The sequence below is a fragment of the Oceanicaulis sp. genome, assembly GCA_040112665.1.
Taxonomy (GTDB): Bacteria; Pseudomonadota; Alphaproteobacteria; order Caulobacterales; family Maricaulaceae; genus Oceanicaulis.
Map to the genome: position 1 here is coordinate 2,831,517 of CP157796.1, position 112,271 is coordinate 2,943,787.

General features: G+C 68.2%; 102 protein-coding genes and 3 tRNA genes (2 of these 105 cut by a window edge). 50 read left to right on the plus strand and 55 right to left on the minus strand.

The window, feature by feature from the left end:
- Positions 1-1,235, minus strand: partial view of a methionine--tRNA ligase gene (metG, locus tag ABL308_13980; GenBank protein XBQ16051.1) — the 5' portion only. It extends 484 nt beyond the left edge of the window; 1,235 of the gene's 1,719 nt are visible here — the first part of the coding sequence; it begins with the start codon at positions 1,233-1,235; its stop codon lies beyond the left edge, outside the window.
- Positions 1,236-1,307: 72 nt separating this feature from the next.
- Positions 1,308-2,159: a PfkB family carbohydrate kinase gene (locus tag ABL308_13985; GenBank protein XBQ16052.1), complete on the minus strand. Its 852-nt coding sequence runs from the start codon at positions 2,157-2,159 to the stop codon at positions 1,308-1,310.
- 104 nt (positions 2,160-2,263) lie between these two features.
- Here ABL308_13985 and ABL308_13990 point away from each other — a divergent pair.
- Positions 2,264-2,339, plus strand: a tRNA-Thr gene (locus tag ABL308_13990).
- Positions 2,340-2,445: 106 nt separating this feature from the next.
- On the opposite strand, the gene ABL308_13995 is transcribed toward ABL308_13990, so the two are convergent.
- Positions 2,446-3,084, minus strand: coding sequence for a cysteine peptidase family C39 domain-containing protein (locus ABL308_13995; GenBank protein ID XBQ16053.1), 639 nt, complete (start codon positions 3,082-3,084; stop codon positions 2,446-2,448).
- Positions 3,085-3,156: 72 nt separating this feature from the next.
- Positions 3,157-3,420 (minus strand): hypothetical protein, encoded by a 264-nt coding sequence (locus tag ABL308_14000; GenBank protein ID XBQ16054.1) that lies wholly within the window; start codon positions 3,418-3,420, stop codon positions 3,157-3,159.
- 242 nt (positions 3,421-3,662) lie between these two features.
- On the opposite strand from ABL308_14000, the gene ABL308_14005 reads away from it, so the two are divergent.
- Both ABL308_14005 and ABL308_14010 read left to right on the plus strand, forming a co-directional pair.
- On the plus strand, positions 3,663-4,451 hold the full coding sequence (locus tag ABL308_14005; protein ID XBQ16055.1) for a methyltransferase domain-containing protein: 789 nt from the start codon (positions 3,663-3,665) through the stop codon (positions 4,449-4,451).
- Positions 4,452-4,566: 115 nt separating this feature from the next.
- On the plus strand, positions 4,567-5,568 hold the full coding sequence (locus ABL308_14010) for an SDR family oxidoreductase (GenBank protein XBQ16056.1): 1,002 nt from the start codon (positions 4,567-4,569) through the stop codon (positions 5,566-5,568).
- Between the two features lie 5 nt (positions 5,569-5,573).
- Here the strand turns inward: ABL308_14010 and ABL308_14015 are convergent, their stop codons facing one another.
- From ABL308_14015 to egtB, 5 genes are all read right to left on the minus strand, one after another.
- On the minus strand, positions 5,574-8,723 hold the full coding sequence (locus ABL308_14015) for an efflux RND transporter permease subunit (GenBank protein ID XBQ16057.1): 3,150 nt from the start codon (positions 8,721-8,723) through the stop codon (positions 5,574-5,576).
- Between the two features lie 12 nt (positions 8,724-8,735).
- On the minus strand, positions 8,736-9,860 hold the full coding sequence (locus tag ABL308_14020) for an efflux RND transporter periplasmic adaptor subunit (GenBank protein XBQ16058.1): 1,125 nt from the start codon (positions 9,858-9,860) through the stop codon (positions 8,736-8,738).
- Between the two features lie 77 nt (positions 9,861-9,937).
- Entirely contained in the window at positions 9,938-10,729 is a 792-nt protein-coding gene (locus tag ABL308_14025) for a hypothetical protein (GenBank protein XBQ16059.1), read from the minus strand.
- A 78-nt stretch (positions 10,730-10,807) separates the two neighbouring features.
- Positions 10,808-11,578, minus strand: a complete 771-nt coding sequence (locus ABL308_14030) for a class II aldolase/adducin family protein (GenBank protein ID XBQ16060.1) — start codon at positions 11,576-11,578, stop codon at positions 10,808-10,810.
- Between the two features lie 63 nt (positions 11,579-11,641).
- Positions 11,642-12,931, minus strand: a complete 1,290-nt coding sequence (gene egtB, locus ABL308_14035) for an ergothioneine biosynthesis protein EgtB (protein XBQ16061.1) — start codon at positions 12,929-12,931, stop codon at positions 11,642-11,644.
- A 105-nt stretch (positions 12,932-13,036) separates the two neighbouring features.
- Here egtB and ABL308_14040 point away from each other — a divergent pair, with 105 nt between their 5' ends.
- From ABL308_14040 to ABL308_14055, 4 genes are all read left to right on the plus strand, one after another.
- On the plus strand, positions 13,037-14,086 hold the full coding sequence (locus ABL308_14040; GenBank protein ID XBQ16062.1) for a DUF2336 domain-containing protein: 1,050 nt from the start codon (positions 13,037-13,039) through the stop codon (positions 14,084-14,086).
- Between the two features lie 36 nt (positions 14,087-14,122).
- Positions 14,123-14,884: an NAD kinase gene (locus ABL308_14045; GenBank protein XBQ16063.1), complete on the plus strand. Its 762-nt coding sequence runs from the start codon at positions 14,123-14,125 to the stop codon at positions 14,882-14,884.
- Between the two features lie 74 nt (positions 14,885-14,958).
- Positions 14,959-15,471 carry a response regulator gene (locus ABL308_14050; GenBank protein XBQ16064.1) on the plus strand — a complete coding sequence of 171 codons (513 nt, stop codon included), beginning with the start codon at positions 14,959-14,961 and terminating at the stop codon, positions 15,469-15,471.
- A gap of 21 nt (positions 15,472-15,492) precedes the next feature.
- The gene (locus tag ABL308_14055; GenBank protein XBQ16065.1) at positions 15,493-15,987 is read left to right on the plus strand and encodes an Hpt domain-containing protein; all 495 of its coding nucleotides are present in this window, start codon (positions 15,493-15,495) and stop codon (positions 15,985-15,987) included.
- A 13-nt stretch (positions 15,988-16,000) separates the two neighbouring features.
- Here the strand turns inward: ABL308_14055 and ABL308_14060 are convergent, their stop codons facing one another.
- The 3 genes from ABL308_14060 to ABL308_14070 all read right to left on the minus strand — a co-directional run bounded on the left by ABL308_14060 (position 16,001) and on the right by ABL308_14070 (position 19,249).
- Positions 16,001-17,152: a DUF2336 domain-containing protein gene (locus ABL308_14060; GenBank protein XBQ16066.1), complete on the minus strand. Its 1,152-nt coding sequence runs from the start codon at positions 17,150-17,152 to the stop codon at positions 16,001-16,003.
- Positions 17,153-17,237: 85 nt separating this feature from the next.
- Complete coding sequence (locus ABL308_14065) at positions 17,238-18,029, minus strand: transglycosylase SLT domain-containing protein (protein ID XBQ16067.1); 792 nt, start codon at positions 18,027-18,029, stop codon at positions 17,238-17,240.
- 56 nt (positions 18,030-18,085) lie between these two features.
- On the minus strand, positions 18,086-19,249 hold the full coding sequence (locus ABL308_14070) for an FAD-dependent oxidoreductase (GenBank protein ID XBQ16068.1): 1,164 nt from the start codon (positions 19,247-19,249) through the stop codon (positions 18,086-18,088).
- A 68-nt stretch (positions 19,250-19,317) separates the two neighbouring features.
- Here ABL308_14070 and ABL308_14075 point away from each other — a divergent pair, with 68 nt between their 5' ends.
- Positions 19,318-19,704: a DUF6491 family protein gene (locus ABL308_14075; GenBank protein ID XBQ16069.1), complete on the plus strand. Its 387-nt coding sequence runs from the start codon at positions 19,318-19,320 to the stop codon at positions 19,702-19,704.
- Here the strand turns inward: ABL308_14075 and ABL308_14080 are convergent.
- The 4 genes from ABL308_14080 to ABL308_14095 form a co-directional block, all read right to left on the minus strand.
- On the minus strand, positions 19,701-20,345 hold the full coding sequence (locus ABL308_14080) for a hypothetical protein (protein XBQ16070.1): 645 nt from the start codon (positions 20,343-20,345) through the stop codon (positions 19,701-19,703). The two genes, ABL308_14075 and ABL308_14080, sit on opposite strands and share 4 nt — an antisense overlap.
- A 146-nt stretch (positions 20,346-20,491) precedes the next feature.
- A complete protein-coding gene (locus tag ABL308_14085) occupies positions 20,492-22,306 on the minus strand; it encodes a c-type cytochrome (protein ID XBQ16071.1) in 1,815 nt (604 codons plus the stop codon).
- Between the two features lie 139 nt (positions 22,307-22,445).
- Positions 22,446-22,522, minus strand: a tRNA-His gene (locus ABL308_14090).
- Between the two features lie 125 nt (positions 22,523-22,647).
- Positions 22,648-23,472 carry a M48 family metallopeptidase gene (locus ABL308_14095; protein XBQ16072.1) on the minus strand — a complete coding sequence of 275 codons (825 nt, stop codon included), beginning with the start codon at positions 23,470-23,472 and terminating at the stop codon, positions 22,648-22,650.
- 198 nt (positions 23,473-23,670) lie between these two features.
- Between ABL308_14095 and ABL308_14100 the strand changes: the two genes are divergently transcribed.
- Together ABL308_14100 and ggt are read left to right on the plus strand one after the other, a co-directional pair.
- Positions 23,671-25,761, plus strand: a complete 2,091-nt coding sequence (locus tag ABL308_14100) for an AsmA family protein (protein XBQ16073.1) — start codon at positions 23,671-23,673, stop codon at positions 25,759-25,761.
- A 124-nt stretch (positions 25,762-25,885) separates the two neighbouring features.
- Complete coding sequence (gene ggt / locus ABL308_14105) at positions 25,886-27,613, plus strand: gamma-glutamyltransferase (protein ID XBQ17745.1); 1,728 nt, start codon at positions 25,886-25,888, stop codon at positions 27,611-27,613.
- Positions 27,614-27,818: 205 nt separating this feature from the next.
- Here ggt and ABL308_14110 read toward each other — a convergent pair whose 3' ends face one another.
- Positions 27,819-28,082, minus strand: a complete 264-nt coding sequence (locus ABL308_14110; protein XBQ16074.1) for a helix-turn-helix transcriptional regulator — start codon at positions 28,080-28,082, stop codon at positions 27,819-27,821.
- The gene (locus tag ABL308_14115; GenBank protein XBQ16075.1) at positions 28,075-28,560 is read right to left on the minus strand and encodes a hypothetical protein; all 486 of its coding nucleotides are present in this window, start codon (positions 28,558-28,560) and stop codon (positions 28,075-28,077) included. Before ABL308_14115 ends, ABL308_14110 begins: the two co-directional genes overlap by 8 nt.
- A 118-nt stretch (positions 28,561-28,678) precedes the next feature.
- On the opposite strand from ABL308_14115, the gene ABL308_14120 reads away from it, so the two are divergent.
- Entirely contained in the window at positions 28,679-28,852 is a 174-nt protein-coding gene (locus ABL308_14120) for a hypothetical protein (protein XBQ16076.1), read from the plus strand.
- A gap of 586 nt (positions 28,853-29,438) precedes the next feature.
- On the opposite strand, the gene astB is transcribed toward ABL308_14120, so the two are convergent.
- The 7 genes from astB to ABL308_14155 all read right to left on the minus strand — a co-directional run bounded on the left by astB (position 29,439) and on the right by ABL308_14155 (position 38,502).
- Positions 29,439-30,785, minus strand: coding sequence for an N-succinylarginine dihydrolase (gene astB / locus ABL308_14125; protein ID XBQ16077.1), 1,347 nt, complete (start codon positions 30,783-30,785; stop codon positions 29,439-29,441).
- The gene (astD, locus tag ABL308_14130) at positions 30,785-32,239 is read right to left on the minus strand and encodes a succinylglutamate-semialdehyde dehydrogenase (protein XBQ16078.1); all 1,455 of its coding nucleotides are present in this window, start codon (positions 32,237-32,239) and stop codon (positions 30,785-30,787) included. The genes astB and astD overlap by 1 nt, the downstream gene beginning before the upstream one ends.
- 5 nt (positions 32,240-32,244) lie before the next feature.
- The gene (locus tag ABL308_14135; protein XBQ16079.1) at positions 32,245-33,261 is read right to left on the minus strand and encodes an arginine N-succinyltransferase; all 1,017 of its coding nucleotides are present in this window, start codon (positions 33,259-33,261) and stop codon (positions 32,245-32,247) included.
- Positions 33,262-33,271: 10 nt separating this feature from the next.
- The gene (locus ABL308_14140) at positions 33,272-34,531 is read right to left on the minus strand and encodes a hydrolase (GenBank protein XBQ16080.1); all 1,260 of its coding nucleotides are present in this window, start codon (positions 34,529-34,531) and stop codon (positions 33,272-33,274) included.
- Between the two features lie 9 nt (positions 34,532-34,540).
- A complete protein-coding gene (locus tag ABL308_14145; protein XBQ16081.1) occupies positions 34,541-35,836 on the minus strand; it encodes a cystathionine gamma-synthase family protein in 1,296 nt (431 codons plus the stop codon).
- A 194-nt stretch (positions 35,837-36,030) separates the two neighbouring features.
- The gene (locus tag ABL308_14150; GenBank protein ID XBQ16082.1) at positions 36,031-37,125 is read right to left on the minus strand and encodes an OmpA family protein; all 1,095 of its coding nucleotides are present in this window, start codon (positions 37,123-37,125) and stop codon (positions 36,031-36,033) included.
- Positions 37,126-37,275: 150 nt separating this feature from the next.
- Positions 37,276-38,502, minus strand: a complete 1,227-nt coding sequence (locus tag ABL308_14155; GenBank protein ID XBQ16083.1) for a CaiB/BaiF CoA-transferase family protein — start codon at positions 38,500-38,502, stop codon at positions 37,276-37,278.
- Between the two features lie 113 nt (positions 38,503-38,615).
- Between ABL308_14155 and recQ the strand changes: the two genes are divergently transcribed.
- Positions 38,616-40,460 carry a DNA helicase RecQ gene (gene recQ, locus ABL308_14160; protein ID XBQ16084.1) on the plus strand — a complete coding sequence of 615 codons (1,845 nt, stop codon included), beginning with the start codon at positions 38,616-38,618 and terminating at the stop codon, positions 40,458-40,460.
- An 85-nt stretch (positions 40,461-40,545) separates the two neighbouring features.
- Here the strand turns inward: recQ and ABL308_14165 are convergent.
- Positions 40,546-40,621 (minus strand) — tRNA-Lys (locus ABL308_14165).
- 154 nt (positions 40,622-40,775) lie between these two features.
- Between ABL308_14165 and ABL308_14170 the strand changes: the two genes are divergently transcribed.
- The 3 genes from ABL308_14170 to ABL308_14180 all read left to right on the plus strand — a co-directional run bounded on the left by ABL308_14170 (position 40,776) and on the right by ABL308_14180 (position 44,072).
- A complete protein-coding gene (locus ABL308_14170; GenBank protein ID XBQ16085.1) occupies positions 40,776-41,363 on the plus strand; it encodes a hypothetical protein in 588 nt (195 codons plus the stop codon).
- 82 nt (positions 41,364-41,445) lie between these two features.
- On the plus strand, positions 41,446-41,796 hold the full coding sequence (locus tag ABL308_14175) for a PRC-barrel domain-containing protein (protein ID XBQ16086.1): 351 nt from the start codon (positions 41,446-41,448) through the stop codon (positions 41,794-41,796).
- Positions 41,797-42,074: 278 nt separating this feature from the next.
- A complete protein-coding gene (locus ABL308_14180; protein ID XBQ16087.1) occupies positions 42,075-44,072 on the plus strand; it encodes a hypothetical protein in 1,998 nt (665 codons plus the stop codon).
- A 422-nt stretch (positions 44,073-44,494) separates the two neighbouring features.
- On the opposite strand, the gene tgt is transcribed toward ABL308_14180, so the two are convergent.
- Positions 44,495-45,616, minus strand: a complete 1,122-nt coding sequence (gene tgt / locus ABL308_14185) for a tRNA guanosine(34) transglycosylase Tgt (GenBank protein XBQ16088.1) — start codon at positions 45,614-45,616, stop codon at positions 44,495-44,497.
- Between the two features lie 34 nt (positions 45,617-45,650).
- On the opposite strand from tgt, the gene ABL308_14190 reads away from it, so the two are divergent.
- A complete protein-coding gene (locus ABL308_14190) occupies positions 45,651-47,198 on the plus strand; it encodes a carboxyl transferase domain-containing protein (protein XBQ16089.1) in 1,548 nt (515 codons plus the stop codon).
- A 1-nt stretch (position 47,199) separates the two neighbouring features.
- Here the strand turns inward: ABL308_14190 and cysE are convergent, their stop codons facing one another.
- From cysE to ABL308_14215, 5 genes are all read right to left on the minus strand, one after another.
- Positions 47,200-48,024, minus strand: a complete 825-nt coding sequence (gene cysE / locus ABL308_14195) for a serine O-acetyltransferase (GenBank protein XBQ16090.1) — start codon at positions 48,022-48,024, stop codon at positions 47,200-47,202.
- The gene (locus ABL308_14200) at positions 48,021-48,632 is read right to left on the minus strand and encodes an NUDIX hydrolase (GenBank protein ID XBQ16091.1); all 612 of its coding nucleotides are present in this window, start codon (positions 48,630-48,632) and stop codon (positions 48,021-48,023) included. The genes cysE and ABL308_14200 overlap by 4 nt, the downstream gene beginning before the upstream one ends.
- A 14-nt stretch (positions 48,633-48,646) precedes the next feature.
- Entirely contained in the window at positions 48,647-51,733 is a 3,087-nt protein-coding gene (locus tag ABL308_14205) for an efflux RND transporter permease subunit (GenBank protein XBQ16092.1), read from the minus strand.
- Positions 51,734-51,736: 3 nt separating this feature from the next.
- Positions 51,737-52,858: an efflux RND transporter periplasmic adaptor subunit gene (locus ABL308_14210; GenBank protein XBQ16093.1), complete on the minus strand. Its 1,122-nt coding sequence runs from the start codon at positions 52,856-52,858 to the stop codon at positions 51,737-51,739.
- A gap of 89 nt (positions 52,859-52,947) precedes the next feature.
- Positions 52,948-53,625: a helix-turn-helix domain-containing protein gene (locus ABL308_14215; GenBank protein ID XBQ16094.1), complete on the minus strand. Its 678-nt coding sequence runs from the start codon at positions 53,623-53,625 to the stop codon at positions 52,948-52,950.
- A 143-nt stretch (positions 53,626-53,768) separates the two neighbouring features.
- Between ABL308_14215 and ABL308_14220 the strand changes: the two genes are divergently transcribed.
- Positions 53,769-54,389, plus strand: coding sequence for a nitroreductase (locus ABL308_14220; GenBank protein ID XBQ16095.1), 621 nt, complete (start codon positions 53,769-53,771; stop codon positions 54,387-54,389).
- Positions 54,390-54,482: 93 nt separating this feature from the next.
- Here ABL308_14220 and aspS read toward each other — a convergent pair whose 3' ends face one another.
- Positions 54,483-56,300, minus strand: coding sequence for an aspartate--tRNA ligase (gene aspS, locus ABL308_14225; protein XBQ16096.1), 1,818 nt, complete (start codon positions 56,298-56,300; stop codon positions 54,483-54,485).
- A gap of 135 nt (positions 56,301-56,435) precedes the next feature.
- Between aspS and ABL308_14230 the strand changes: the two genes are divergently transcribed.
- The 8 genes from ABL308_14230 to ABL308_14265 all read left to right on the plus strand — a co-directional run bounded on the left by ABL308_14230 (position 56,436) and on the right by ABL308_14265 (position 65,321).
- Entirely contained in the window at positions 56,436-57,164 is a 729-nt protein-coding gene (locus ABL308_14230) for a lysophospholipid acyltransferase family protein (GenBank protein XBQ16097.1), read from the plus strand.
- Positions 57,161-57,706 (plus strand): hypothetical protein, encoded by a 546-nt coding sequence (locus tag ABL308_14235; protein ID XBQ16098.1) that lies wholly within the window; start codon positions 57,161-57,163, stop codon positions 57,704-57,706. The genes ABL308_14230 and ABL308_14235 overlap by 4 nt, the downstream gene beginning before the upstream one ends.
- A gap of 1,142 nt (positions 57,707-58,848) precedes the next feature.
- Complete coding sequence (locus tag ABL308_14240) at positions 58,849-59,472, plus strand: TetR/AcrR family transcriptional regulator (protein XBQ16099.1); 624 nt, start codon at positions 58,849-58,851, stop codon at positions 59,470-59,472.
- Between the two features lie 5 nt (positions 59,473-59,477).
- A complete protein-coding gene (locus ABL308_14245) occupies positions 59,478-60,281 on the plus strand; it encodes a lysophospholipid acyltransferase family protein (protein XBQ16100.1) in 804 nt (267 codons plus the stop codon).
- A complete protein-coding gene (locus ABL308_14250; GenBank protein XBQ16101.1) occupies positions 60,282-61,580 on the plus strand; it encodes an MFS transporter in 1,299 nt (432 codons plus the stop codon). It abuts the gene before it with no gap.
- Between the two features lie 46 nt (positions 61,581-61,626).
- Entirely contained in the window at positions 61,627-62,781 is a 1,155-nt protein-coding gene (rnd, locus tag ABL308_14255) for a ribonuclease D (protein XBQ16102.1), read from the plus strand.
- Between the two features lie 61 nt (positions 62,782-62,842).
- Positions 62,843-63,817 carry a methylmalonyl Co-A mutase-associated GTPase MeaB gene (gene meaB, locus ABL308_14260; GenBank protein ID XBQ16103.1) on the plus strand — a complete coding sequence of 325 codons (975 nt, stop codon included), beginning with the start codon at positions 62,843-62,845 and terminating at the stop codon, positions 63,815-63,817.
- A 97-nt stretch (positions 63,818-63,914) separates the two neighbouring features.
- Positions 63,915-65,321, plus strand: a complete 1,407-nt coding sequence (locus ABL308_14265) for a TIGR00366 family protein (GenBank protein ID XBQ16104.1) — start codon at positions 63,915-63,917, stop codon at positions 65,319-65,321.
- 85 nt (positions 65,322-65,406) lie between these two features.
- Here ABL308_14265 and ABL308_14270 read toward each other — a convergent pair whose 3' ends face one another.
- From ABL308_14270 to ABL308_14280, 3 genes are all read right to left on the minus strand, one after another.
- Complete coding sequence (locus ABL308_14270; protein XBQ16105.1) at positions 65,407-66,309, minus strand: hypothetical protein; 903 nt, start codon at positions 66,307-66,309, stop codon at positions 65,407-65,409.
- Between the two features lie 4 nt (positions 66,310-66,313).
- Positions 66,314-67,432, minus strand: a complete 1,119-nt coding sequence (locus ABL308_14275; protein XBQ16106.1) for a hypothetical protein — start codon at positions 67,430-67,432, stop codon at positions 66,314-66,316.
- A gap of 72 nt (positions 67,433-67,504) precedes the next feature.
- The gene (locus ABL308_14280; protein XBQ16107.1) at positions 67,505-68,899 is read right to left on the minus strand and encodes a short-chain fatty acyl-CoA regulator family protein; all 1,395 of its coding nucleotides are present in this window, start codon (positions 68,897-68,899) and stop codon (positions 67,505-67,507) included.
- 149 nt (positions 68,900-69,048) lie between these two features.
- Here ABL308_14280 and aceA point away from each other — a divergent pair, with 149 nt between their 5' ends.
- From aceA to aceB, 3 genes are all read left to right on the plus strand, one after another.
- Positions 69,049-70,344: an isocitrate lyase gene (aceA, locus tag ABL308_14285; protein ID XBQ16108.1), complete on the plus strand. Its 1,296-nt coding sequence runs from the start codon at positions 69,049-69,051 to the stop codon at positions 70,342-70,344.
- A gap of 205 nt (positions 70,345-70,549) precedes the next feature.
- Entirely contained in the window at positions 70,550-71,035 is a 486-nt protein-coding gene (gene rraA, locus ABL308_14290; GenBank protein XBQ16109.1) for a ribonuclease E activity regulator RraA, read from the plus strand.
- An 11-nt stretch (positions 71,036-71,046) separates the two neighbouring features.
- Positions 71,047-72,645, plus strand: a complete 1,599-nt coding sequence (gene aceB / locus ABL308_14295) for a malate synthase A (protein ID XBQ16110.1) — start codon at positions 71,047-71,049, stop codon at positions 72,643-72,645.
- Between the two features lie 172 nt (positions 72,646-72,817).
- Here the strand turns inward: aceB and ABL308_14300 are convergent, their stop codons facing one another.
- From ABL308_14300 to ABL308_14310, 3 genes are all read right to left on the minus strand, one after another.
- A complete protein-coding gene (locus ABL308_14300; GenBank protein XBQ16111.1) occupies positions 72,818-73,438 on the minus strand; it encodes a glutathione S-transferase family protein in 621 nt (206 codons plus the stop codon).
- Positions 73,439-73,515: 77 nt separating this feature from the next.
- Positions 73,516-73,704: a DUF3008 family protein gene (locus tag ABL308_14305; GenBank protein XBQ16112.1), complete on the minus strand. Its 189-nt coding sequence runs from the start codon at positions 73,702-73,704 to the stop codon at positions 73,516-73,518.
- A gap of 76 nt (positions 73,705-73,780) precedes the next feature.
- Positions 73,781-75,445, minus strand: coding sequence for an AbgT family transporter (locus tag ABL308_14310; GenBank protein XBQ16113.1), 1,665 nt, complete (start codon positions 75,443-75,445; stop codon positions 73,781-73,783).
- A gap of 144 nt (positions 75,446-75,589) precedes the next feature.
- On the opposite strand from ABL308_14310, the gene ABL308_14315 reads away from it, so the two are divergent.
- The 8 genes from ABL308_14315 to ABL308_14350 all read left to right on the plus strand — a co-directional run bounded on the left by ABL308_14315 (position 75,590) and on the right by ABL308_14350 (position 83,124).
- Positions 75,590-77,212 carry a cisplatin damage response ATP-dependent DNA ligase gene (locus ABL308_14315; GenBank protein XBQ16114.1) on the plus strand — a complete coding sequence of 541 codons (1,623 nt, stop codon included), beginning with the start codon at positions 75,590-75,592 and terminating at the stop codon, positions 77,210-77,212.
- Between the two features lie 103 nt (positions 77,213-77,315).
- Positions 77,316-78,101, plus strand: coding sequence for a mechanosensitive ion channel domain-containing protein (locus tag ABL308_14320; GenBank protein XBQ17746.1), 786 nt, complete (start codon positions 77,316-77,318; stop codon positions 78,099-78,101).
- A 102-nt stretch (positions 78,102-78,203) separates the two neighbouring features.
- The gene (locus tag ABL308_14325) at positions 78,204-78,512 is read left to right on the plus strand and encodes a hypothetical protein (protein XBQ16115.1); all 309 of its coding nucleotides are present in this window, start codon (positions 78,204-78,206) and stop codon (positions 78,510-78,512) included.
- A 104-nt stretch (positions 78,513-78,616) separates the two neighbouring features.
- Positions 78,617-79,417 carry a hypothetical protein gene (locus ABL308_14330; GenBank protein XBQ16116.1) on the plus strand — a complete coding sequence of 267 codons (801 nt, stop codon included), beginning with the start codon at positions 78,617-78,619 and terminating at the stop codon, positions 79,415-79,417.
- 38 nt (positions 79,418-79,455) lie between these two features.
- Positions 79,456-79,977, plus strand: coding sequence for a PaaI family thioesterase (locus ABL308_14335; protein ID XBQ16117.1), 522 nt, complete (start codon positions 79,456-79,458; stop codon positions 79,975-79,977).
- A complete protein-coding gene (locus tag ABL308_14340) occupies positions 79,974-80,375 on the plus strand; it encodes a PaaI family thioesterase (protein ID XBQ16118.1) in 402 nt (133 codons plus the stop codon). The genes ABL308_14335 and ABL308_14340 overlap by 4 nt, the downstream gene beginning before the upstream one ends.
- A gap of 817 nt (positions 80,376-81,192) precedes the next feature.
- Positions 81,193-82,203, plus strand: coding sequence for an NAD(P)-dependent alcohol dehydrogenase (locus ABL308_14345; GenBank protein ID XBQ16119.1), 1,011 nt, complete (start codon positions 81,193-81,195; stop codon positions 82,201-82,203).
- 3 nt (positions 82,204-82,206) lie between these two features.
- Positions 82,207-83,124 carry a histone deacetylase gene (locus ABL308_14350; protein XBQ16120.1) on the plus strand — a complete coding sequence of 306 codons (918 nt, stop codon included), beginning with the start codon at positions 82,207-82,209 and terminating at the stop codon, positions 83,122-83,124.
- A gap of 181 nt (positions 83,125-83,305) precedes the next feature.
- Here ABL308_14350 and ABL308_14355 read toward each other — a convergent pair whose 3' ends face one another.
- Positions 83,306-83,464: a DUF2256 domain-containing protein gene (locus tag ABL308_14355; protein XBQ16121.1), complete on the minus strand. Its 159-nt coding sequence runs from the start codon at positions 83,462-83,464 to the stop codon at positions 83,306-83,308.
- Positions 83,465-83,482: 18 nt separating this feature from the next.
- A complete protein-coding gene (locus ABL308_14360) occupies positions 83,483-83,911 on the minus strand; it encodes a DUF393 domain-containing protein (GenBank protein XBQ16122.1) in 429 nt (142 codons plus the stop codon).
- Positions 83,912-83,955: 44 nt separating this feature from the next.
- On the opposite strand from ABL308_14360, the gene ABL308_14365 reads away from it, so the two are divergent.
- Together ABL308_14365 and ABL308_14370 are read left to right on the plus strand one after the other, a co-directional pair.
- Positions 83,956-84,942 carry an FAD-dependent oxidoreductase gene (locus ABL308_14365; protein XBQ16123.1) on the plus strand — a complete coding sequence of 329 codons (987 nt, stop codon included), beginning with the start codon at positions 83,956-83,958 and terminating at the stop codon, positions 84,940-84,942.
- A gap of 53 nt (positions 84,943-84,995) precedes the next feature.
- Positions 84,996-86,318 (plus strand): MATE family efflux transporter, encoded by a 1,323-nt coding sequence (locus ABL308_14370; GenBank protein ID XBQ16124.1) that lies wholly within the window; start codon positions 84,996-84,998, stop codon positions 86,316-86,318.
- On the opposite strand, the gene ABL308_14375 is transcribed toward ABL308_14370, so the two are convergent.
- Both ABL308_14375 and ABL308_14380 read right to left on the minus strand, forming a co-directional pair.
- Positions 86,315-87,352 carry a quinone-dependent dihydroorotate dehydrogenase gene (locus ABL308_14375; GenBank protein ID XBQ16125.1) on the minus strand — a complete coding sequence of 346 codons (1,038 nt, stop codon included), beginning with the start codon at positions 87,350-87,352 and terminating at the stop codon, positions 86,315-86,317. The two genes, ABL308_14370 and ABL308_14375, sit on opposite strands and share 4 nt — an antisense overlap.
- Entirely contained in the window at positions 87,349-87,693 is a 345-nt protein-coding gene (locus ABL308_14380) for a DUF952 domain-containing protein (GenBank protein XBQ16126.1), read from the minus strand. Before ABL308_14380 ends, ABL308_14375 begins: the two co-directional genes overlap by 4 nt.
- Positions 87,694-87,808: 115 nt before the next feature.
- Between ABL308_14380 and ABL308_14385 the strand changes: the two genes are divergently transcribed.
- On the plus strand, positions 87,809-88,435 hold the full coding sequence (locus tag ABL308_14385; protein XBQ16127.1) for a helix-turn-helix transcriptional regulator: 627 nt from the start codon (positions 87,809-87,811) through the stop codon (positions 88,433-88,435).
- Between the two features lie 81 nt (positions 88,436-88,516).
- Here the strand turns inward: ABL308_14385 and ABL308_14390 are convergent, their stop codons facing one another.
- Positions 88,517-91,078, minus strand: coding sequence for a TonB-dependent receptor (locus tag ABL308_14390; GenBank protein XBQ16128.1), 2,562 nt, complete (start codon positions 91,076-91,078; stop codon positions 88,517-88,519).
- Positions 91,079-91,389: 311 nt separating this feature from the next.
- On the opposite strand from ABL308_14390, the gene ABL308_14395 reads away from it, so the two are divergent.
- From ABL308_14395 to panD, 3 genes are all read left to right on the plus strand, one after another.
- The gene (locus ABL308_14395; protein ID XBQ16129.1) at positions 91,390-92,568 is read left to right on the plus strand and encodes a hypothetical protein; all 1,179 of its coding nucleotides are present in this window, start codon (positions 91,390-91,392) and stop codon (positions 92,566-92,568) included.
- Between the two features lie 67 nt (positions 92,569-92,635).
- Positions 92,636-94,663, plus strand: a complete 2,028-nt coding sequence (locus ABL308_14400; protein ID XBQ16130.1) for a S9 family peptidase — start codon at positions 92,636-92,638, stop codon at positions 94,661-94,663.
- 196 nt (positions 94,664-94,859) lie between these two features.
- A complete protein-coding gene (gene panD, locus ABL308_14405; protein XBQ16131.1) occupies positions 94,860-95,246 on the plus strand; it encodes an aspartate 1-decarboxylase in 387 nt (128 codons plus the stop codon).
- Positions 95,247-95,320: 74 nt separating this feature from the next.
- On the opposite strand, the gene ABL308_14410 is transcribed toward panD, so the two are convergent.
- Positions 95,321-96,541, minus strand: coding sequence for an acyl-CoA dehydrogenase family protein (locus ABL308_14410; protein XBQ16132.1), 1,221 nt, complete (start codon positions 96,539-96,541; stop codon positions 95,321-95,323).
- 65 nt (positions 96,542-96,606) lie between these two features.
- Between ABL308_14410 and ABL308_14415 the strand changes: the two genes are divergently transcribed.
- Positions 96,607-97,350: a sulfite exporter TauE/SafE family protein gene (locus tag ABL308_14415; GenBank protein XBQ16133.1), complete on the plus strand. Its 744-nt coding sequence runs from the start codon at positions 96,607-96,609 to the stop codon at positions 97,348-97,350.
- Here ABL308_14415 and xth read toward each other — a convergent pair.
- Positions 97,347-98,138 carry an exodeoxyribonuclease III gene (gene xth / locus ABL308_14420; GenBank protein ID XBQ16134.1) on the minus strand — a complete coding sequence of 264 codons (792 nt, stop codon included), beginning with the start codon at positions 98,136-98,138 and terminating at the stop codon, positions 97,347-97,349. The two genes, ABL308_14415 and xth, sit on opposite strands and share 4 nt — an antisense overlap.
- Before the next feature lie 34 nt (positions 98,139-98,172).
- Between xth and ABL308_14425 the strand changes: the two genes are divergently transcribed.
- Positions 98,173-98,577 (plus strand): hypothetical protein, encoded by a 405-nt coding sequence (locus ABL308_14425; GenBank protein XBQ16135.1) that lies wholly within the window; start codon positions 98,173-98,175, stop codon positions 98,575-98,577.
- Between the two features lie 13 nt (positions 98,578-98,590).
- On the opposite strand, the gene ABL308_14430 is transcribed toward ABL308_14425, so the two are convergent.
- The gene (locus ABL308_14430; GenBank protein ID XBQ16136.1) at positions 98,591-99,379 is read right to left on the minus strand and encodes a hypothetical protein; all 789 of its coding nucleotides are present in this window, start codon (positions 99,377-99,379) and stop codon (positions 98,591-98,593) included.
- 65 nt (positions 99,380-99,444) lie between these two features.
- Positions 99,445-100,455: a hypothetical protein gene (locus ABL308_14435; protein ID XBQ16137.1), complete on the minus strand. Its 1,011-nt coding sequence runs from the start codon at positions 100,453-100,455 to the stop codon at positions 99,445-99,447.
- Positions 100,456-100,681: 226 nt separating this feature from the next.
- On the opposite strand from ABL308_14435, the gene ABL308_14440 reads away from it, so the two are divergent.
- The 3 genes from ABL308_14440 (at position 100,682) to ABL308_14450 (ending at position 103,409) form a co-directional block, all read left to right on the plus strand.
- Positions 100,682-102,409 carry an amidase gene (locus tag ABL308_14440; GenBank protein XBQ16138.1) on the plus strand — a complete coding sequence of 576 codons (1,728 nt, stop codon included), beginning with the start codon at positions 100,682-100,684 and terminating at the stop codon, positions 102,407-102,409.
- 9 nt (positions 102,410-102,418) lie between these two features.
- A complete protein-coding gene (locus tag ABL308_14445) occupies positions 102,419-103,054 on the plus strand; it encodes a glutathione S-transferase family protein (protein ID XBQ16139.1) in 636 nt (211 codons plus the stop codon).
- 109 nt (positions 103,055-103,163) lie between these two features.
- Positions 103,164-103,409 (plus strand): hypothetical protein, encoded by a 246-nt coding sequence (locus ABL308_14450; GenBank protein ID XBQ16140.1) that lies wholly within the window; start codon positions 103,164-103,166, stop codon positions 103,407-103,409.
- Between the two features lie 21 nt (positions 103,410-103,430).
- On the opposite strand, the gene ABL308_14455 is transcribed toward ABL308_14450, so the two are convergent.
- Positions 103,431-103,727, minus strand: coding sequence for an aspartate decarboxylase (locus tag ABL308_14455; GenBank protein XBQ16141.1), 297 nt, complete (start codon positions 103,725-103,727; stop codon positions 103,431-103,433).
- Positions 103,728-103,894: 167 nt separating this feature from the next.
- Between ABL308_14455 and ABL308_14460 the strand changes: the two genes are divergently transcribed.
- Positions 103,895-104,323: a CBS domain-containing protein gene (locus tag ABL308_14460; protein XBQ16142.1), complete on the plus strand. Its 429-nt coding sequence runs from the start codon at positions 103,895-103,897 to the stop codon at positions 104,321-104,323.
- Here ABL308_14460 and ABL308_14465 read toward each other — a convergent pair.
- Together ABL308_14465 and ABL308_14470 are read right to left on the minus strand one after the other, a co-directional pair.
- Entirely contained in the window at positions 104,320-104,763 is a 444-nt protein-coding gene (locus ABL308_14465) for a hypothetical protein (GenBank protein XBQ16143.1), read from the minus strand. The two genes, ABL308_14460 and ABL308_14465, sit on opposite strands and share 4 nt — an antisense overlap.
- A 195-nt stretch (positions 104,764-104,958) precedes the next feature.
- Positions 104,959-105,387, minus strand: a complete 429-nt coding sequence (locus tag ABL308_14470; protein ID XBQ16144.1) for a secondary thiamine-phosphate synthase enzyme YjbQ — start codon at positions 105,385-105,387, stop codon at positions 104,959-104,961.
- A gap of 126 nt (positions 105,388-105,513) precedes the next feature.
- On the opposite strand from ABL308_14470, the gene ABL308_14475 reads away from it, so the two are divergent.
- Positions 105,514-105,762: a DUF378 domain-containing protein gene (locus ABL308_14475; GenBank protein XBQ16145.1), complete on the plus strand. Its 249-nt coding sequence runs from the start codon at positions 105,514-105,516 to the stop codon at positions 105,760-105,762.
- Between the two features lie 91 nt (positions 105,763-105,853).
- Here the strand turns inward: ABL308_14475 and ABL308_14480 are convergent, their stop codons facing one another.
- From ABL308_14480 to ABL308_14495, 4 genes are all read right to left on the minus strand, one after another.
- Positions 105,854-106,480, minus strand: a complete 627-nt coding sequence (locus ABL308_14480; protein ID XBQ16146.1) for a DUF533 domain-containing protein — start codon at positions 106,478-106,480, stop codon at positions 105,854-105,856.
- A 171-nt stretch (positions 106,481-106,651) separates the two neighbouring features.
- On the minus strand, positions 106,652-108,676 hold the full coding sequence (gene rpoD, locus ABL308_14485) for an RNA polymerase sigma factor RpoD (GenBank protein ID XBQ16147.1): 2,025 nt from the start codon (positions 108,674-108,676) through the stop codon (positions 106,652-106,654).
- Positions 108,677-108,730: 54 nt separating this feature from the next.
- Positions 108,731-110,581, minus strand: coding sequence for a DNA primase (gene dnaG, locus ABL308_14490; GenBank protein XBQ16148.1), 1,851 nt, complete (start codon positions 110,579-110,581; stop codon positions 108,731-108,733).
- 39 nt (positions 110,582-110,620) lie between these two features.
- Positions 110,621-111,088, minus strand: a complete 468-nt coding sequence (locus ABL308_14495) for a GatB/YqeY domain-containing protein (protein ID XBQ16149.1) — start codon at positions 111,086-111,088, stop codon at positions 110,621-110,623.
- A gap of 180 nt (positions 111,089-111,268) precedes the next feature.
- Here ABL308_14495 and carA point away from each other — a divergent pair, with 180 nt between their 5' ends.
- A protein-coding gene (gene carA / locus ABL308_14500) for a glutamine-hydrolyzing carbamoyl-phosphate synthase small subunit (protein ID XBQ16150.1) crosses the window boundary here: on the plus strand, positions 111,269-112,271 show its 5' portion. It continues 215 nt past the right edge of the window; the window shows 1,003 of its 1,218 coding nt (coding positions 1-1,003); the start codon lies at positions 111,269-111,271; its stop codon lies off the right edge, out of view.

Consider the following 112,271-nt stretch of genomic DNA (forward strand, 5'->3'; position numbering starts at 1 on the left):
AAGCGGGAGCTGGCGAACTTCAGGATCCGGTTGACGAAATTGCCCAGCACGTTGGCCAGATCGGTGTTGATCGAGGACTGGAAGTGCTCCCAGGTGAACTGCGCGTCCGCGCCCTCGGGCGCGTAGGCGGTCAGGTACCAGCGCCAGTAATCGGCCGGCAGAAGCTCCAGCGCCTGGTCCATGAAGACGCCGCGCTTGTTGGAGGTGGAGAACTTGCCGCCATACCAGTTCAGCCAGTTAAAGGCCTTCAGCCGGTCGACCGTCTTCCAGGGCTCTTCAGAGCCCAGGATCGTCGCCGGGAAGCTGACCGTGTGGAAGGCCACATTGTCCTTGCCCATGAACTGCACATAGGAGACGTCGCCTGCGCCCTTGTCGGTGCGCCACCAGCTTTCCCAGTCCCCCCCGGTCTTCTCCGCCCACTCCGCAGTGGCGGAGATGTAGCCGATCGGCGCGTCGAACCAGACATAGAAGACCTTGTCTTCGAAGCCTTCGCGCGGCGCGCCGTCTTTGGTGACCGGCACGCCCCAGCTGAGGTCGCGGGTGATGGTGCGGTCGCGCAAGCCTTCGTCGAGCCATTTATAGGCGATGGATTTCGCCAGCGCCGGCCAGCCTTTCGCGGCGTCCACCCAGGCGCGCAGCCGGTCTTCCATCTCGCTTTGGCGCAGCTGCAGATGGCGCGTGTCGCGCACTTCGAGGTCGCGCGAGCCCGACACCGCCGAATACGGCTCGATCAGATCGACCGGGTCGAGCAGCTTGCCGCAATTGTCGCACTGGTCGCCGCGGGCCTTCTCATAGCCGCAGTTCGGACAGGTCCCCTCGACATAGCGGTCGGGCAGGAAGCGGCCGTCGGCCCTGGAATAGACCTGCTTTTCGACGACCTCGGCGATCAGGCCGTTCGTTTCCAGAACCTCTGCGAAATGCTGGGTCAGGCGCTTGTTGTGATCCGAGCTGGTGCGGCCGAAATGGTCCCAGGCCAGATTGAACTGCTCGCCCAGGCTCTTCTGGATCTCGTGCTGTTCGTCGCAATAGGTTTTCACGTCCTGACCGGCCGCCGCAGCGGCGAGTTCGGCGGGCGTGCCGTGCTCGTCGGTCGCGCAGATCGCCAGCACCTCGTGGCCGCGCAGCCGCTGGAAGCGCGCATAGACGTCGGCGGGCAGCATCGACCCGGCCAGATTGCCCAGATGCTTGACGCCGTTGATGTAGGGAAGCGCGCTGGTGACGAGGATGCGGGCCATTGAAATTACCTTGGTGAGCGTTGCGCGCCGTAGATAGCCGCCTCCGGGCGTGAGGGGAACCGCGCGCCGCGCTCAATCGCGCATGGCGCGCACGCCCGCCCTCGGGCCTTCATACGCCACGCTCGACGCTGCGACGCGGGCGGCGGCTTCGAGCGCCGGCTCGACGTCCCGCCCCGCGGCGAAGCGGAAATACGCATAGGCGCCGTGAAACACGTCCCCTGCGGCGAGCGTGTCGACCGCCTCGACCTGCGGCGGCCTGACCGATCCGGAGCGGCCGTCCGCACCTTTCCAGACGATCGGGCCAGCGTCGGCGGTGACTGCGGCCAGCGATGCGCCGCGCGCGAGCAGCGCAGCGATCACCTCGCTCTCATCGCGGATCGCAAAGGCCGACGACGCGATCGTTTCGGTGGCGAGCCGTGTGAGCGCGTCCATGCCCGGCTTCCAGCTGCCCGCATCGAGCAGCACAGGCTTTCCGGCGTCGCGAAACGCGCGCGCGATCCCGGTCGCCGCCTCGGGCAGCTGACCGTCGATCAAAAGCGCGTCGAAGTCCGCCGGGTCGGGCAGGCTTTCACGCCATCGCTCAGGGCTTTCGGTCTGCGGCGGCGACCAGATGGTCCGCCCGCCACCGGGCGTCAGCGCGACGGAGGCGCAGGGCGCATCGCCCGTCGGCGCGCCGATCGGATGCAGACGCACGCCGTATTGCGCGGCTTCGGCGGTCACCGCGTCTGTCAGAGGCCCCGCGCCCAAGGCGCCGGCGTAGACGGCCTCGCCGCCCAGGATCGCGCAGGTGATCGCCGCGTTGAGCGCCGGTCCTCCGGCGGCGGTGTAGACACGCGCCGCCTTGGCCTTGGCGTTCTCGGCCGGAAGCGCGTTAAGCGCATAGACCATGTCGAAGGTGTGCCCGCCGAAAAACAGGATCGTCATGAGGCCCTCCCCGCCGAAGGCTGAACCGGCGCGGACGAAGCTTCAAGGCCGGTGCATCGGCGCGCTTGGCGCGCTCGCCCGCATCGCGTATCCATCGCCCGTCGGCCGGTTTAGCTCAGCTGGTAGAGCAGCGGTTTTGTAAACCGAAGGTCGGGGGTTCGAGTCCCTCAACCGGCGCCATTTTTTCTGTTTTCCCCGAGCTTTAAGCCGTTGTGCAGACGGGCGGTCGCCCTTGCGAACCCTGCGGGTTCAAGTTTGCCCGCCCGCCTCAAACCGGATCGAACGTTCAGCTCTCTGAAGGCAAAGCGCTCCCCGGAACGGGAAGAGCTGCCACCGGCGACCAGAGCGCGCGCTGGCGCTCGAAGGCTTCGCGCGAGACCGCGAAATCGCCCATGGCGGGGTCGAAGAGATAGACCCGGTCCTCGTCGGCGTGCAGCACGACGAGATAATGGTTGGGCTCTCCGGTGACGTCCTCGCGCCACCAGGCGTGCACCAGCATGTCGCGATGGATGGGAGACAAGAGCGCCGTCATCCCGCGCGGGGTCGGCTTGTAGACGGGCAGGATCATCGGCCGGCGTCGGCCGGTATGCGTGACGAAATCGGCATAGTCCGGCCGGAAGCTGTAAAGCCGCCCGCCGCGCGCCTGCACGATCTCGGTCAGCTCGGCGAGCGTATATCCCGCCTCGCTGCCCGGGCGGGTCTCGGCGTAGACGGCGCGCTCGTCGAACGGCTCGCCCCAGGCGGAGAACGCGGTCGACAGCGCGGCGAGCCCGCAGGAATTCTCGAAATCCTGCCGGTCGAGCACCGTGGTCTCCGACAGCGCGGCGCGCTCCTCGGTGTAGCGCGGGGCGATGTAGGACATCGCGGCGCAGGCCTGCACAACCAGGCCGGCGGCGAGCGCCGCAACGAGCTTCGCAGGTCTCATATCCCCTCCCGGACAGGCGAAAACGCGACGCCGGGCGGCGCCGCGTCTTCAACTGTCACGCAACAGGCCTGATCAGGCCGCCGCCACGATGGCCAGCACGACGAGGCCGCCGATGATGATCCATTCGAGCCGGATGTCTTCCATCTGGCCGCCCTCGATCTCTTCGAGTTCGGCGGTCTCGACCTGTTCGGCCTCGAGCATGGCGAGTTCGCTGGCGCTCAGCTCGACCGCGACGGTTTCGGTGTTCGCCTCGTCTTCGACGGGAGCCGTGGCGGCGAAGGACGGTGCGGCGCACAGGGCGCCCGTGGCGAGCGCGGCGATTACAGTCTTTTTCATGGTCACCTCCAATAAGAGAAGGTTAAAGCCTAGGAAGCCGCCGCGGTTCCCCTCAAGTGAATTCAGGAAATGACTTATTCGGCCAAGCGTTGGAACGAATTCAGCTTTTCTTGAAACCCCTTCTGCTTTGAGACCTTGGTTCAGCGCGCTCGCGGCGCGCGACGGCCGTTCGCTGGCTGCGATTTACACTTTTTGCAGCCGCTTGCCGCCCGGCCTGTCGCTCTGCCATAGTTTGTCCGGACATGAGCGAACTCAGCAGCGCCTATTTCGCGACGGGACGGCCGGCCGATCTGGAAAGCGACCGGCTGCGGCGGCTCGACGCGTTCTACGCCGCGCCGACGCAGGACTGGCTCATGCGCACCGCGGGTCTCGCGCCGGGCATGAAGATCCTTGAAGCCGGCGCGGGCTCGGGCAGGATGCTGTCCTGGTTCGCGGCGCGGACCGGACCGTCCGGCGACGTGCTGGGGCTCGATCTCGACCTCGGCGCCGCCGCGCCGCCCGTCCCGCCTGTCCGGCACCTTCAGGCCGATCTTCACGCGCCCGCCGCCGAGCCGGAACGCTTCGATCTGGTGTATGCGCGCCTGGTGCTGATGCATCTGTCCGATCCGCTCGCCGCGCTGAAAGCGCTGGCCGGCTGGCTGCGGCCGGGCGGCATGATCGCCATCGCCGATCTCGACTGTTCGACCTGCGGACCCGAAGACCCGAACGCGCCGGGCATGAAAGCCTTCGCCGAGGCGCTGGATCGCGTGAGGGACGGCATGGCGCGGACCGGGCTGATGGACCCCGCCTTCGGTGCGCGCCTGCCGGAGCTTCTCGAGGAGGCCGGCTTCACCGACATCGCCGTCGAGCGGCACGAGCGGATCGTGGAAGGGGGCTCCGACTGGTCGATGTTTCAGGCGGAGAACAACCAGATGATCGCCCCGGCCGTGGGCGAAGCCGAAGCCGGGGAGACCGTGGCGCGGTTCATGAGCGCGCCCGGCCTGCGCTACCGCGATCAGACGCTGGTTTGCGTCACCGCCAGAAAATCCTGACAGCGCTGGACGTCTGGCCGCTTCCGCCCCGCCTCGCGAAGTGAACGAACACTGGAACGGGCGGCCTCGGGGCTCGTTGCGCGAGATAAGTCCCGCAAGCCCCAGGAGCTCCCCCATGTCCTCTCTCAAGCCGCTTTCAGAACAGACCGTGGTGATCACCGGCGCCAGCTCCGGCATCGGGCTGACCACCGCGAAAATGGCCGCCGAACGCGGCGCGAACGTGATCCTGGTCTCCCGAAACGGAGAGGCGCTCAAGGAAATCGCCGAGGAGATCACCGCCCAGGGCGGACGCGCGGACTGGGTGGAGGCCGATGTCGGCGTGCGCGACGAGGTCCGAAACGTCGTCTCAACCGTGATCGAACGCCATGGCGGGTTCGACACCTGGATCAACGACGCCGGGGTCGGCATCTACGCCACGCTCGAAGAGACCACCGACGAGGACCACGAGAAGATCTTCCAGACCAATTACTGGGGCGTGGTCTACGGTTCGACCGAAGCGCTGCCGCATCTGAAACAGCACGGCGGCGCGCTGATCACGCTGGGCTCGATCAGCTCGGACATGCCTGCGCCGGTGCTCAGCGCCTACACCGCGTCAAAGCACGCGGTTAAGGGCTTCATCGATTCCCTGCGCATGGAGCTGATCCACGAAAAGGCGCCGGTCTCGGTGAGCCTGATCAAGCCCAGCGGCATTCACACCCCGTTCGGCATCCGGGCGGAGAACTACGCCGACAAGCGGTCCAGGGTGCCGCTTCCGGTCTACCATCCCGAGCTTGTGGCCAAATCGATCCTGTACTGCGCCGAGCATGAGAAGCGCGAGATCATGATCGGGGAGTCCGGCGTGATCCAGACCACCACCGCCCAGCTCTTTCCCAGGCTGGCCGACAAGATGTTCTCGAGCCTGTTCTACAAGATGGCCTACGAGAACCGCGCGCCGCGCGGTTCGGCGAACCTGCACGAACCCGGCAACGAAGGCATGAGGCTGGGCGACCAGGACGATCCCGCAATCAGGTTCAGCCCCGCGACCGAGCTTCAGATGAGGCCCGGCGCGAAATGGGCGCTGATCGGCGGCGGATTGCTGGCCGCAGGCTGGCTGATGAACCGCCGCGCGAACGCTTGACGCTCCTACTCCGCAGGCGCTCCGCCACCCGTTTCCGGGCTCGCGGCGGCGCCGGCGTCGGTGGAGGTTTCCGCCTCTTTCTCCAGCCGGCGCGTCATCCAGTTGGGCGTCTTGGTGTACTTGCCCGCGGCGGCGTAGGCGGCGGGCACGACGAACAGCGTGAACAACGTCGCGACCATCACGCCGGTGAAGATGACCACCCCGATCGTGATCCGGCTTTCAGAGCCCGGCCCCACGGCGAGCACCAGCGGCAGCGCGCCGATGGCGGTGGACACCCCGGTCATCAGGATCGGGCGCAGACGCACCGTCGCCGCTTCCAGCGTGGCTTCGAGCACGTCCATCCCCTCCTCGCGCAGCTGGTTGGCGAATTCGACGACCAGAATGCCGTTCTTCGCCGCCAGGCCTATGAGGATGATCAGGCCGATCTGGGAATAGATGTTCAGGCTCGACCCGGCCATGTAGAGCCCGAACAGCCCGCCTGCGACCGCGAGCGGCACGGTCAGCATGATCAGGGCGGGCTGGATGAGGCTCTCGAACTGCGCGGCCAGCACCAGGAAGACGATCAGAAGCGCCATGCCGAAGGCGAAGAGCACGGCGCGGTTGGCGTCCAGGAACTCCTTAGCGCCGCCGAGATAGGTCGAGCCCACTTCCGGCGGCAGCTCGGCCTGCGCCCAGCTGTCGAGCCAGGCGACCGCCTCGCCGAGCGTATAGTCCTCGGTGAGCGTCGCGTTGACCGAGATGGCGCGCTGGCGGTTCACCCGGTTTCTCTCCGCCGCCTCGCCGACCTCGCGCAGGGTGACAAGGTTGGACAGCGGGATCAGCTCGCCTGAACCGGCGCGCACGTAAAGGGTCTCGAGATCGTCGGGATTGGACCGGTCCGCGCGCCGGTTCTCCAGGATCACGTTATAGGCTTCGCCCCGGTCGATGAACTGGCCGACCCGGCGCGAGCCCAGATGGGTCTGAAGCGTCCGGCTGATGTCGGTGACTGCGACGCCCAGCGATGCGGCCCGCTCGCGATCGATGTCGACGACCAGGCGCGGCGTGGTCGGCTCGTAATCGGTGCGCGGGCGCTGGAGGCCGGCATTGTTCTGGTTGATGTCTTCGATCAGCTGGCGCGCATAGGCGTAGAGCACGTCGTACTCCGGCCCCTGCAGGACGAACTCGACGTCGTCTCCGCCGCCCCCGCCGCCGAACGAGCCGCGCATGGAGGCGAAGGCGCGCACGCCGGTGAGCTGGCCGAGATCGCGGTTGATGTCGGCCATGATCTCTTCGCCCGGCCGGCGCTCGTCCCAGGGGACCATGGTGCCGATCACGAGACCCGAGGAGAAGCTCGATCCGCCGCCGAAACCCGGCGCGACCACCAGGACGCGCTGCAGCTCGCCGGCCTCGAGATAGTCGAGCATGATGTCCTCGACCTCGTCGGCCTGCTCGGCGAGATAGTCGAAGCTCGCGCCTTCAGGGGCGGAATACCGGCCGAAGAAGGAGCCGCGATCCTCCGGCGGCGTCAGCTCGCCGGGCAGCCGGTCGAACATGAACCAGGCGCCGGCGACCGACAGCAGCACCAGCGGAATGACGCTCGCAGGCTGCTTGAGCACGATTTCGAGGCTTTCGCGATAGCGCTCCCGCGTCCAGCCTACGCCCGCCTGCACCCAGCGCGCCGGACCGCGCGCTTCTTTCGAGAGCGTCAGCAGCTTGGACGTCATCATCGGGCTCAGCGTCAGAGCCACGAAGCTCGACAGCACGACCGCGCCGGTGATGGTCACCGCAAGCTCGGTGAAGATCCGGCCGATGAGGCCGGGCAGGAAGATCAGCGGCACGAACACCGCGACCAGCGTCGCCGTCGTCGCCACCACCGCGAAGAAGACCTGCCGGCCGCCCCTTAACGAGGCGAGCGCGGGCGGTTCGCCCAGATCGACCCGGCGCTGGATGTTTTCCAGCACGACGATGGAGTCGTCGACCACCAGCCCGATGGTCAGCACCAGGGCGAGCAGGGTCAGGATGTTGATCGAAAACCCGAAGGCGGCGAGCACGGCGAACGTGCCGATCAGGCAGACCGGCACGACCGCGGCGGGGATCACCGCGGCCCGGAAGCTGCCCAGGAACAGATAGATCGTCAGCACCACGAAGGTCGCCGCGACCAGAAGCGTGCGCCAGACCTCTCGGATGGATTCCTTGATGAAGACCGTGTCGTCGCTCGCGGCGATCAGCTCCATGCCCTCGGGAAGCTGGGGCATGAGCCGCTCGGCCTCGGCGCGGATGCCGTCGGCGACGGCGACCGAGTTCGCCTTGGATTGCCGCACGAAACCGATGCCGATCATGTTCTGACCGTTGCCGCGGAAGACCGAGCGCGTCTCCTCGGCGGTGAGTTCGACGTCGGCGACTTCCTGAAGGCGGATCACATGCCCGTCCGCGCCCTCGCGAACCGGAAGACGTTCGAAGGCTTCGGGCGTGGAGAACAGGCGCTCGACGCGGACGAAAAGCTGGTTGTCGGCGGTCTCGACCGCGCCGCCGGGCGCCTCGACGTTCTCGGTGCGCAGCGCGCTTTCGATTTCGGCCACCGTGATGCCGCGCGCGGCCATCGCTTCAGGATCGAGCCAGATGCGCATCGCGTAGCGGCGAGACCCGCCCACCCGCACCGCGGCCACCCCGTCCACCACGGAGAACCGGTCGACGATATTGCGTTCGGCGTAGTCGGTGAGCTCCTCGCTCGTCATCCGGTCAGACAGCAGATTGTACCAGATGAAGGGCCGCGCATCGCTGTCCTGCTTGGCGACCTGGACCTCTTCGACATCCTCGGGCAGGCGCGGACGCACCCGGCTGATCGCGTCGCGCACGTCGTTGGCGGCCGCTTCGATGTCGCGATTGAGGGTGAAGGTGATCGTGACGTCGCTTTCCCCGTCCTCGGACTGGGAGGTGATCGTCTCAACCCCGTCGATGCCCGACAGAGCGTCCTCGATGACCTGAGTGACGCGGTTTTCGACCACTTCGGCGTTCGCGCCCGGATAGGCCGCTTCGACCGAGACGATCGGCCGGTCGACATCGGGCAGCTCGCGCAGCGGCAGGCCGCGCAGCCCCAGAACGCCGAACACGACGATCAGCGCGCTCACCACGAAGGCGAGCACTGGGCGGCGGACGGCGACGTCTGACAGCGTCATGGCGCGCGCCTCCTAGCCGGCCGACGCGGCGGTGGCGGGCCCGGCGGAGGGCGAACCGCCCTCCTCGTTCCGGCGCGGTTCGGGAATGCTCACCGGCGCGCCGTCGGTGAGGCGGTGCACGCCTTGCGCGACGATGCGACGGCCGGCCTCGAGCCCGGAGACCACCTCGATCATGGAGTCCGAACGCCGGCCCAGCTCGACTTCGTGGCGGACGGCGCTGAGTCCGCGCTCGCCGTCTTCGATCACGAACACGAAGGCGCTTTCGTCCAGCCTGACGATCGCGGATCCGGGCACGGCGAGCCGCTGACGCACGTCGCGGCGCATCTCGACGGTCATCAGCATGCCCGGCATCAGCCGGCCGTCGGCGTTGTCGATCATGGCGCGCACGGTGACCGCGCGGGTGGCCGGGTCGATGCGGGAGTCGATCGTCTCGACCTCGCCGCGGAACACGTCGTCGGGCCAGGCCGAAGCGCGGGCCTCGACTTCAAGCCCCGGTTCGATCACCGCCAGGAAGCGCTCGGGCACGGTGAAGTCGAGCTTGATCACGCTGGTGTCGTCGAGTTCGGCGATCACGTCGCCCGGGCGGACGAGCTCGCCGACCGAAACGTTGCGCAGGCCCACCACGCCGGAGAACGGCGCGCGGATGATCCGGTCCGCGACGCGGGCTTCGATGGCGTTGACCCGGGCGCGGGCGCGCTCCACCGCGCCGACCGCTTCATCGAGCCGCGAACGCGGGGCGACGCCGCGCTCAGTCAGATCACGGATGCGCTCCACCTCGCGCGTCGTCTCGCGCAGCGTGGCGCGCGCTTCGGACAGGCCCGCCGCCTCTTCGGCGTCGGCCAGTTCGACCAGGATCTGGCCAGCCTCCACGCGCTGACCGGAATCGAAATCGAGCCGGGCGATGACATCGGAGACCTTCGCGGTGATCGTCACGCTTTCATTCGCGCGCGCCGTGCCCAGCGCCTCGACGATGTCGGCGAACTCGACCGTGTCGACCTCGTAGACCGCCACTGGCGTTTCGCGCCCGCCCCAGCCGCCGCCCTGCGCTCCCTGATCAGACAGGGTGCGCCAGAGCACGGCGAGCGTCATGGCCGCAAACACCGCGGCGACGATCAGAATGAATAAAACGCGGCGCATAGGCTGTCTCCGCTCGATATGCGCTCGGATATGAAACGTTTTTATGGAAAAGCAAAGCCGGGCGGCGAACCGGGCCTTCAGAACTTCCGCCACAGCGCGATGCCGAACGCACGTTCCTCGGCCATGCCGTCGCTGAGCACGGTGGTGAGGCCTGAGAACTGGATCCGGGCGCGGCGGCTGATCGGATAGGCCAGTGAAATCTGCGCTCTATGGCCGGAATAACGCCCGATCGGGCCCGGCGCGGAGCCGTCCGACCAGACCGAATAGGTCTGCAGATAGATCCAGACCTCGCCGTAGCGCCGCCCGCAAGCCAGATCGAGGCGGACCTCGTCGACCGGCTCGCCGCGCCTGTTGCGCCAGCCCGCCGAACCGGCCGCGAAGCCGCGGCTCCCGAACGAGCGGCCGGCCTGAAGGCGCAGATCGATATCGCCTTCGCCTTCGCCGAAATGAAGATTGGTGCCGTTCTCACCCGAGCCGGGCAGGCCCGCCGCGCCTTGCACAGCGAAGGACCAGGGCCCGCGCCGGGCGAGCCTCACGCGTGCGCCGGCCTCAAGACCGCCCAGGCCGTAGGCCGGCGTGGCGATCGAGGACGGCGCATCGGGATCTAACGAAATCGTGATCTCGCCGCTGCGCATTTCCTGCAGCGCGCCCCGGCCGATCAGCGTGATCCGGTCGGTCAGGCCGTATTCGAGATAGAGCGAGTACTCGGTCTTCAGAAGATCGGGCCCGGCCTCGGTGTCGAGCCGATGCAGCCCGACCGCGGTGATGGCGAGCCCCTCGCCCGCTTCGCGCGTCCAGCCCTGCGCGGCGGCGGCTCCTCCATGAAGCCCGCTCGTCAGCACAAGCATCGCCAGAACCAACGCGCGCATACCCGCCCCCTGTCAGGACGGGCATGAAACACGCCTCAGGCGCGATATGTCGAGTCTGATTTCGCCTTTGAGGCTATATCAGCGATCGTAGCCCGGGCTCTCGCGGTTCACCCGGTCGCGCAGGGCGTGCCAGGCGATCTCCAGGAACAGCTCGTTGGTGACGCCTTCGGAGCCCTGCTTGAACACCCGGTTCTGCATCGCCTCGTCCCACTCGATCAGCTCCGCGCCGGAACCCTGGGCCTTGGTCTGCACCGCGCAGGCGCGCTCGAGCAGGTACATGCGCAGATAGCAGCTGAACGGGTGGTTCCCGACGGCCAGCGTGCCGTGATTGCGCAGGATCATCAGGTTCTTCTCGCCGAGATCGGCGACCAGCCGCGCCTTCTCGCCCTCTTCGAGGGCAAGGCCTTCGTAGTCGTGGTAGGCCACGTCGCTCATGATGTTCATGGCGAGCTGGCTGATCGGCAGGAGCCCGCGCTTCTGGGCGGACACCGCCACCCCGTCATTGGTGTGAAGGTGCATCGCCACCTTCGCGTCGTGCCGGGCGGCATGGATCGCGGAATGGATGGTGAAGCCCGCCGGGTTGATGCCGTAGCGGCTGGGCGGCAGCACGTTCCCGTCCAGATCCACCTTGACCATGTTGGACGCGGTCACGTCCTCGTAGAGCAGGCCGAACGGGTTGATCAGAAAGTGCTCGTCAGGCCCCGGCACGCGCATGGAGATGTGGGTGAAGAACAGATCGTCCCAGCCGTGCATGCGCACCAGCCGGTAAAGCGCGGCGAGATCGCAGCGCGCCTTCCACTCCTCTTCGCTGACCTGGTCTTTGACGGAGATGTTCGCGGCGTCTTCCATGACGGTCCTCCCTTGCGGGCCAATCGGATTTGCGAACGAGGATCGCGGTTCGCAGGCCGTCCGTCAAACGTCCCGCGCAAGCCTCAGCCCGGTCATCTGCCATTGCGAACCGGGATAGAAAAAATTCCGATAGCTTGCGCGCACATGGCCCGGCTGGGTCAGGGCCGAGCCGCCGCGCAGCACGAACTGCCCGCACATGAATTTGCCGTTGTACTCCCCGATCGCGCCGGTGGGCGCGCGGTAGCCCGGATAGGGCGAATAGGCCGACCGGGTCCATTCCCAGACCTCGCCGAACAGGCCGTAAAGCGGCCCCGGCCCGTCTGCAGGCGTGGGATGCAGGCGCGCGCCCGGCGCGGTCCAGCGCCCGGCCTCGGCGTCGTAGCTCGCCGCCGCGCGCTCCCACTCACGTTCCTCGGGCAAGCGGAAGCCCGACCAGGCCGCGAACGCGCTCGCCTCGAAATAATCGACATGGCTCACCGGCGCGTCCGGATCGATCGGCTCGAGCCCGTGCAGGGTGAACTCGCGCCAGCCGTCCTCGATCTCGCGCCAGTAGAACGGCGCGCGGCGGCCGCGCTCCTGCACTTCGGCCCAGCCGTCGGCGAGCCAGAATTCAGGCCGCTCGTAACCGCCATCCTCGATAAAGGCGAGATATTCCGCGTTGCTGACAGGCCGGGACGCCAGGGCGAAGGGTTCGAGCCAGGCCTTGTGGGCGGGGCCTTCATTGTCGAAGGCGAAGCCCTCATGGGCGTGGCCGAACTCGCAGAGACCGCCTTCGTAAGCGACCCAGTCCGGATCGGGCGGGCGGGCCGTCAGCTCCGCCACCGCGCTCAGCGCCCCCTCCTTGTACGCCGTCTCGGGAAAGCTGTTGGCCGACAGGACATGCTTGATGTCGGTCAGGAACAGCTCCTGATGCTGCTCTTCGTGGGCGAAGCCGGTCAGGACGACCTCGGCGTAGGCTTTCAGCGCGCTCGCGCCGGCCTTTTCGAACCAGCGCCGCACCGCACCGTCGACATGGCTGCGATAGGCCAGCACCTCCTCGATCGACGGCCGGGTGAGAAAGCCGCGCTCGGGCCGGGCGTGCCGTTCGCCGATCGCCTCGTAGTACGAGTTGAACAGAAAGCAGAAGCGCGGATCGAACTCGGCGTAACCGTCGAGCCCGGGCTTGAGCAAAAACGTCTCCCAGAACCAGGTCGTGTGCGCCAGATGCCATTTGCCGGGCGAGACGTCGGCCATCGTCTGAACGCACAAATCCTCCGCGCTCAGCGGCGCGGCCCAGGCCACCGACCGCGCACGCACCGCGTCGAAGCGCGCTCTGAGCGCGGCCGCATCCTGACGAACGACGTCCTTGGGCATGGTCGAGGCTCCGGTTTCGGCCCGAACGGCCGCTAAAGCTTTGATAACCATAAGACGCGCAGGATGGCTGACCAGTTGCCTTCTGTCTGGACCACGGGGCGACCCATGATCGACGACCTTGCAGAGCCGCCGCGCTCAATCGCCGATCCCGTCCTGCGCGCGGGAGAGAAGGCGCTCAAGCTCACCCATCTTTGCACCTTGCGGCGCTTACCTGAAGGCGTTCGCACGGAAATCGACGAAAGTCTGAAGACGTTCCTCGCCGCCGCGCTGGCCTCGGTCCGGGCCAAGGCCGCGTCGCGGCTGGCCGATTGCGACTGGGCGCCGCCCGAAACGATCCGTTTTCTGGCCTTTGACGATATCGAGATCGCCCGGCCCGTACTCGAGCGCTCGCTGGTTCTGGGCGGGGCCGACCTCGAATCGCTCGCCGATCTCGGCCGCGAGCAGCGCATCGCCCTGGCGCGCCGAAAGACCGTGCCCGCCGGGCTGACCTGCGCCATCGCGCGGCATCGCGAACCTGACTGCCTGCACATCCTCGCCGCCAACGCCGGCGCGCGCCTCAGCGAAGGCGCGGCGCGCGATTTCGCCGCCGTCGCCCGCGCCGACCAGGCCCTGCAGGACGCGCTGGCCGGGCGTGGCGATCTCAGCGCCGGGTTCGCACGGGCGATTTACGCCGTCGCCGCTGAAACCGTCCGGCAGACGCTGCGGACGCGCTGGCCCGACCTTCCAGCGGATCGCATAGAGGATACGGTCCCCGACGCCGCGCCGCGATCCGGCGATCTCGAAGCCGCAGAGCTGGTGGCGAGCCTCGCCCGTCAGGGGCGGCTCTCGGCGGCCGATCTGGTCACAGCCGCGCAGAAGGCGAACATGGCCTTCACCGATCAGGCCGCCTCGCGGCTGTCCGGGGTGCCGGTCGAAGACTGGCGGCGCGCGCTCGAACGCTCCCCGGTCCGCGCCACGCTCCTGCTGTCGCGATCGGTCGCGCTGTCCGCCGAACGCGCCGCCGCGCTCTATGCGGCGATGGCCGAGGCCGGCCGCGGACATGCGCTCGACCCCGCCTCCCTCGCGAAGGCCTGCGAGGAGGTGTATGCCGGGTTTTCGCGCGACGACGCGCGGCGGGCCTTGCACCGGCTGGGCGCAGGCGGTTCAATCCACTGACCTTTCCCGCCGCACAGGCCCTCGCGGAACCCGCCCATGAAATTCGCCTACCATGTCGCAGACCGCGACGACGCCCGGGCCGCCAAGGCGCGGCTGGCCGACCGCTACGGGGAAGCCCCGCTCGCCGAAGCGGACGTGCTGATCGCGCTGGGCGGCGACGGGGTGATGCTCGACGCCCTGCACGCCGTGATGGGACGCAACCTGCCGGTCTACGGCGTCAATTACGGCTCTGTCGGATTTCTGATGAACGAGCCGGACGGCGAGGATCTGCCCGATCGGCTCTCCCGCGCCGAGAAAGCGCAGATCCGGCCGCTGCGCGCGGTCGGGCGGGCCTGTGACGGACAGACCTTTGAGAGCCTGGCGATCAACGAGGTCTCGCTTCTGCGCGAAACCCGGCAGACCGCGAAGATTAAGATCAGCATCGACGGCAAGGTGCGGCTTGAAGAGCTGTCCGCCGACGGGGTGCTGGTGGCCACGCCCGCCGGCTCGACGGCGTATAACTTCTCCGCCCACGGGCCGATCCTGCCTCTGGACGCGCGGCTTCTCGCCCTCACCCCGATCAGCGCTTTCCGCCCCCGCCGCTGGCGCGGCGCGCTGCTGCGCCATTCCAGCACCGTGCGCTTCGACGTGCTCGAGCCGCGCAAGCGCCCCGTCGCCGTCGTCGCCGACAACAAGGAGTTCCGCGACGCGGAGACCGTCACGGTGTGCGAGGCCTCCGACATCACGCTCACCATGCTGTTCGACGAAGGCCGGGCTTTGGACGAACGCATCCTGGTCGAGCAGTTCGCGACCGAATGACCGCGCGTTTAGCCGCCCATTAAGCAAATTTCCCTAGGGTCGCCGCAGCTGGAAAGCTGCGAGGGAACCCTCCGATGGGCGCTGAAGCGCAAGTCGATCACGCCATGAGCAAGCTGCGCGTCGCCGTCGTCGACGACAACGCGGCCATGCGCGGCATCGTGCGCGCGGTGCTGTCCTCTCTGGGCTGCACGAACGTGTACGAAGCGTCCGACGCCAAGAGCGCGCTCAACATCGTGGCCGCCGAGCGGATCGACATCCTCATCGTGGACTGGAAGATGCGCCCCGTGGACGGGCTGGCTCTGGTGCGCCGCCTGCGCGATCCAGAGAAGAGCCCGAACCCGTTCCTGCCGATCATCATGCTGACCGCCTACGCCGAGCCATCCAAGGTGCGCGAGGCGCGCGACGCGGGCGTCACCGAATTCATGGTCAAACCCTTCGCCGCCGAGGCGCTCTACAGGCGCATCGCGGCGATCGTGAACGCCCCGCGCCCCTTCGTGCGCACCAAGATGTTTTTCGGCCCCGACCGGCGGCGTTCGGAGATCGACTTCTCCGGACCCGAACGGCGCGTCGACGCCCCGATCTCGTAACGAAACCGCCTGGAGACCGACATGGCCCCGCGTGAAAAACCGATCGAAATCATCAACCCGCCCAACATGTTGAAGGTGAAGGTCGGCGGCAAGCTGCCCAGTGCGGACCAGGCCATGATCCAGCGCGCAGAGACCGCGCTCAACAATCTCAAGACCGAATTCGCCGACTGGCTGGGCGAGGAAGTCGCCAAGCTCGAAGCCTGGATGAAGTCGGCCAAGACCGACGGGCTGCAAAGCGAGGCGGGCGAGGCCCTGTTCACCACCGCGCACGATCTGCGCGGGCTGGGCACGACCTACGAGTTTCCGATCATCACCCGGATCGCAGCCTCGCTGTCCAAGCTGATCGAGACCGAAGAGGATCGCGGCCGCGTGCCGATGAGCCTGGTCGAAGCCCATGTCGGCGCGATCCGCGCGGCGATCATCCAGAACATCCGCGACGAGAAAGACCCGATCGGCGCTCAGCTCGCCGAGGAGCTGGAAACGCGCGTGGTCGCTCTGGTCGGCGAGCGGAAATAGCGGCGAAGCGGCCTCAGGCCGCGCCGCGGCGTTCGGTGGCGAGCGCGGCGGCGTCCATGTCCAGACGATCGAGGATGTAGTCGAGCTCGCTCTCCGGCGCGCCCTGGAACTGGGTGAACACCCGTTCCGCCAGCCGCCGCCGGAAGAGAACGATGTCCCGCGCCCCGCCCGGCCCGATCTCCAGCGAGCGCCAGGCGTCAATCCCCGCCCTCACCGCCGGCAGGATGCGCTCGGGCAGCCCGGCCCGGCGGAACACCGCGTCCAGCCCCAGCGGGCCGGCGTCGTGGACCAGAAGCCAGGCCTTGGCGTGATCGATCTCCGCCAGCTCGGCGATGCAATGCTCGAAGAAGGCCATATGGCCGCGGAACAGCGCGCGCAGCATCAGCGAGGGCGTCAGCCGGCCGCTCATCTGCAGCTGCTGGACGAAGCGGCGCGGATCGGGGCTGAGCCCGGCCTGCTCGACCAGATCCACCGTGGCGCGCTCGCGGGCGCCTTCGGCGAGCTCGACCGCCAGCGACGCGGGCAGAGCGTGGCGATGCACCAGCCGGGAGATCGCCTCGTCGGAAATCTTTGAGATCAGCTTTTCGGTGACCGACAGCGGCAGCGCGCTGCGCTCGATGAAGCGTTCGAGCACGTCGGGCCGGTCGGTGAAGCGCCGGATCGCGGCGTCGTAGCTCGTCTCGTTGAACCGGGCGCCGTCATTGGCCGCAGCGGTTGAGACCGCTTCTGGCGCGCCGCGTTCGACGATCGCGTCGACCACTTTTTCAGACAGCGTCTCGCGCGAGGCGACTGCGATCTGCCGCGATGTCGCCGCCTCGCCGATCAGGGCGACCAGGTCGGCGTCCTCGAGCACAGGCGAGCCGGCGATCACCGGCACCGCGACGCTGTCGACGTCGGCGATCAGGTGCCGGGCGACGTCCGCCGGCAGATGCGGCGAACGCTGCAGCGTCACCGCCAGCGCGCGGCGAACCATTTCGGCGGCGTCGCGCGCGAGCACGCGCACGATCTCCGCGCCGATCGCGCGTTCGGCGTCCGACAGCTCGTCCGAGGCGAAGCGGGCGCAGACCTTGCGCGCGGCCAGCGCGCGGGCGTCGGGATCGGTCTGGTCGATGAGCCGGGCGATGTCGGCCTGGCTCAGGCGGGCGCGGAGGGCGGTCACGGACATCGGCGAGTTCCTTGCGGTCTGGCGCTGGACTGAGGGTGCGCCCGAGGTGTTAACGCCCGCTTGAGCGGAAGGCTTAGCGGCTCGTTCACCCTTTGCGGCGCGCCGGGTCGGGCGCGTCGAGCGAAGCGAGCAGTTCCACCAGCGCCGGGGTCAGCACCCCTGCCCCGGCTCCGAACGGCTTGTAACCGCCCGCCTGGACGTCAGGCGATTTCGCGACGGCCTCGGCCGCCGCGCGCGCGAGCGCGACGGTTTCCGGCGCCTCGACGGGCCCTGCCTCGCCGGTGAGACGGGCCAGCAATTCAGCCGCGGTGACAGGCCGTCCGCCGGGGCGGAAAACCGGCCGGTTCGCCGCAGCCGCTTCTGGAAACAGGGTGTCGGCGCGTACGCCGGGATCGGCCTGCACCGCGTTGATCAGACGCGCCGCGCCGCCCGCGCCCAGGAAATGGGCGGCGTAAAGCTCTCCGGACGTCGGCTCGCGGCCGATCGAAGCGCGCAGGCGCTCGGCGTTTTCAGCGGCCAGCTCGCCGGCCATGGCGGCGGCCGCTTCAGGATCGAAGCGCAGATCGAGCGCGGCCTGGCGCAGCGCGGGGTCGGCGATGTCGAACCGGCCGTCAGCCCCGCGTTCGATGGACTTGGCGAGCTCGGCATGGCCGTGCTTTGCGCCGTGGCGCGACAGCATGCCCAGCCAGGTCTGCTCGATGAACTGGAAGAGCCCCGAAGCGGTGGAGGTGCGCGCCTTCGCGCCGGGGTCGAAATTGCTCTCGCGCTGCGCGGTGCGCATCAGATAGTCGAAGTCCGCGCCGGTGGCGCGCGCGGCGGCCTCGATCACGCGGCGCGGCGAGAAGCTGGTGTCGGCGGCTGAGGCGATCTCTGACATGGGGACCCGAATCGGTTGCCTTCCAGCAGCCTCGCCTCGCCCTCGATAATCTTCGGTTAACCGTGCGCGACAACCGCAGCCAGCGCAGGCCGGGCCGGAGAGAACGGCGCGGCCCAGTCCGGCGCATCCCCCGTTCTGGCGATCGCTTCGACCGCCTCTGCGATCGCAGGCGCGAGAAGCACGCCGTTCCTGTAAGCGCCGGTCGCCGCGATCAGTCCCGGCGCGGCCTCCCCGATCACCGGCATGGCGTCCGCCGACATCGGTCTGAGCCCCGCCCAGCGTTCGAGCACCGGCACCGCGGCGAGCCCGGGCGCCACCGCGCGGGCGGCCTCGACCAGACGCTCGATCGCTGCGTCGTCGGTGTCCAGGCTCGCCTCGCCCGGCTCGCTGGTCGCGCCGGCGAAAAGCCGGCCTCCGGGCTTGGCGGCGAGATAGATCGAAAAGCCGCGCACGATCCGGTTCGGCGCGATCGGCCGGCCCGCCGCGAAGGCGGCCATCTGGCCCTTGACCGGGACCATGCGGACGGTGTCCGGCGCGCCCTCGATTCCGTCCGCCCCGGTGGCGAGCACGACGAGGTCGGCGCCGATCTCCCGGCCGTCGTCGAGCGCCAGGCCCGTCACGCGGCCTGCGAAGGTCTGAAGCTTCACCACGCGCGCTTTGAGGATGTCCCCGCCCGCGAGCCGCACCGCGTCGGCCAGCGCCGGGCCGAGCGCGCGATTGTCCACCTGCCCGTCGCCGGGAAATTCGAGACCGCCGAGCGTCGGCGCGAGGCCGGGCTCGCTCGCCGCCACCTCCTCTGCGGTGAGCCGCCGCGCGGTCACGCCCAGCCGGCGCGCGCGATCGAGCAGCACGGCGAGGCGTTCGCTCTGCTCTGCAGAAAACGCCGGCACGAGCGAGCCCTTGCGCTCATAGCCCAAAGCGTCGCTCGAACCGCCGATCCTGACCGCGCGCTCCGCCCAAAGCGAGGCCGCCCGGTCCGCCAGCCCTGCGAAAGCCTCGGCGAGCGCGTGATCCTCGGCGGTCTCGGCGATCGCTTCGAACCCGCCTGCGAGCATGCCGCCCGAAGCGGCCAAAGCGCCGCGCCCAGGCTCGGCCGGATCGGCGATCACCACCTCGTGGCCGGCGTCCAGCAATCTGAGCGCACAGAACAGCCCGGCTGCGCCTGCGCCGGCCACCGCGATGCGAAGCGGGGCTTTCGTTGCTATATTAGAGCCGTGCATGCGTGCTTTCGAACCGAAGGGCCGGAAGGGCGTTGAGGCACACATAGAGGCAATGGAAGGCCATTCCCATGGCGAAGACTGTTCCCGCACTCCTTCTGGCCGCAGCCGCAGGGCTGGCCGCCGCCGCGCCGTCCGCGGCGCAGGAGACCGAATGCGTGACGCTGCGCGGCGTGAACGGCTATCAGGTCATCGACGACCGCCATCTGGTGCTCACAGGCGGCGCGAGCCGTTATTATCTGGTGACGACCCGCTCGCGCTGTTCAGGCATGAGCTTCGGCGCCCAGATCGGGGTGAGTTTCGCCGACAATGTCCGGCTTTGCCCGCCCATGGTGGAGTACGTCATCCCCGATGACGGCTGGCGCTGCGCGATCGACACCGTGGTCGAGGTGGACTCGATGGAAGCCGCAGAACAGCGCGCCGCCGAGCAGAACGCCGCCCGCGAAGCCGAAGGCTAGGCGCCGGCCACCGCTACGGCGGTGACGGGCGGGCCTTCAGCCGCTTCGCCGCGTTCGAGCGGCGCCTTGCAGTCTGCAAGGAAGCGCTCGCCGTCCGCCTCGCCGCCGCCGGTCCAGGACCGCGCGAGCGTGCGGGTCCAGAATTCCGTCATCTGCGCGCGCCAGCGCTGGTCGGCGTCCTCGCCGGCCCGCGTGCAGCTTTCAAGCGCCGCCTCATAGACCTCGGCCAGCCAGTCGATCGTCGCGCGCACCTCATCGAGGCGCGCACACGCCGAGCGGCCCGCCCCGGCCTTGCGCTCGCCTTCGCGCAGCGCGGACAGATGCCGTCGGCTCAGCGCCACGCTGCCGCGGTCCGCGCCGACCTGACCGGTCTCGGGGACGATCTCGGCGAGCTGGCAGGCGAGCTGCCGGCCGAGCCTGAGATCCTGACGGATGCGCGCGAGCTTGGCGGGCTGCGATTGCAGCCGCCGCCGGTCCTGCCAGGCGCGGCCCGCCTCTTCCAGCGTGCGCCAGAGCGCCCCGCGCCGGCTTTCATCGATGCGGTGACGCGCGCACAGCGCCGTCACGTCGGCTTCGGTGTAGATCGGATCGTCGTCGAGAATGACGAACGTCGTCCGTCCCTGATCCTGCAGGCGCGCCATGCCGCCCTCCCCGTTCCAGCCGACTCGCTGACGCCGACCGTGCAGGAATGATGACCGAGTCGTTAACCTTTTAGAAAGCCCGCGCCGGGCCTCGACCGCGACCCGGTTGTGGAAAACCGCGCCGGACGCGCGGTTCTCCATCCCCCTCACCGAGCCCCGCGCTCGCGCGCGCTCGCCACGTCCGCATCGCTCATCGCCGAGCCGTCGGTGAAGCGCGCGCGCGACCAGTTCAAGAGCGCGGCGAGTTCGTCGTCGTCCAGCGTGTCGGCGTAGGCGGGCATGACGTTGGCCCAGGTCCCGCTTTCGGGAAGGCCGTAGAGCACCGCGAAGGCGAGGTCGACCGGCCGGCCGGCCAGCAGGCGGGAGTCGTGAAGACTGGGTGCGAAGCCGGGCACGCCGCGCCCGTCGCGCTGGTGACAGGCGGCGCAGTGCAGGGCGTAGAGCCGCTCGCCCAGCGGCGCGTCCATCGCCAGCGAGGCGAGCGTCAGCCCGGTCGCATACGGCCCGACCGGGCTGGGGTCGAGGCTGACCCGCCGCGCGGCGCGATCGGCCAAAGCCCTGAGATCGGCTTCGGCCACAGCATCGCCTTCATAGGTGATCCGCCAGATCTTCAGCTGCTTCTGGTCGCCCAGATACATCGCCCCGTCAGGCCCGAACGCGATCCCCTGCGGCGAGTGCGCGCCGTCGTAACGCGAGGTCGGAAACGGCAGATCGGCGGGATAGTCCGCCGGCCGGACGCCCTCGAAATCGTCTGCGAAGACGACAGGTTCTGCGGCGAGCTGGCCCTCATGGGCGGGCACGAACACGACCCGGTAGCCCGATTGCGGCGGAAACGGGTCGCGCCCCCAGCCGCCCTTGAACACGACGAACACCCCGCGCCGCCAGATGTCAGGAAAATCCGACGGGCCTTGCAGGATCTCCGAGCCGAACGGCGCCCAGTGACCGGGAAAGCCGTAGAAGGGCTGCTTGCCTTCCTCGGAGCGGTTACGCCCCGGCGTGGGATGGTCGGGCGGCTCGTATTCGGGGTTGGTCCGCACTTCGCCGACCTCGTGGTCGTAATACGTGTACGGCCAGCCCAGATCGTCGCCCTCGCGGATGAGATGAAATTCCTCGCTGGGCAGTTCGGCGTCGTCACGGGGGGTGAAGTGTTCAGGGAAGTACCGGTGCAGGAAGTCCCGCCCGTGGCTCGCGCCGAACAGCCCGCCATGCTCCTCGCTCCAGACGATCTCGAGCATGTTGCGTACGCCGGTCGCCCAGCGCTCGCCGTCGTTCTGATGCTGGTTCGGCGTGGCCGCATCGAAGCGCCAGATGCCGGCCTGGCGCTCGAGCTGCGGGCACGGGCGCTGGCCTGGAGAGCCCTTGGTGCGGCGCTGCTCCATGCAGGCGTTCGAGGGCGCGCCGACCATGACGTAGAGATTGCCGTCATTATCGAACGCCATCGGCTTCCAGGGGTGCTCCCGGCCGTTGTTCAGAAAGCCGTGCACGATGCGTTCGCGCCGCCCCGAAGGCGTCAGATCGCCCGGCTTGAGCGCCCAGCGATAAACTTCGGTCCGCGATGAAGCGTAGAGCCATTCCTGGCCTTCGGCGTCGATATGAACCTCGACATTGGAGCCTTCGAACCCGCCGAACCGCTCTTCGAGATCGGCGACGCCGTCGCCGTCAGTGTCCTTCAGCGCGACGATCCCCGGTCCGAACCAGCCGCGATCGCGCTTGATGACGTAGAGCACGCCCTCGGAGCTGACGTCGAAAAAGCGCTGCTCTTCAACACCCTGATTGAACACCGTCGCGCGGAAGCCCGGCGGCAGGGAGAACCCCAGATCGGGATGAGGAACGAGCGGCGGCTGTTCGATCTCGACCGCGCCCGTGGGCCGCGCGCCCGCGTCCGGCGCGTCCTGGCCGAGCGCAGGACTGGAAAGCCCCAGCAAAGCGGCGGCGAAAACGCTGCGTCCGGAAAGCTGCATGATCGCCGGCCCGCGATGCGAATAAATCCCATTCGCACGCTAGCACGGCACGCGATTTCGGCAAGACACGGCGGGCCGCTTCGTGTCGGCGGAGCTTTGATGCGAGTCACGGCCCGGGGCGAGAGCGGGCGCATCCCGATGGTACCGCCTCCCCGGTTCGAACGGGGGACCTCTAGATCCACAATCTAGCGCTCTAACCAACTGAGCTAAGGCGGCGCGCCATCGGCACGGTCGAGGACGGGCGCGGGGGCCCGCTCGACAGGGCGCGGAACCTAGCTCCGCCGAAGGGCTCTTGCAAGACGGCGCGTGCGGGCTATCGCACCCGCACGCCGGGCCGGGGTTCAGCCGACCTGATAGCCCTTGTTGCGCAGGATTTCGACGAGCTGGGCGATGCGCGTGCGGTCCGAGGGGTGGGTGGAGGAAAACTCCGGCGGTCCGGACTGGCCGGCCTGCGCGGCGGCCTGGGCCTTGTTGGTCCAGAAGCGCAGCGCCTCGATCGGATCGTAGCCCGCGCGCTCCATGTAATCGATGCCGAGCCGGTCGGCTTCGAGCTCGTGCTCGCGCGAGTAAGGAAGGATGACGCCGTAGACGACGCCGGTCCCCAGGATGCGCGACCAGGCTTCGGGGTTCTCGACCCCCGCCCCGCCCAGCGCGATGTTGGCGATGCCCAGGCCCACCCCGGCGGTCGCCTGACGGCGGGCGCGCTCTGCGGCGTGGTTGCGCGCAAGGTGACCCACCTCGTGGCCCATCACGGTCGCCAGCTGGTCGTCGTTCGCCATGGTCTCGAGAATGCCGCGATAGAAGGCGACCTTGCCGCCGGGCAAGACCCAGGCGTTCTGGGTGTCGGAATCGAAGACCACGAACTCCCATTCGTACTGGGTGAGCCCCGAGGCCGGCACGATCCGCTGGCCGACGCGCTCGACGCGGCGGCGCAGGGCCGGATCGCGGCTGACGGGCTGCTCTGACAGCGCCTCCTGCCAGGCCATGGAGGAGGCCTGCAGGATCTGCTGGTCGGAGACCAGCGCCTCGGCGAAGCCGCCGCTGGCGCAGCCGGAAAGGCCGAGCGGGATGACCGTGCCCGCCGCCAGGCCGCGCAGAAGCTGGCGCCGGCCCATATCCACCCGCGGCAGCGTATCGAGTTGGTCTTGTGATAGCTTGATCGTCATCGTCCCAGCCTCTCTGTTCGGCCCGCTTCGCCTCGTGTCATGCGGTTAAGCACACGTCCGGGCGCGCGGTTCCCGATTTTTCCCCGTTGCGGCGCGCTCAGGGCTTAACGCGGCGCGCCGTCGAGGCCATCATTCTGACACGCCGATAAGCTGACGTCACCGTTACGCTCGGCTCGATGCGTGGTGGGAGTGTTCTGCATGCGCCGCATTCTGATCGTCTTTCTCGTCTTGGCCTTCGTCCTGATCGGCGTTGCGCTGGTGCTTCCTTCGCTGATCTCCGACACGGTGCTGCGCGAGCGCGCCGAGCGGGCGGCGAGCGAGGCGCTGGGCCGGGAGGTCGTGCTCGCCGGCGATATCGGGCTGCGGCTGCTGCCGCGCGCGGAGATCACCGCCAGGGATGCGCGCGTGGCCAACGCAGAAGGCTTCTCCGCCGAGCCCTTCGCGCAGATGAACGAGTTGCGGCTGGCCGTTCAGCTCGGCCCGCTTCTGTCGCGCAACGTGGTGATCGACGAGTTCGTGCTGGTCGATCCGGTCATCCGGCTTGAAAGCCGCGGCGCGGCGAACAACTGGACGCTCGGCGCGCCGTCTGACGGCGCCGCGCCTGCGACCGGCAGCGAGGAAGGCTTCCTCCGCCGCCCCGGCGCGCTTCCCTTCGAGGCGAGCTTCGGCGACGTGCGCATCGAGAACGGCACGGTGCTCTACACCGCCGACGGTCAGGACCGCCGCATCGAGGGGCTCGACGTCGCGCTGTCCATGACCTCGGTCGACGCGCCGATCGCCATCGAGGGCGCGTTCGACGCGGACGGCTTCCCGATGCGGTTCGAAGCCGGGCTCGGCTCGCTGCGCGGCTTTTTCGAGGGCGCGGAGACGCCGGTCACGATCGAGCTGGTGGGCGCGCTGGCCGACATCAGCTTCGACGGGCGCTTCCTCGAGAGCGAGACGCTCGATTTCTCTGGCCGGGCCGACATCGCCCTGCCCTTGCGCCCGCTGGGCCGCTATCTCGGCGCGGATCTGCCCGAAGGGGAGGTCTTCCGCACCTTCACCGCCCGCGCCGCGGTCGCCGGCGCGCCGGGCGTGCTCAGGCTCGACGGCGCGCAGGTCCGGCTCGACGATCTCGAAGCGGCGGGCGATCTGGTCCTGCGCCATGACCGGGTGCGGCCGCTGATCACCGGCGCGCTGCGCACGCCGATGCTCGACGTCACGCCCTACATCCCCGCCGACAGCGCCGCAGGCTCGAGCGGAAACGAGGGCGTCAGCGAGTGGAGCGACGAGCGCATCGACTTTTCACCGCTCAGGACGATCGACGCCGATCTCGACATCGCGGCGGCCCGCTTCAAGGCGCGCGACATCGAGGCGCGCGACATCGATATCGACCTCACCCTTCAGAACGGCCGACTGACCGCGGACATGAGCCGGTTCTCGCTTTACGAAGGCGCAGGCCGGGTGCTCGCCCGGCTCGACGCCTCGCGCGACACGCCGAGCTTCGCGCTGGACGCGCGCATCGACGCGCTGGACGCGCTGCCCTTCCTTGAGGCGGCGGCCGGGTTCGACCGGCTGCGCGGGATCGGCGCGGTCAATCTCGATCTCACCGCGAACGGCGCGAGCCCGGCGGCGATCATGCAGTCCTTGTCCGGCGAGGGCGCGTTCAGCTTCGCCGACGGCGCGCTGGTGGGCGTCAATCTCGCCCAGGTGATCCGCACCGTGCAGCAGGCGGTGGAGACCGGCTCCCTGCCTTCTGGATTCGCCGACAGCGCGGAGACCGATTTCACCGCGCTGACCGGCACGGTCGCGATCCGTAACGGCGTCGCGCAGAACCCCGATCTCTCCATGCTGAGCCCGCTTCTGAGGGTTCAGGGGCAGGGCGCGGTGAACCTCGCCGAACAGCGTATCGACTACCGGCTCACCCCGCGTGCGGTCAGCTCGATCACCGGTCAGGGCGGCGATTTGAACCTTCAGGGCCTCGCCGTGCCGGTCCGGCTTCAGGGTGGGTTCAACGACGTCTCGGTCTCCATCGATTTCGAACAGGTCGCCCGCGATCTCCTGCGCGCCCGCGCCGGCGATCTCATCGGCGGCGATGTCGGCCGCGCGCTCGGCGAAGGCCGCTCGCTGGAAGAAGCCGCAGGCGATGCGCTCCTGAACGCTCTGGGCGGAAACCGCAACGAGGAAGAGACCGCCGAGGACCAGAATCCGGCCCAGCGCCTTTTGCGCGGCCTGCTCGACCGGCGTCGTGAACGTCCGTCCGAAGAGCCGCAGCAGGACGGTGAAGGCGAAGGCGGCGGGGGCGGCTAAGGCGCCGTTTTGACACACGGCTCCGGCGCCCTACTCTCCCCCGCGACCGCGCCGCCATGAGAGCGCGGACCTGCGCGAGGGGACACACATGGTACGCACCGCCGCGATCATCGCCGGAGCCGTTATGGCCTTTTCAGAATTCGGAGCGCCCGTCGAGGCGCAGACCCGCTATCCCGGCGACCGGGTGAGCGGCGATCACTTCGCCACGCGCTCTCCGGTGATCGGGACCGGCGGTATGGCCGCGACCGCTCACCCCCTCGCCTCCCAGGTGGCGCTGGACGTTCTGAAGGCCGGCGGCAACGCGGTGGACGCGGCCATCGCGGCGAACGCGGCCATCGGGCTGATGGAGCCGGTGGGCAACGGCATCGGCGGCGATCTCTTCGTGATCATCTGGGATCCCGAGACGAAACAGGTCTACGGGCTGAACGCCGCGGGCGCTTCGCCGCAGAATCTCTCCTACGACCAGCTGGTCGAGATCGTCGGCGAGGACGGCTCCATTCCGCCGCTCGGCCCGCTGCCGGTCTCCGTGCCCGGCACCGTGGACGGCTGGTTCGCCATGCACGAGCGCTTCGGCTCGATGCCGATGGATCAGATCTTGGCGCCCGCGATCTCCTACGCCGAGAACGGCTTCCCGGTGACCGAGACGATCGCGTACTACTGGGACCGCAACATGGCGGCGTTCGAGCGGCGCTCCGACGAGCTCGTCGAGCTCGATAACGCCCGCGCGACCTACTACACCGAGGACGGCGACGCGCCGCGCGAAGGCGAGATTTTCAGAAATCCCGACCTTGCGAACACCTTCCGCCTCATCGCAGAGGGCGGCCGGGACGCCTTCTATGACGGCCCGGTCGCGCAGACGATCGACGCCTACATGCAGCGCATCGGCGGCTATCTGCGCTACGAGGACTTCGCCGCGCACCGTTCGGAATGGGTCGATCCGGTCAGCGTGAACTATCGCGGCTACGACGTGTGGGAGCTGCCCCCTCAGGGCCAGGGCATCGCCGCGCTTCAGATGCTGCAGATCATCGAAGGCTTCGACATCGCGTCCATGGGCTTCATGAGCGCCGAGGCGATGCACGTGATGATCGAGGCCAAGCGCCTCGCCTTCGAGGACCGGGCGCGCTTCTACGCCGATCCGGACTTCTCCAGCACCTCGGTGGAGGCGTTGATCAGCGAGGACTACGCGGACCAGCGCCGCGCGCTCATCTCCATGGACGCGGCGATGGAGAGCGTGCCCCACGGCGATCCTGCGATCCTGGAGGACGGCGACACCACCTATCTCACCGTCGCTGACGGCAACGGGATGATGGTCAGCCTCATCCAGTCGAATTACCGCGGGATGGGTTCCGGCCTGGTGCCTGACGGTCTCGGGTTCATGCTGCAGAATCGCGGCGAGATGTTCAGCCTCGACCCCGACCATCCCAATGTCTACGCGCCCGGCAAGCGGCCCTTCCACACCATCATCCCTGCGATGATGACAAAGGACGGCGAGGCGGTGCTGAGCTTCGGGCTGATGGGCGGCGCCATGCAGCCCCAGGGCCATGTGCAGATCGTCACCAACATCGTCGATTTCGGCCTGAACGTGCAGGAAGCCGGCGACGCCGCGCGCTGGCGCCATGACGGCTCGACCGAACCCACCGATCCGGTCACCTCGCAAGGCGGCAAGGGCGTGGTGCTGGTGGAAAGCGGCGTGCCGCAGGCCGTCCGCGAAGCACTCGAAGCGCTCGGCCATGTCGTGCAGGACGGCGACGGCGGCTTCGGCGGCTATCAGGCCATCCGCCGCGACCCCGAAACCGGCGTGCTGTTCGGCGCCAGCGAAATGCGCAAGGACGGCGCCGCTCAGGGGTATTGAGCGGCCTCCACCCCACCCCCGCCCTTCGGGAGGACCCTCCCCATCAAGGGGAAGGAGTGGCGTGGGCGATTTTCAGAACCGTCGCGCCAGACACCGCCCCTAATTCCCTCCCCCTCTGTGGGGAGGGTGGGCCGGACCGCAAGCTCCGGGCCGGGTGGGGACAGCGCCGAGGTCTGCAAAAGATGGCGCGCACCAGCGCTGAGCCTCAGCCTTGCTCGCCGGTCTTTCGCGTGTCCTGCCGAATGATCTCCGACAGTGGCTTGAACGGTTCCAGAGAGAACAGTGTCTCAACGGGCACCTCAAACAGCCTTGCAAGCTTTAGCGCGACTTCGAGCGAGGCGTTATACACACCGCGCTCCAGATAACCGATTGTCTGGAAGTTCACGTCTACCGCCGCAGCCACTTCCTTGCGAGACATCCCCCGCTCGGTGCGAAGCAGTGCTACCCGATTATAGACTTTCTCAGACATCGTCATGGTCATCGGTCAGGGGTGTGAGCGACCACGCCATGAGCGCGGTTGGGAGGCTGGCTCCCGCGAGCAAGACAAAAGACAGCCCGAGCATGAGAGCGCGCGCCTGAAAAAGCATGTCGTCGGCTGTAATTGCATTTGCCGAAACAAACTCGTTCCAGAACAAGCCGATAAGGATGGCGATCAGGATCAGCACGGTCATGCACGTGCGTGTCATGGCGATCCGCGCGGCTTCGAGGCGCATTGGATCCAACGATTTCACCCAAGGCTTCAGGTTCAGGCTCTTCTGGATGTAATCGCCCGCAAACCACGACACGAGCGTGTAGACGACCAGGATCAGCCAGGCCGCTCCGGTCAAAGTCGCCGCCTGGGTTGCGCCAGCGCGTCCACCGAAATGCCAGCTGACAATGCCGACCAGATGAACAAGCAGCGCTAGCGGGACGATCAGTCGCGCGACCCAGAGAGGTAAGAGGCTCATAGCCGGATCCGATCCAAGCTGGTGTGTTGACAACTCGGTTTGTTATATATACACAACATTTCGAATTGCAAGCCTGTTGATTAGGGAGGTTACTATGTCAAGGCGGTTCTGGGGATGGATGAGCCTGTTGCTGGCTGCCGCCGGTGCGTACACGCTGATCGCGGGGTTCCTCGGTGACGACGGCTACTCGGCTCCGGAAGGTGCGGTCTTGCTGGTCTTGGCCGGCGGCGCCTTCTGGCGCTATTGGATCAAGCGAAGCAACGACGCCGAAAAAATTTCGGCAGACGCGTAAAAAACTGAAATAAATCGATCCCGCCCCCCCCCAAGTGGCCGCGCGCACGCCTCTGAGCGAAGAGGCGTCCTGACGCGACGTCGATGTGGGTTCGCGAGCGCGCCTGCATGCAGACCCCGCCGCCCTACGATCCTCACCCCACCCCCGGCCTTCGGCCGGACCCTCCCCATCAAGGGGAGGGAGTTGCGGTTCAGCTTTACGATCCGACGTTTCCGATGGTCCAGCGTCTTACTCCCTCCCCCTCTGTGGGGAGGGTGGATCGGCGCGGAGCGCCGAGACGGGTGGGGGAGCGCCGAGGTCTGCAGGTCTCAGCGCTCTACGATCCCCACCCCACCCGTCCGCTTCGCGGACACCCTCCCCATCTAGGGGAGGGAGTTGCGTTGAGCTTTTCGCTCTGAGGTCCCGGTTATCGCAGCGCGTTACTCCCTCCCCCTTCGTGGGGAGGGTGGATCGGCGCGAAGCGCCGAGACGGGTGGGGGAGCGCCACGGTCGGCAGATCTAAGCGCCCTACGATCCACACCCCACCCCCGGCCTTCGGCCGGACCCTCCCCATCAAGGGGAGGGAGTTGTGCGGGTGGTGGGTCTTCTACGCGTCCCGCTGGAACGGGTAGAAGTCCGAGCCCAGGCCCATGATCCCGGTCAGGGCGTCCAGCGCCGCGCGGCTTTCATCGACCAGGGCGGGATCGCCGAGATCTTCGGGGCGCATCTCTTCGCGATAGTGCCGCTCGGCCCAGTCCGACAGGCGGGTGTGAAGGTCGTCCTCGAGCCAGGCGCCGGGATGGACGGCCTTGCGCTGATCTTCGTCGAGCACGACCCGAAGCCTCAGGCAGGCCGGCCCGCCGCCATTGCGCATGGACTGGCGCACGCCGGCGTATTTCACCTCGCCGATCGGCGCGTTCGAAGCAGTCATGCGCTCGCAATAGGCGCGCGTGCTCGCCGTCTCCCCGGTCTCCTGCGGGGCGAGCAGGACCTGGCGGCCCTTGTCCGGCCAGATCAGGAGCTGGGAGTTGAAGATGTAGGACGTGATCGCGTCGCCGATCGGCACCTCGTCGGCGGGCACCATGACGAAGACCGGTTCGAACAGCCCGTCCGCAGCCCGGCGGATAGCCTCGAGCGCGGCGTCGGTGTCCTCGAACGCCAGCTCGTGGAAGAACAGGACCGGCCCGGTGCCCACGCACACCACGTCGTTATGAAACGCGCCCGCGTCGATCGCCGCGCGCGACTGGCGGATGAAAACCGTGCGCTCCGGGTCGAGCCCGTGCCGGCGCGCGATCGCTTCGGACGCCTGTTTCGTCTGACGGGCCGGGAACTTACCGGTCCAGTCCTCGAACGCGTCGCGGCCGTAGACGAACAGCTCCACACCCTTCGAGCCGTGATCGGCGCAGAGCCGGACATGGTTCGCTGCCCCCTCGTCGGCGAAGCTCGACTGATGGGGCAGCTCATGGTGGATCGCGAAACGCTCGCGGTCGGGAAAGATCCGTTCAAGCGCACGGTGCGTCTGGAAGCCCTCGATCGAGCGGTGCAGCGCGGTGATGAGATTGGCGGGCGTGAAGTGCACCCGGCCGTCTTCGGTGTCCGCGCCCGGGCTGACCGTGGCGGCGTTCGCCGCCCACATCGAGCTCGCCGAGAGCATGTTCAGCGCCAGCGCGGGTTCGGCCTTATAGGCGCGCTCCCACACCTCGCCGTCGGTGCGGCCGGTGAAGCCAAGCGCCTTCAGCCCCTGCACGTAAGGCCGCTCCTGAGGCGGCAGCAGGCCTTGGGCGAGGCCCGCATCGGCGAGCGCCTTGGCCTTGTTCAGCCCTTCGAGTACGGCCGCGCGCGGGGCTGCGACCGAGCCCTGGTTCTTCGCGCTCGCCAGATTGCCCGGCGCGAGGCCGCCATAATTGTGGGTCGGTCCGACGAGCCCGTCGAAATTGGCTTCCACAGCGCTCATCAATCCAGCCCTTTCACCGCCATGCGCTCAGCCTTCGGGCTGGCCTGCGTCGCCACCGGATAGGCGCAGTAATCCGCCGCATAGTACGCGCTGGGGCGAAGATTGCCCGACTGGCCCGGCCCGCCGAACGGCATGGTCAAGGCCGCCCCTGTAGTGGGCCGGTTGCGGTTCACGATGCCCGCGCGCGATCCCGCCCAGAAGCGCTTCCACAGATCGTCGTCGTCGCTGACCAGCCCCGCCGACAGCCCGTAGGCGGTATCGTTGGCGAGCCTCAGCGCAGCGTCGAAATCGGACGCGCGGCGCACCTGAAGCAGCGGCCCGAACACCTCTTCGTCCGGGGTGTCGACGCCCTCGACGTCGATCAGGCCGGGGCTGACGAAGGCTTCGCCCGCGTCATGACGCGCCGCGGCGACGATCGCCTTCGCGCCGCGCTTCAGAAGATCGTCCTGCGCGGACAGCACGCCGCGCGCGGCGTGCGCGCTGATCAGCGGCCCCATGAAAGGTTCGGGATCGCTGGTGTAGGGGCCGATCGGCAGTTTCGGAATCGCCGCAGCGATCGCCTCGATCACCGCATCGCCCGCCTCGCCCGCCGGAACGATCAGCCGCCGCGCGCAGGAGCAGCGCTGACCGGCGGTGATATAACTCGACAGCACCGCAATGCGGGCCGCCGCTTCGGCGTCCTCGGCGTCCCAGACCACCAGCGGATTATTGCCGCCCATCTCCAGCGCGAGCTGCACGCCGGTGCGGCCGGCGAACATCTTGTGGATCATCGATCCGGTGTTCCAGCTGCCGGTGAACAGCACGCCGTCGAGTTCGGGATCGCCGAGCGCCGCCGCGCCCGTCTCGCGCGCGCCCTGAACGAGATTGAGCACGCCTTCAGGCAGGCCCGCCTCTTCCCACAGCTTCACCATCAGCTCGCCGACCGCCGGGGTCAGCTCGGAGGGTTTGAACACGATCGTATTGCCCGCCAGCAGCGCCGGGATGACGTGCCCGTTGGGCAGATGGCCGGGGAAGTTGTACGGGCCGAGCACGAACATCACGCCCAGCGGCTTGTGGTCGAGCACCTGCTCGCCGAACTCGGTCTCGGTATGGGTGCGTCCGGTGCGGTCTTCATAGGCCTTGATCGAGACGCCGACCTTGGCCGCCATCGCGCCCGCCTCGCCCTTGGCCTCCCAGAGCGGCTTGCCGGTCTCGCGCGCGATCAGAAGGCCGATCTCGTCCTGGCGCGCCTTGACCAGCTCGCCGTATTTTTCAGCCACCGCCCGGCGCGTCTCGAACCCTGCGAGCGCCCAGTCCGCGAAAGCGCTGCGCGCCGCGTCGAACGCCGCGCGGACATCGTCCGGGCCGGCGGCGGCGCCCTGCCAGACCGTCTCGCCGGTCGCGGGATCGTGAGAGGAGAACGGGGCGAGCGCGCCGGCGCGCCAGGCGCCGCCGATAAAGGCCGAATGGGTCATGGGGTCTAGTCCCTGGTCCAGATCCGGACGGTCTGGCCGGTCGTCACGTCGAGCGCGCGCCGGGCCTCTTCGTCGAGCGCCGCCGCGCCGTCCGCGCCGAGGCCGACCTCGGCGTGCACGCAGCGATAGTCCGCGATCCGGTCATTGCTGACCAGCGCGCGGACGCGCTCGCCCTGCGGCGCGCCGGCGACCGTCATCAGCCGGCTGTCGCGCAGGGTGGCGACCTCGTCGGTCCCGCAGGAGACCAGCGGGCCGCCGTCGAAAATGTCCACATAGCGCTCATAGCGGAAGCCTTCCTGTTCGAGGAGCTTCAGCGCGCCCGCGCCATGGGGATGGGTCTTGCCGATCACCTCGCGCGCCGGTTTGGGCAGCAGGTCGAGATAGATGAGATGGCTCGGCATGAGGTCGAGGATGAACTGGTTGTCGGTCGCCGCGCTCAGCCGGTCGGCCTCCTCGAAGGTCATCCGGAAGAACGGCCGGGTGACATGCTCGAAGAAGATCGAGTCGCCGTGCTCGTCGACCACGCCGCGAAGCTCGGACAGGATCCGCTGGCCGAAGCGCTTGCGGTCGGCGGCGACCAGCATGTAGCGCGCCTGCGCCACCAGCCGCCCCGCCCCCGTGCCGCGCAGACCATCGCGCACGAACAGCGAGCCCACTTCGGTGGAGCCGGCGAAATCGTTGACCAGCAGCATGGCGTCCATGTCGAAGCGGCGATCGGCTTCCTTGCTGGCCTGGGCGAAGGTGAAGATCTTGAAGTCGAAATACGGCTTCTTCACCCCCACCATCGCCTTCACCGCGCTGGTGCCCAGCACCTTTCCGGTCTCGCTGTCCTCCAGCATCAGCTGGTAGGCGCAGTCGCTGGGATCGGTCAGCCGGCCGTCCCAGGCCTTCTCGGAACTGACGAGCTTTTCGTTCAGCGCCTCGTCTTCGAGCGCCAGCGAGGTGAAGCCCGGCCCGGCTGCGCGGGCCAGCTCCACGAACGCGTCATGATCGGCCGCACGGGCCGCACGCACCACCAGCATGACTGTCTCCTCAGGACGACGCGGCGAGCGCCCGGGCTTCGGCAGCGTCGAAACGACCCCGCGCGAAGGCCATGAGCATCACAGCGGACAGACGCGCGCGCTCGGCGAAGCTCGACAGCTTCGCGATCTCGCGGTCGGAATGAATATCGGCGCCGCGGACGCCCAGCGTGTCCACATTGGGACAGCCCGACGCCCACAGATTATTGCCCTCGCACACCCCGCCGGTGTCGTTCCAGCGGATGTCGAGCCCGATCGCCGCGCCCGCCTCGCGCGTCCATTCGAACATGCGCAGATTGGACGGGCTCATCGGCTTGGGCGGGCGGGTGAAGCCGCCATGCAGATCGGCGGTGATCCCGTCGCGGGCGTTCACCTCGGCGACGATCTTTTCGATCTCCGCCTTGGCCCAGGCCGCGTCGTCCTCGGTCTTCACCCGGCAATTGAACCGGCAAATCCCCAGATCGGGCACCACGTTAGGCGCGCCCCCGCCGTCGATGCGCGAGACGTTGAAGGTCACGTGCTCGCGCCGGCCGTTGAGATCATCGAGCCTGCGGGCGAACTCGGCGGCGGCCACGATCGCATTGCGGCCCAGATGATGCTCGCGGCCCGCATGGGCGGCGCGGCCGCGGCAGCGCAGCGCGAAATTGCCCGAGCCCTTGCGCGCGCCGGCGAGCGAGCCGTCCGCCAGCGCCGGCTCGTAGGTCATGCCGACATGGGCTCTCGAGCCGAGTTCGGCGAGCACCGGGCCCGAGCCCAGAGAGCCGATCTCCTCGTCAGGGCTGACCAGCACGGTCCAGCCGACGCGGTCCTTCCACGGGCTGCGCTCCAGCGCGAGCAGGCCGTGCAGCATGACCAGAAGCCCGCCCTTCATGTCCGCCACGCCCGGCCCGTTGATCGTGTCCGCGTCGGTGAGCCGCCAGTCCTCGAACCCGCAGCCCTTGGGAAACACGGTGTCGTGGTGACCGGTCAGCACGATCTGCACCGGCGCGTCAGGGCGCATCACCGCCTTCATGGACGGGGTGTAGGCAACCTCGCTCACCTCGCCGTCGAGCTCGACGGTGGTGGAGGGCTGAAGCTCGACCGCCTCGATCGCCGCGCCGGTCTCGGCGAAAGCCTCGCCCAGCGTGGCGCGCATGGTCTCGAGCCCGTCAGCGTTACGGCTGCCAGAATTGATCAAAGACCAGGCCTTCACCTGATCGATCATGTGGTCGGCGCGGCCGTCCACCCAGTCCAGTATCGTCTTTTCCTGTTCGTCCAGCGCGAGCGCGGTCATGCAGGGTCCTCAGGCTTCGGCCAGGGCTTGTTCGAAGTCGGCGATCAGATCCTCGGGGTTCTCGATGCCGATCGAGACCCGGACAAGGCCCGGCGTGAAGCCCAGCCGCTCCTGAAGCTCGGCGTCCACTGCGGCGTGGGTCGTCGATCCCGGATGGCAGATCAGCGATTCCGTACCGCCGAGGCTGACCGCGAGCTTGATCACCTTAAGGGCATTGAGCATGCGGAACGCCGCCGCCTGGCCGCCCTTGACGTCGAAGGCGAAGGTCGAGCCGTAGGCGTTCTCGCCGGACTGGCGGTGATGGACCTCGTAATCCCGGCTGCCCGGCTCGAGGAAGCCCAGATAGCGGACTTTCTCCACTTTCGGGTGCTCGGCGAGATATTCCGCGACGACGCGCGCGCCCTCGAAGGCGGCGGTCATGCGAAGCTTCACGGTCTCCAGCGACCGGGCCAGCATCCAGCACGTGTTGGGGTCGAGATTGGTGCCGATGCCCGAGCGCAGCTTGCGCACCGGCTTCATCATCGCGCTCGAACCCATGGCCGCGCCGCCTATCAGGTCGGAGTGCCCGCCGATATATTTGGTGAGCGAGTAGACCACGATGTCGCCGCCCTGGCTGAGCGGAGTCTGGCCGATCGGGCCCAGAATGGTGTTGTCCACCACCACCGGCGGGCGATGGCCCTGCTTCTCACCGATCTCGTCGGCGAGCTTTTTCATCAGGTGCAGGTCGACGACCTCGTTGGTCGGGTTGGTCGGCGTCTCGCAATAGATCACGCCGATCCGGCCGAGCTTCATCGCCGCCTCGACCGCCTCGCGGATCTCGGACTCGCTGGCGCCGGCGAAGAAGTCCGCGCTCTTGATGCCGTATTGCGGCAGAATCGCGCGGATCAGCGTCTCGGTGCCGCCATAAAGCGGGGTGGACTGAAGCACCACGTCGCCCGAATGGGCGTGCGCCATGATCACCGTGGAGATCGCGCTCATCCCCGAGGAGAAGACCAGCGCGTCTTCCGCGCCGTCGAACAGGGTGAGCCGGTCTTCCAGCACCTCCATGTTCGGGTTGTTGAAGCGCGAATAAAGAAGGCCCGCCTGCTCGGGATCGCCGGCCTGCGCCCGGCCGCCCATCACCCGGAAGAAGGCGGCGCCCTCCTCGGCGGTGGCGAAGGCGAAGGTGGAGGTCTGGAAGATCGGCGGCTTGATCGAACCTTCCGACAGCTTGGCGTCGAAGCCGTAGCTCATCATGAGCGTTTCGGGGCTCAGGGCCCGCTCGCCGAGGGCGCGCTTGCGATAGGGCGTGTCGGGCTTGCTCATGATCGCGATCCTTCAATGACGAAAGCGCGGCGGCCGGTGAAGACCCCGCGGAAATTGGGAACACGGGCTTCTTGCTCCGCCCGCAAGCCGGGGTCAACCCGGCCGCCGGACCGCGCGCAGGGCGGCGGCGGCAAAGAAAACGGCCCGGCGCTTTCGCACCGGGCCGCCTTCATTCGTCGATGTGTCGACCGACCTTAGCGAAGGTCGATGTTCACTTCCGCACGACGGTTGAGCGGCTCGCGCACACCGTCCGGCGTCTCGACCTGCGGACGGCTTTCACCGAACGCGTTGAGGTCGATGGCCGAGGCGGGAACGCCGAGGCGCACCATCTCGTCGCGGACCGCGCGGGCGCGGCGCTCGGACAGACCCACGTTGTAGGACGCGGGGCCCGAACGGTCGGCGTGACCGGCGATCTGGACCGAAGCCACGCCGCAGGAGCGAGCCTGGTTCACAGCCGCGTTGATCGCGTTTTCCGCCTGGTCGGTCAGGTTCGAGCGATCCCACTCGAAGTAGACCACGAAGCCGATGTCTTCGCACTCAGGCGCCGGCGGAGGCGGCGGCGGAGGCGGAGGCGGCGGGGGCGGCGGGGGCGGCGGAGGCGGCGGCGGGGGCGGCGGCGGAGGCGGCGGAGCCGCGAACATGTACCGCAGGCCCAGCCAGGCCTCGTGGTGGCCCATGCTGTCCACGTCCAGGTTCGGATCGTAGTTGGTTTCCGAAACGCGGAACCAGCGATACTCGGTGTCGAGGATCAGGTTCTGCGTGAGGTTCCAGCCGACGCCCGCGAACAGCTGATACGCCAGAGCGTTGTCGCTGTCGTCGATGTCGCGCCAGCGCGGATCGGCGGTCCCGGTGTTCGGGATCGGGCGGCTGCCCGTGTTCCAGCCGGCGGCCGAGATGCTGGATTCGACCCAGCCGATGCCGGCGCCGACATAGGGAGTGAACCAGGAGCTGTAATTTTCGAAGTCGTAGATCAGGTTCAGCATGCCCGACCACTGCTGGAAGTCGGAGTAGCTGTCTTCGAAATTACCAACCGCGCCGGTGTCGGTGTAGCGGTGAGCGAGTTCGCCTTCCATACGCCAGTTGCTCGGCCATTCGTAGCCGATGGCGAGACGTTCGCGCAGGTCCGCTTCACCCTGGATTTCACCATTCAGAGCGCCGGAGACATCGGTGTCGCCGGGCGCGCCATAGCCGAGAGCGCCGCTGAGGTACCAACCCTCGTCCGCGACCGCCATGGACGGCGCGGCGAGAAAGGCCCCGACGGCGGCGGCCGTGAGAAGCCGTTTCTTCATTCCTAATCCCCCTCCGGGCGTACGCCCTTCGTGTGAGCAATTAATGGACGCCTTGGTTCAGGCGGTGTCTTCGCCGGACACGACGTTCCAAACGCAGGATTACCCGATTTGATCCAGCGGCGCCACATGCGGCGGACCGGAACGGAGGCCCTACCCCCCCAAAACACCACGTTTTATCAGGGTTAACAGGTGGTTTTGATCGTAACCGAGGCGTTCCTGCAACACCTGTGACGTGTGCTCGGCCAGACGCGGCGGCGCGGTCCGGTATTCCGGCGGCGTCGCCGACAATCGCATGGGGTTGGCCACAAGCGGCGCCTCCCCTGCACCCGTCATCGGCAGGGAGAAGGACAGCCCCCGCGCGCGCGCCTGGGGATGATCGAACACCTCGCCGACGGTCTGGATCGGCCCGCACGGCACCCCGGCGGCGTCGAGCGCGGCGGTCACGTCCGCGCTGTCGCGCTCTGACAGGATCAGCACGATCTCGGCGACCAGCACCTCGCGATTGCGGACCCGGTCGGCGTTTTTCTGAAAGCGCGGATCGGACGCCCAGTCCGGCCGGCCCAGGGCCGACGCGAAGGCGGCGAACTGCCGGTCGTTGCCGACGGCCACCGCGATGCGCCCGTCGCGGGTGGGAAAATCCTGATACGGCACGATGTTGGGGTGGGCGTTGCCGCCGCGCCGCGGCGTCCGGCCGCTGACCAGATAGTTCGACGCCTGGTTGGCCAGCATCGCCGCCTGAACGTCGAACAGCGCCATGTCGATGTATTGACCGCCCATGCCGCGATCGCGCGCGATGAGCGCGGCCATCACCGCACCGGCCGCATAGACGCCGGTGAACAAATCCACCGCCGGCACGCCGACCTTCATCGGCCTTTCCTCTTCGGGCGCGTCCTCGCCGGTCACGCTCATCAGACCGCCCATGGCCTGAATGAGAAAGTCGTAGCCGGGCCGGTCCTTCAGCGGGCCGGTCTGGCCGAAACCGGTGATCGAGCAGTAGATCAGATCAGGTTTGAGCGCCTTGAGGCTGTCATAGTCGAGCCCGTACTTCTTCAGCCCGCCCGCCTTGAAATTCTCCACCACCACGTCGCTCTGGGCGGCGAGCTTGCGCAGGATCTCGCGGCCTTCTTCGGTGCGCATGTCGACCGCGATCGAGCGCTTGTTGCGGTTCGCGCACAGATAATAGGCCGCGTCCGCGTCCTCGCCGTCCTCGCCCCTTAGGAAAGGCGGGCCCCAGCCGCGCGTGTCGTCGCCGCCGTCAGGGTTCTCCACCTTGATCACCTCCGCGCCGAGATCGGCGAGGATCTGGGTGCACCACGGCCCGGCGAGCACGCGGGACAGGTCGAGCACCTTGATATGCGACAGCGGGCCTTCGCTCATCGGCCGGGCCTTTCTTTAAAGTCTGAGAATTCCGGTTTCGCCTAAACCCCGGCGCGGCGGCGCGCAAGCGCTCCGGCCTTGCCGCGGATCGCCCGCACGATAGCCTGCAGCCCATGCCGCTCCCCGATTCCCGCACCGGCCCGCGCCCCGCGCTCGACGCCGCCCGCTCGGCCATGGCCGACGTGTTCGGCTTTCACAGCTTCCGGCCCGGCCAGGCCGAGATCGTCGACGCCGTGCTGGCCGGCCGCGACGTGCTGGCCGTCATGCCCACAGGGCGCGGCAAGTCGCTGTGCTATCAGCTGCCCGCGATCGTGCGCGGCGGGCTGACCCTGGTGGTCTCCCCCCTCATCGCGCTGATGCGCGACCAGGTCACGGCCCTGCAGCAGAACGGGGTGGAGGCGGGCAGCCTCACCAGCGCCGATCCGCCAGAAGCGCGCGAACGGGTCTGGGACGCGCTCGACGACGGGCGCTTGCGGCTTTTATACGTGAGCCCCGAACGCCTCGCCGTGCCCGGCTTCGCCGAGCGGCTCTCACGCGCCGGCCTGACCATGATCGCGGTCGACGAAGCCCATTGCGTCAGCCAGTGGGGCCATGACTTCCGCCCCGACTATCTGCGCATCCGCGAGCTGGCCGACGCGGCCGGTTCGCCGCAGATCGCCGCCTTCACCGCCACCGCCGACGCCGCCGCCCGGCGCGACATCGCCGCCAGGCTGTTTGCGCGCACGCCCGAAGAATTCGTCGCAGGCTTCGACCGTCCGAACCTGCATCTGGCGTGCGGAGCGCGGCGGTCGGGGTTTTCCCAGATCGCCGCCTTCGTCAAAGCCCGGCCCGAGCGCTCGGGCATCGTCTACTGCGCCAGCCGCAAGGCCTGCGAGGAGTACGCCGAGAAGCTGCGCGCCCAGGACGTCGACGCACTCGCCTATCACGCCGGGCTCGACCCCGAGACGCGCGCCTTCCGCCAGGACGAATTCACCCGCCGCGACGGGGTGGTGATGTGCGCCACCGTCGCCTTCGGCATGGGCGTGGACAAGCCCGACGTTCGCTTCGTGGTCCACGCCGCCCTGCCCAAGTCGATGGAGGCCTATTACCAGGAGATCGGCCGGGCGGGCCGCGACGGCGAGCCGTCAGACACGCTCATGCTCTGGTCGCTCGCCGACGCCGCGCTGCGCCGCCGCCAGATCGCCGAAAGCGAGGCGGACGAGGATCGAAAGCGCATGGAGCTCAGGCGCCTGGGCGCGCTCATCGCCTATTGCGAGGCGCCCGCCTGCCGAAGGCAGACCCTTCTGTCGTACTTCGGCGAAACCGCCGAGCCCTGCGGCAATTGCGATCTGTGCGACGATCCGCCTGCGCGCATCGACGGCGCGGTGCTGGCCCAGAAGGCGATGAGCGCGATCGCGCGCACCGGCCAGCGCTTCGGCATGGAGCATCTGATCGCGGTTCTGCGCGGTCAGGACACAGAGAAGATTCGCGCGCGCGGCCATGACGCGCTGCCCACCTACGGGGTCGGCGCGGACCTTTCGGTCGAGCAATGGCGCAGCGTCTTCCGCCAGCTCTTCGCCCACGGCGCCATCGACCAGCCCATAGACGGGCACGGCGAATGGGTGATCACCGAGGCGGGTAAGGAGATCCTGTTCGGCAAACGCCCCATCGAGCTGCGCCCGCCCGAAGAGGCCCGCGGCGCCCGCGCCGCTTCCGCACGCCCGGTCTCGAGCGCCGCGGACGGGCTCGAAAGCGAGCGCGACAAGGCGCTCTACCAGGCCCTCAGATCCCTGCGCCTCGACCTCGCCAAGGAGGCGGGCAAACCCGCCTACACCGTGTTCGGCGACCGCACCCTGGTCGAACTCGCCACAAAACGCCCCGCAACGCTCGATGAGATGAGCCGCTGCTTCGGCGTCGGCGCGAGAAAGCTCGAGCGCTACGGCGAAGCGTTTCTGAAGGTGATCGCGGCGGAGGGGTGAGGCGAGCGCGCCGAATTCGACCGCGCAAGGGTCGAGCCGTTTCCCGGACGCTCGAAAGCGCTAGGCGCTAAACTATTGAAAGATTTGGTGAGCCGGCAGGGGTTCGAACCCTGGACCTACTGATTAAAAGTCAGTTGCTCTACCAGCTGAGCTACCGGCTCTCACCTGACGAAGCGCTGCGGGGCCTCGTCGAGAGGCGCGGAACCTAGTGTCAGCCGGACCGGGGGTCAAGCCGCCAGACCGCGCATGGCGGCAGCAAAGTGCAGCAGGCCCGGCGCGCTGTCCCGGCGCCGCCCGGCGTGCTAGTCTGAGGCCATGAAAACGCGCGCGTTCACACCCCTCTTCGCTCTGGCTTCGGCGGGGCTTTTTCTGACCGCCTGCGCGGGGACCGGCGACACGCTGGATCCTGAAGACGTCGCTGGCGACACGATCGGCCTGGCCCGGCAGAACCCCGACCAGTGGCGGCTTGAGACAGACGCGCCCACCGTACCCACCCCCTATGGCGGGGCGGGCGAAGCGTTGAGCTGCGCGGCAGCGGCGCGCGACATCGTCCGGCTCACCGTGCTTTTAGGTCCTGACGACGTCGCCGACCCGCCCGAGGGCGCGGACGGGGAGGACGAGGAAGAAAAGCGCGACCGGTTCGAGTTCGCCAGCGACCTGGCCGAGGATGCGCCGGACATGGCGGCGAACGCGGCGCGCGACGCGGTCGTGGGGCTCAACCCCGCCCGGCCGGTCGTGCGCTTTCTCTCCGGGGCAGGCGAGACCGAAGCCGAAGCCCGCCGCGCCTACGAACTCGCGCTCAAGCGCCGGGCCTGGCTGCGCGGTGCGTTCGACGCGAGCGGATGCGAGCACGCCGTGTTGCTGGACGCGGCCCAGGACGCCGGGCTCACAATCGCAGAGTGACGCTCCCGGCGGACGGTCCGGAACCAGCCCTCCGCTGGGCTCGTTACCGGGGTGATTTTCGCAGAAAAGGGAGCGCCCTTACATGAAACGCCTCCTCATCGCCGCCGTCTCCGCCGGCGCCCTCGCAGGTCCCGCCTTCGCGCAAAGCTCGGTCGGTGTTCAGGTCGACGAAGACGAGCTGATCCCGATGTATCTGGTTAGCTCTGAAGAGCTGTCTGGCGCGGACGTTTACTGGGCGGACGGCGAGAGCGCCGGCATCGTCACCGATTTCGACCGCGAGGACGGTGACGTGGTCAGCCTGCTCGTGCACGACCTGACCCGCACGGACTCGATCGTCGGCCGGTATCGCATCACCTCAGACGACATCGACGGCTACCGTCAGGAGGACCGCACGATCGTGCTCCGCCTCGAGGCGGACGACCTCGAATACTGATCGCCCCGATCAGACCTGTTTCAGGCGGCCCGCAGCGTCATCGCTGCGGGCCGTTTGCTTTTGCGGCGCCGGTCTCGGAACCTTGATTTTTCAAGCCGCGTTAATTCGCCACGACCGGCGAAACCGGGCGGCGGGACCGCCCCAGCTTCGCAGACGCCGGGCCGCGCCGAGGTTCGCCTCGACCGATCGATCAGACCTTTGAACGCGCCAACCGACGCGGGGGGAAGCCCCTTCCCGCAAATGGGCGAACTGCGCCCTATCGCATCAAGGAGCCGCTTATGAACAAGCTTCTCATGTCCGCCGCCGCCGCCGCCCTGATCGGGGCGCCCGCTTTCGCCCAGTCCGACCAGCAAGGCGCAGAAGACCGCCAGAACCAGCGCGCCGGGCAAAGCCAGCAGGACACACGTACTAACAACACGCGCGGCCAGCAGAACCAGGAACTCCAGCGCGCCGACGAGGCCGACTGGAACGCCGATCATGACTGGGCCGGCGCCGTGGTCTACAGCGAGGACGGCGAGACCGTCGGCACGGTCGCACGGGTTCGCGCCGGCTCGGGCCGTAACAGCGAGCCGAACGCCATCGTGGTGGACACCGAAGACCATCTCGGCGTCGGCATGCGCGAGATCGCCCTTTACGGCGACGGCGCGACGGTGATCACGGGCGAGGATTTGCCCCAGGGCTGGTCCTTCTCCAACGGCGCGGATCAGGCCGCGTCCGCCGAGAGCGGCTCCGAAGACGACGGAAACGAGCGCCGCTGGTGGAATTTCGGCCGCGGCGACGATGAGGAGACCGAACAGTCCGGCGGCGAGACCGCCTCGGACATGGACTCCCTCACCCTCATCACGGTGGACTACACCACCGAGGACATCGAGGACATGCCCGAATACGAGATGGTCTCCACCGAGCCCGCACGCTCCAGCGGCTGGCGGTCTGAGACCACCGACCGCGGCGGTCAGAGCGGCTCGCAAGACCGGACCGGCATGCAGGAGCGCCAGGGCGCGGACATGGGCTCGGACGTCGAAACCGACGTGGAGACCGAAACCTGGATGAGCGATGACGGCGAGACGGGCAGCCAGACCGGCCAGCGCGCCGACGCCCGTCAGGCCACGCAGAACGCCGCCTCCAACGCTCGCGACGCCGCCCAGGACACCGGCGAATTTGAAAGCGCCAACGGCGGCGAGATGGATGAGAACGTCTCGGACGGCTATGACCGCGAACCGCGCGCCGAACGCGGCTGGGAAGGCGATCAGAACGACACCGCCACCCGTCTGCAGCGCGGCGACGCCGAGGACGTGATCGAGGACGACGCCTGGACCGACACGCCCGACGAGTCCGAGCAGATGAACGCCGGGACGTCCGATATGGACCGTGCGAACCGCGGCGGTCAGGCCGGCGACGCGGCCGACGCCGATAACGGCGCCACGACGGCGCGGGACTCCCAGTCCGGCCAGACCTGGGCCAGCGGTCAGCGTGGTCAGACCGGTCAGAGCACCCGCATGAGCGAGGACTCCGCCCGCGCCGGCATGACCGGTCAGCAGCAGTCCGGCCAGCAGTCCGCGATGAGCGGCCAGTCCGACTGGTCAACCGACGACGACTGGGCCGGCCGCGACGCCTACGCTGCGGACGACACCCGCCTCGACCGGATCGAGCGCGTCCAGCGCGAAGAAGGCGAGGCTCTGCCCGTCGCCATCGTCATCCTCACCGAGGAGATGGGCCGCCGCCAGGTCGAACGCGGCGATCAGGAGTGGAGCTGGAACGAGGACTCCGGCCGCGTCGATCTCGGCTATGAAGACGGCGACGCGTTCGAGACCGACAGCGAACTCTGGACCGAAGAGGACGAGACCGGCATGCAGACCGGCCTCGAGGACACGACGGCCGCCGCAACCGGTGAAACCGGCCGCAACTATGGCGAGGACACCGGGAACACCGACCAGTGGACCGACGATCACGCATGGGTCGACACCGACGTCTACTCGCGCACCGGCGAACGGATCGGCGACGTCGAGCGGGTCCGCGAAGGCGCGGGCCGGACGCCCGAGGCCATCGTGGTCGAAACCGGCGGCTTCCTCGACATCGGCGGACGCGAAGTCGAGCTCAACGGCTCGAACTGGCGGCTGACCGAGTATGAAGGCGAGGAAGTGCTTCAGGTCCGCTACGAGGAATCCGACATCGAGACCATGCGGGAGTTCAACGAGGCGAACGTCTCGGACTATCCGCTGAGCGATAATCCTTTTGAAGACGATCAGAGTGAACCGACCGAAGACGGTACGCGTTGATCTGATACGAACCCGAACTCGGGTCGGGGTTCCCCTTTGCATCGCCCCGGCCTAGGCGCAACGCATCCTCCCCTTGCACGCGCCCACGCTCGGCGCCGGCCGGAAGGCCGGCGCCGCTTTCTTTTTGGGGTTCGGTTCTCGTTTTTCCGGCTGACGGCGCTCGACGATCCTCACCCCACCCGTCAGGCTTCGCCTGACACCCTCCCCATCAAGGGGAGGGAGTTGCGTTGAGCTTTAAGCTCTGACGTTTCTGCAATCGCGACAGTTAACTCCCTCCCACTTTGTGGGGAGGGTGGGCCGGACCGCAGGTCCGGGTCGGGTGGGGGGGAGCGCCGGCGTCTGCAGATCTCGGCGTCTACGATCCTCACCCCACCCCCGGCCTTCGGCCGGACCCTCCCCATCAAGGGGAGGGAGTTGCGCCCTCACCCAGCCCCCTCGTCCCACTTCGACCGGAATTCCTTCCGGAACGCCTCGAACTCGCCTGCGGCGATCGCGGCGCGGATGCGGGCCATGAGGTGTTCGTAATAGGCCACGTTGTGCCAGCTCAGCAGCATCGAGCCGAGATATTCGCCGGCGCGGACGAGGTGGTGGATATAGGCCTTGGAATAGTCCCGGCTGGCCGGGCAATCGATCTCGGGCGCGAGCGGGTCGAGGTCCTCGGCGAAGCGCGCGTTTTTGAGGTTCACCGGGCCGTAATCGGACCAGGCCTGGCCGTGCCGGCCCGAGCGGGTGGGCATGACGCAGTCGAACATGTCCACGCCGCGCGCGACGCTTTCAACGAGATCGATCGGCTTGCCCACGCCCATCAGATAGCGCGGGCGGTCCTTGGGCAGGTGCGGGGTGGTGAAATCGAGCACCTGGCACATCGTCTCGAAGCCTTCGCCCACCGCGAGCCCGCCGATGGCGTAGCCGTCGTATCCGGTCTCGATCAGGCCTTCGGCGCTCTCTTGGCGCAGATCCTCGTGCACCGAGCCCTGAACGATGCCGAACAGGTTCTGGCCCTCGCGCTCGCCGAACGCGGCCCTGGAGCGCTCGCCCCAGCGCAGCGACAGGCGCATGGAGTTCGCCGCCTCGTCCCGAGTGCAGGGAAAATTCGTGCACTCGTCGAGCTGCATGGAGATGTCCGCGCCCAGAAGATCGGCCTGGATCTCGATCGAGCGCTCAGGCGTCAGCATGTGTTTCGACCCGTCGAGATGGCTTTTGAAGGCCACACCCTCCTCGGTCATCTTCCTGAGGCCCGCCAGCGACCACACCTGAAATCCGCCTGAGTCCGTCAGGATCGGCCCGTTCCAGCGCATGAAGGCGTGAAGCCCGCCCAGCCGCTTCACCCGCTCCGCGCCCGGGCGCAGCATCAGGTGATAGGTGTTGCCCAGGATGATGTCCGCGCCGGCCTCGCGCACCTGCTCGGGGTAGAGCGCCTTGACCGTCGCCGCGGTGCCCACCGGCATGAAGGCCGGGGTGCGGATGTCGCCGCGAGGAGTTTTCAACACCCCGGTGCGGGCGGCGCCGTCGACGGCGGCGATCTCGAAGGGGAAACTGGTCACGAACTGGCTTTCAGGCGGCGATAAAGCGGGAACGATGAGCTGGAAAGACGAAATCGACGCGCTGCGCAAGCGTCAGGCGCTGGCGCAAGGCATGGGCGGGCCTGAAAAGCTGGCCCGGCAGAAGGCGGCCGGACGGCTGAATGTGCGCGAGCGGATCGATCTTCTGCTCGACGGCGGCAGCTTCAGGGAGATCGGCTCGATCACCGGAACGCCGCATCACGGCGAGGACGGAACGCTTACCGGCTTCACCCCGGCGAACTGCCTGTTCGGGCGGGGTACGATCGAGGGCCGCCGGGTGGCTGTGGTCGCCGACGACTTCACCGTCCGCGGCGGCGCGGCGGACGCGGCGATCGTCGAAAAGCAGATCGAGGCCGAAAAGATGGCCGGCGAGCTGGGCCTGCCGCTGATCCGGCTGATCGAGGGCACGGGCGGGGGCGGCTCGGTCAAATCCATCCTGGACATGGGCGCGAGCTACGTGCCCTTCAATCCGGGCTGGGACCATGTGGTGAGCAATCTCTCCCGCGTGCCGGTGGTGAGCCTGGCGCTCGGCCCTGTGGCGGGGCTGGGCGCGGCGCGGGCGGTGTCGAGCCATTACTGCGTGATGGTCAAAGGCCTCTCGCAGATGTTCGTCGCCGGCCCGCCGGTCGTCGCCGGCATCGGCGAGCAGGTCACCAAGGAAGAGCTCGGCGGCGCGGACATCCAGCTCGCCGCAGGCGCCGCGGACGATGCCTACGAGACCGAAGCCGACGCCATGGCGGCGGCGAAATGGTTTCTGAGCTATCTGCCCGACCGGGCGGGAACCGCGCCGGCGCGCAAGGCCACGACCGACGATCCGAACCGGGGCGACGCGGCCTTGCGCGAGATCGTGCCGCGCGACAAGCGCTACGCCTACGACATGCGGAAGATCCTCGCCTCGGTCTTCGACGCAGGCAGCGTGTTCGAGATGGGCCGCGCGTTCGGCGCCAGCGTGATCACGGCTCTGGCCCGGCTCGACGGCTGGCCGGTGGCGGTGCTGGCGAGCAATCCGCAAGTTTATGGCGGGGGCTGGACGGCCGAAGCCGCACAGAAGATCACCCGCTTCGTCGATCTGGCGGAGACCTTCCGCCTGCCGGTGGTCCACCTCGTCGACGTGCCCGGCTTCGTGATCGGCACCCGCGCCGAGCGCGCAGGGACCATCCGGCACGGCGCGAAGGCGCTCAGCGCGATCTATCAGGCGAGCGTGCCCTGGTGCACCATCCTCATCCGCAAGGCCTACGGCGTGGCCGGCGCGGCGATGATGGACCATACCCGCTTTCGCTATCGCTACGCCTGGCCCAGCGGGGATTGGGGCTCCCTGCCGCTCGAAGGCGGGGTGGAGGCCGCGTTCAAGGCGCAGCTTGAAAAGGCGGACGATCCCGAGGCGATGAAGGCTCAGCTGTCAAAGGCGATGCGCGACCTCTCCTCGCCCTTCAAGACGGCCGAACGCTACTGGGTTGAGGAGATTATCGACCCCGCCGAGACGCGCACGCTTCTGACCGAATTCGCCAACATCGCCGCGCCGCTACGGACCGAAAGCGCGCCGGGCGTGCGGTATCGGCCCTAGCCTATTTGTGCGGCGTGTTCTCGGGCAAAGTGTGATCCATCGTCCGCGCGGGCTCCGCGCAGGCGCCGCCGACCGGGCGCGCGGGCACGCCGGCGACCGTGCAGCGCGCCGGCACCGGCTGCAGCACCACCGAGCCGGCCGCGATACGCGCTTCGTCGCCGACGGTGATGTTGCCGAGCACCTTGGCGCCCGCGCCGATCAGGACGCCGTTGCCGATCTTGGGATGGCGGTCGCCGTCTTCAGAGCCCGTGCCGCCCAGGGTGACTTCATGCAGGATGGAGACGTCGTCGCCGACCACGGCGGTCTCCCCGATCACCACCGAGGTCGCGTGGTCGATCATGATCCCCCGCCCGATCCGGGCGGCCGGATTGATGTCCACCCCGAAGCGCTCGCTCATCCGGCTTTGCAGGTGAAAGGCGAGCGACTCACGGTCGTTGCGGTACAGCCAGTGCGCCACGCGATAGCAGAGCAGCGCGTGGAAGCCCTTGAAATAGAGGAAGGGCTGGAGAAGCGAGCGCACCGCCGGGTCGCGCTCGTCGACGGCCAGCATGTCGGCGGCGGCCTGATCGGCGATCTCGGGATCGTCCTCGAACGCGGCGCGCGCGACGTCATGGACCTGCAGCGCGTCGAGCTGGGCGTCGGCCATCTTCTCGGCCACCCGGTGCGCGAGCGCGTCCTCGAAGGTTTCGTGGCGCAGGATCGCGGCGTTGATATAGCTCGCGAGCATCGGCTCGCCGGCGCTGGAGGACGCCGCATCGAAGCGCAGCCGCGACCAGACGGAGTCCCGGGCCGAGGCGCTCTGTAATTTGGTTTCGGCGAGCGTCATCGCGCCTCTCCCTTTGCGCCGTTCAGGATGGCCGCCGCAGGCGCAGGGTCAAGCGCGCCGGTGCGGGCCAGATGATCGGCGGTCGTCAGCATCACAATCGTGAACGCGTCCCTGATCTCGCCTGACATGGCCATGGCGAGCGCGGTTTGAAAGGGCGTCCGCCGCACGGTCATGTCCGCTTCGGCGCCGTCGCGGTCCGGCGCGCCTTCGCTCAGCGCCCAGGCGATATAGCCCTCGGCGCGTTCGTTGGTGACCGAATTTGACACGTCGAAGCTCGTCAGCTTCGCCCAATGCGCGGCGGTGTAGCCGGTCTCCTCGGCGAGTTCGCGCCTTGCGGTTTCGAGCGGGTCCTCGCCCAGCGGCCCGCCGCCCTCGGGCAATTCCCAGGAATGGGCGTCGAGCGCGAAGCGGTGCTGGCCGACCAGCAGCGTGTCGCCGTTCTCAAACAGCGGCAGCACGCCCACGGCGAGGTTTTTCGGCTCCATCACCCCGTAAAGCCCCGGCGCGCCGTCGGGCCGGATCACCTGGTACTCGCGCACGGAGATCCAGGGATTGTCGTAGGCGACGCGCTCGGACGTGATCGTCCAGGGTCCGCGCTTGGTGCTCATCAGCGCCCTCCGGTTCAGGCGGGTGCAGCCTCGTGGGTGACGCGCGGCCGGTCAAACCGGCTGAGCAGAACGAAGCCCGAGGGCGCGAACACCAGCGCCAGCACCGCCGAGCCCGCAACCCCGCCCGCCACGGCCGAGGCGAAGGGCAGCCAGAAGCTGTCGCCTTCGATCAGAAGCGGGAGGAACCCGCCCATCGTGGTCAGCGTGGTGGCCAGGATGTGCCGGGTCGCGTCCACCACCGTCTCCCGGATCGCCTCGGGATCGCCCGCCACAGACGCCGGATCGGCCCTCAGCGCGGACAGCACAACGATCGTGCCGTTGATCGACAGGCCCACCAGGCCAAGCGATCCGATGATGGCGTTGAACCCCAGAGGCGTTCCGAACATCCACACCCCGAACATGGCGAGCCCGGCGCTGAGAAAGCCCGAGACGAACACCACTCCGGCGTAGCGGAATGAATTGAAGGCCAGCACCACCGCCGCGATCATCAGGGTGAACAGCGGCAGGGCCGTGCTCATCAGGTCGGCCATGGCGTCGCCCTGGTTCTCCGCGTCCCCGCCCACCGCGATGCGGTAACCCGGCGGCGGGTCCTGACCGTCGGCGGCGCGGATCTCCTCAAAGCGGGCGAGCACCGGGGCGGGCAGCACGAACGGGTCGAGGAAGGCGTAGATCGGGTTCGCCCGCTCGCCGTCGATCCGTGTGATGAGCGCGGTCTCGGGCTGCAGCGTCACCGGGCCGAGCGCGCCGACCCCGACCGGCGCCGAACCGCTCATCGGCAGGGGCGTGCCGGCGATGAGATCGGGCGAGCCGCGGCGGGCGTCAGGCGCCACGACCCGCACCGGCAGGGCTTCGACGCCTTCGAGCACGGAGCCGCCGACCACGCCGTCGATCTCGGCGCGCAGCCGGCCGGCGAGGCCTGTCAGCGTCAGCCCCGCCGCGCTGGCGGACGCCTCGTCGGCCTCGAAGCGGACGACCGGCTCGCCGAGCTGCAGCTGGGCTTCGGTGTAGGTCACGCCAGGCACCTGGGAGAGCGCGCGGCGGATGTCCGCCCCCGCCTGATCGAGCACGGCGAGGTCGGGGCCGATCACCTGAAGCTCGATCGGGGCGGGCCTGGGCGGGCCCTGCTCGAACGGGATGGCGAGAAACTGCGCGTCGGGGAAGCGCTCGCGCGCAAGCCGCTGGAAGTCGGTGACGATGCGGCGGGTCGCTTCGGGGGACTCGGTGCGCACGAAGCCCTGCGCGAAGTTCGGCCGGCCCTGCGTGCCGCCGAGCATGTTGTAGTACACGCGCGGCCCGCTCTCGCCGATGAAGAAGACGACGTCCTCCACCCCCTCATAGCCGTAGAGAAGCTCGGTGGCGCCCTCCAGCCGGTCGATCGTGCGCTCGATCGCCGTGCCCGGCGGCAGGGTCACGCGCATCTGGAACATGTCGCGCTCTGTCGGCGGGAAGAATTGCGAGGGCAGCGTGGAGGCGGCGATGAAACCCGCGATGGGGAAGACCAGGCTCACCGCGATCCCGAGCACCGGCTGGGCGATGATCGCATCCAGCGCCTTTCGGTAGATCCAGGCGAGCGGCTTGGACCGCAGGCCGTCGTGCCAGAAGGGCGCTGCGCCCTCCTCCTCCCGCGTATCGTCGAACCAGGCCGCGAGCGCGAGGATCACCGTAAAGGCGAGCACGAAGGACGCGCTGACCGCGAAGATCACCGACACCCCGATCATCGAGACGAACTCGCCGGCCGATCCGGGCAGAAGCGCGATCGGGCCGAAGGCGAAGATGGTGGTCAGCGTGGACGCCAGAAGCGGTCCGAACAGGGTCCGGATCACCTTCTCCAGCGCGTCGAGCCGCGCCACGCCGCGCGACCTCAGAAGCTTGTAGTCGTCGACGACCACGATGGCGTTGTCGATCAGAAGCCCCAGCGAGACCACCAGGCCCGTGACCGACATCTGGTGCAGCGGCTCGTCGAACAGGTTGATGAGCACCATCACCAGAAGCACGGTCAGCGGCAGCGCCGATCCCACGATCAGCGCCGAGCGCCAGCCCATCATCAGGAACAGCACCGCGAAGACGATGAGCGCGGAGAAAAGGAGATTGAGCCCCAGCCCCGCCAGCCGGTCGATCACATAGCTCGACTGGTCGAAAATGATCTCGACCTCGACGCCCGGATTGGCTTCGGCGAACGCGGCGACGGCGGCCTGCGCGCGGGCGTCCCAGGCGTCGACCTGAAGTCCGGGTTCGAGGAAGGCGGCGACCATGATCACCGGCTCGGCGTTGCGCAGCGGCACCGCGCTTTGCGGGCGCGCGATGGTCCGCTCGATGGTGGCGATGTCGCCCAGGCGCAGGAAACCCGCCTCACCTTGGGCGATCGGGACCTCGCGCAACCGGTCGAGCGAATCGAACGCGCCGGCGACTTCCAGCGTCAGATCGAGCCGGTCGCCTGCGATCCGGCCCGCCGGCGTCTTGGCGTCCGACTGCGCGAGGATGGCGGCGACGTCCGCGGCGGTCAGCCCCAGCGCGGCCGCGCTTTCAGGATCGAGCACGACGCGGACTTCTTCCTGCGGGTCGCCGTAGACGTGGGTCTCTTCGGTGCCTGCGACGTTTCTCAGCCGATCCTCGAGATCGCGCGCGAGCCGGCTGAGCGCGCCGGAGCTGCCTTCCGCGCCCTCGGGCCAGTCCAGCGACACGATCAGCGTCGCCGCGCCCAGATAGACCTGCTCGACCTGCACAGGCAGCACGCCGTCGGGCAGGCGCGTTTCGGCCAGGGCGACCTGGTCGCGGATGAGCGTCCAGGCCTGCTCGACCTGATCAGCGGTGAGATCTTCGCGGACGGAGATGTCGATGAAACCGATATTGGCCCTTGAGGACGAATTGATCTCGTCGATCTCAACCAGTTCCAGAAGCGCCCGCTCGATCGGCTCGACCACCAGCGCCTCGACCCGCTCGGCGTCCGCGCCGGGATAGATCGCCACCACGTTGCCGTAGCGCTTGACGAGGGTGGGGTCCTCCTGCCGGCCGAGCACGCCCAGCGCGGCCACGCCGCTGACCACGATCAGGAACAGCGCGAGCAGGGTCAGCCGCGGATAGCGGTAAAAGATCGAGACCACCGCTCAGCCCTCGTTGATCGCGCGCACGGCCATGCCCGGCGCGACGCGATGGGTTCCGGTGGACAGAAAGCGTGCGCCCTCCTCCACCGCGCCGGCGAGATAGACCCGGTCTTGCTCGGAATGCAGGATCTCCACCGGGCGGGGCTCCAGCGCGTCGCCCTCGCCCAGCACGTAGATCGACCACAGGCCACGCCGGCCTTCGGCGAGCGCGTCGACCGGCGCCCAGAAGCCGCGCGCCTGAAGCGTTGTCGGCAGGATCAGCCGGGCGACCTCGCCGCTGCGCGCGGTCTCACCGGGCTCGATCTCGAACACGGCGGTCACCGAGCGGCCCTGCGGGTCGATCACGCCGGTGGCGGTGCGGAACACGGCCTGCACCTCGCGATCGCCGATCTCGACCCGGTAGGCGCGCCCCGGTTCGAGCCTTCGCGCCTCGGCTTCAGGCAGGCCCGCGCGCAGCTCCAGCATCCCGTCCTCCACCAGATGAAGCACCGGCGCGCCGGGCGCGGCGATCGCGCCTTCGTCTGCAAAGCGCGCGGTGACCACCCCGTCATAGGGCGCCTCGATCGTCGCCAGAGCGATCCGCACCTGAAGCGCAGCGGCGTCCGCCTCCGCAGCCGCAGCCTGCGAGCGCGCGGCGCGCGCCTCGGCGTCGGCTTCGTCGAGCCTTTGAGCGGAGACATGGCCCTGCTGCACCAGCCGCCTCTGGCGCGACAGCGTGGTCTCGGCGAGGGCGGCGCGCGACCGTGCAGCGTCCGTCTGCGCGCGGGCGGCGGCCAGCTGGGCTTCCAGCGTTCGCGTGTCGAGCCGGGCGAGGATGGCGCCAGCGGCGACCCGGTCGCCGGTGTCCGCTGCGATCTCGGCGATCCGGCCGCCGGCCTCGAACCCCAGCGCGCTCGACCGGCGCGGCTCGATCAGCGCGGGGAAGCGCGATTCGATCTCGGCGGCGTCTTCGAAGGTCGCGACATGGACCCGGACGGGCATCGGGTCGGCGTCCAGCGGCGCGCCGGGCCCGGCCTCGGCGCTGCGCAGCGTGCTGACCAGCACGATCACGATCGCCAGAGCGGTAGCGAGCCCGGCCACGCCGAGCCCGAATTTTCCGAATGAAATTATGCCTGTGCGCGCCATGATGGCCGCTCCCGCCCTGAATGACGGCATGCAAGATAGCGCAGCGAACGCCGTTCGCCTAGTAAACAGCGTTCACTTTTTCCGATTTTTTAGAAATCAGCCCCGGCGTCGAACGCGTCCAGCAGCTTCTTCGCGGCCAGACCCCGCATCACCATCTCGGCGTGAAAGCGGATCATCTCGTCGAGATTGAGATCGGGCCGTCCGGGTTTTTCTTCAGGAAAGCCCGGCAGGGTGACCGCCAGCATGGTCAGGCCGTGCGAGGCCGCCCAGACCGAATTCGCGGCGAGGCCCAGATCGACCTTGCGGAACCAGCCCGCCTCCATGGATTCCGCGATCATCTTGTGAAGATGCTCTCCGGCGGCGTAGGCGTAGCTGCCCTCCTCCACCCGCTCGTCGTCCGCGCAGCTGGCGAAGGCGAGCTTGTAATGGGAGGGTTGTTCCAGCCCCGTCTCGACATAGGCGCGCATGCACAGCGTGCACAGCTTGGGGCCTTCCTCGATCGTCGCGCAGACCGCCTGCATCCGGGCGAGCAGGCGCTCGTAGAAATGTTCGCGGATCTCGCGGAACAGCGCTTCCTTGGAGTCGAAATACTTGTAGAGGGCGGCCGGGGAGTAATCGATCCGCTCGGCGATGCGGCGCATGGACAGCCCCGCCTCGCCCTCCTCGGCGAAGATCGTCTCGGCGGCGTCGATGATCGAATCGCGCACCTTGCGGCGGCGGCGCTCGGCCGGGCTCAGCTCGTCGTCGGAGTGGGTTTCAGCGGCCATCCGCCCTCGCTCGCACGATCCTGTCGTCCCGCACTTGCGAAGACGCGACACAAGCTTCAGGTATACCGGCCTTGCGCGCAATCCGTCAAAACACGGACGGTCGCCCCGGAACTCGCCCCAGAACTCGGTCCAGGTCCCGCCTCATGCCCCACCGTCCCGACTTCCCCGCCCCGAACGAGCCGCTCGACGCCGCACGCCGCAGCGCGGAGACCCTCGATCTGCTCGCCCGCCGGCGTTCGACGCGGGCCAAGGACATGACCGGGCCCGGCCCCTCGGCGCAGGAGCTCGACACGCTGCTGACCATCGCCGCGCGCGTGCCCGATCACGGCAAGCTCTTCCCCTGGCGGTTCGTGGTCTTCGAGGGCGAAGCGCGCGCAAAATTCGGCGAGATCCTCGAAGCGCGGCTGCGCGAACTCGAACCCGAAGCCCCGCCCGAACGCTACGCGCTGGAGCGTGAGCGCTTCACCCGCGCGCCGGTCGTGATCGCGGTGATCAGCGACGTCGCGGAGAACCACAAGATCCCCGAATGGGAACAGGTGCTCAGCGCCGGCGCGGTCTGCCAGACCCTGCTCGTCGCCGCGAGCGCCATGGGCTACGCCAGCCAGTGGCTCACCGAATGGTACGCCTATGACCGGGAGACGAAGAAGGCCCTCGGCCTCGACCCCGGCGAACACGTCGCGGGCTTCATCTATCTCGGCACGGCCGCCGAGGCGCCGACCGAACGGCCCAGAAAAGCCCCCAGGGTGAGCCGCTGGGGCGGGTGATATCCCCGTTCCGACGAAAAACGCCCCGGTTGATGACCGGGGCGTTCTTTTCGATGACGTCAGGCGTCGTTCTGAAAGTGAATCCGACGCCGCTTATCCGCGGGATTTCTCGTCGGGTATCACCGTTCTGAGATGCAATTCGCGCAGCTGGCGCGCCTCGGGATAGGCCGGGGCGTTCATCATCAGGTCGCGGGCCTGCTGGTCCTTGGGGAACATCACGACCTCGCGCAGATTTTCCTCGCCCGCCAGCAGCATGACGATCCGGTCCACGCCCGGCGCGATGCCGCCGTGCGGCGGGGCGCCGTAGCGGAAGGCGTTGAGCATGCCGCCGAACGCCTCTTCGACGGTCTCGGCGCCATAGCCGGCGAACTCGAACGCCTTGAGCATCACGTCCGGACGGTGGTTCCGGATCGCGCCCGAACTCAGCTCCACGCCGTTGCAGACGATGTCGTACTGCCAGGCCTTGAGATCGAGCAGGGTCTCGTGGTCGTTCGCATCCAGCGCCATGAAGGCGTCGGGGTCCATTTGCGGCATCGAGAACGGGTTGTGGGAGAACTCGACCTTCCGGTTCTCCTCGTCCCACTCGTACATCGGAAAATCGACGATCCAGCAGAACTTGAAGACGTTTTCTTCGTAGAGTTCCAGCTCGCGGCCGACCCGGTTGCGGGCGGCGCCGGCGAACTGCACGAAGCTCTTGGGCTCGCCGGCCACGAAGAACACCGCGTCGCCGGGCTGAAGGCCCAGCTGGTTGCGGATCGCCTCGGTGCGCGCCTCGCCGATATTTTTCGCGATCGGGCCGGCGCCCTCGATCGCGCCGTTCTCCTCGCGCCAGAACACATAGCCCAGACCCGGCTGGCCTTCCTTCTGCGCCCAGGAATTCATCCGGTCGCAGAACGCGCGTGAGCCGCCTTTCGGCGCAGGGATCGCCCAGACCTCGACCTTGGGGTTCTTCTCGATCATCCCGGCGAAGACCTTGAAGCCCGAGCCGGCGAAATGCTCTGTCACCGCCTGCATTTCGATAGGGTTGCGCAGATCAGGCTTGTCCGAGCCGTACTTGCGCATGGCCTCGGCGTAGGGGATGCGCGGGAAGGCTTCGTCCGGAACGGTGCGGCCGGCGGCGAATTCGCGGAACACGCCCGCCAGCACAGGTTCGATCGCCTGGAAGACGTCTTCCTGGGTGACGAAGCTCATCTCCATGTCGAGCTGGTAGAACTCGCCCGGCGCGCGGTCGGCGCGGGCGTCCTCGTCGCGGAAGCACGGCGCGATCTGGAAATACTTGTCGAAGCCCGCGACCATGATCAGCTGCTTGAACTGCTGGGGCGCCTGGGGCAGCGCGTAGAACTTGCCCGGATGCAGCCGCGAGGGCACCAGGAAGTCGCGCGCGCCTTCAGGGCTGGACGCGGTCAGGATCGGGGTCTGGTATTCCAGAAAGCCCTGATCGACCATGCGCTTGCGAAGGCTGTCGATGATCTGCGCGCGCAGCACGATGCGCTTGTGAAGGCTCTCCCGGCGCAGGTCGACATAGCGGTGCTTCAGGCGCACCTCTTCAGACCAGTCCGGCTCGCCGAACACCGGCAGCGGCAGTTCCTCGGCGGCCGAATGGATGTGCAGATCGCTCACCCTGAGCTCCACCTCGCCGGTGGGCAGGTTCGCGTTCACCGTTTCGGCCGAACGCGCGACGACCTCGCCGGTCACCTGCACCACGCTTTCAACGCGCAGCTTTTCCAGCGTGGCGAAGCTCGGATTGCTCGGCTCCAGCACGCACTGGGTCAGGCCGTAATGGTCCCGAAGGTCCACGAAGAGCAGACCGCCATGGTCGCGCTTGCGGTGGATCCAGCCGGACAGCCGCGCAGTCGAGCCCACGTCGGGCTTGCGCAGCTGGCCGCACGTATGGGTGCGATAGGCGTGCATGGAAAGACGTCCGTTTCGATCTTGGCCTTGGCGACAGAGACGCGGAAAAGCAAGCAAACCGCCTTGCCTGTCAAGGCGGGGACGAAGCGCAGGGCCGCTTGCCATCGTTCGCGAACGCCCGAAATCTGCACGCCCATGCGCGCACACGTCTTTCATACCGGGTTCTGGGCGCTGGCCGGCGGCCTCGCCCTTCTCTGCCTGCCGGTGCTGGTTCTGCCCGGCCGGGGCCCGGCGGTCGCCGCGATCGGCCTGTTCGCGAGCCTCTTCCGGGGCTGGCTCGGCCTGTGCGGAGTTCGGGTCGAGTATCGCGGGCTCGAGCATCTGGAGGCCCTGGGCCCGGCGGTGTTCGCCGCCAAGCACCAGTCCTATGGCGACGGGCTCGTGCATCTGGCTCGTGACAAGGATCTCGCCTACGTGATCGGCGATCACATGCTGCGCTTTCCCATCGTGGGGCTGTATCTGAAAAAAGCCGAAGCGGTGGTCGTCGACGACGCGGCGGGCAAGCGCGCCTCCGGCGCGTTCGAGGCGGGCGTGGCGCGCCTGGCCGCCGACAGCCGCTCCGCGCTGATCTTTCCTGAAGCCGGCCTCACCCCGGTCGGCGGCGCCAAGCGCTTCCGCCGCGGCGTGTGGAAGCTCGCCAGCGACCTTCGCCGCCCCGTCGTGCCGGTGGCGACCAATCTGGGATGCTTCTGGCCCGAACAGGAATGGACGCTCCATCCCGGCACGGCGGTGGTGGAATTCCTCCCGCCGATGACGCCCGGCCAAGACCAGACCGGCTTCCGCCGCGCGCTTGAAGAGCGGGTGCAGTCGCGCACCCGGGACCTCGAAGCAGAGGCGCACCGCGCCAGGACTTCCCCCTCATGAAAAAGCCCGGCCTGCAGCTGATCATCCAGGACAACTGGGTGCGCTTTACTAAGCAAAGCCGCGGCGCCGACAAGCCTGTCCGGCCGCCCCGGCTGGACGGCCCCGCCCGCCTGCCCGAGCTGCCGCCCGCGGACGAAAAGGTCTGGCGTCACGACCGCTACGCCGTCGAGCCGGATCTGGACTTCCGGGAGGTCTGCCGCGCCGGACTGAAGCCCGAGCCTCTGAACCTCTACAAGACCGACGTGACCGTCCCGGCGCTGAAGAAAGACCGTGTCGAGATCAGCCTCAACGAGCCTGCGGCGGAAATACGCCAGACCCGCTGGCCGGACTACCTGCCCTCCCCGATCAAGGTGCTGGCGCCCGGCGAAATCTTCAGGCTGGACTGGAACATGCGCGCCCGCCGCTCGCTCGGCGGGAGCCATCGCGGCAGCTTTTTCGAGATGCACACGATCTTCATCACGCTCACCGCCGAACCCGACCCGCGCATGTTCGAAACCCGCGCGCCCGACACCCATGTCGACCTAAGACGCAGCGTCTACTGAGCGGCGACGGCCCCCGGATAGGTGAGCGTCCATCCACGGCGGCCATGTTCGGGACGCTCGCCTGATCAGCAGTGAGTGAGCACTCACTTTCGAGGTTTCCGCGGCACGATTTTCCTGCTGGGGCGCACAGAATGAGTGAGCGTTCACTCAATTCGGGCCATCAGGGCCGGGTGCGGCAGCGGCGCGGGGTCCCCAAAGTGGTCTGACGTCGGAAGCGCGCACGCCGGGTTAAGTGAGCGCTCACTCCGGCCTCTGGGTCGCATCAGCCATGGGACGAGAGGCCGTCATAAGCGAGGCTCTCCTCATGACGAGTCATCAAGAACGGGTCCCCCCTCGCCCATCAGGCCGTTGAAGCGGATCACCGCCACGCGCCGCGCCGGGATTTCGCGCAGGCTGGGTGTCCAAGCCGGAGCGCGGCGAGTCATCTAGGACGGATCCTGGTTGTCCAGGCCGGAGCTCTGCGAGTCATCTATCTGTGCGCTCACTCATCAGCCGCCGATCCCGCAGCGACCCGGGCCGGAAATGCTGCGCATCAGGGGTGCTTTAGCCCGCCCTTCTCGGCGGCGGATCCGGCGGTGCTCCCAGCCGCGACGGCACCATGCACAAGCGCAGGAACCTCACGTCTCGGCGTCGAAACCGGTCGGCTCTAAGGTGGTGCTCTAAGGCCGTGCACCGAGAACGAGAGGCGCCACGCCAATGTGAGTGAGCACTCACTCATACTTGACAGCCCGAGATCCTACAGATAGAACCCACTCATGAGTGAGTGCTCACTCACCTTCTGCAGCGTCGGCGCTGTCGATCTGAGACGACGCGGCGCAGACAATGACTGAGTGAGCGCTCACTAACATACGCCGACATCGGATTTGGCGATCTGAGACGATGTGGCATGAGCACCTAGTGAGTGAGCGCTCACTGACTCACTGCAGCGTCGGCGCTGCCGATCTGAGACGACGCGGCGCGGGCGATGACTGAGTGAGCGCTCACTGACTTACGCGGACATCGGATCTGGCGATCTGAGACGATGCGGCGCGAGCCCAGTGAGTGAGCGCTCACTACGAACCATCGCGGCGACGGCTGGAGCCTCGCCGCACGGACGCGGGGTCCGGCCAAGCCCGGCCGGCCCGGCCAGGGAGACGAAGGCGATGAACGACGCACTGATCCAGAGCCTCGGCGAGAACGATCCCGGACGCGGCGTGACCGCGGTGGACGGCACGGCCAAGGCGCGCATCGAACGCGCGGCGCTGACCCTGTTCGCGCTTCACGGCGTGGACGCGGTGACCACGCGCAGCATCGCGGATTCCGCCAAGGTGAGCGAAGGGCTGATCTACCGTCATTTCAAGAACAAGGACGACCTCTCGCTCGCCCTGTTCGAGACCATCCACGCCCGGCTCCACAAGCTCGTGCGCGATGCGATCGAAGGCGCGAGCGGGTTCGAGGACGCGGTGCGCCGGGTCGTGGGCGCCTATTGCAAGGCCGCCGACGAGGACCGGGTGCTGTTTGAATATCACCTCACCCACATGTTCCGCTTCGGCAAGACCGACCGCCCCGGCCGGCCCGACCCGACCGCGCTGATCGCCGCCCGGATCGAAAAGGCGATGCGGGACGGCGACTGCCCGCAAGGCGACGCCGAGTTCAAGGCCGCCGTGGCGCTGGGCGTGGCGATCCAGCCCGCCGCCCACCGCATGGCCGGCCGCATCCATGACCGCATGACCGACCACGCCGAGGCGCTCGCACGCGCCGCGCTGGCCGCCCTCAAGCAAGGCTGAGACCGATGACCGATTTCACCTCGGACCGCATGAAGACCGAAACGCCGGAGACGCGCCCGATGGCCGCCACCAAGACCCAACGCCCCGACGCCGAGACGCTGATCCGGTCGAGCCTGTATGAAGTCGCCTACTGGGTGATCACCGTGATCGCCGCCCTCGCCTGCACGATCCTGGCGCTGGTTCCCGGCCGCCGGCTTCTGGGCTGGGGCCTTCAGATGTACGGCTCGGCCCAGGTCGCCGCGTTGAAATACGTCGCCGGGGTCCACATCCAGGTCCGAGGCCGCGAGCGCCTGCCCGCAGGCCCCGCCGTGATCGCGGCCAAGCATCAGAGCTGGGGGGACGGTTTCGTCATGCTCAGCGAGATCGCGCGGCTGGGCTTCGTCAGCGGCGACCATCTGCTGAAATTCCCGCTGGTCGGCCGGATCCTCAGGAAAGCCGGCGCGATCGTCCTGTCCAACCAGGGCGGCGAGGAGGCTCGCGCCCGGCTTCAGGAGGGCATCGACTCGATGCTGGAAGATCCGCGCGACCTGCTGATCTATCCCGAAGGCCATCTCTCCGCGCCCGGCGAGATGCACCGCTACCGCACCGGCGTCTGGCGGCTCTACGACGCGCTGCAGCGCCCCTGCACGCCGGTGGCGACCAGCCTGGGCCTCGCCTGGGACCGGCAGAGCTTCATCAAGCGCAAGGGCCGCGTAGTGGTGGAGTTCCTCGACCCGATCGAACCGGGCATGGACAAGGACGCCTTCATGGCCAAACTCGAATCCGTGATCGAGGCGCGCACCAACGCCCTCGTTGGGGAGGGCCTGTAAATGAGCCTCAAGCTCGCCGTCTCGCTGATGGGTCAGCGCCGCTACGCCCCGCTGTGGGCGGCGCAGACCTTCGGCGCCTTCAACGACAATCTCTTCCGCTGGAGCCTGGTCACCCTGGCCTCCTATCAGGGCCTGACCGTGTTCGGCCTGCCGCGCGAGGAGATGGCGCCGATCGCGGCGACCGTGTTCACCCTGCCGATCTTCCTGTTCTCCGCCGTCGCGGGCCAGGTCGCCGACCGCTACGACCGCACCAAGATCATGCGGGTGATGAAATTCGCCGAGATCTGGCTGATGGCGACCGCCGCGGCCGGCTTCCTGCTCGGCGAGCCGCTCTTCCTGTTGCTCGCCCTCTTCGCCATGGGCGTTCAGACCGCCTTCTTCATCCCCGCGCGCACCTCGGCCATGCCGACCTTGCTCGAGCCGCGCGAACTGGTCACCGCCAACGCCCTCATCTCGGGCGCGGTGAACGTGGCGATCCTCGCCGGCGCGATCGGCGGCACGCTGCTGATCGAGCCTGAATTCGGCCTCGAGATCATCTGCGGACTGCTCATCGTCTTCGCCGTGATCGGCTGGCTGTCGATCCGTCAGGGCGCGCCTGCCCCCGCCAGCAATCCCGAGCTTCGCGTGCGCTGGAACATCGTGGTGGAGACCGGCCGCCTGCTCGCCGTGCTGATGCGCCACGGCGCGGTGCTGCGCCCGGCGCTCGGCGTAGCCTGGTTCTGGACCCTGGCCGCTGCGGTCGTGACCGTGCTGCCGATCTTCGCGCGCGACGTTCTGGGCGGCGACCCGTCCGTGGTGGCGGTCTTCCAGCTGCTCTTCACCGTCGGCGCCGCGCTTGGCGCTGTGACCTGCGGGGTGCTGAACCGGGGCGGCGAAGGCCGGGTCTTCACCATCATCGGCGCGGCGGGCCTCTTGATCTTTTCGGTGTTCATCGCGGTGGCCACGCTCGACCGCACCGGCGGCGGAGCGCTTCAGGGCGCGGCCGGCTTCGTCGCCGATCCGGCGAACCATCTCATCATCGCCGCCCTCGTCGGCGCGGCCTTCTCCGGCGGACTGTTCCTGGTGCCGATGCAGGCCATGACCCAGCGCCGGGCGGACGTGGGCTTGCGCGGACGGCTGCTGGCGGCCAGCGGCATCCTCAACGGCGCGGGCGCGACGCTCGGCCCCTTCGTGATGGTGCTTCTGAGCCGGGCGGACCTGCCCATGCAGGGCGTGTTCGTCTTCGTCGGGCTGGGCTCGGGCCTTGTCGGTCTGATCGCCCTCGCCCGCTCGCTCGGCCGCAAGCCGGCGGCGGCGTGAAACCGGCTCTGTGCAAAGTCCGGGATTGGCGCTAGTACCGCAGCCCATGGAATGGATCGCCGACACCGAAGCCCTCGCCCATCTGTGCAAAGACCTCAGGAAGGCCGACTTTGTCGCGCTCGACACCGAGTTCATGCGCGAATCGACCTTCTGGCCGCAGCTCTGCCTGATCCAGGCGGCCGGCGGCGCGCGCGAGGCGCTGATCGATCCGCTGGCCGACGGGCTCGACCTCGCCCCGTTCTGGGACCTCCTGCGCGATGAAAGCGTGCTGAAGGTCTTCCACGCCTGCCGCCAGGATCTGGAGATCTTCTTCCACATGGGCGGCGAGCTCGTTCCCGCTCCGCTCTTCGACAGCCAGGTCGCCGCGATGGCGGTCGGACTGGGCGACTCGATCAGCTACGACAATCTGGTCCGCTCGCTGCTGGGCGAAAATCTGGACAAGGGCTCGCGCTTCACCGACTGGTCGCGCCGCCCGCTCAGCGACAAGCAGAAGACCTACGCGCTCGCCGACGTCACCTTCCTGCGCGATCTCTACCCGCTTCTGGCCGAGAAGCTGCGCGAGGCCGACCGCGAAGCCTGGCTCGCAGAAGAGATGCGCCTTCTGTCCGATCCCGCCACTTACCAAATGCATCCCGAGGACGCCTGGAAGCGGCTGAAGCTCAGGAAGACCAGCGCGAAATGGCTCGCCGGCCTGAAGGTCGCCGCCGAATGGCGTGAGCGCGAGGCGCAAACCCGCGACATTCCGAGAAACCGGATCATGAAGGATGACGGGCTCTACGAGCTCGCCCAGACCGGTCCGACCACCGCTGAAGACCTCGCTGGCATGCGCGCCGTGCCCAAGGGCTTCGAGCGCTCCAAGCCCGCCGAACGGCTGCTTTCGATGATGCGCGAGGCGATGGACGATCCCAAGGCGCATGCGCCGGAGATCGAGAAGACCGCGCCCCCGCCGGGCAATCTCGGCCCGGTGGTGGAGATGCTGAAGGTCTTCCTCAAGGTCGTCGCGGAGCAGGAAGGCGTGGCCGCCCGGCTCATCGCCACCGTGCCCGATCTTGAAAAGCTCGCCGCCGACGACAAGGCCGACATTCCAGCCCTCAAGGGCTGGCGCCGCGATGTGTTCGGCGCGAAGGCGCTCGAACTCAAGCGCGGCGAGATCGCCCTGGTGCTCGAAAACGGCCGCGTCGAGGCGGTCGAGCTGGAATAGCGCCCCGCCCCGCCCGGCCGCCTGCTTGCGCCATCGCCCCGAACCGGCTTGAAGTCTGGCCATGACCGACGTCGCCGATCTCGCCCGCCGCATCCCTGACGGCGACCGCGCCGCGCTGGCGCGCGCGATCACGCTGGTGGAATCCACAAGGCCCGATCACCAGGCTGAGGCGCGCGACCTGCTCACCGCGCTGATGGATCGGACAGGCGCCGCCTGGCGCATCGGGCTGACGGGCGTGCCGGGCGTGGGCAAATCCACCCTGATCGAAACCCTCGGCGGCCGTCTGACCGGGCAAGGCCGCAAGGTGGCGGTGCTGGCCGTCGATCCCTCGTCTTCGCGCTCGCGCGGCTCGATCCTGGGCGACAAGACGCGCATGGGCGCGCTGGCGGTCGATGAAAACGCCTTCATCCGCCCCTCCCCCAGCGCGGGCACGCTGGGCGGGGTGGCGCGAAAGACCCGCGAATCCATGCTGCTGTGCGAAGCAGCCGGCTATGACGTGGTGATCGTGGAGACCGTCGGGGTCGGTCAGTCCGAAACCGTGGTGGCCGACATGGTCGACGTGTTCGTGGCGCTGATGCTGCCCGGCGCGGGCGACGAGCTTCAGGGCATCAAGAAGGGCCTGCTCGAACTCGCCGAGATCCTGTTCGTGAACAAGGCCGACGGCGACAACGCCACGCGCGCCGGGCGCGCCGCGCGCGATCTGGAAGCCGCGCTGCACCTCTTCGCGCCCGTCAGCCCCCATTGGAGCCCGGCCGTGCTGACAGGCTCAGGCCTTTCCGGCGACGGCGTGGACGCGCTGTGGGAGGCCGTGAAGGCGCACCGCAAGGCGCTGGAGGCCGCAGGCGCGCTCGATCACAAGCGCAGCGGCCAGCAGGTGCGCTGGCTGTGGTCGATGGTGGACTCGCGCGTGCTCGAAACCTTCAAAGCCGATCCTGAGGTCAGGGCCGCCGCGCCGGAGCTCGAACGCGCCGTCGCCGAAGGCCGCCTGCCGGCGAGCGAAGCGGCGGAGCGATTGCTGAACGCGAACCGGCGCTGAACCGCAGAACCGGGCGCGAGCGCGGCCGCCGGGCCTTGATCTTGCGACCGCATAACGCCCCTATGTCACCAGACCCGAACGGCGGAGAGACGACATCATGGCCGAGACGAGCGTAGAGGCCCCGAAAAAGCCCTGGCTGCGGGTCCCGCACACCCTGGTGCTGATGGTCTTCATGATGGCCGCCGCGCTGGTGATGACATGGGTCCTGCCCGCGGGCAGCTTCCAGACCGAGCCCAACGAGGCCGGCCGGATGATGGTTGTGCCCGGCACCTACGCAGAGATCGAAGACGCGCCGACCCTGCCGGTCTGGCACCTCTTAAGCGTCGTGCCGCGGGCGATGGCGTCCGCGTCGGATGTGATCTTCTTCGTGTTCCTGATCGGCGGCGTGCTGGGCGTGGTGCGCTCGACCGGCGCCATCGACGCGGCGATCGGCGGCATGCTCGATCAGTTTCGCGACCGGCTCGGCCTGTTCGTGCTCGCCTCGATGTTCATGTTCGGCGTCTTCTCTGCAAGCTTCGGCATGGCGGCGGAATATCTCGCCTTCGTGGGCATGCTGGTGGCGCTGTGCGGCGCGTTGCGGCTCGATTCGATGACCGCGATCGGGATCATGGTGGTCGGCTACGGCGTGGGTTACGGGGTGTCCTTCATGAACCCGTTCACCGTCATGGTCGCCCAGGACATCGCCGGGCTTCAGCCCCTGTCAGGGCTGTGGTTCCGGCTTGTCATCGCCGTGCCGATCTTCGCGATCGGATTTCACCACGTCTACAGCTACGCCAAAAAGGTGAAGGCCGACCCGTCCAGGAGCCTGGTCGCCGACATCAGCGCCGCCCAGGCGCCCGCGCCGGAAACCTACCCGGCGATGACCTGGAAGCGCCGCCTCGTGCTTCTGTCCCTGGGTGCGACCATTGTCGTCCTGGTGCTCGGCGTGACGCTGCAGGGCTGGTGGCTGACCGAACTCGCCGCCGTGTTCCTCGGCCTCGCCCTGGCCGCGATCGTCTTCGGCCGGCTGAGGCTGGACGCGGCAGCGGAAAGCTTCATCGCCGGCGCCGCCCAGCTGACCGCCACGGCGCTGCTGGTCGGGTTCGCGCGGTCGATCTCGCTGATCCTTGAGGACGGCCAGGTGCTGCACACCATCGTGGACGCGCTGGCCGCCCCGCTCGGCGAGGTTCCCGCCGCGTTTTCCGCCGTGGGCATGTTCCTCCTGCAGTCCCTCCTCAATCTCTTCGTGCCCTCGGGCAGCGGGCAGGCCTTCGCGACCATGCCGATCATGGCGCCGATCGGCGATCTGGTCGGCGTCAGCCGCCAGGTCGCGGTGCTCGCCTACCAGTTCGGCGACGGCTTCTCGAACATGATCGTGCCGACCAACGCGGTGCTGATGGGGATACTCGGCCTCGCCGGCATCCCCTACGACCGCTGGTTCCGCTTCGTGCTGCCGCTGATGATCAAGCTCACCCTGGCCGCCTCGCTGGCGCTGATGGTGGCGGTGTGGATCGGGTATAGCTGACGCCGCGCGCGATCGCTGATCGGCGAACAAAGAAGGGGGCCTCGATCGAGGCCCCCTTTTCATGTCCAGATCCGACGACCGGGCCTCAGCCCGCCAGCGTCTTCGCCTGACCGACCCAATCGTCGCGCTTGATGCGGCCGCGTCCGGCGATCAGCGCGTCGTAGCGCTCGACATCCTTCTCGCTCCAGGACGCGATCTGCGAAAACGAGGTCACGCCCGCGCCGGAGAGCTTTTCCGCCGCCTTGGGGCCCAGCCCCCGGATGCGCGTCAGGTCGTCGCCGGGTTTCGCCTCGACCGCGCCGGGTCCGGCGCTGGTCTCGCCCTGCGGGCCGTCGGTGATCGGACCCGCGTCCGCGCCGGGGGCCTGCATCGGCGCGTTCATCGCCAGACCGCTCTTGGCGTCCGGCGCCGGAGAGGATTTCGCGTCCGGCGCCGGCGCGCCGGGGCCGCCGCTCTGCTCGCCCGCGAGCCCAGACGATTTGGGCGTGGCGTCGGCCGCCGGCGCCTGCTGGGGCGCGGAAGCGGCCAGCCGGTCCTTGGCGTCGTCGCGCTTTGCGTTCGTCTTCTTCGCCGCAGGCTTGGCCGCGGACTTGCTGGACGCGCCGCCGGCCGCCTTTGAGGCGGGCTTGGCCGCCGGCTTTTCGGCCTTGGGCCTGGACGGTTCGGATTTGGCGGCCGGTTTCGGCTCGGCTTTAGGCGCAGAGGACGCCGTCTCGCTTTCCTTCGCGTGGCCGGTCGCCATGCCGGTCTCGCTCGCCGGGCCGGAGCTTTCACCGGTGCGCGGCGTGCTCGCCGCAGCCGCAGCGCTCGAGCTACCGCCGAAGGCGGGGTTCGGCGCCGCCGTCGTCGAAGCGGCCGCGTCGTGGCGCGACTTAGCGCCGCCGTCGGGCGCGTGGTCGGAGCGGCCGCGGATCACCCAGCCGGCGATCACCCCGCCGGCGAAAGCGAGCAGAATGAGGATCCACATATGCCAGGTCAGCCAGAGCATGGCGTCATCCTTCTTCGGGTTGTTCGTCCTGTGAGAGCGCGCCGGGCGCCTCGCCGGTTCCCTCCGCCTCGCCCATGCCCGGGTCGACCGGCTCGAAGGGCACGACGTTGAAGCGCACCGCGCGCTCGGCGTCGGCCGGTCCGGCCTCCACCGTGAAGTCTTCTGCGGGGCGGCCGGCTTCGGCCATCGCCTCGACGATCGCGCGCGCCCGGTCGAGCGCCAGCGCCTCGCCGCCGTCCTCTTCGATGCGCACGCGCACTTCCAGCGGCCCGGTCGTGCAGGCCGCATAAGCCTCGCCCGCCCGCCGCAACGCAGGGCGCGCGCCCTGAGCCAGCGTATCGAGCCCCGGCGTGAACCCTATCGCGCGGCCGCCCAGCGCGGCGCGCACGGCGAGCTCGCACAGATCGGCGTCGGCGATCTCGGTGGCGAAGTCCTGGCCTTCGGTGCGCACGAGCGCGGCGATCTGGAACACGCCCGGCGCGGCGCTTTCAAACGCGGCCCTCACCGTCTCGACCGCCTGGGCGTTCGCCGCCCGGCCGGTCAGCGCCATGCGCTCGCCCTCGATCAGCACAGACCCCCATTCGAGTCGCGCCAGCTCTGCGAGCCCCAGGCGCACCGCAGCTTCCCAGCCCAGAGGCGCTGCGCCCGGTGCAAGCCGGATCTCGCTTTCCACAGCGTCTCCGAACAGGCGCTCGGCCTGCTGGACGACGCGGGTCGCGGCGTCGGAATCCGGCGCGAAGCCCGACAGGACGAGCCGTCCGCTCGAGAAGTCGGCGCGCAGGCCCAGCCGGGCGTCCATATTGGCGACCGTGGTCTGGTCGATCACACGCGTGATCCCGCCTGCGACCACGCCGCCCGCCCAGTCCGCCCGCTGCACCACGGCGAGCGCGCGGTCGCGCGCGGCCCGGTCGGGCGCCCGGCCGGTCACCGTGGCGACCTGTCCGTTCACGCGCACCTCGGCCCAGGCGTCGGCGCGGATTTCGTAAAGCGCCGCGTCGGCGCGGGACTGAAGCCGCTCTTCCAGCGATCCCGCAGACAGCGGGCTCGCATGGATCGCGAGCGCGGCGAGAAACACGAAAAGTCCAAACGCGATGAGCGCGGCCTGACGGCGGGGAGTGAGCATGAGTGAAATACCTGCGGCGCAAACTTTTCCCGACCATAACCAAGTCCGGGCCGGGCTTGAACGGTTTTCCCCCTAGAAGGTGAACGGCGCGGCGCCGCGGGCGTGCGGCTCGACCCGAAGCGAGCGGCGCAAGGGCGGAAACGCGCGTTCGGCGCATCCGGTCCGCTCGCAGAGCCGGCAGCTGAGCCCGACCGGGGTGTACTGATCGCCCGGATCGTAGACCAGCCGGTGCATCTCCTTCTCCTCGCAGCCCACCGCGACCGCGCTCATCGCAGCGCCGCCGTCGGGCAAGGCCCGGGTCACAGCGCGCGCGATGGAGACGAAGCGCGCCCCGTCGGTGAGTTCGAGCCCCTGCACGTGCACGCGCTCAGGCGCCCGGAACGCCTCAAACAGGCGCCAGCGCGCGCAGCCGCCGCCTGACCGGGCGAAGGCCAGCACCCCGCCGCCGAAGCGCTTGGTGATGTTGCCCGCCTGGTCGACCCGGATCATGAAGAAGGGCACGCCGCGCGCGCCGGGACGGTTCAGCGTGGTCAGCCGGTGGCAGACCTGTTCCCAGCTGACGTTGAAGCGCCGGCGCAGGGCGTCGATGTCGTAGCGGACGGTTTCGGCGGCCTCGTGGAAGGCCTTGTAGGGCATCAGGATCGCGGCCGCCGCGTAGTTCGACAGGCTCGCCTTGAACAGGGCGCGCGCATCCTCGCTCAGCCCTTCGGGCCCGCGCGATTCGTCGTTCAGAAGCTCGGCCAGTTCGAGATTGACGATCGCAGCGGCGATGTGGAACACGCGCGCCGCCGGCTCCAGCAAATCGCTTAAAAGCAGCTTGCGGGCGTGAAAGTCGAAGCGCCGGACCGCGCCGCCCATCACCTGGTCGTCATAGGTGCGCACCGCCGCGCCATGGGCCGATTTCAGGTGCTGGGTCATCGCCGCTTCGAGCGAATCGGCGTCCGGGAAGCCTGCGCGCAGGCGCTCCGCGGCGGCTTCCACGGCCGGGAAATGGTTCTGCGCGGCGTCCAGCGCGTCGCGCACCTCCTCGAGCGGTGACAGCGCCCCGCCCGCCCCGCCGCCTTCGGCCGCGCGCATGGCGAAGTCCGCCGCCGCCGCCGAGGTGTCGCGATAGACCTGGTAGAGCCGGGCCAGCGCTTCGGCCGCGCGCGGGTGGGCGTCGACGAGTTCGTCGAGATCGCGCCGGTCGAGATCGGCGCCCTTCAGCACCGGGTCGGACGCCGCCTCACGCAGATCGGCGACGAGCTGGCGATCGCTTTCGGCGGCGAAGGCGCGCACGTCGACGTCGAACGCCTCGGCGAGTGCGAGCAGGACGCGCGCGGTGACCGGGCGCTGATTGCGTTCGAGCAGATTGAGATAGCTCGCCGACACGCCGAGGCTCTCGGCGAACTGCGCCTGGGTCTGGCCCAGATCGCGCCGCAGCCTGCGCAGACGCGCGCCTGCAAAGAGTTTCTGACCGTCCGGCACGCCGGCATCCTTTTGTAATTAAATTTACAGCACGACAGATATACACCCGACCTCTGTATACCCCGCCACCCCTTTCTGCACAATAGGTTCTCGACGTGGCGCGTTGGTCGTGTCTAGGTTCTCACAACGCTGATCCAGGGGTTCCTTGCATGACTTCGTTTTACGACATCGTTCCCGGCGCCGCTCCTGGCCGCTTCGACGGCCTCGAGCGCAACTACACCGCCGAGGACGTGCTCAAGCTGCGCGGCTCGGTGCAGATCCAGCACACCCTGGCCGAGCGCGGCGCCGCCAAGCTGTGGCGGCTTCTGAACTCCGAGCCCTACGTGAACGCGCTGGGCGCGCTCAGCGGCAACCAGGCCATGCAGATGGTCCGCGCCGGTCTGAAGGCGATCTATCTGTCGGGCTGGCAGGTCGCCGCCGACGCCAACACCGCCGGGGCGATGTACCCCGACCAGTCGCTCTATCCGGCGAACTCCGCCCCTGAGCTGGCCAGAAAGATCAACCGCACGCTCCAGCGCGCCGACCAGATCGAGGTCGCCGAAAAGGGCGAGGCGAGCCGTGACTGGTTCGCGCCGATCGTGGCGGACGCCGAAGCCGGCTTCGGCGGCACGCTGAACTGCTTTGAGATCATGAAGGCCTTCATCGAGGCGGGCGTCGCCGGCGTGCACTTCGAAGACCAGGTCGCTGCGGAAAAGAAATGCGGCCATCTGGGCGGCAAGGTTCTGATCCCGACCAGCGCGCATGAGCGCAATCTCAACGCCGCGCGGCTCGCCGCCGACGTCATGGGCGTGCCGACGCTCACCGTGGCGCGCACCGACGCGGAGAGCGCGACGCTGATCAATTCCGACATCGACGAGCGCGATCACGAGTTCATCGATTTCGGCGCCGGCCGCACCGCGGAGGGCTTCTACCGCCTGAAGAAGGGCATGGGCGTCGATCACTGCATCAAGCGCGGCCTGGCCTACGCCAAATACGCCGACCTTCTGTGGTGGGAGACCTCCAAGCCCAATCTCGACGAGGCGCGCCGCTTCGCCGAGGCGGTGCAGAAAGAGCACCCCGGCAAGATGATGGCGTATAACTGCTCGCCCTCGTTCAACTGGGAAGCCAATCTGGACAAGGCCACCATCGAGAAATTCCAGAAGGAACTCGGGGCGATGGGCTACAAGTTCCAGTTCGTCACCCTGGCGGGCTTCCACCAGCTCAATTTCGGCATGTTCGAGCTCGCTCGCGGCTACAAGGACCGCGGCATGGGCGCCTATTCCGAGCTGCAGCAGGCCGAGTTCGCCGCCGAGAAGGACGGCTACACCGCCACGCGTCACCAGCGCGAGGTCGGCACCGGCTATTTCGACCTGGTCAACACCACGCTTTCGGGCGGGACCAGCTCGACCACGGCCATGGGCGAGTCCACCGAGACCGCCCAGTTCAAGCCCGCCGCCGCCGAGTAAGGCGCGGCCACGCGTTACGAGCCGGGTCCGCTGGATGATCCGGTTCGGGAGGCGCCCCCGCCGCATACCGCTGGATGTGTGCGGCGGGACCTCCACCCCGACCGATCCGGACCGCTGGATGTCCGGATCCGAGAGCGCCGGGCCGGACCGCTGGATGTCCGCTCCCCGGCGCTCTTCATTTCAAGCCCCGGCCTGATTTTATCCGATGATCCCTGTTTGCGACCTTTGCGACGCCCATCCCGACGCCGTGCGCGTGCTCGACCCGGTCTTTCAAAGCTTCGGCGGCGTGCGCAGCTTTCACGGCCGGGCGGAGACCATCCGCACCCATGAAGACAATTCGCGCGTGCGCGAGGCGGTCGCCGAGCCCGGCGAAGGCCGGGTTCTGGTGATCGACGGCGGCGGCTCGCTCAAGCGCTCGCTCTTCGGCGGAAACCTCGCAGCCCAGGCCGCCGAGAACGGCTGGGCGGGCGTCATCGTTTACGGTGCGGTGCGCGACGTGCACGAACTTGAAGCCGAGGCGCTGGGCGTTCTGGCGCTGGGGCTGTGCCCGGTGAAGACCGAAAAGCGGGGTCTGGGCGAGCGCGGCCCCGTTCTGGGGATCGCAGGCGCGGTGATCGCGCCGGGAGACTGGATCTACGCCGACAGAGACGGCGTCATAGCGAGCGCGGACGCGCTGCACGAAAAGACTTGAGGAGCGAAAGCATGCGAGACATCGCCGAAGGCGTCGAGATCAAGGGCGCGATGAAGCCGGGCTATGAGGAGATCCTCACCCCCGAAGCGCTGGACCTGATCGCCGACGTGCACCGGCGCTTCGACGCCGAGCGCCTGCGGCTCCTGAAAGAGCGCGAGGCGCGTCAGAAGCGCCTGGACGCCGGCGAGGAGACGCTGGACTTCCCCGCGGAGACCGCTGCGATCCGCGCCGGGAGCTGGACGGTCAAACCCGCCCCGAAAGACCTCGCCGACCGGCGGGTGGAGATCACAGGCCCGGTCGACCGCAAGATGGTGATCAACGCGCTCAATTCCGGCGCGAAATGCTTCATGGCCGATTTCGAGGACGCCTCCACCCCGTCTTGGACCAACATGATGGACGGCCAGATCAATCTGCGCGACGCGAACGCGCGCACGATCGACTTCACCGACGAAACCTCCGGCAAGTCCTACGCGCTGAAAGACGATCCGGCGGTGCTGATCGCGCGGGCGCGCGGGCTTCATCTGGATGAAGCGCACGTCACCGTGGACGGCTCGCCGGTCTCCGGCGGGTTCTTCGATTTCATCCTGTATCTCTTCCATAACCACGCCAGCACGAAGAAGAACGGCTCGGGGCCGTACTACTATCTGCCCAAGCTCGAGACCCGGTTCGAAGCCCGGCTCTGGGCGCTGGTCATCGCCCATTGCGAGGAGAAGCTCGGGCTGGCGCGCGGCACGGCGCGGGTGACGATCCTGATCGAGACCCTGCCGGCCACATTCGAGCTCGACGAAATGCTCTACGAGCTGCGCGACAACATCACCGCGCTCAACGCCGGGCGCTGGGACTACATCTTCTCCTTCATCAAGCGCCAGAAGACCGACAGCTCCAAGGTGCTGCCCGACCGCAACCAGGTCACCATGACCGCGCCCTTCATGGCCGAATACGCCAAGCGGGTGATCGCAGTCTGTCACCGGCGCGGCGCGCACGCCATGGGCGGGATGAGCGCCTTCATCCCGGTCAAGGGCGACGAGGCTGAGAACGAGGCCGCGATCGAGAAGGTCAGCAAAGACAAGCGCCGGGAAGCCGAGATCGGCCATGACGGCGCCTGGGTGGCCCACCCCGCCCTGGTCCCGGTGGCGCTGGACGCCTTCGACGCCGTGATGGAGGGCCCCAACCAGCTTCACAAGATCCCCGAGGTCTCCGAGGACCGGACCGCCTACCTCACGCCCAATGAAGGCTCGATCACCGAGGAGGGCTTGCGCGGCAACGCGGACGTCGCGATCCGCTATATCGCCAGCTGGCTTTCCGGCCGCGGCGCGGCGCCGATCCATAACCTCATGGAAGACGCCGCCACCGCGGAAATCTCCCGCGCCCAGCTCTGGCAATGGCGCGTGCACGGCGCGAAGACCGAGGACGGCGAGGTGATCGACGCCTCGCGCGTGACGTCCGTCATCGAAGAGGCCGGCGCGGCGATCAGGGACGAGATCGGCGAGACCGCCTGGGGCGAGGGCCGCTTCGAGGAGGCGAAGAACATCCTCGAAGAGCTGGCGCTGTCGGACCGCTTCGAGGAGTTCCTGACGCTTCCGGCCTACAGGCGCGTGGCTGAGGTTTAGGGGCCCACGCCCTTTTCATCGCTTCCCGGGCGAGCGAAGCGAGACCCGGGACCTACCGAAACACTCAGCGAGAAATCTAGCCGCGACGGGCCGTTTTCCTGCTGAGTGCTGACCGTAGGTCCCGGCTTTCGCCGGGAAGCGAGGAGAGTGAGAGCATCAAGCGCCCCCGCCCTCAGTCCTCCGCCGTCACCTTGCGCATGGCCTTGTAGGCGTCGCGGTCGCGGATCTTCTCGAGCCAGGCTTTGACGGGGCTGTCCTTGTCGATCGCGCCGGCGCGATCTGCGTTCTCGAGCTGGAAGCCCATCATGATGTCCGCGGCGGTGAAGCTCGACCCGGCGAACCAGTCATTGTCGGCGAGATGGGCCTCGACCGCGCCAAGCGCCTTCTTGCGCTCGCCGGCCATGTACTGGGCGAGAATGGAGTCCTCGAGCCCGGTCATGGTCAGATAGGTGTTCATCAGGAAGGGCAGGAAGATCGCGCCTTCGGCCGCATGCATCCACTCCAGGAACACCGCGCGATTCTTCTGGCCCGGGTCGGGGTGCACGCGGTGCGCGGCATCGAACTGTTCGAGCAGGTACATCGCGATCGCCCCGCTCTCTGCGATCACGCGGTCGTCGTGCACCAGAAGCGGCGCCTTGCCCAGCGGATGCAGGCGAGCGAGCGAATCCGGGGCGAGCCGGGTCTGTCCGTCACGCTTGTGGCGCTCGAGCACGTATTCAATCTGCAGCTCTTCGAGCAGCCAGATGATGCGCTCGGAGCGCGACTGGCCGAGATGGTGAAGCGTAAGGGTCATGGCGGGCTCCGGAGCGGTGAAACGGTCCGGACCCTAACGCATGGCGCGCGCAAATGGCGAGGCGGCCTTGCCTCAGCCTAGCTGTCAGACTTGTGTTCGGGCTTGTCCTTGCGGGAGCTCTCGGCGAAATCCTCGAGCTGGCTTTCGCTCATGGACTCGTACATCTGCTTTGAGGCGCCCTGAAGGTCGGAGACTTTCGTCTCGCCGCGCTTGGCGGACAGAGCGGCGCCGGCGGCTTTCTGCTGGGCGGCGGATTTGGACGGCATGGCGGGCCTCGTTCGCTGGGCTGATCATGGATCAACCGCGAAGTCGGCCCGCCGTTCCCGTCGCTTGCGCGCCGCTTTACTGGCCGCCCATGGCCTGGGGCAGCTCGTAGCCGACCTGCGCGCCCAGACCCAGCGGCAGATCCAGATAGACCCACGCGATGGTCATCACGATGCCCGTGATCATCAGCCAGATCGAATACGGGATCATCGCCGCGGTCAGGCTGCCCAGGCCGAATTCGGGCACCCAGCGCTTGGCGAAGACCAGGACCAGCGGGAAATACACCATCAGCGGGGTGATGATGTTGGTCGCGCTGTCGCCGACCCGGTAGGCCGCAGTGGCCATTTCCGGGCTGACGCCGAGCAGCATCAGCATCGGCACCAGGACCGGCGCCATCAGCGCCCATTTCGCGCTGGCCGAGCCCACGAACAGGTTCAGAAGACCGGCGAACAGCACGATCAGCCCCAGCACGATCGGCAGCGGCAGGCCCGAGCTTTCGATCGCGCTCGCCCCGTTCACCGCCGAGATGAGGCCCAGATTGGAGACGTTGAACAGCTCGACGAAATAGGCCGCGAAGAAGGCCAGCACGAGATAGTAGCCCATGTCCTTCATCGCGCCGGCCATCATGTCGACGATGTCGCGATGGTTCCTGATCGTCCCGGCGGCCTGCCCGTAGGCGACGCCGGCGAAGATGAACAGGATCATGAAGGCCGCGACCAGCGACTGGAAGAACGGCACCAGCGCCACAGCCACGCCGGAGTCGGCGAGCGCGGACTCGTCCAGAAGCGGCACGTCTCCGCCGTACATCGAGAGGTTTCCGAGCGTGACGAGCGAGACGAGGTCGACCGTCAGCACCGCCCAGACCAGCACGACCGCTAGCGAGGCGAGCCCGGCGAGCGCGAGGCCCTTCTTCTGACCGGCGGTGAGCGGGGCGCTGGGGTCCTCGTCGTCTTCGGTGCCCTTGCCGCCGGCGACCGCGCCGCCGGTCCATTTGCCCAGGCGCGGCTCGATGATCCTGTCGGTGACGAACCAGATCACCGGCAGGAAGATGAAGGTCATGGCGGCGATGAAGAACCAGTTGCCTGCAATGTTCATCGTCCAGTTCGGATCGACTGCGATCACCGCTTCCTCGGTGATGCCGAACAGAAGCGCGTCGAGCTGGCCGGGCAGAAGGTTCGCGCTGAACCCGCCCGACACGCCGGCGAACGCCGCGGTGATCCCGGCGATCGGGTGACGGCCGGCCGCGGCGAAGATCACGCCTGCAAGCGGAATCAGCACCACATAGGCCGCGTCGGCGGCGAGGTTGCCCAGCATGGCGGTCAGAGCGACCGCCGGGGTCAGCAGAAAGCGCGGGGCGTCGGAGACCGCAGCACGCATCGCCGTGCCGAACAGGCCCGCGCGTTCGGCCACGCCAGCGCCCAGCATCACCACCAGCACGTAGCCCAGCGGATGGAAGCCGGTGAAGATTTCCGGCATCTCGACCAGCAGATGACGCAGGTTCTCAGGCGAAAGCGCGCTCGCCGCCGAGACGATGTCAGGGCTGCCGTCCGCAGCCAGCCGGGTCGGATGCTCGACCGAGATGCCCATGAACGCGGCGACCGTGGAGACGATCGCCATCAGGATGATCAGATAGAAGAAGATGAAGGCGGGGTCGGGCAGCTTGTTGCCCGCGCGCTCGACCAGCCCCAGAAACCCCTTCTGGTGCTCGACCGTCGCGCCGCCCTGTGCGTTGTTCTCAGCCATGTTTTCCCCTCAAGAAGGTCCGCGCGTCGCAGATCGCTCCCGCGCGCGTTGTTTTTCCTGACGATAGGCTTACCGCGCCGCGCGCGCGGGGAAAACCCGCAAGGCGCCGGGGACATTCCGCACACCGCGGCTATATGAGGGCTCATGGAACGCTTCGCCCGCCTGCTTGACGCTTTGTCGACCACGCCCCAGCGCAACGCCAAGCTCGCGCTGCTGGTGGAGTATTTCGCCGAGCGGCCCGATCCCGAGCGCGGGCTGGCGCTGGCCGCGATCACAGGCTCGCTGAAGTTCACCGGCGCGAAGGCCGGCGCGATCCGGGCCATCGCGGCCGAGCGCGTCGATCCGGTCCTGTTCGAGCTGAGCTATGACTATGTCGGCGATCTGGCGGAGACCACCGCGCTGATCTGGCCGGCGAGGCACGGCGCGAACCGCACGCCGGACCTGTCCGAAGTCGTCGAAACGCTGTCTGACGCCACGCGCGCCGAAGCGCCGAAACTCATCGAAGCCTGGCTCGACGCGCTGGACGCGGACGGGCGCTGGGCGCTTTTAAAGCTCGTCACCGGCGGGTTGCGCGTGGGGGTGTCGGCGAGGCTGGCGAAAACAGCGCTCGCGAGATTCGGCGATGTCGAGCTGACCGAGATCGAGGAGCTCTGGCACGGCCTCACCCCGCCCTATGAAGACCTGTTCGCCTGGCTGGAGGGAAAAACCGACAAGCCCGAAAGCGCGGCGAAGTCGCCCTTCCGCCCGGTCATGCTCGCCAACCCGGTCGAGGACGCCGACCTCGCAAAGCTCGATCCGGAAGACTACGCGGCGGAGTGGAAATGGGACGGCATCCGCGTGCAGGCGGTCAGCGAAGACGGGGTTCGCCGGCTCTATACGCGCACCGGCGACGACATCTCCCACACCTTCCCCGACGTGCTCGCCGCGCTGACCTTCGAGGGCGCGATCGACGGCGAGCTTCTGATCCGCGCACCTGATGGGGGCGTGGCCCCCTTCTCAGAGCTGCAGCAGCGGCTCAACCGCAAGACCGTGTCGAAGAAGATGATGGTCGACCGGCCCGCCTTCATCCGCGCCTACGATCTTCTGGTCGAGGGCGAGACCGATCTGCGCCGCAAGCCGTTCCGCGAACGCCGGGAGCGGCTGGAAGCCTTCATCGCGAACGCGCCTGATCGGCTGGACGTCTCAGAACTGGTCCGCATCGAGAGCTGGCCCGCCCTCGAAGCGCTCCGCTCCGATCCGCCCCACGCGCACGCCGAGGGCGTGATGCTCAAGCGCTGGGACAGCGAATACGTCCCAGGCCGGCCCAAGGGTCCCTGGTTCAAGTGGAAGCGCGATCCGTTCCTCATCGATGCGGTGCTGATGTACGCCCAGCGCGGGCACGGCAAGCGGTCGAGCTTTTATTCGGACTACACCTTCGGGGTCTGGCGCACTGGCGAAGCCGGCGAGGAACTCGTGCCGGTGGGCAAAGCCTATTTCGGCTTCACCGACGAGGAGCTCAAACAGCTCGACAAGTTCGTCCGCGACAACACGATCGAGCGCTTCGGCCCGGTCAGAAGCGTCCGCGCCGCACCCGATTTCGGCCTGGTTCTGGAGATCGCCTTCGAGGGCCTGCAGCGCTCGCCGCGTCACAAGTCCGGCGTCGCCATGCGCTTTCCGCGCATCCACCGCATACGCTGGGACAAGCCGGCCGGCGAAGCCGACCGGATCGAGGCGTTGCAGACCCTGCTCGAAACGAGATTCGACGCCGCCGCAGGTCATGGTAAATAGCGCCAATTCGAACTAGCGCACCGAAGGGGCACTCATGACCGACGTCTTCCTCGCGGCCGCCGCCGCGCCCGCTTTCAGCGTCGAGACCATCACCGGCTATCTCATGACCGTGGGCGTCGCCGCACTGATCAACGTGGCCATGGCCGCGGTGATCCTGGTCGTGGGCTTCATGATCGCCGGCGCGGCCGGCCGCTGGGTGAGAAAGCTCGCCGAGAAAAACCCGCGCATGGACAAGACGCTGTGCAGCTTCTTCTCCTCGATCGTGCGCTGGGGGATCATCGCGGTGGTGATCATCGCCGTGCTGACCCGCTTCGGCGTGGAGACCACCAGCCTCGTCGCCGCACTCGGCGCGCTCACCCTGGCGATCGGCCTGGCGCTTCAGGGCACGCTGGGCAATGTCGCGGCCGGCGTGATGATCGTGTTCTTCCGCCCCTACTCGATCGGCCAGTATGTCGACATCGCAGGCGTGGCGGGCACGGTGAAGGACATCACCCTGTTCTACACCGAGCTGAACACCCCCGATAACGTGCAGATCATCATCCCCAACGGCCAGGCCTGGGACAATGTGATCACCAACTACTCCGCCTATCCGGTCCGACGCTGCGACTTCGTGTTCTCGGCGAGCTATGACGACGACATCGAGAAGGTGCAGAAGGTTCTGCGCGAGCTCTTCGAGGCCGACGAGCGCGTGCACAAGGACCCGGCGGTCTTCGTCGAGGTGAAGGCGCACAACGCCTCCTCGGTCGACTATGTGATCCGGGCCTGGTGTGCGGCCTCGGACTACTGGGCGCTGCATTTCGACATGAACAAGAAGGTGAAGATCGCCTTCGACGCCAACGGCATCGAGATCCCCTACCCCCACCAGGTCGAAATCCAGAAGAAGGCCTGAGGCGGGCAGGAAGCGAAACCGGCTGCTCTCGCGTTGACCGGTTCACGGGCGGGCCGCGCGCCCGCCCTTTTCGCGCCGCAATCGGAAGGAAGGCTCACCGCCATGACCGAGACGAGCGAAAAACCCAGCCGCAAGACCCTGATGGGACGCCTGGCCGCCATCCGCCCGGCCGACCTGGTCATCCTGTTCTTCCTGTGCGTTCTGGTGGGCGTGATCCTCGCCTTCTTCAACGTCGACCCCGCCGATCTGTGGATCGACTTCTTCGCCACGGTCGGCGAGGCGTGGAACAGCTTCTTCGGCGGGCTGGGCGAGCTTCTGGGCAACGCGCTGAAATACTTCTTCCTGGGCGCGGTGATCATCCTGCCGATCTGGGCGGTCTGGCACGTGCTGCGCGCGGTGCTGAAGCGCTAGGCGCGGGCGCCAGGGTTCACGCTCCGTCAACCAAGACAAGCGGTTCTGCGCGCATTCAGCGCTGTCCTGTGCGAGCCTCGACCCTCGTTTCAGGGGGCCGCGCCATGACGGGGCGTTTCGACATCGACACCGACGACGGACCGTCGCGCTGCTGGCGCGACCGGCCGATCGTGGTGTGCGACCCCTCCCGCTTCAATCGCCGGCTCACCGTGGACATTCTGCGCCATGCGGGCGCCTCCAAGGTCACCCCGGCCGACACCCCCGCTACCGCGCGCTGGTTTCTCGGCCAGTCCCGCGATCCGCTGCTGGTCGCGGGCTGGAACGCAGAGGCCGGCCTGGGCGAAGGCCCCGATCTCATCCGCGCGCTTCGCCTGTCGGACCGAAACCGCCGCGCCCCGGCGGTGATCGTCACAGGCCGCAGCGGGCTGTTCGACATCGAACGGGTGCGTGACAGCGGCGCGGACGCGCTGGCTTTGCGCCCGGTCGCGCCGAAGACCCTGGCCGAACGCCTCGCAGAAATCGCCGCCCGCCCTCGCCGCTTCGTCGAGACCGCGCGCTTTTCAGGCCCCGACCGGCGCGCGGATCGTCCGATGCGCGGAGATTTCAAACGCGGCGCGGACGTCGCGGCCGGCCTCGTCGCGCCGGTCGAGGCCGCGCGCAACGAGGCGCGCTCGATCGTGTTCGAAAGCCTGCGCCGTCGCGATCCCATGGCCGCCCGCGTCGGCCGCTCGCTCGAGCGCTATCTCGGCGCCGTGACGACGCTCGACGACAGGGCCTCCGAGATCGTCGATCTTCACCGCGCCACCCTCGCCAAGCTCTCCGACGCGCGCGGCGCGGACACCGCGCACAAGCTCGACGTGATCGCCGGGCTCGAACGCATCGTAGAGCGCCGCGCCGCCGCCTGACCTAGGCGCCGCGCGCTCGCCCGCGTACAACCGGCTCCATGAGCGACGATCTTCAATCCCGGCTCGACCAGCTCGCCCCGCTGCTGGTCGCCGGAAGCCCCCATGCGGTCGATCTCGGCTTTCAGCTCGCGCGCATCGCGCCGGGCGAAGCGGCCCTGCGCGCGCCCTATCGCGAGGACCTCGTGGGCGATCCCGAGACCGGCGTGATGCATGGCGGGGTGGTCACCGCCCTGCTCGACCACGCCTGCGGCACCGCCGCCTTCGCCGGGCTGGGCGGAGACAAGGCCACCGCCACGCTCGACCTGCGGCTGGACTACATGCGGCCCGCCACGCCGGGCCGGGAGATCGTCGCCGAAGCCCGCACCACCAAGGTCGCAGGGCTTTTCGCCTTCGTCGATGCGGTCGCCCATAACGGCGATCGGGACGATCCCATCGCCACCGCGCGCGCGGCCTTCATGGTGACGCGCGCCAGCCAGGAAGCCGCCGAACGCGCCCGGGCCGACATCGAACGCGGCGTCACGCCGATCTCGAAACTGCCCGGCGAAGGAGGCGCGGCGTGAGCGACCGTCTGAGCCTTCTTCTCTCGAGCCCCTATGTGAAGCGCTTCGGCGTGATCTTCGATACGCATGGCGACGAGCTGACCGGCGTGCTGCCCTACAAGGACACGCTGGTCGGCAATCCGCTGATCCCGGCGCTCCACGGCGGCGCGATCGGCGCCTTCATGGAGATCACGGCGTCCGCCGGCCTGCTCGCCGCCGGCGATCTCGCCGCCCCACCCAAGCCCATCGACGTGGCGGTCGATTATCTGCGCCCCGGCCGGCCTGAAAACGTCTACGCCCGCGCCTCGATCACCCGGCAGGGCTCGCGCGTGGCGAATGTGCGCGTCGAAGCCTGGCAGGAGCGCCGCTCCGCCCCCATCGCCACCCTGCACGGCCACTTCCTGATCAAGCCGGCCTAGCGGCGGGGGTGAAGCCAGATTTCAATTCTGCGGGAATGACGATGGGGGGCTGCTTTTAGAAAATCTCACCCCTCGCTTCCCGTGCGACCGGAGGGAGACACGGGACCTACCGCATGCGCTCAGCAACGTGGCTGAGTGTTTCCGGTAGGTCCCGGCTCGGCGCGCTGACGCGCTTGGCCGGGAAGCGAAGGGAGGGAAACGTGGCGCGTGTGAGCGCGCCTTATCCCGCACACGGTCCCGGCCCTTCCCCCGGATCAGGTCCGGGGGTTCGGCCGGGAATTCAGGGCGGTGGGGCGGTCGTTATCCCCGGCCTTATCCGCCTCTTTCGCGCAGCCGGTATACTTCTCCCCCTCTTCACCCGGTTAAGGCGGCGGTCGCGACGCGTCACGGTCGGGGTGAGGGGCGGTGTCCGGCGGGGCGGCCGCTTCAGCCTGGGGAAATCCCCGGGCTGGATGCGAGGCGGCGGTCCGGGTCGGAGTGACCGAGGTCGAAATCCCGGCGAAGCGCGCCCAAACCCCGCAATGGCCCACCCCGGCGTGACCGGGGCCGGCTGAGCGGGGCGAAGCAAGCCGTACCCGCCGGGCTATACAGCAACCGTAAGGTATCGGCCCGTACTCACAGCACCGGGCGCGGGCGTTTCGTCCGGCTTCTAGAACCTTTGCAATTGCGTTCGGCCGAACGGCCGCCCGCGCCGACCGTCTTCTCTCATCGCCTCGCGCAAGATTTGCGGCGAGGGTTTCGGCGCAGGGGGGCGCCGCCCGCTTTACTCCGCCCGCCAGCGCCCTACCCTCGCGGCGAACCGAGAGGGAGACACGCCATGATCCGCGCCTGGGCCGCGAAATCCGCCGGAGCGAAATTCGAGATCGCCGAGTACGACCCCGGCCCGATGCGGCCCGACGATGTCGAGATCGATGTCACCAGCTGCGGGCTCTGCCATTCCGATCTGTCGCTTTACGAGGACGAATGGGGGATCACGAAATTCCCGCTCGTGCCCGGCCACGAAGTCGTCGGAAAGATCACCCAGGTCGGCGAGACTGTCAGCCATCTCGAGCCTGGCGATACCGTGGGCGTAGGCTGGTTCTCGCGCTCCTGCCTTGTCTGCGATCCCTGCCTTCACGGCGACCACAACATGTGCGCAACCGTCGAGCAGATCGCGGTGGGCCGGTATGGCGGTTTCGCCGAGAAGGTCCGCGTTCAGGCCAGCTGGGCGAACCGTCTGCCCGACGATCTCAAGGCCGAGGACGCAGGCCCGCTCTTCTGCGGCGGGATCACCGTGTTCAACCCGATCGTCCAGTTCGGCGTGAAGCCCACCGACCGCGTCGGCGTGGTCGGCATCGGCGGGCTGGGCCATCTGGCGCTTCAGTTCCTGAGGGCCTGGGGCTGCGAGGTGACCGCCTTCACCTCCACCGGCTCGAAAGCCGAGGAGGCGAAACGCCTGGGCGCACACCGGGTCGTCGACAGCCGGTCGGAAGAGGCGCTCAAGGCCGAGGCGGGCCGGTTCGATTTCATCCTGTCCACCGTCGCCGTCGATCTGGACTGGAGCCTTTATCTCAACGCACTCGGCCCGCGCGGCCGGCTTCACACGGTCGGCGTGCCGCCCAAGCCCATCAAGGCGCACGCCTTCCAGCTTCTGGGAAACCAGCGCTCGGTCTCCGGCTCGCCGCTGGGCAGCCCGGCGACCATCCGCGACATGCTCGATTTCTGCGCCCGGCACGGGATAACCCCCCAGGTCGAGCGCATGGGCATGAGCCGGATCGGCGAGGCGATGGAAAAGCTCAAGTCCGGCTCCCCGCGCTACCGGATCGTGCTGGACAACGATTTCGGGTGAGTCTTGCTGCCCATCGTCCACCATCCCGCCTATGTCGCCGAGGACGTGCCGGCCACCCACCGCTTTCCGATGGGAAAGTTCAGGGCGGTGGCCGAAGCCTGCGTTCGCACAGGGCTCGCGGCGTCTTTCGAGGACTTCCACAGGCCCGCCCCGGCGCCGGAAAGCTGGCTCGCCCTGGCTCACGACCCGGCCTATGTCGATCAGGTCTGCCGGCAGACCGTTCCGGCGCCGCTCGAACGAAAAATCGGGTTCAAGATGACCGCGCCTGTCGCCCTGCGCTCGCGCTGCGCTGTGGCGGGCACCGCGCTGGCCGCGCGGCTGGCGCTTGAGCACGGCGCGGCGTGCAACACCGCAGGCGGCAGCCATCACGCCGCCCATGACGGCGGTGCGGGGTTCTGCGTCTTCAACGACGTCGCGGTCGCCGCGCGGCTGATGCAGGCCGAAGGGCTGGCGCGCCGGGTGCTGGTGATCGATCTCGACGTCCATCAGGGCGACGGCACGGCCCGCATCTTCAAGGCCGACGCGAGCGTCTTCACCCTGTCGGTGCATTGCGAGGAGAACTGGCCGCGCCGCAAGGCGGTCTCCGACCTCGATCTCGGCCTTCCGCGCGGGACCGGCGACGCAGACTATCTCAAAGCGGCGAAAGCGGCGGTCGAGAACGCGCTGGAAGCCGCCCGGCCCGATCTGGTTTTCTATAACGCCGGTGTCGATCCCCATCGCGAGGACCGGCTGGGCCTGCTCGACCTCACCGACGCCGGCCTCGCCGCGCGCGAGGCCATGGTGTTCGAGGCGGTGATGCGGCGGGGCGTGCCGATCGTCGGGGTGCTCGGCGGCGGCTATTCGCGCGATATCGAGGCGCTGGCGGGCCGGCACGTGCTTCTGCACAGGGCGGCCGCCGAGGCGCTCTCGGCCTATGCCTGACGGCCGGCGCAAAAAAATCCCCGCCGCTCCGGGGGGAGGCGCGGCGGGGATGAAGGCCGGCTGCGTGCCGGCCCGTCCAATCGGGGAACCAGACGGGATCAACGCTGTTGATGGGAGCACTTTGGGGCCCGCCACCTTTCCCGGCGCTGTCGGAAACATGTCTTCTTCGAAATGTGGCGGCTCAACGCGCCCCGGCGCAGCGCTTGGAGCAGTATTTCACCGCCTCCCAGTCGCGCGCCCATTTCTTGCGCCAGGCGAAGGGCCGGCCGCAGGAGACGCAGGTCTTCTCAGGCAGATCCGCCTTGGCGGTGCGCCGGCCCCGATGGGTGTTTTTCGCCATGAGAGCCGCCGCCCGAGCTCAGCCCGACAGGCGCCGCGCCACCGCCTGAATCTGCGGCCTGACGATGAGGAAGACCCGATAAAGCCCCTCGCCGATCCAGACGAAGGGCGGCAGGGCGGCGACCCGGCCCAGCGTCCGCCAACCCGGCGTCGCTTTCCAGAGTTCGGCGAACGCCGCCGCGCCGGAGACGAGCGTTCCGTCGGGCTTGCGCACGTGAAACCGGCCCAGCGCCTGCTCACGGCTGATCTCGGCGGGCGGGCCGTTTTCGGTGAGGTCGACGAACTCGGCCTCCGCGCCAGAGCGGCGGTAAAGGCCGATCTCCGCCCGGCAAAGCGGGCAGGCGCCGTCGAAATAGACCGCGCACGCCCCTTCGCGCCCAGCCGCCGTGTCTGCGGCGCCGGGTTCAGGCGCAGGCGATTCAGTCGTTTTTTGCGTTTGACCGTCCATATCAGCCAAACTTAGAGCGTCGACCACAGAGGAACAGAGGGCGGATGCGGGTTGCGGTGATTGGAGCGGGGCTCGCCGGAGCGTCGGCAGCGCGGGCGCTGAAAGCGGCGGGCGCGGACGTCACGCTGTTCGACAAGGGTCGCGGGCCGGGCGGCCGGCTGTCCACCCGGCGCGTGGAGACCCCGCTGGGTGAAATCGCCTTCGACCATGGCTGCCAGTTCGTCACCGCGCGCACCGAAAGCTTCGCCGCCTTCCTGAAGGCGGCCGAGGCGTCCGGCGCCGCCGCCCCTTGGCCCGGGCGGCTGGTGAGCATCGACCGCTACGCCAATATCGAACCGCTGCAGGAACGCGAGCGCTGGGTCGGGGCGCCCGGCATGAACGGGCTGGTCAAGGCCGCGCTCGACGGCTTCGCCCCGCAGTTCGGCCGCCGCGCCGCACGCCTGCGCGGTAGGCCCGGCGACTGGACCGTGAAGTTCGAGGACGGCTCGGAAGAGGCCGGTTTCGAGCGCGTCGCCCTCACCCTGCCGCCCGAACAGCTGATCGACTTTCTCGCCCGCAGCGACGGGGACTATCCCGAAATCATCGCCGAAGCGCGCGGCGTGGAGATCACGCCGTGCTGGACGGTGATGGCCGCGATCGACACGCCATACGATCCCGGATTCGACGGCGCGCAAATCTATGGCGGCGGCCTGCGCTGGATCGCGCGCATGGCCTCGAGGCCCGGACGCGCGCAGACCGAGGCGGTCGTGCTGCAGGCGAGCCCGGACTGGTCGCAAAGCTTCCTTGAGGAAGACCCCGACACCGTCGCGCGCATGCTGTGCGAGGAGGCCTATGTCCGCTTCGTCATGCCAGAGCCGGCCTGGAGCGCTGCGCATCGCTGGCGCTACGCGCTCGTCGCCCGGCCGGCCGGCGAGCCGTGCGCGCTCGACGAGACCGGGACCGTCGGCGTCGCGGGCGACTGGCGGCTCGGCCGCCGCGCCGAGCAGGCCTGGCTTTCGGGCGAAGCGCTCGGCCGGGCGCTCGCGAGCTGACCGCCCGCCCCTCGGGGCTTCGCGCCGCCGCGCTTCGGCGCTAGACACCGGCCATGACCGCCGCCCGCCTCACCCGCCGCGCGCTGTTCGCCCGCGCCGTGCCCGTCATGGGCGCAAACATCGCGACGCCGCTGGTGGGCCTGGTCGACCTCGCCGTGATCGGCCGGACAGGCTCGACGGAAGCCATTGCAGCCGTGGCGCTGGGCGGGCTGGTCTTCAACGCGCTCTACTGGTCGCTGGGCTTTCTGAGGATGGGCGCGACCGCGCTCGCCGCCCAGGCCGAAGGCGGCGAGCCTGAAGACAGCGCAGCGGTGTTCTGGCGCGGCGCCGGCACCGGCGTGGTCCTCGGCGCGGTCCTGCTCGTCCTGCAGAGCCTGATCGCGCCCCTGATATTCCTCGCGTTTTCGGGCGGTGAAACCGTCGAAGGCGAAGCGCGGGCCTATTTCGACGCGCGCATCTGGGGCGCTCCGGCCGCGCTCGCAGGCTTTGCGATTTACGGCTGGCTGATCGGACTGGGCCTGACCGGCCGGGCGCTGGCGCTGCAGATCGCGCTCAACCTCGCCAACGCCGCCCTGTCGCTCTGGTTCGTGCTGGGGCTCGATCTCGGCGTAGCCGGCGCGGGCGCTGCGAGCGCGGCGGCGCAGTGGATCCACCTCGCAGCCGCCGGCCTCATCGTGCTCGGCCCCTTACGCAAACGAGCCGCGCCGGACGCCGCCCGCCTTCTCGACCGGAGCAAGCTCGCCCGATTGTTTTCGGTGAACCGGGACATCTTCCTGCGTACGCTCGCGCTTCTGGCCGGGTTCTACTGGTTCAACGAGGCGAGCCTCAGGCTCGGCGCGGACATCCTCGCTGCGAACGCGATCCTGCTTCAGTTCATCTCGATCAGCGCCTTCTTCCTGGACGCCTTCGCCCATGTCGCCGAAGCCGAGACCGGCAGGGCCGCCGGCGCCCGCGACTGGACGGGCCTGAAGCGCGCCTTCAGGCTGACGAGCGAGCTCGCCGCGGCGTGCGCGATTTTGCTGGGGCTGGGGTTCCTGATCGGCGGGCAGGCCTTCATCCACGCCATGACCGACGAGCCGGCCGTACGCGCCGCCGCCGGCGCGGCGATCGTGTGGTGCGCGCTGGTGCCGATCGCGGGCTGGCCGAGCTGGCAGCTCGACGGTCTGATGATCGGCACGACGCGCGGCCCGCTCATGCGCAACGCCATGGCAGCTGCGCTGGTCATCTACCTCGCGCTCGACGCCCTGCTGCGCCCCGCCTTCGGCGCAGACGGGCTGTGGCTGGCGTTCCTGCTCTACTACGTCGCCCGCGCAGGCACGCTGGCTTTGGGCTGGCGTGGGCTCAGGCGTGACGTTCTGGCGGGAAAGACCGGCTAGAGATCGGCGCCCACCGCGTCGGCGAGCCGCTCGTATCCGTCCCGCTTCAATAGCGTCGCGAGCCCGTCGCGGATCTTCACCGCCAGGGACGGGCCCTGATAGACGAGCGCGGTGTAGAGCTGGACCGCGTTCGCCCCGGCGCGGATCTTCGCATAGGCCGTATCGGGCCCGTCCACGCCGCCCACCCCGATGATCGGCATGTCCGGGCCGGCCGCGCGGCGCACCTTTTTGAGAACCTCGGTGGAGGCCTCGAACAGCGGCGCGCCGGACAGCCCGCCGGTCTCGCCGGAATGCCGGCTCTGAAGCGTTTCGGGCCGGGCGATCGTGGTGTTCGACACGATCAGCCCTGAAAGCTTGTGCCGGACCACGGCAGCGACGAGCGCGTCGATATCGGCGTCCTCGACGTCGGGCGCGATCTTCAGGAAGACCGGTTCGGCCCAGCGCGCGTCGTTGACCTTCTTGAGAAGGTCGTCGAGCGCCGCGCCGGTCTGCAGCCCGCGCAGGCCAGGCGTGTTCGGCGAGGAGATGTTCACGGTGAAGAAATCGGCGAGCCCGGACAGCGCCTTCAGCCCCGCCGCATAATCTGCCGCCCGGTCCTCGCTGTCCTTGTTGGCGCCGAGATTGACCCCGATCACGCCCGGCGCGGGATCAGCCTGGCGCGCCTCGAGCCGGGCCTTCACCACGTCGAGGCCCTCATTGTTGAAGCCCATGCGGTTGATGACCGCCCTGTCCTCGCGCAGCCGGAACAGGCGCGGCTGCGGATTGCCCGGCTGCGGGCGCGGGGTGACCGCGCCGACCTCGACGAAGGAGAACCCGGCGCGCAGGAGCGCGTCCGGCGCCTCGGCGTTCTTGTCGAACCCGGCGGCGAGCCCGACCGGATGGGCGAGCTCCAGCCCGGCGATCGCCGTGCTCAGCACCGGATCGGCGCTCGCTGAGGCCTTCGGCCCGAAGCCGTGCTTGAGACCGGTCAGAGCGGCGCGATGGGCCGTCTCGGCGGGCAGGAAGGTCAGGAGCTTTGAAAGCGCGTCGCTCATGCCAGATCCTCGCCCAACCGCCAGCCGTCCTCGCCCTTCCGGATCAGGTGGACCGCGCGCACCGCGCTCCAGGGAATCGGGCCGTAAACATGGGGAAACAGCGCCCCGCCGCGCGAACGCTCCCAGCGCAGGGTCTCGCCCAGCGCGTCCGCGTCGATTTCGGCGACGGCCAGCCGTTCGGCGTCGGCGTAATGGGCCTCAAGCGTGCCGGCGAGCTGGTTCCGGGTCGAGCAATGGATGAAGCCGTCCGCACGGTCGAAGGCTTCACCTTCATACGCGCCAGCGGCGGCGGCGACGGCCAGCGCCTCGGGCGCGGCGATGCGGAAGACAGGGTCGGTCATGGCCGCTCGCCTACCCCTGCAGACCGCCGCTGGCAAGCTCGGGGCGCGCCGGGACTGGCGACAGGAAAATTTTCCTGCTAGAGGACATAAAGCCGCCAATTGACCGGGAGCGCCCATGCTCAGCCACGCCCAGATCTGGAAAGGCGTCGACCAGCTCGCCCGCCGCGCCGGCGCGAGCCCCTCGGGCCTCGCCCGCATGGCCGGGCTCGACCCCACCACCTTCAACCCCTCCAAGCGCGCGAGCGCAGACGGAACCAAGCCGCGCTGGCCCTCGACCGAAAGCCTCGCGAAGGTTTTGCAGGCGACCGGCGTGAGCTTTGAAGACTTCGCTGCGCTGGCGACCGGTTCGGGCGCAGGCCGGTCCGTGCCGCTCATCGGCTTTGCGCAAGCCGGCAGCCAGGGCTTTTTCGACGACGCCGGCTTTCCGGTGGGCGCGGGCTGGGAGGAGGTGCGCTTTCCCGGCGTGGAGGACGAGAACGCCTACGCGCTGGAGATTTCCGGGGACTCCATGGCGCCGGTCTATCGCGAGGGCGACCGGATCGTGGTCGCGCCTGACTCCCCGCCGCGCCGCGGCGACCGCGTGGTGGTGAAGACCCGCGGCGGCGAGGTGATGGCCAAGGAGCTGGGCCGGGTGACCGCCCGCACGGTCGAGCTGATCAGCCTCAACCCGGACTATGAGGACCGGGTGCTGGACGCCGCCGACATCGTCTGGATGGCCCGGATCGTCTGGGCGAGCCAGTAGCCGCGGTTTCGCGACACTCCCAGAATCGAAAAGGGCCGGAGCGAGAGCTCCGGCCCTTCCCGTTTCAGCGCGTGGCGTCGCCTACCATTCGCTACGCAGCGTCACGCCCCAGGTGCGCGGCGCGCCAAGGAAGGCGCCGTAGCTGGCGGTGTTGCGCGGTTCGAGCGAGGTGCCCGGGCTCGGCGGCGTACCGCGGCGGCCTTGAGCGAACTGATCGAACGCGACCTGGGCGTAGGTCTCGTCGGTCAGGTTCTTGCCCCACAGCTCGATGCTCCACAGCCCGTCCTCACGGCCCAGACCGATCCGCGCGTTGAACAGCGTGAAGGAGTCCTGGACCTTCTCCGGGTCGAGATCGGAGCCGGTGTTGTAGTCCGACACGTAACGCGCATCGGCCGAGGCGGTGAACAGCAGGTTGTCGAACACCGGCCGCTCGTAGATCGCCTGCGAGGTCAGGAAGTGCTCCGGCGCGAGCGAGAAGTTCTCACCCTCGATCGCGTCGACCAGCGCGTCGCCGGTGTTCACTTCAGAGTACTCGGTGTCGACATAGGCGTAGCCCGCGGTCAGGTCGAGGCCGGGGACCGGGGTGGCCCAGAAGGCGTCCAGTTCGAAGCCCTTGGACTCGGACTCGTCGATGCTCTCCACCACGAAGGACAGGCCGTTGAAGGTGTTGAGCTGGTAGTCCTCGACCTGCTGCCAGAACAGCGAGCCGTTGAGCTGCACCACGTTGCCGAAGAGCTGGGATTTGAAGCCGAGCTCGTAGGCGTCGATGATCTCCGGCGCGAAGGAGCTGTCCACGTCGGTATAGCCGGTCGCCGGATCGATCGGGCCGTTGAACTGGCGGTCGAGATTGTAACCGCCCGCCTTGAAGCCGCGCGAATAACCGCCGTAGACCATGACATCGTCGCTGAGATCCCAGGTCGCACGAAGCGTGCCCGAGAGTTCCTTGTCGGTGCGCTGGTTGTCATACCCGTGCACGTCGAGACCGGTCCGCGCATAGGGCAGACAGATATTGCCGATGGCGAACGCGCCGGCGAGCGTGCTGGCGGACGGCGGGGTGCCCGGCGGGGTGACCGCCTGAACGAATCCGGCGGTCGGGTTGAACCCAAACGCGCCTTCCAGCGCGGCGCAGGCGAGCGGCGCGTTGGTGTCGAAGGTCGCGATGATGTCCTTGGTTTCTTCGGTGTAACGAAGACCGCCGGTAATCGCGAAGCTGTCCGTCAGCCGGTAAGTATTGTGCGTGAACAGCGCCCAGCTGACGGCGGTCTGGTTGTAGACGTCCTGATTGACGCCGGTTCCGGCCACGAAGCCCGCGCCCGGCGGGATGGAGACCAGCCCGCCGGTCAGCGTGTTGATGGTCGCGGACACGCCGGCCGGGGTGCCCAGCGGCGGAACCGCGCCGGCGGTCAGCAGACGGCCCAGGAACGGCTCCCAGTCTTCGCCATAGCGGATGGCGTCGCCCAGTTCCAGCTCCTCATGGGAGTAGAACGCGCCCACCAGCCAGTCGAGATCGCCGTTCACCCCGGTCAGGCGCACTTCCTGGGAGAAGCGGCTGAGATCGGTGTAGTTGCCGTCCGCGCGATAGGCGATGTCGGCGCTGGAGTAATCGACGTCCTGGGTGCGCGAGTTCTCCCAGTTCCGGTAGGCCGTGACCGTGGTCAGCGTGCCGATCGGCGTTTCGATGTCGAACTCGCCCGAAACGCCCCAGTCTTCGACGTTCTGTTCGTAGGCCCGGTTGGCGAAGGCCAGGCGCTCTTCAGGGTCGGCTGGCTGGAGGACCTGCCCGCCCACGGCGCCGACGAACGCCGCCGCGGCAGCAGTGTAATCCCACTGCACCGCCGAGCAGCACAGCTCGTCGCGCTTGGAGTAGTCGGCGATGAGCCGGCCCTCGACCACGTCGCTCGGCGTCCAGAGCAGCTGGCCGCGCAGCGTGTAGTAGTCCTGGGTTTCGGACTCGGTTGTCTCCGCCGAGGCGCCCTTGCCGATGACAAGATCGGTGAAGCCGTCGCGTTCGCCTTGGGCGGCGAAAAAGCGGTAAGCGAGCTTGTCCTCGATGATCGGGCCCGTCAGGTGGCCCGAATACCGGCTATAGCCGTAATTGCCCACGGTAGCCTCGAGCGACCCGCCGCCCTCGAATTCAGGAGCCGCAGTGATGATGTTGAGAACGCCGGCGGAGGTGTTCTTGCCGAACAGCGTGCCCTGCGGGCCGCGCAGCACCTCGATGCGGTCGATCTCGCCGAGATCGCCGAAGCCCACGCCGTTACGCGAGCGGAACACGCCGTCGATATAGACGCCGACCGAGCTTTCGAGACCGAAATTGTCACCGACCGTGCCGATGCCCCGGATACGCGCGGTGGTGATCGTCTCGGACTGGGTCGAGGTGACCATCAGACCCGGAGCGATCGCGATGAGATCCTTGATGTCGCGCACGCCGGCCTGCTGCAGCGCCTGAGTGTCGTAGGCGCCGATCGAGATCGGCACGTCCTGCGCGCTTTCCTCACGCTGCTGAGCGGTGACGGTGATAACCTCGACGGTGCGGCGGTCGCCGCCGCCGACCTGGTCGAAGACCTGCGCGCCGGCCGCCGAGCCCAGGACGAGCGACGAAGCGGCGGCGAAAAGCGCAGTCCGGGTGAAAGTTCGAGCCATCAGGATGCATCCTCCATGAGATCGTCCCGTCGAAAGCGGGATTTTATTGTGCAGCGCAGCGTTCACGCCTGTCACAAGACTGTCTGATTTGCGGGAGCTGTTGAAGCGGTCGCGGAGGCGTTTCTTTAGTCCGGTGATCCCTTCGGCGGCGCTTCGAACCGGATTTCAAAAAACTGTTGCAGCAGCAACACGCCCTTGAAACTACAGGGTTTTGCTGCACCTGCGAAAAATGCAGTCCGCCGCCCCTTAACCGATCAGGAGGACCTAGCGGGTTAGCATGCTCGCGTTCAAGACCAGCGTGGAGCCGGGCGATGGACGACGCCGTCATGCGGGCGCTGAAAGCCCACCTGGCCAGCGCCGATCATATCGACGTGAGCCGCTACCAGTTCGTCAATATGGACGCGGTGCGGGCTGCGGCGGGAGAGCTCTGGCCGGATGTCCGCCAGCGGGTCTTCCTCGCAGCGCGGTCCATTATCGAACGCCGGCTGGCTGAAGCAGACCTGGTCATCCAGTGCGCGACCGGCTTTCTGGTCATCTTCAAGGCGCTTTCCGGGGCTGCGGCGGACCAGACCACCGCCCGTATCCGCGAAGACCTCGAACGCTTCTTTCTCGGCGAAAAATTCGCCGAGCTGCTGCGCGTGGAAGCCACGAGCGAGAAACTGACCCCGGCCGAATTCGAGGCTGCGCTGGCCGCCGCCGGGGGCGTCGACGAAAGCGCCCCGCCTGCGAGCCCGAAGCCGCCAGACCCCGGGAAACCGGCCCCGGCCGCGCTCGGCGGGCTGAGCTTCCTGCCGGCCTGGGACGTGCGCCGCGAAGCGGCGGCGAGCTATTTCGCCGATCCGCGGCTGGTGACCGAATCCGGCGCACCGGACGCCGCAGAAACGGCCGCAGTGCTCAAGCGCCCCGACGACCGGCTCGCGTTCGATCTCGCCGTTCTGGAGCGTGCAGCCGCAGCCCTGAAGAGCGCGCTCAGCCACGGCGCGCGCTGCGCGATCATCGTGCCCGCAGGCTACGCCGCGCTGGGCTTCAGCCGCACACGGTCGAGCTATGTCACAGCGCTGGCCGCCCTGCCCCGCGATCTCCGCCAGCTCGTCTGGGTGAAGCTTGTCGGCGCGCCAGCCGACGCACCGGGCGCGGCGATGGCCGAGACCGGCCGCATCGTGCTGGCCCACACCCCGCACCTGTTCGTTCAGGCCGACCTCAAGGCGCTCACTCTGGAGCGGTATCTGCAGACCGGCGCGAGCTTCATCGGCGCGAGTTTTCCGAAAAAGCTCACCGAGGCGGCGCGCTCCGATCTCGACGGCTTTCTCGCCCGCGCAGGCCGCGCCGGCGCGCCGGTCTGGTTCGACGGTGTGGACGATTGGGACCGGCTGCGCACAGCCTCGAAAACCCCCGCCAAGCTTCTGGCGGGCGCTGCGATAGGCCGTCTCGACGCCCCCGCCGCGCCTTACCGCATCACCCGCACGAAGCTTTTATCCAAAGCCGCCTGAGCCCGCGCTTGCCGGAGCGCGCATGGCCGCCCTACCCTTCCTGGAACTTTAGAACCGGGGAGACCTCATGATCCTGACCACAGCCCTGGCCGGCGCGCTCGCCGCCGCCCAGCCCGCCGCAGGCGGCCCGCTCCAGTTCGCCGACGTGTTCGGCCTGGAGATGGCGGCCGATCCGCAGATCAGCCCGAACGGCGAAACCATCGCCTATGTCCGCCGGTCGAACGACATCATGACCGACCGGACCCGGCAGGCGGTCTGGGTGATCGATTTCGACGGGGGCGATCATCGCCCGCTGGCCGCCGGATCGGCGAATTACTCGAGCCCCGCCTGGGCGCCGGGCTCGGACAAGGTCGCGGTGGTGGCGTCCGAAGATGGCGAAACCCGGCTCGAGGTGGTCTGGCCCGCGACCGGGCGCTCGGCGCGGCTCGCCACCCTGCCTTTCGGACCGGGCGGGCTGACCTGGTCGCCGGACGGGCGGTTCCTGGCCTTCACCCTGTTTACGCCCGCGCCGGGTCCGCAGGTCGATATCGGCCTGCCGCCCAAGCCTCCGGGCGCGGAATGGGCCGACCCTGCGATCGTCGACGAGACGACGCGGTACGAATTCGACGGCGTCGGCGAAATTCCTGACGGCGTCAGTCAGATCTACGTGATCAGCGCCGAGGGCGGCGCGCCCCGCAAGCTGACCGAGTTCGAGTCAGGCTCGGTCTCGGGCCTGGAATGGACGCCGGACGGCTCGGAAATCTTCTTCTCCTGGGGCGGCCGGACCGAGGACGGGTTCGACTTCCGCACGTCCGACATCTGGGCTGTGGGTCTTAGCGGCGGCGCCCCGCGCCAGATCACCGATTTCCCCGGTCCCGAAGGCAGCCCGGCGATCTCTCCGGACGGCCGGCGGCTCGCCTTCCTCGGCGAGGAGGCGCGCGAGGAGAGCCATATCGACACCAATCTCTACGTCATGGACATGGCCGGCGGCGCGCCCGAACAGCTGCTCGCCGATCTCGATCGCGGCATCGACCAGATCGCCTGGGCGTCGGATCGCGCGCTCTTCGTGCGCTATGACGATCGAGGCCGCACGATGCTGGCGCAGGCCGATCTGCGCGGCGGGCTGGACGTGATCACCGATGCGATCGGCGGCACGACCTTCGGCCGCCCCTACACGTCGGGCTCGTTCTCGGCGTCTGAGAACGGCCGCTGGGCGGCGACGCTGGCGAGCGCGACCGATCTCGCCGACGTGGGCGCCGGCACGCGCCGCGGCGGGCGTGAGCTCACCGATCTGAACGCCGACGTGCTGGGCCTGCGCGATCTGGCCGAGGTCGAGCGCTTCACCTGGGAAAGCAGCGCGGACGGTCAGGAAATCCAAGGCTGGATCGCCTATCCGCCGGACTTCGATCCTAACGAGACCTACCCGATGATCCTCGAGATCCATGGCGGGCCGCACACCGCCTACGGGCCGCAATTCTCCGGCGAGGTCCAGCTCTTCGCCGCCGCGGGCTATGTCGTGCTCTACACCAACCCGCGTGGTTCGACGTCGTACGGCGAGGCCTTCGCGAACGAGATCGACAAGAACTATCCCGGCCAGGACGTCGACGATCTTCTCTCCGGCGTCGACGCGCTCGTCGCGCGCGGCTTCGTCGATCCCGAGCGGCTGTTTGTGACCGGCGGGTCGGGCGGCGGGGTGCTGACCGCCCAGCTCATCGGCGTGGCGCCGGACAAGTTCGCCGCGGCCGCCGTGGGCAAGCCGGTGATCAACTGGACGAGCTTCGCGCTCGCCGCCGATATCGGCCCGACCATCTACCGCTACTGGTTCGGAGTCACCCCGTGGGAGGATCCCGATCAGTACTGGCGGCGCAGCCCGCTTTCCCTGGTCGGAAACGTCGAGACCCCGACGCTGGTGTTCGTCGGCGCGGAGGATCGCCGTACGCCGGTCTTCGAAGCCGAGCAGTACTACAACGCCCTGCAGATCAGGGGCGTGGAAAGCCGGCTCGTACGCATTCCGGGGACCTATCACGGCATCGCGGATTCGCGGCCCTCGCGCCTTCTGCAGAAGGCCGGGCACATCCTCGCCTGGTTCGAAGCGTACGATCCGGGCGCTGAATAGCGACACGGTCCGGAGCTGAACGGCGCCGCGCTCCGCCGGGGGCGCGGCGCCTTTTTATTTGCTCTGCGACACCCATATGACAGGGAGACGTTCGAGGGGTCGCGCGCCTGACGCAAATCGGCTATATCGCGCCGCAGCAATTTCACCGACGGGCCGCGCCTGCCGCTTCAAACCGGGCGCGCCGCAGGAGATCACGATGCAGCTGACCATGATGAAGGCCAAGCTTCACCGCGCCTCGGTGACCCAGGCCGATCTGCACTATGAGGGCTCGATCTCCATCGACGCCGATCTGCTGGAAGCCGCCGGCATTCTGGTGAACGAGCAGGTCGACGTGCTCAACATCAACAATGGCGAGCGCTTCACCACCTACGCCATTCCCGCTCCGCGCGGCTCGAAGACCTTCGGGATCAACGGCGCCGCCGCGCGTCTGGCCCAGCCCGGCGACCGGATCATCGTCGTGAGCTACGCCATGATGGACGCCGAGGCCGCCCGCGTGTGGGAGCCCACCGTCGTGCTGCTGGACGCCGACAATCAGGTCACCGAAGTCTCGGGCCGCTCGGGCCGGAAGATGGACGCGGCCTAGCCTGGTCGATTACACCCGAAAAAAGAAACCCCGGCGCGGCGCGCCGGGGTTTTTTGTTTGATCTGCTCAGGCGCTTATTCCGCTGCATTGAGCCAGCGCTTGGCTTCGAGCCGGGAGATCGTGCGTTCGTGCACCTCGTCCGGGCCGTCGGCGAGCCTGAGCGTGCGGATGCCGGCGTAGGACGCCGCCAGCGGGAAGTCGTCTGAGACCCCGCCGCCGCCATGGACCTGGATGGCGTCGTCGATGACCTGAAGGGCGACACGCGGCGCGGCGACCTTGATCATCGCGATCTCGCCGCGGGCGGCCTTGTTGCCCACCGTGTCCATCATCCAGGCGGCCTTCAGCGTCAGAAGGCGGGCCATCTCGATATCGATGCGGGCACGCGCGATCCGGTGCTCCCACACCGAGTGCTTGATGACCGGCTTGCCGAAGGCTTCCCGGCTCATGGCGCGCTTGACCAGCAGCTCCAGCGCGCGCTCGGCGGCGCCGATCGTGCGCATGCAGTGATGGATGCGGCCCGGGCCGAGGCGGCCTTGCGCGATCTCGAACCCGCGGCCTTCGCCCAGAAGCATGTTCGAGGCGGGCACGCGCACGTTCTCGAGCTTCACTTCCATATGCCCGTGCGGCGCGTCGTCATAACCGAAGACCGGCAGGTGACGTTCGATGGTCACCCCCTCGGCGTCCGCAGGCACCAGAATCATTGACTGCTGGCGGTAGGTCTCCGCCTCAGGATCGGTCTTGCCCATCAGGATGAAGACCTTGCAGCGCGGATCGCCCGCGCCCGAGCTCCACCATTTGCGCCCGTTGATCACGTACTCCTCGCCCTCGCGCCGGATCGAGCACTCGATATTCGTCGCGTCGGAACTCGCCACGGCCGGCTCGGTCATCAGGAAGGCGGAGCGGATCTCGCCTTCCAGGAGCGGCTTGAGCCATTTTTTCTGCTGTTCGGGCGTGCCGTAGCGGGTGAGCACTTCCATGTTGCCGGTGTCCGGCGCGGCGCAGTTGAACACCTCGCTGGCCCAGACCACCCGGCCCATCTCCTCGGCCAGCGGGGCGTAGTCGGCGTTGTTCAGGCCCGCGCCTTCTTCGGAGTCGGGCAGGAACAGGTTCCACAGCCCCTCGGCTTTGGCCTTGGCTTTCAGCTCCTCGATGATCGGCAGGACCTGCCAGCGGTTCTGCCCGAAGCCCTTGAGCTGGTCGTGATAGGTCTTCTCGTTGGGGTAGACGTGCGCGTCCATGAAGGCGCGCACGCGAGCGAGATAGTCCTTGCACAGGTCCGAGTATTCGAAGTTCATGGCCGGATCGGTCCTCCCTGATTTTTCGCCAGCATAACCATCCGTACGGAAAATCCACCCGCGACATGACGACCGCCGGCTTTCTCATCGCAGTCGCGTTCACCGCCGCGCTGTCGGCGATGTTCGGCATGGCCGGCGGGCTGGTGCTGATGGGGGTGCTGGCCGCGCTTTATCCGGTCAGCGCCGCGATGGTCACGCACGGCGTGGTGCAGTCGGTCTCCAACGGCTGGCGCGGGGCTCTGCTGCGGCGCTGGGTGATCTGGCGGGCGGTGGGCCTGTTCGTCATCGGCAGCGTCCTGGCGGCGGGCGGGCTCGCGCTGGTCAGCGTGATTCTGCCCAAGGCCTGGCTCTTCGTCGCGCTGGGGCTCGTCCCGTTTCTGGTGTGGCTGCCGAAGGACCGCTTCGCGCTCGACGCAAGGCGCACCGCGGACGGGCTCGCAGGCGGGGTGCTGGTCACCGGGCTGAACGTGGTGGCCGGGGTGTCCGGCCCGCTGCTCGACGTCTTCTTCCAGCAGGTCGAGACCGACCGCCGCGCGATCGTGGCCACCAAGGCGGTCTGCCAGGTGTTCAGCCACGCGGTGAAGATCGCCAATTACGCCGGCCCTGCGCTGAGCCTCGCGGGCGGCCTCGAGGGCGGCCCGCCGCTCTGGGCGCTCGCGCTCGCCGTGCCGGTGTCGATCCTGGGCACGACGCTCGGCGCGCGCCTGCTCGATCAGATGAGCGACGCGAACTTCCGCCGCTGGACCAAATGGATCGTGACCGCGATCGGGCTGGTCTATCTGGCGCGCGGGATCGCGCTTCTCGTCTAGAGCCTGAACCGCCCCACGATCGGGGTGTGGTCGGACGCCTTCTCCTTGCCGCGCGGCTCGCGGTCGATCTCGACGCCTTCCAGCCTGTCGGCCGCCTGCGGGCTCATGAGCAGGTGATCGATGCGGATGCCGTGGTTTTTCGGCCAGGCGCCGGCCTGATAGTCCCAGAACGTATACTGATGCGCGCGGCCGTCGGCCTGCTCGAACGCGTCCGCCCAGCCCAGGTGACGGATGGCGTAGAAGGCGTCCCGGCTCTCTGCTCGGAACAGCGCGTCGGCGGACCAGGCGGCCGGGTCGTACACGTCGGTCTCGCGGGGGATGATGTTGTAGTCTCCGGCGAGGATCACCGGCTCTTCGTAGGTCAGAAGCTCTGCGGCGTGGTTTTTCAGCCGTGCCATCCAGTCGAGCTTGTAATCGTATTTCGACCCCGGCGCGGGGTTGCCGTTGGGCAGGTAGATCGAGGCCACGCGCACCGGGCCGCTTTCCGCGCTGATCACCGCTTCGAGATAGCGCGCCTGCGGCTCTTCCTCCCGGCCGGGGAGCGCGCGGTGGGCGACCTCCTCGATCGGCCGGCGGCTGAGGATCGCCACGCCGTTATAGCTCTTCTGGCCGGCGGTCTCGACGTTATAGCCGAGCTCTTCGATCTCCAGCCTCGGGAAGGCCTCGTCGACGGTCTTGATCTCCTGAAGGCAGGCGATGTCGGGCGATTTTTCCTTCAGCCAGTCCAGCACGTTGGGCAGGCGGGCCTTGATCGAGTTGACGTTCCAGGATGCGACGGCGAGAGTCATGGTTAACGGCAGATCCAATCGAGCGGAGGGGACTATGGCGGACGTCGAGGCGGGGCCGGACGAAGCGCCCGAACCCAAGCGCTACACGTTTTGGAGCTGGCTGGCCATGCTGGCGGCGAGCGCGGTGGCGCTTACCGTCGGCTTTTTCTCGATGGGGCTGTGGCTCCCGAACATGATGACCTTCGCCGGCGCGCAGGCGTCAGGCGCCGAGCCGAACGCCGCATACTGGACGGTCTTCACCTTCATGAGCGCAGGGCCGGCCTGCGCCGCGATCGGCTTTGTCGGCGGCTGGATCGCCTTCACCCTGTTCCGGGCGCCCAAGACCGGCGCCAAGCTCGCCTTCTACCTGCCGGTGGTGTGGACCGTGGCGCTCTTCGCCTGGCTCGCACTCGTCACCGCCCTGCCCTTTTGCGAGGACAGCCTGACCTGCGGGCTTTGACGGTGGTCGGGGCCTAAAGCGCCGTCCAGCGATCGCGCATGCCCAGCTGGCGGAACACCTCGGCCCAGTAGGCGCGCAGCACGGTTTCCTGATCGCGCTCCCAGCCCCGCCGGGGAATGAGGTGGATCTCGATGGTCACGCCGTAGAGCGCGTCGCCGTATTCCGCCTCGACCGCAGCGGCGACGCTGCGCGGATCGGGCAGCCGGGTCGCGAGATCGCCGCGCGCACGGCCGTAGACCGTGAACAGGCGTGAGTTCTGCAGCATGTCGGAAACCAGGATCACCGTGCGGCCCGGCGTGTCGCGGTCGAAATCGTCCTCGACGGCCAGGCGCGCCAGCGCCTCCACGATGGGGCTCGCCGGGCTTTCCTTGGGCTCGACGAGGTCCGCGAGCGCGTCCTGCAGCGGCGCTTCGAACAGGGCCTGATAGCGCGCTTCGACGCGCTGGGGGTTGCGGTAAAGCGGATTGATCTGCTCGCCCCGGCCCGGATTGCACAGCGCGAAGCCGTTGGTGTTGATCAGCTCGCCGCGTGCGTCGAGTTCGTACAGAGAGAGCTTCTCGCTGATCCGCAGCCGGTCGCGCGCGTCGAGCACAAGCGCCTCGATCTCCTCGGCCTGCTCGGGCGTGTAGAAGTCGGTCTTGTCGATGACCAGCGCCATGTGCGGCGGGGTGTCGCCGGCCAGGCACAGCGTGTCTGGATCGTATTCCTCGGGCTGGAGCACGAGGGCGGCGTAGCTGATCGCGCCGAGCACGCCGAGCACGATCAGGATGTTGAAAACGCCGAGTACGTCCTTGCTGCGCATGTGATCCCCTCTCTCACCGCTTGCAACGCGTCCGGGGCCGGTTCGCTCCGGCCCCGGTGGTCAGTCTAGACCCGCGGCGGGGGTTCTGAGGAGTAGGGTTCCTCGTCCCGGCGCGCGCCGGGCTCTCCGCGATGGCGGGCGCGGGCGTGCGCGGCGGTCGCATCCTCGACCTCTTCGGCGAACAGGTCGTCGATGCGGTGCTTGAGATCGATCGCCCGGCGGCGCGTGGAGCGCGGATCGGTCGGATCCTCCTCGCCGTCCGCGACGCGCTGGGGCGGGGGCAGCTGCTTCAGGACCGCGGCGAGATAGGAGCTCGCGTTGATCAGGCGGCGATGCGCCGCGCCGTAGCCGATCAGACGATCATCGAAGGTCGCGCCCTTGAAAGCGGCGATGATCGCGAACGTCACGCCCAGGATGAAGAGCAGCAGAGCCTCGAGCGTCTCAAACGCGCCGAAGGTCAGCGCACGGGTCACCGGCGCCAGCATTTCGCCGGTCTCGCTCGTCCCGCCCAGCGCGAGCGCGGCCGCGTTGATCTCCAGAAGGTCGCGATAGTGTGCGGCCGTGAAGTTCAGGAACACGATCGCGATCGCGGTTGCGGGCACGAACAGCGCCGCGGCGGCGAAAGAGAAGGGACGGTGCGGGTTCTGCAGCATCCTCAGGCCCAGGAAGCCGATCACGAAGAAGCTGGCGACGACGTTCGCCGCGGCCACGGTGATCGCCTGGATCCAGCCGCCGAGCAGGCCGAGATCGGAGCCCTTGGAGAAGAAGTACGCGTTCGCCAGGCCCTCGAACAGGATCAGACCCGCCAGGATGGAGAAGGTCATGATGTGGCTGTCGGGATAGGCCGGCGCACGGCGGATCGGCTGAACGCCGGTGTCCTCGCCGAAACGAGAGCCGCGCGTGTCGCGGAAATTCAGATAGGCCGAGTAGGCCGACGCTGCGCGCTGATACGCGTAGGTCAGCCGGTCGGAGATCTGGTGTGCTTTCTGTTCGACCTTGTCGTCCAAATCGCCCCCCGAAAGCAGATCGCGGTTGCTCATCGGGCTGCGGCGCTTGGTCTGGATGTGATCGTCCATGGCTCGGCCCCTTTTCTTTCACGCCCCATATTAACCAAAACGCGCGCCGCCGTCCCGAGTTTGACCGAAATGAGGTTTTTTCGCCGCATTTCCCGGCCTCAAATCGCCATATTCCGTGGCGCTGCGAAGCGGGCTGGCCTTTTTCCAGCCTGAATGTTCACCTTTGTGAACGTTAACGAGCCGGGGTGTGAACCCGGCCTGAACGAAGCGAAGCGGGAGGCGGGGCGTGACCGGCAAGGTTCCAATCACGGCGACCCGGCGGGGCGTGTTCGGCCTCGCCGCCGGAGCGGGGGCGGGCCTGGCCGGGGCCGCGTCCGCGCAGGAGCGGCCTTCCGTCACCGCGCAGACGATCGGGTGCGCCGAGCCGTTGTTCGGGGTTTCGTATACAGACGCCGAGCGCGAACAGATGCTCGGCGGGATCGAAAGCTGGATCGCCCGCGCCGAACAGCTGCGCGCCAGCGAAAAACCCAACACCCTCGCACCGGCGCTGACCTTCGATCCGCGCCTACCCGGCCGCGACTACCCCACGAGCGCCGAGCCCGGCGTGCGCGGCCTGCCGCATTCGGCCGGACCGCTGCCGTCCGATCCGGTCGACATCGCCTATGCGCCTGTGTGGCGGCAGGCCGACTGGATGGCCCGCGGGCTGATTCCGAGCGCGGAGCTGACCGAGATCTATCTCGCGCGGATCGCAGCCTACGATTCGGCTCTGGAGTGCTTTGTCACCGTCACCGCAGAGCGCGCGCGCACCCAAGCGCGAGCCCGCGACGCCGAGCGCGCGGCCGGCCGGATGCGCGGCCCGCTGCACGGCGTTCCTTACACGCTGAAGGATATTATCGACGTCGAGGGACTGCCCGCGACCTGGGGCGCGAGCGTCTATTCCGACCGGGTCGGGACGCAGACCGCCGTGATCGCCAGGCGCCTCGAAGACGCCGGGGCGGTCCTCCTGGGCAAGGTCACCTCCGGCGCGATCGCCTATGGCGACATCTGGTATGACGGGGTGACCCGCAATCCGTTCAATCCGCGCGAAGGCAGCTCGGGCTCCTCGGCCGGCCCGGCTTCGGCGACGGCTGCGGCGCTGTGCGCGTTTTCGATCGGCACCGAGACGCTGGGCTCCATCGTCAGCCCCAGCCATCGCTGCGGCGCGACCGGGCTGAGGCCCACCTTCGGCCGCGTCGCGCGGACCGGGGCGATGGCGCTGTGCTGGTCGCTGGACAAGATCGGGCCGATCGTCCGCTCCACGCCGGACGCCGCGCTCGTGCTTGCCGCGATCAACGGCGCCGACGCCGGCGATCCGGCCAGCTTCGAGACCCGCTTCGGCGCAGACTTGTCTCGCGATCTTTCAGGGCTGAGGCTCGGCTACAATGCGGCCTGGTTCGAGGCGGCCGCCGAACCCGACCGCGCCGCGCTGGACGCGGCCCGCGCGCTCGGCGTAACGCTCACGCCCTTCGACGTCGATGCAGAGCCTTGGGGCTCGATGCTGATCCAGCTCGAGGCCGAAGCCGCCGCCGCGTTCGAAAACCTCACGCTGGACGATCTCGACGACCGTCTGCGCTGGCAGGACGACGCGGCCTGGCCGAACACCTGGCGTCGGGCGCGCTTCGCCTCGGCGGTCGATTTCGTCAACGCCGACCGCCTGCGCCGCAAGGCCCAGATCATGATGGCCGAAAAGATGGAAGACCTCGACGCCGTGATCGGGCCGAACTTCGCCGGCGGCATGCTGCTGATCACCAACTATACCGGCCATCCCCAGCTCGCCTTCCGCTCGGGCTTCACCGACCAGCCCACCCGCACCCTGTCCGGGGCGCCGGTCGCAGGGCCGGGACAGACCTTCACCGTTCCGCACGCCACGAGCCTGTGGGCTCCGCTGTTTGAAGAGGACACGATCCTCGCGCTCGGAGCGGCGATCGAGACCCGGCTCGACGTGGCCGCCATCCGTCCGTCTCAATTTTCCTGAGGACCAGCCATGACGCTGAAATTCTACGATTGCGCCACCGCGCCCAGCCCGCGCCGCGCCCGCATGGCGCTCGCCGAAAAACGGGTCGATGTCGAGACGATCGAGGTCGATCTCGCCTCGGGCGGCCAGTTCGCGCCGGAGTTCACAGCGATCAATCCGCGCTGCACCGTGCCGGTGCTCGTGACGCCCGAAGGCGAGGCGCTGTGCGATAACGCGGCGATCGTGCGCTGGCTCGAAGCGGTCTATCCCGATCCGCCGCTGCTGGGCCGCTCGCCGATCGAGCAGGCGCGCGTCGCCGAATGGGTCTGGCGCGCCGAGTTCGAAGGGCTCGTCTCGGTGATGGAGGTGCTCAGAAACACCTCAAAGGCGCTGAAGGACCGTGCGCTGCCCGGTCCCGATCCGGTCGCCCAGATCCCCGAGCTCGCCGAGCGCGGCCGGGCCAGAGGCATGAAGTTTTTCAAGGTGCTCGATGAGCGGCTCCAGGACAATCCCTGGCTCGCCGGCGACGGGTTCAGCTTCGCCGACATCACCGCCTTCGTCTTTGTAGAGTTCGCCGCCTGGGTGAAGATGACCCCCGGCGAGGATCTCAGAGCGCTGGCCGCCTGGCGTCAGGCCTGCGCGGCCAGGCCGAGCGGGAAAGTCTGAGCGGGCCTGCGCCCCCCACTTCCCAAACCGCCCGGTCCGCGCCACATAATCTGTCGCCCCGTCGAACACGCCGCATCGGGCGGCGCGGGAGGGTGCGGACCTTACTTTCATGAGCGGACGGAAACTGCGGGTCTCCGGACTCGAATTCGCCTCGGCGCTGGCCGGAGCGGCGTTTTTCGGCGTGACGACCTTCTTCGCAATCGGAACCGCCGTCTGGGCGATCCTGTCGATCGTCGGCGCGAGCCTGCCGGTCATCGGCGTCGGCGAGGCGGCGGCGGGGCTGGCTTGTCTCGCGCTGACGATCGTCATCGCGAGGCGGGCGCTGGCCCTGGCGGCGACTGAAAGCGCCGCCTAGGGCTAACGACCGCGCCGGCGCCTACTTGCCGTGATTGGCGCGCCATTTCTCCATGGACTGCGAGATGGCGAAGGTCTCGCGGTATTTCGGGCTGCCGGCGGGGCGCGGCGCGCGATCGCGGGTCAGTTCCATGATCTCGGCGAGCTTGTTGTGCGCAGCGCCGGCCTGGCCTGCGCCGATATAGGCGTGAAGCTCGATCAGCGCGCTCGCCAGCGGATCGTCCGCGCGAATGACGAAATAGGGTTCGTCTTCGGCCAGATCGGGCAGGCAGTCGTACTGGCTGGGATTGGCTTTCGAGCCGAGGGGGGCGTCGGTCATGGTCTCGCTCCGCTTGCCGCCGGCGCGTCGATCGCGACCGGCTGTTCGCGCCCATCTAACCTGCTTCGCCCGCCCGGCGCCTACCCTTCTTTGAAATGCGGCGCATTCAGGAACTTCCTTCCGCTCCGGCGATTGCGTCCTCAGAAGCCGCAAACAGGGAGCCCTCCATGCGCATTTCCGAAGTCATGACCCCGAACGCCGTCGTCACCACCACCGATGCGCGCTGCTGCGACGCCGCCAAGCTGATGGCCGAGCACGATATCGGCTCGGTGCCGGTGCACGAATCCGAAAAGCTGGTCGGCATGGTCACCGACCGCGACATCACCACCCGTGTGACCGCCAAGGAACACGGGCCGGAAACCCCGGTCAGCGAAGCGATGAGCGAGCGCGTGCTCTATTGCCGCGAGGACGACGAGGTCGCCGACGTCTGCCGCAACATGGCCGAACAGGCCGTGCGACGCCTGCCGGTCGTTGACGGAGACAAGCGCCTGGTCGGCATGGTGTCGCTGGGCGATCTGGCCGAGCACGGCGACGATGCGGCCGCCGGTGAAACGCTCGAACGCATCAAGGAAGCGTCCAGCGACGCCAGGCGCTAAACCGAGGCCTTGCGCGGGGCGGCGTCTTCGTCGAGCCGCGCCCCGCGGGCCATCGACTTGCCGAACAGAAGCGTCAGGAAGCCCGCCGGGCCGTCGCTGACGGTTCGTGTCAGGTGCGCGGCCAGATCGGGCGGGATCGAGCCCTCCGGCGCGAGCGGTTCGAGCGCGGCGACGGCGGCTTCGAACGCCGCTTCGTCCGCCTCCCGGTCGCCGGTGAGGTCTGCCATGCGCTGCAGAACCGAGGTCGTGGCGAAGGGCGAGCCGCCGGCGTCGCGCAGCGTGGCGAGATTGAGCCCGTCGAGCACTTCGGGTTTCTGGCGCGCCACCCCGTTGAAGATCGAGAACATCAGGCTGCCGTTCTCGAGATCGGTGGACATCGAGAACAGCTGGTTCTGCAAAAGCAGCACCAGCCCTTCATACCGGACGCCTTCCACGCCCACGACGGAACGGATGAGACCGTCCGGACGCCGCTGAATAAGGCAGATGTCGTGTACGAACCGGCCGCATTCCTGAAAATCAACGACATCCGGGGAGAGTCCACCGATGGAGCCCCGTCGCCTTGCACTGCGGCGGCTCACCGCGTGCTTGAAGCGGCGTCGCGCCGCCGCTGACGCGGCCCAACTCATCGCCGCCCCTCACCCCGTCAGGTGGAGCACCACCTGGCGGGCGTGGGGGGCGTCGCGATGTTCGAACAGGTAGAGCCCCTGCCAGGTTCCGAGCATCAGCCGCCCGCCGCCGACCGGAACGCCGAGGGAGACCGCGGTCAGCGCTGACTTGATGTGCGCGGGCATGTCGTCAGGGCCCTCGGTCGTGTGGCGCAGCCATCCCATCGACGGATCGTCGCCGGGCGGAACCAGCCGGCGGAAGAACGCGTCCAGATCGCGGCGCACGTCCGGATCGGCGTTCTCCTGGATCACCAGCGAGCACGAGGTGTGCCTGACGAAACAGGTCAGAAGCCCCTCGCCTGCGCCTGCGCCTGCGCCGGCGACGAACTCGCCCGCGGCGTCGGTGAACTCGTATAGCCCCGGCCCGCGGGTCTGGAGCGTGATCGTCGTCTGGGTCATGGGCTGAGCCTATCGCGGCGAGAACGGCGCCCTCAAGCGGTACGAAGCGCCTGAGTCGGAAAGGAAACCCTGTGCGCGCCCTGCGTGTTGCCGAGTCCGAAGCTACAAGCACAGGGAGACGTCACCATGAAATGGCTCAACGCGATCGCGCTCATCCTCGTCATCATCGGCGGCATCAACTGGGGTCTGGTCGGCCTATTCGACTTCAACCTCGTCGCCGCCATCTTCGGCACCGAAAGCTGGTTCACCAACCTCGTCTACATTCTGGTCGGTATCGCCGCGCTTTATTCGATCTACCTGCTCAAGCCGGTGATCCAGAACGACAGCGCGCACGCGCACACCGGCTCGCACGCCCATTCGAGCGGCCGCGCGTAACACGCGCTCAGGCTCTGTGACAGAGCTCTGAAACGACAAAGCCCCGGCCGGCCGGCCGGGGCTTTCTTTTCGTGCGCCGAACACCGGCGGATCAGGCGAGCTCGGATTCAGGGACGGCCTGAAGCAGCTTTTCTATCTGTTGGCGGCCCTGACCGATCAGGGTTTCGAGTTCGCCGTCGAGCCCGAATTTAGAAGCAATCTTCTGGATGCGCTGCATCTCGGCGTTATCGAAATCACCGTCTGCGAAGGCGACCATGGCGGACGCCCGGACAGCGATCCGCGCATCGTCGGCCGCGACGCGGTTCGCGCCGCCGAACCCGTACTCGTCCAGCACCTTGTCGCCCGTGCGCGCGATCGCGGCGTAGTTTTCGTCGACGAACTTTCGGTCGATTTCTGCGCCGATCGACGCGCGCGCCACGATCTGGATGACGGCCACCTCGCCTTCGGACAGCTCGCCGTCGGCCGCGGCGGTATAGATCATCGACTGCAGGATCAGCCGTGAGCCGGCGACCGCCTCGTCCTCCTGTTTTTTTTCAGGGCTTCGCAGGCTGCGGGCGATCGCTTCGCCCACCCCGACGAGGAACTGAACGCCGCCGAAAACGATCGCGCCCCAGGTGACGACATAGCTCCCGCCCGCCGACGCGTTCGAATAGGTAGCGAGCGTAATGATGATCCCGACGGTGGCGATACCGCCGCCGATGACGATGTTCCTGTTCACTGGAAGTCCCCCATTTTGCAGAGGGAAGGCTAGACCGCTCGGGCCGAATGACCAAATTCATGCCGGGCCGGAGGCTTCCGGAGCCTCGATCAGCGATGCCGCGAAAAAGAAAACGCCCCGGCGCGTCAGGCGCCGGGGCGTTTGCGAATTCGGCCTGGAAACAAGGCCCGCCTAGCTATCCAGGAAGCTACGAAGCTTCCGGCTGCGGCTAGGGTGCTTGAGCTTTCTCAGCGCCTTGGCCTCAATCTGGCGAATGCGTTCGCGGGTCACCGAGAACTGCTGGCCGACCTCTTCGAGCGTGTGGTCGGTGTTCATGCCGATGCCGAAGCGCATGCGCAGCACGCGTTCCTCACGCGGGGTCAGGCTCGCCAGCACCAGCGTGGTGGTCTCCCGCAGGTTCGAATGGATGGCCGCGTCGATCGGCAGGACCGCGTTCTTGTCCTCGATGAAGTCGCCGAGATGGCTGTCTTCCTCATCCCCGATCGGGGTCTCCAGGCTGATCGGTTCCTTGGCGATCTTCATCACCTTGCGAACCTTCTCGAGCGGCATGGAGAGCTTTTCGGCCAGCTCCTCCGGCGTCGGCTCGCGGCCGATCTCGTGAAGCATCTGGCGGGAGGTGCGCACGATCTTGTTGATCGTCTCGATCATGTGCACCGGGATGCGGATCGTGCGGGCCTGGTCGGCGATCGAGCGGGTGATCGCCTGCCGGATCCACCAGGTGGCGTAGGTGGAGAACTTGTAGCCGCGGCGGTATTCGAACTTATCGACCGCCTTCATCAGGCCGATATTGCCTTCCTGGATGAGATCCAGGAATTGCAGGCCGCGATTGGTGTATTTCTTGGCGATCGAGATCACCAGGCGCAGGTTCGCCTCGACCATTTCCTTCTTGGCGACGGCGGCTTCGCGCGCGCCCTTCTGGACGGTCGCCACGATGCGGCGGAAATCGTCGATCGGCACGCCGGATTCCTGCGCCAGCGCGGCGACTTCCTCACGCAGGGCGGTCGCCTCGTTGGATTCGCGCTGGACGAACCGGTCCCAGGCCTTTGACTTGCCGGCCATGTTGGTCAGCCATTCGGGATCGAGCTCGCTGCCCTGGTATTCCTTCAGGAAGTCCAGGCGCGGCACGCCGTGCGCTTCGGCCATGCGCAGGAGCTTGCCTTCCAGGCCGACGAGCTTCTTGTTGATCGCGTCGAGCTGTTCGACCAGCGCCTCGATCCGGGCGTTGTTCAGATGCAGCGAATTGAGATTTGTCACGATCCGCTCGAACGCGGCCTCGTAGGCGTCGCGATCTTTCTTGGCGAGGTCCTTCCCCGCCAGCCGCAGCCCGACGAGCTTGTCCTGCAGGCGGCGGAAAGCGTCGAAATCGGCCGCGATCGCGTCCAGCGTCTCCATGACGCCGTCGCGCAGCTCGGCTTCCATCGCCGCGAGCGACATCGCGCCCTGATCGTCGTCGTCGTCGTCCGAGGACTCGCCGTTCTCGCCTTCGCGCTCGCCGTCCTCGTCGTCGGAGTCCGAGGACTTGGCTTCGGACTCCTCGCCCTCGCCGTCTTCATCCTCGTCTTCGGACGGGGCCGCCGTCGCGTCCTCGCGGACCCCGCCATAGGTGGCGTCCAGGTCGATGATGTCGCGCAGCAGGACCTGGCCTTCCTGCAGCTCCTCGCGCCAGACCATGATCGCTTCGAACGTTAGCGGGCTTTCGCACAGGCCGCGGATCATCGCGTTGCGGCCCGCTTCGATGCGCTTGGCGATGGCGATCTCGCCCTCGCGGGAGAGCAGCTCGACCGAGCCCATCTCGCGCAGATACATGCGCACGGGGTCGTCGGTGCGGTCCTGGGCCGAGGTGGTGTTCTGGCCGGCGACCTCGGTCTTCTTCTTGGATGCGACAGCGCGCGGCTTGTCTTCGTCCTCGTCGGCCTCGCCCTCGTCGCCAGACGAGCCGTCGCCGCCGTCCTCCACGTCGTCCTCGGAGTCCACCACCGTGATCCCCATCTCGGAGAGCTGGGCGAGGATGTCCTCGATCTGCTCGGAGCTGAACTCCTCGCTGGGCAGGACCTTGTTCAGTTCGTCATGGGTGACGTAGCCGCGCTTTTTCGCGGTCTTGATCATCGCCTTGACGGACTGATCTGTAAGGTCGAGCAGCGGGCCGTCCTGGGATTCGGAGGTCGCTTCGGCGGTTTCGGCGGCGGCTTTGCTCATGCGGTGATCGTGCTCCCGGAGGATCGTGCGCGGTGCGGGGTCTTCGCCCTCGCCTCAGCGGCGTTTGCGGTCTCGCCTCACGGCGGCGAGGAAATCTCTCAGCGCGTCGGAATCGCCCTGTTCCAGTACGTCGGCCTGACGTGAGCGCTCCTCGGCGATACGGGCGTCTCGAGCGACCAGCTCCATATAGGAGGCCGAAAGCCTCCGCCAAGCCTCACTACGGCTCTCGGCGTCGGCTTCCTCACCTCCGAGCGCGGCGCGCATCGGCGCGGCGTCGACTCCCAGTCGCGCGAGGTCCGCACCGTAACCGCGCCGGGTCAACACGTCACGCAAGCCGCCGTCGAGCAAGGGCTCCCCAGACAAACAGGCGTCTAGTATCGCGTCACGCAGGCTGTCAAGCGGACCGAAGGAGGTTTCGGCCAAACTCTCGGCTTCAGCCTCGGCGATCTCGGGATGCTCGACCGCCGCCAGCAGCAGCTGTCGCGCCAGCGGATGGGCCCGCCCGCCGCGCTTGACGTTGCGCACCAGTTCGCCAGTCGGCCGCACGGGCAGATCAAATCCGCGCCGCCCGCCCCGCTCGCCGCGGCCGGCATACCCGCCCCGACGGCCGCGCTGCGGCTGGGCGCGAGCAAAAAGCGTATCGAGCCGGGCGTCGAACTCGGCGCGGTATTCCGCCTTCACGTCCGGATCGGCGATCTTGGCGGCGAGAGCCCGCAGGCGCTTCCTGAAGCCCGCACGCCGATCGGGATCGGTCAGCGGCTCGACGGCGAGCTCGCGCTCCCAGAGCACGTCGATCAGCGGGCGGGCTCCCTCGATCGCCTCATTGAGCGCCCTGGGCCCCTTCTCACGCAGAAGATCGTCAGGGTCCGCGCCATCTTCGAGAAAGACGAAGCGCAGCGTCTTGCCCGGTTCGAGCAGCGGCAGGGCCCGCTCGGCGGCGAGCGCGGCGGCGCGCGTGCCCGCGCTGTCGCCGTCAAGGCAGACCACCGGTTCGGATCCGGCGCGCCAGAGCAGCTTGATCTGGTTTTCGGTGAGCGCCGTGCCCAGCGGGGCGACCGCATGGCCCAGGCCGGCGCGGGCGAAGGCGATCACGTCCATATAGCCTTCGGCGACGATCAACCCCCTGGCCTTGACCTTGGGGTCGTTCGCAAACGCGCGCGCCTCGGGATAGCGGTAGAGGATCGAGCCCTTGTGGAAGAGCTCGGTCTCGGGGCTGTTGAGATATTTCGCCCGGGCGTCCTTGCTCATCGCCCGGCCGCCGAACGCGACGAGACGGCCGCGCGCATTCTTGATGGGGAACATCACCCGGCCGCGGAAGCGATCATAGGGCGCGCCGCCGTCGTCAGGCGCGATGAGCAGCCCCGCATCGACCAGCTCGGCCGGCTTGGCGCCCTTCTGCAGCAGGGTCTCGGCGAGGCCCCGGCGGCGGTCAGGCGCGAAGCCCAGGCCGAACGCCTCCATGTCGGCTGCGCTGAGCCCGCGGCGCTCGAGATAGGCGCGCGCCTCCTGCCCGGCCGGGCTTTGAAGCTGGCGAACGAAATAGCCCTGGGCGGCCTCGATCCAGTCCAGCAGCGATTTGCGCTTTTCTTCGGCTTCGGGGGAGCGCTGTTCGGATTTGGGGACTTCGAGCCCGGCCTCGGCCGCGAGGGTCTCGACCGCCTCCATGAAGCTCAGCCCCTGGGTCTTCTGCAGCCAGGTGAACACGTCGCCGTGCTCCTGGCTCGCGAAGCAATGGTAGAAGCCCTTTTCGTCGTTAACGAAAAAGCTCGGCGTGCGTTCTTTCTTGAACGGGCTGAGGCCGACGAACTCGCGGCCCTGGCGCTTGAGCGGGACGGTCCGTCCGATCAGGTCGGACGGGCGGACACGCGCCTTTATCTCGTCGATGAACCCGTCAGGAACCGCCATCTCGCCCCGCGCTCGCAAGAGCCGGAGAGGTTAACCCGGTCACGCCCGGTTCTGAAGCAGCGTCTTCACTTCCTGGCCGGCGCGGGAGAAATCCATGCGGCCGGTGTAGCGCTCTTTCAGGGCGCCCATGCAGCGGCCCATGTCCTTCAGCCCCGTCGCGTCGAGTTCGGCGACCACTTCGCGGGCCGCGTCGGCGATCTCTTTCTCGCCCATCGGCTCGGGCAGGTATTCGGCGACGATCTCGGCCTCGCGGCGCTCGCGCTCGGCGAGGTCGAGCCGGCCGGCCTGCTCATAGGTGTCAGCGCTCTCTTCGCGCTGCTTGAGCAGCTTTTGCAGCAGCGCCTGGATTTCGGTCTGGTCGCAGCCGTCGCAACGGTCGGCGGCGCGCGCAGCGATGTCGCGATCCTTCACCGCAGCCTGGATCAGGCGCAGGGTGGAGACGCGGACCTCGTCCTTGGCGCGCATGGCGTCCTTGAGATCGGCGGTGAGTCTGTCGCGGAGCGACATGGGGAGGCCTCGTGGTGCTTTGCGACGCGAAGAAGCGCCAAGCGATTGAGAAACAAGCGTTTTTCTTGCGCAGCGGACGCTTGACCGGCAGACCCGCCGGGCCTAACTTCCGCGCGTTTGTCCGCCCGCCGCAAGAGCCTTTGCTCGCGCCGGCCGGATGTCTATCGGAGGCGCGCAGATATGCCGGAAGCGGTCGAGAATCAAGAGCAGACCCGATCGGCCGCCGACGAGACGGCCGCACCGGCCTGGGCGACCGCCGCGCTGGCGCTCGCGGACGGCACGGTTTTCTACGGTCACGGCGCGGGCGCGTCCGGCACGGCGATCGGGGAGCTGTGCTTCAACACCGCCATGACCGGCCATCAGGAAATCCTGGCCGATCCCTCCTATGCCGGGCAGATCGTCTGCTTCACCTTCCCTCACGTGGGCAACACCGGCGCCAACAGCCAGGACGAGGAAGCCGCGAGCGAACTCGCCCGCAAGGCCGCGACGGGCATGGTCAGCCGCGCCCGCCTCACCCCGCCGGCCAACTGGCGCGCCGAGCAGAGCTTTGAAGAATGGCTCGCCGCGCGCGGCATCGTCGCCATCACGGGCGTGGACACCCGTGCGATCACCCGCCGCATTCGCGAACACGGCATGCCGATGGCCGCCGTCCAGCACGCCCGTGACGGCAAGCTCGACCTCGACGCACTGAAGAAGACGGCCGCCGCCGCGGCCTCGATGGAAGGCGCGGAACTGGCCGAAGCGGTGTCCCGCGCCACCAAGGGCGAGTGGGCCGAGGGCGGCTGGGGCTGGCCTGACGGGTTTGCGAAAGGCCCTGAAGACGGCCCGCTGGTCGTCGTGCTCGACTATGGCGTGAAGGCGAACATCCTGCGCCGCCTCGTCGCCGCGGGCGCCCGCGTCACCGTGGCGCCGGCGCGCGCCACGGCTGAGGACGTGCTGGCGATGAAGCCCGCCGGCGTCGTCGTCTCCAACGGTCCGGGCGATCCGGCCGCGACCGGGAAATACGCCCTCGACACCATTCGCGGCGTGATCGACGCCGGCGTTCCGGTGCTCGGGATCTGCCTGGGCCATCAGATGCTGGCCCTCGCAGTCGGCGCGAAGACGCTGAAAATGACCCAGGGCCATCACGGCGCGAACCACCCTGTGAAGAACATCGAGACCGGCCAGGTCGAGATCGTCTCCA

What these genes read in the sequence shown, in the direction of transcription:
- ABL308_14020 (XBQ16058.1), bottom strand. Translation starts at nt 9,860, where the DNA reads ATGCGCCGCGTTTTATTCATTCTGATCGTCGCCGCGGTGTTTGCGGCC.
- ABL308_14045 (XBQ16063.1), top strand. Translation starts at nt 14,123, where the DNA reads ATGAAATTCGCCTACCATGTCGCAGACCGCGACGACGCCCGGGCCGCC.
- ABL308_14320 (XBQ17746.1), top strand. Translation starts at nt 77,316, where the DNA reads ATGACCGTGGGCGTCGCCGCACTGATCAACGTGGCCATGGCCGCGGTG.
- ABL308_14175 (XBQ16086.1), top strand. Translation starts at nt 41,446, where the DNA reads ATGAAACGCCTCCTCATCGCCGCCGTCTCCGCCGGCGCCCTCGCAGGT.
- ABL308_14300 (XBQ16111.1), bottom strand. Translation starts at nt 73,438, where the DNA reads ATGACCCTTACGCTTCACCATCTCGGCCAGTCGCGCTCCGAGCGCATC.
- ABL308_14445 (XBQ16139.1), top strand. Translation starts at nt 102,419, where the DNA reads ATGACGCTGAAATTCTACGATTGCGCCACCGCGCCCAGCCCGCGCCGC.
- ABL308_14155 (XBQ16083.1), bottom strand. Translation starts at nt 38,502, where the DNA reads ATGAGCGAAGGCCCGCTGTCGCATATCAAGGTGCTCGACCTGTCCCGC.
- ABL308_14360 (XBQ16122.1), bottom strand. Translation starts at nt 83,911, where the DNA reads ATGGACGGTCAAACGCAAAAAACGACTGAATCGCCTGCGCCTGAACCC.
- ABL308_14375 (XBQ16125.1), bottom strand. Translation starts at nt 87,352, where the DNA reads ATGAGCGACGCGCTTTCAAAGCTCCTGACCTTCCTGCCCGCCGAGACG.
- panD (XBQ16131.1), top strand. Translation starts at nt 94,860, where the DNA reads ATGCAGCTGACCATGATGAAGGCCAAGCTTCACCGCGCCTCGGTGACC.
- ggt (XBQ17745.1), top strand. Translation starts at nt 25,886, where the DNA reads ATGGCCTTTTCAGAATTCGGAGCGCCCGTCGAGGCGCAGACCCGCTAT.
- ABL308_14060 (XBQ16066.1), bottom strand. Translation starts at nt 17,152, where the DNA reads ATGTCCGTGACCGCCCTCCGCGCCCGCCTGAGCCAGGCCGACATCGCC.
- ABL308_14370 (XBQ16124.1), top strand. Translation starts at nt 84,996, where the DNA reads ATGACCGCCGCCCGCCTCACCCGCCGCGCGCTGTTCGCCCGCGCCGTG.
- ABL308_14075 (XBQ16069.1), top strand. Translation starts at nt 19,318, where the DNA reads ATGGCGAAGACTGTTCCCGCACTCCTTCTGGCCGCAGCCGCAGGGCTG.
- ABL308_14240 (XBQ16099.1), top strand. Translation starts at nt 58,849, where the DNA reads ATGAACGACGCACTGATCCAGAGCCTCGGCGAGAACGATCCCGGACGC.
- ABL308_14150 (XBQ16082.1), bottom strand. Translation starts at nt 37,125, where the DNA reads ATGAAGAAACGGCTTCTCACGGCCGCCGCCGTCGGGGCCTTTCTCGCC.
- ABL308_14230 (XBQ16097.1), top strand. Translation starts at nt 56,436, where the DNA reads ATGCGCGCACACGTCTTTCATACCGGGTTCTGGGCGCTGGCCGGCGGC.
- ABL308_14210 (XBQ16093.1), bottom strand. Translation starts at nt 52,858, where the DNA reads ATGGCGCGCACAGGCATAATTTCATTCGGAAAATTCGGGCTCGGCGTG.
- ABL308_14000 (XBQ16054.1), bottom strand. Translation starts at nt 3,420, where the DNA reads ATGAAAAAGACTGTAATCGCCGCGCTCGCCACGGGCGCCCTGTGCGCC.
- ABL308_14215 (XBQ16094.1), bottom strand. Translation starts at nt 53,625, where the DNA reads ATGGCCGCTGAAACCCACTCCGACGACGAGCTGAGCCCGGCCGAGCGC.
- ABL308_14040 (XBQ16062.1), top strand. Translation starts at nt 13,037, where the DNA reads ATGATCGACGACCTTGCAGAGCCGCCGCGCTCAATCGCCGATCCCGTC.
- ABL308_14270 (XBQ16105.1), bottom strand. Translation starts at nt 66,309, where the DNA reads ATGCTCTGGCTGACCTGGCATATGTGGATCCTCATTCTGCTCGCTTTC.
- aceB (XBQ16110.1), top strand. Translation starts at nt 71,047, where the DNA reads ATGCGAGACATCGCCGAAGGCGTCGAGATCAAGGGCGCGATGAAGCCG.
- ABL308_14310 (XBQ16113.1), bottom strand. Translation starts at nt 75,445, where the DNA reads ATGGCTGAGAACAACGCACAGGGCGGCGCGACGGTCGAGCACCAGAAG.
- dnaG (XBQ16148.1), bottom strand. Translation starts at nt 110,581, where the DNA reads ATGGCGGTTCCTGACGGGTTCATCGACGAGATAAAGGCGCGTGTCCGC.
- ABL308_14200 (XBQ16091.1), bottom strand. Translation starts at nt 48,632, where the DNA reads ATGAGCACCAAGCGCGGACCCTGGACGATCACGTCCGAGCGCGTCGCC.
- astD (XBQ16078.1), bottom strand. Translation starts at nt 32,239, where the DNA reads ATGACCCATTCGGCCTTTATCGGCGGCGCCTGGCGCGCCGGCGCGCTC.
- recQ (XBQ16084.1), top strand. Translation starts at nt 38,616, where the DNA reads ATGCCGCTCCCCGATTCCCGCACCGGCCCGCGCCCCGCGCTCGACGCC.
- ABL308_14390 (XBQ16128.1), bottom strand. Translation starts at nt 91,078, where the DNA reads ATGGCTCGAACTTTCACCCGGACTGCGCTTTTCGCCGCCGCTTCGTCG.
- cysE (XBQ16090.1), bottom strand. Translation starts at nt 48,024, where the DNA reads ATGACGCTCGCCGAAACCAAATTACAGAGCGCCTCGGCCCGGGACTCC.
- ABL308_14250 (XBQ16101.1), top strand. Translation starts at nt 60,282, where the DNA reads ATGAGCCTCAAGCTCGCCGTCTCGCTGATGGGTCAGCGCCGCTACGCC.
- ABL308_14450 (XBQ16140.1), top strand. Translation starts at nt 103,164, where the DNA reads ATGAGCGGACGGAAACTGCGGGTCTCCGGACTCGAATTCGCCTCGGCG.
- ABL308_14435 (XBQ16137.1), bottom strand. Translation starts at nt 100,455, where the DNA reads ATGGACGATCACATCCAGACCAAGCGCCGCAGCCCGATGAGCAACCGC.
- ABL308_14430 (XBQ16136.1), bottom strand. Translation starts at nt 99,379, where the DNA reads ATGCGCAGCAAGGACGTACTCGGCGTTTTCAACATCCTGATCGTGCTC.
- ABL308_14145 (XBQ16081.1), bottom strand. Translation starts at nt 35,836, where the DNA reads ATGAGCAAGCCCGACACGCCCTATCGCAAGCGCGCCCTCGGCGAGCGG.
- ABL308_14005 (XBQ16055.1), top strand. Translation starts at nt 3,663, where the DNA reads ATGAGCGAACTCAGCAGCGCCTATTTCGCGACGGGACGGCCGGCCGAT.
- ABL308_14180 (XBQ16087.1), top strand. Translation starts at nt 42,075, where the DNA reads ATGAACAAGCTTCTCATGTCCGCCGCCGCCGCCGCCCTGATCGGGGCG.
- ABL308_14380 (XBQ16126.1), bottom strand. Translation starts at nt 87,693, where the DNA reads ATGACCGACCCTGTCTTCCGCATCGCCGCGCCCGAGGCGCTGGCCGTC.
- astB (XBQ16077.1), bottom strand. Translation starts at nt 30,785, where the DNA reads ATGAGCGCTGTGGAAGCCAATTTCGACGGGCTCGTCGGACCGACCCAC.
- ABL308_14050 (XBQ16064.1), top strand. Translation starts at nt 14,959, where the DNA reads ATGGGCGCTGAAGCGCAAGTCGATCACGCCATGAGCAAGCTGCGCGTC.
- ABL308_14400 (XBQ16130.1), top strand. Translation starts at nt 92,636, where the DNA reads ATGATCCTGACCACAGCCCTGGCCGGCGCGCTCGCCGCCGCCCAGCCC.
- ABL308_14335 (XBQ16117.1), top strand. Translation starts at nt 79,456, where the DNA reads ATGAGCGACGATCTTCAATCCCGGCTCGACCAGCTCGCCCCGCTGCTG.
- ABL308_14110 (XBQ16074.1), bottom strand. Translation starts at nt 28,082, where the DNA reads ATGTCTGAGAAAGTCTATAATCGGGTAGCACTGCTTCGCACCGAGCGG.
- xth (XBQ16134.1), bottom strand. Translation starts at nt 98,138, where the DNA reads ATGACTCTCGCCGTCGCATCCTGGAACGTCAACTCGATCAAGGCCCGC.
- ABL308_14140 (XBQ16080.1), bottom strand. Translation starts at nt 34,531, where the DNA reads ATGACCGCGCTCGCGCTGGACGAACAGGAAAAGACGATACTGGACTGG.
- ABL308_14070 (XBQ16068.1), bottom strand. Translation starts at nt 19,249, where the DNA reads ATGCACGGCTCTAATATAGCAACGAAAGCCCCGCTTCGCATCGCGGTG.
- ABL308_14065 (XBQ16067.1), bottom strand. Translation starts at nt 18,029, where the DNA reads ATGTCAGAGATCGCCTCAGCCGCCGACACCAGCTTCTCGCCGCGCCGC.
- ABL308_14100 (XBQ16073.1), top strand. Translation starts at nt 23,671, where the DNA reads ATGCGCCGCATTCTGATCGTCTTTCTCGTCTTGGCCTTCGTCCTGATC.
- ABL308_14330 (XBQ16116.1), top strand. Translation starts at nt 78,617, where the DNA reads ATGACGGGGCGTTTCGACATCGACACCGACGACGGACCGTCGCGCTGC.
- ABL308_14415 (XBQ16133.1), top strand. Translation starts at nt 96,607, where the DNA reads ATGACGACCGCCGGCTTTCTCATCGCAGTCGCGTTCACCGCCGCGCTG.
- ABL308_14010 (XBQ16056.1), top strand. Translation starts at nt 4,567, where the DNA reads ATGTCCTCTCTCAAGCCGCTTTCAGAACAGACCGTGGTGATCACCGGC.
- ABL308_14025 (XBQ16059.1), bottom strand. Translation starts at nt 10,729, where the DNA reads ATGCGCGCGTTGGTTCTGGCGATGCTTGTGCTGACGAGCGGGCTTCAT.
- ABL308_14410 (XBQ16132.1), bottom strand. Translation starts at nt 96,541, where the DNA reads ATGAACTTCGAATACTCGGACCTGTGCAAGGACTATCTCGCTCGCGTG.
- ABL308_14325 (XBQ16115.1), top strand. Translation starts at nt 78,204, where the DNA reads ATGACCGAGACGAGCGAAAAACCCAGCCGCAAGACCCTGATGGGACGC.
- ABL308_13995 (XBQ16053.1), bottom strand. Translation starts at nt 3,084, where the DNA reads ATGAGACCTGCGAAGCTCGTTGCGGCGCTCGCCGCCGGCCTGGTTGTG.
- ABL308_14115 (XBQ16075.1), bottom strand. Translation starts at nt 28,560, where the DNA reads ATGAGCCTCTTACCTCTCTGGGTCGCGCGACTGATCGTCCCGCTAGCG.
- ABL308_14455 (XBQ16141.1), bottom strand. Translation starts at nt 103,727, where the DNA reads ATGACCGACGCCCCCCTCGGCTCGAAAGCCAATCCCAGCCAGTACGAC.
- ABL308_14365 (XBQ16123.1), top strand. Translation starts at nt 83,956, where the DNA reads ATGCGGGTTGCGGTGATTGGAGCGGGGCTCGCCGGAGCGTCGGCAGCG.
- ABL308_14460 (XBQ16142.1), top strand. Translation starts at nt 103,895, where the DNA reads ATGCGCATTTCCGAAGTCATGACCCCGAACGCCGTCGTCACCACCACC.
- ABL308_14190 (XBQ16089.1), top strand. Translation starts at nt 45,651, where the DNA reads ATGAGCTGGAAAGACGAAATCGACGCGCTGCGCAAGCGTCAGGCGCTG.
- aceA (XBQ16108.1), top strand. Translation starts at nt 69,049, where the DNA reads ATGACTTCGTTTTACGACATCGTTCCCGGCGCCGCTCCTGGCCGCTTC.
- ABL308_14095 (XBQ16072.1), bottom strand. Translation starts at nt 23,472, where the DNA reads ATGACGATCAAGCTATCACAAGACCAACTCGATACGCTGCCGCGGGTG.
- rpoD (XBQ16147.1), bottom strand. Translation starts at nt 108,676, where the DNA reads ATGAGCAAAGCCGCCGCCGAAACCGCCGAAGCGACCTCCGAATCCCAG.
- ABL308_14265 (XBQ16104.1), top strand. Translation starts at nt 63,915, where the DNA reads ATGGCCGAGACGAGCGTAGAGGCCCCGAAAAAGCCCTGGCTGCGGGTC.
- ABL308_14315 (XBQ16114.1), top strand. Translation starts at nt 75,590, where the DNA reads ATGGAACGCTTCGCCCGCCTGCTTGACGCTTTGTCGACCACGCCCCAG.
- ABL308_14470 (XBQ16144.1), bottom strand. Translation starts at nt 105,387, where the DNA reads ATGACCCAGACGACGATCACGCTCCAGACCCGCGGGCCGGGGCTATAC.
- ABL308_14395 (XBQ16129.1), top strand. Translation starts at nt 91,390, where the DNA reads ATGGACGACGCCGTCATGCGGGCGCTGAAAGCCCACCTGGCCAGCGCC.
- ABL308_14135 (XBQ16079.1), bottom strand. Translation starts at nt 33,261, where the DNA reads ATGCTGGTGGTGCGTGCGGCCCGTGCGGCCGATCATGACGCGTTCGTG.
- ABL308_13985 (XBQ16052.1), bottom strand. Translation starts at nt 2,159, where the DNA reads ATGACGATCCTGTTTTTCGGCGGGCACACCTTCGACATGGTCTATGCG.
- aspS (XBQ16096.1), bottom strand. Translation starts at nt 56,300, where the DNA reads ATGCACGCCTATCGCACCCATACGTGCGGCCAGCTGCGCAAGCCCGAC.
- ABL308_14425 (XBQ16135.1), top strand. Translation starts at nt 98,173, where the DNA reads ATGGCGGACGTCGAGGCGGGGCCGGACGAAGCGCCCGAACCCAAGCGC.
- ABL308_14030 (XBQ16060.1), bottom strand. Translation starts at nt 11,578, where the DNA reads ATGGAAGACGCCGCGAACATCTCCGTCAAAGACCAGGTCAGCGAAGAG.
- ABL308_14170 (XBQ16085.1), top strand. Translation starts at nt 40,776, where the DNA reads ATGAAAACGCGCGCGTTCACACCCCTCTTCGCTCTGGCTTCGGCGGGG.
- meaB (XBQ16103.1), top strand. Translation starts at nt 62,843, where the DNA reads ATGACCGACGTCGCCGATCTCGCCCGCCGCATCCCTGACGGCGACCGC.
- egtB (XBQ16061.1), bottom strand. Translation starts at nt 12,931, where the DNA reads ATGCCCAAGGACGTCGTTCGTCAGGATGCGGCCGCGCTCAGAGCGCGC.
- ABL308_14085 (XBQ16071.1), bottom strand. Translation starts at nt 22,306, where the DNA reads ATGCAGCTTTCCGGACGCAGCGTTTTCGCCGCCGCTTTGCTGGGGCTT.
- rraA (XBQ16109.1), top strand. Translation starts at nt 70,550, where the DNA reads ATGATCCCTGTTTGCGACCTTTGCGACGCCCATCCCGACGCCGTGCGC.
- ABL308_14120 (XBQ16076.1), top strand. Translation starts at nt 28,679, where the DNA reads ATGAGCCTGTTGCTGGCTGCCGCCGGTGCGTACACGCTGATCGCGGGG.
- ABL308_14015 (XBQ16057.1), bottom strand. Translation starts at nt 8,723, where the DNA reads ATGACGCTGTCAGACGTCGCCGTCCGCCGCCCAGTGCTCGCCTTCGTG.
- ABL308_14275 (XBQ16106.1), bottom strand. Translation starts at nt 67,432, where the DNA reads ATGCTCACTCCCCGCCGTCAGGCCGCGCTCATCGCGTTTGGACTTTTC.
- ABL308_14475 (XBQ16145.1), top strand. Translation starts at nt 105,514, where the DNA reads ATGAAATGGCTCAACGCGATCGCGCTCATCCTCGTCATCATCGGCGGC.
- ABL308_14495 (XBQ16149.1), bottom strand. Translation starts at nt 111,088, where the DNA reads ATGTCGCTCCGCGACAGACTCACCGCCGATCTCAAGGACGCCATGCGC.
- ABL308_14055 (XBQ16065.1), top strand. Translation starts at nt 15,493, where the DNA reads ATGGCCCCGCGTGAAAAACCGATCGAAATCATCAACCCGCCCAACATG.
- ABL308_14245 (XBQ16100.1), top strand. Translation starts at nt 59,478, where the DNA reads ATGACCGATTTCACCTCGGACCGCATGAAGACCGAAACGCCGGAGACG.
- ABL308_14345 (XBQ16119.1), top strand. Translation starts at nt 81,193, where the DNA reads ATGATCCGCGCCTGGGCCGCGAAATCCGCCGGAGCGAAATTCGAGATC.
- rnd (XBQ16102.1), top strand. Translation starts at nt 61,627, where the DNA reads ATGGAATGGATCGCCGACACCGAAGCCCTCGCCCATCTGTGCAAAGAC.
- ABL308_14355 (XBQ16121.1), bottom strand. Translation starts at nt 83,464, where the DNA reads ATGGCGAAAAACACCCATCGGGGCCGGCGCACCGCCAAGGCGGATCTG.
- ABL308_14080 (XBQ16070.1), bottom strand. Translation starts at nt 20,345, where the DNA reads ATGGCGCGCCTGCAGGATCAGGGACGGACGACGTTCGTCATTCTCGAC.
- ABL308_14305 (XBQ16112.1), bottom strand. Translation starts at nt 73,704, where the DNA reads ATGCCGTCCAAATCCGCCGCCCAGCAGAAAGCCGCCGGCGCCGCTCTG.
- ABL308_14385 (XBQ16127.1), top strand. Translation starts at nt 87,809, where the DNA reads ATGCTCAGCCACGCCCAGATCTGGAAAGGCGTCGACCAGCTCGCCCGC.
- ABL308_14235 (XBQ16098.1), top strand. Translation starts at nt 57,161, where the DNA reads ATGAAAAAGCCCGGCCTGCAGCTGATCATCCAGGACAACTGGGTGCGC.
- ABL308_14220 (XBQ16095.1), top strand. Translation starts at nt 53,769, where the DNA reads ATGCCCCACCGTCCCGACTTCCCCGCCCCGAACGAGCCGCTCGACGCC.